Below are 115,343 nucleotides of genomic sequence, written 5' to 3'. Positions count from 1 at the left end.
ATTGGCTAATGGGAGAAGACATTTGGACTCCTAAGGTTGCAAATGATGCTCTAAGAGATATTTCTGACCCTACAAAATATGGTGATCCTGCTCATATGAATAACTATGTTAATACAACTCAAGATAATGGCGGAGTTCATACTAATAGTGGAATTCCAAATAAAGCTTGTTACTTAATAACAAGTAATATTGGTGTTGAAAAGGCTGAGCAAATTTATTACAGAGCTTTAACACAATATATGACTGCTTCCACAAACTTCTCTGCTGCAAGAGCTTGTCTCGCTCAAGCTGCAACAGACTTGTACGGTTCTGGTAGTACTGAGGTTGCTGCAGTTCATAATGCTTTTAGTTCCGTTGGAGTAAACTAAAAAATAAAAAAATTCCTTGGATTACTGAAAAGTATCCTTGGAATTTTTTTCTCATTAGAGTATATATTTTTTATACCAAGGCAGTAAATTAAGACTATGTCCAACTATGAGGCCTATTCCTGGATTCTATACATATCTAAGACAACTAAATCAATCTAATTATAACATTACTTCCTCAACAAATAGTGTCAAATTATCCTTATGATTTAAATCCACATACTCCCTATCTTGGCTTCCATTAATCATTACTACTGGTCTTATTGGATAATTCCTATTTTGAAGTATTACAGTACCGACCTTTCCATTATTTAACTTAACTTCTAGTCCTACTGGGTATAGATAAACAGACTTATTAAAGCACTTATAAATTTCCTCATCATATTTTCTTAAGGTGTCAGCCTGAACCTTTTCCATTGCTTGATGTAATAGCATCCTCTCTTTATTTAGAGCATTTAAATAACCATCACTTATACTTACAATCTTTGCAAACTCATGGATTCTACTTCCTTTTGCTCCTTCTGGGTATCCAGTACCATCTACATTTTCATGATGTAAAAGTACGCATATGTAAGTTGAGGTATCAAACATATAGTTTTTTTTAAGTAAATTATATCCCTCTAAAGAGTGCTCTTTTCCCTCAACCAAAAGTTTTCCCATATCATGGAGCAACGCCCCTACAGCTAAATTAAACAACTTTTTATAGTTATAACCATAATTAACTCCCACCATAATAGAAAGAATAGCTACATCAATACTATGAATACACAATTGTGTCATTTCATCTGTGTGCCCTAATGAATTAATGAATAATGCATTTTCAGACATGTCAATTTGAGATATGATGTCTTCTACTAACTCTTTTATAACTTTATCATTAATCTTTTTAGTGGCTTTAATAGAATAAAACTCAGTTTTTAGAGTTCTAATCATCTTTAATTTTGTTTCTGAACTTAAAATTTCTTTAAGCACAATATCACTGATGCCATCATCTGTGTATACTAAATTTATCTTCATATTTTGAATAGCTTTAATATATTTTTCATTTAATTGTATTCCCCTATTTAAATACATAACCCCATTATCCATATAAATTGGAAAAGCTAACTCTTTGCCTATTATTTTATTACTTACTATAGATAACTTCATATGTTCCTCCAATTTTTTATTAACCTTACTTCTAGCGAAAATTTTTAGTTAATATATTTAAATATAATATTAATGATATACTAAAATTATCATACAGAATTTTTAAATTTACAATGTAAAAGATTTTAATTCTGTTACCTATTATACCATGAATTATTAAAAATTTATTATTTGATTAATATTTTTTTAATAAATATTGATATTTTCACAATGTTGAATTACATGACAGTAAAGTTTAGTTCTGTAAATAATCCCATTAAAACTTACTATTTTTTAAAACTTATTTGCTACCTTTAGTGCTGCTATAAGTAAGTTACCACCTAAGCAACCTATTTTCACTGTATTAAAAATATTTTTACAGATTGGAGTGAACATACCATGAATAAAATTCCACCCAAATTAAATATTGCTAATTTACCTACTAGAATTGAAAAACTAGAAAGATTGAGTAAAGAATTACAAGGCCCCAATATTTTTATAAAAAGAGATGATGAAACGGGCACAGAAATATCAGGAAACAAGGTAAGAAAACTTGAATTTTCAGTTCAGGAAGCTTTAAATTTAGGTTGTGATGTCCTCATAACCTGTGGTGGTATACAATCTAACCATTGCAGAGCAACTGCAGCTGTTGCTACAAAACTCGGATTAAAATCCCTTCTAGTTTTAAGAGGTTCTGATGAGGGTTCCTATGATGGTAACTTATTTTTAAATAAACTTTTAGGAGCAGATATTAAATTTATAACCTCTGAAGAGTATAAAAATAATAGATTGTCAATTATGGAGGATTTAAAGCTTTCTTATGAGAACAAAGGGTATAAACCCTATATAATTCCTGAAGGTGCTTCAAATGGAATTGGTACCTTTGGGTATTTCAATGCTATGAAAGAAATCATTTCTCAAGAAAAAGAATTAGGACTACATTTTGATAAAATAATTGTTGCTGTAGGTTCAGGTGGAACCCATGCAGGACTTTTATTAAGTCAAAAAATATTGAATCATAACTGTGAAATAATAGGTTTCAATGTTTGTGATGATGAAGAGTACTTTAAAAATAGAATCTATAATATTTTAGAGGAAAGCAAAAGTATTTTTAAAACAGAAACAAATATTTCTAAAAAAGAAATTCATATTATTGATGGCTATGTAGGACAAGGTTATGGACTGTGCTCACCAGAAAACTTAGCTTTTATAATGGATTTGGCTAAACTTGAAGGGCTTATTTTAGACCCAGTCTATACAGGTAAAGCAATGTTTGGGCTGGCTCAAGAAATTAGAAAAGGAACCTTTAATAAAAAGGAGAATATTCTATTCATCCACACAGGTGGTGTTTTTGGCTTATATCCTCAAAAAGACTTATTTTTATTCTAGCTATACTTTTGAAATATATTTTTAAGGGAATCAAATTTAGCTCAGTTATAATCTGAACCTTAATTTTGATTCCCTTAACTGCCTATGTTATAGTTTCAATGGTGAAATCATTGAAAAAATTCTGTATCCATAAATAAATTAACCTAAGCAATATAGATGTTTTTAAGCTAGAAAAAACAATTGCTTTTTAAAAATTGCAGTGATTCCTGTAGTTCCTTTATATCAAATACTTCTAACGCCCAAGTTGCCTCTGGACAGTAACCCTTTAACAACTCTAAAGTTTTTATCATATTTATATTGCCTTTATTTAGCCCTTGGTGATTATCTAATACCCCTTCATTGTTATGCAAATGTACATGCCCTATTCTATTATTAAGCCCTTTTATCCAGTGTTCAATGGATTTTGTTGAACAGGTATTTACATGCCCTATATCTAAGCAAGCAGAAAAATTAGGATGATTTACTTCATCAATTATGTCTGCTATCAATGGATAATCTTCATCAAATACATTCTCAATATGTATTTCCATAAGATCTAACTTATCTTTAGCAAAGCCTTTCCAAAACGCTTTGGAATTTTCAACCCATTGTTTTTCCCAATATGTGTGTGGAATACACCCTGAATGATAGATAATACGCTGAGAATTAAACTCTCTTGCTATATTAAAAGCCTGTGTAAATCTCTTATTAACAACACGTCTAATTTCTGGGTCATTGGTTCCTGGAACCAAATCTGAAAATGGCCCATGAAAAGAAACATTGCTTACTTTATTAATATATCCCCTAAGTTCACTAGTGTACTGCTCCTTGGAGTCTAACACCATTGCATTAGCAAAAGTTACAATTTCAAGTCCTACATTAAACTCCTTAACAATATGTTCTAGCTTACTAAATTCATCTAATTGTGAAATATAAATTTTCATTGTTTTTCTCCAATATATTAAATTTTTAGTATAACTTATTATATGCCCTAACTCTTTAACCTTCAATTATTTTATACTATAATTGAATACATATATAAGCCATTAACCTAATATTATGTTATTATATATTCTATGGTTTTAAAACTACTCATTTTTTACCATTTCAAAATTTATGTATAAATATATATGTTAATTAGATAAAAATAGGAGGTAATTATGCTAAGAACAATAAGATGGTATGTAAGCTTTGCAGTAAGCTTAATTGGAAAAATCCCTCAAATGCATACTGTAAAATCACTAGAAAAAAAAGGGGAACTTTCATTTCGAAATGAATATATACATAAAACAACTTCAAAATGGGCTATGAAAAGAGTAAAATTAAGCGGTGCTAAAGTTAATATTTACGGTGAAGAAAATATTCCCAAGGATATTCCAGTAGTTTTTATTGGTAATCATCAAGGTAATTTTGATATAGCTTTATTTATGAGTTTTATAGACAAGCCTAAAGGCTATGTTGCAAAAATTGAAATGAAAAAGATTCCTATTCTTCGAAATTGGATGTCTTATATGAATTGTGTGTTTATGGATAGAAGCAGTATAAGAAAATCTGCTGAAGCCATAGTTGAAGGTGTAAATATAATAAAGAAAGGACATTCTTTAGTTATTTTCCCTGAAGGTACAAGAAGTAAGGGTGAAAAAATGGGAGAATTTAAAGCAGGAAGTTTTAAATTAGCCACTAAAACAAAGGTTCCTATAATCCCTGTAACTATTAAAGGCTCTTACAAACTTATGGAGGCCAATGGTAATAAGATAAAACCTGCAGAAGTAGATATGTTTATTCACCCAGCAGTAAATACAGCCAATCTTTCTAAAGAAGAGATTGATTCTCTTCCTGGAAAAGTAAAAAAAATAATTGAAAGTAAATTATAAAATTAGTATTTATTTTTCTTGGTGTAGATTAAACTTATTACTGACAAATTATATAAGTGCTGTTATAATTTATTATTATTAAATTATATGTTATAAAATACTTAATATTTTAGGGGGATGAGTTATATGTTTGAATGGAAAGATGAATATGAAACTGGTGTACCTCATATAGATGAACAGCACAAAAAACTTTTTGATATAGGAAATGATGGTTATGAACTATTAACAAACAGCTTCTCAATTGATAAGTATGATAAAATTCTAGAAATCATTGGAGAATTGAAAGATTACGCCATATTCCATTTTAAATCTGAAGAAGATTATATGCTCAGTATTGGTTATAAGAAGTTTTTATCTCACAAGGTACAACATGATGAGTTTGTTAATGCAGTAAACAATATTGACTATGCCCGCATAGATGAAGGTCAAAATGAGTATATACTTGAAATACTTCAGTTTGTCCATAAATGGGTTTGTGAACATATTTTAATCAGCGATCAAGGATACGTAATGTAAGAAAAGTATGGCCCTATGGTCATACTTTTTTTGATTTAAGAAATATTAGGTTTTCATACATAGTTTGGGTTGCTTGTATGATTGCTTAATCATTTAAATTATTTACAAATTAGGCAATTAATATACACTTGCCTAATTTTATTTCCTTATAAAAATTCCTTAGTCTCATTTATTCCTTATATATTTAAAGTTTTAAACCCTTGCTCCTAATAATCTTTTTAAACAAGATAATTCCAATATTAATAAAATCAAAATACGTTGTCCAGTTTTTACACCTCCCCTATATATTACATTCCACTAAATCAATCCCCACTTTCTAGTTCTAAGATAGTAGGGATAATACTTATATAAGACTATAGTTTTATACCGTAATTTTTATTACTTCTCCCCCTTTTGATTGTATATGCACCAAATCTAACCCTTTATATTTATTACTTAGTTCTCTTAAAGCTTGAGAAATTACTCTTTCATCAATAATATTTAAATATTTCTTAACTTCTTCATTGGTATTTTTGCTCCTCCTGACTCCCCATATACCGATCCTCATTCCAAATCTAGCAAAAGACATAGGCACATATAGCTTAAAACCTCTTCCTGATTTAATATTCATCTCAATCCTCATAAATTCACCTCAAAGCACTACTATTTAAATAGAGTAACTCTTTATAAAAATTTATCTTATTTCTATAATAACCTTATCCCCATTATGACTTTCTATATCAACTATTTTTCCAGTAATATTATTCATTATTGCTTCCTTGACAATTTCCATATCCACACTTGAAGTTATACCTTCGGCTTTAATTGGAAGCTTTCCCGTTGCGCTTAAAATACTCTTTACAAAATTCATAGGAACATTTACTTTCACCTTGTCTCCATCATGGGAATCCACAAGAACATATAACATCTTTTCATCATTAATATAGCTACGCTGATCTTGAATTGTTTGAAGTACACCATTCTCTTCAATTTTCTTTTCCCCTAAAGCTTCAATCAATTTTGCACCACTTTCAGCATCAACCTTTCCCTCTTCAATCATTTTTAATACTTTTAATACATCCTCTTTCATTTTTTACCCCCTATTTATTGTTATAAAATTTTACTTATTTTTTAGCATTCCCATAGCTTCCTCTGCAGTAATTTCACCTTTGTCAAGTAGTTCTAGAACCTTTGTATTGTCTTTTGAATCATGATTTTTAAGTCCTAAGGTATGAATTACTTCATCAAGTTTAGACCTTACAGTAGGATATGATATTCCTAGTTCCTTTTCTACATCTTTGATATTGCCCCTACATTTTAAAAAGATTTCTACAAATTCCAACTGCTCATTATTCAATGTATCGAACTTTGAGAATTGAAACTCATTTTCAATAATTGTATTACAGCTACTACACTTTAACCTAGTAATTTTAAGCTTATCATTACACACAGGGCATCTGCTTATCACTTTGTACATTACCATAACACCTCTTTAATTACATTATATTCCTTTTATCTCTATTTGTAAATATGAAATTAATATAATTTATTATTTAACTCTTATTAATTAATTATATCAATATTCATATTAATAATATTAATATGAATTCCTGAAACTTCAATTTAATTATTTAAATTATTTGAACCTATATTATTAATTTTAATAACTCATTTAGTTAGAAACACTAAGTTTATGTAATTTTAAGTTAATTGCACCATGTATATTTATTAAAATCAACTATTATAGTAAATCAAACCTAAAAAGCTGACTCCTGCTAAACGCAGAAATCAGCTTTTTAATTTAACTTTATCTTTATCTTTATCTTTATCTTTATAATGTTCTTGGTAAAAAATTTAAATCATTATTTAATGCATCTATTTTACTATAATAATTATTTTCTTTTAATTCAAAGTTTTTTATAAATGCAACAAATAAATTCACTAATTCCCTATCAAATTGTTTTTCTACATTATTTACAAGTTCTTTAATAGCTTCATCTATAGTCATACTTGCCTTATAAGTTCTTTTACTAACCATTGCATCAAAAGAATCACAAATACTTAATATCTTGCATAATTTACTGATATTATTATTCACTAGTTTATGAGGGTATCCATTTCCATCTATTCTTTCGTGATGATGGAGTATTAGTTCTAATTCTTCACTAAAAACTCCAGTATGTTGGACTATTTCATATCCATAATAAGAATGAGTTTTTATGATTTCATATTCTTCCTGAGTTAATCTTTCAACTTTATCTAATATTTCACTAGGAATTTTAAGTTTTCCTATATCGTGTAATAATGCAGCATAATGAAGGTTAACGACTTCTTCTTGACTACATTGAATATATCTAGCAAAACCAGTAGCATAGTTAACTACATTATAACAATGGCTTAAGGTGTCTTTGCTTTTTTCATCTAATTCTTTTAAAAGCCTTTTAATTACACTTACTTTGTTATTTTCCGGACACTCATTACACATAAAATTTCTTATTCCCCCAATAATAAAACTATTTTTTAAGAACTATAAATTATTCATTTTCAATAATATACCATAATATTTTCCAGTATTCAACAAATTTCAACATATTATTTCATATTTCACAAATTTATCACAATTGTCTTAATTTGTTTATTTTTGTAAAGGTTTTAATGATGATTATAATAAATATTAATTTTTTACAATATATTAAATTGTATATCATAAAAGTAATTTTTGAAATTTTATGTATGGAGTGTATATAACTAGTAAATAATAGAATAGATAAGACAAATTGTAAGGTACCTGTTTATGATTTTTTAGTAGGTGCTAATTTTATTTTGAGGAGGATTTTTATAAATGGCAAAGATTATGAAAACCATGGATGGAAATCAAGCTGCTGCAGAAGCTTCCTATGCTTTTACCGAAGTAGCTGCCATCTATCCCATTACACCTTCAACACCCATGGCTGAGCTAACAGATGATTGGTCAGCTCATGGTAGAAAAAACATGTTTGGTCAACCAGTTAAGGTTGTGGAAATGCAATCTGAGGCTGGTGCATCAGGTTCTGTGCATGGTTCCTTAGTTGGAGGCGCTCTTACAACTACTTATACAGCCTCTCAAGGTTTGTTATTAATGATACCTAACCTTTACAGAATGGCAGGAGAACTTTTGCCTGGAGTTTTACACGTAAGTGCTCGTGCTATTGCTGCTCATGCCCTTTCAATCTTCGGTGATCATCAGGACGTAATGGCTACTAGACAAACTGGTGTAGCCCTTTTAGCTGCGTCAAATGTTCAAGAAGTAATGGATATGGCTAATGTTGCCCATTTATCTGCAATAAAAGCTAGAGTTCCTTTTATACACTTTTTCGACGGCTTTAGAACCTCTCACGAGTATCAAAAGATTGAAGTAGTTAATCCAGAAGATGTAATTAAGTTAGTGGATCAAGATGCCCTAAAAGCTTTTAGACAAAGAGCATTAAACCCTGAACATCCAACATTAAGAGGTACAGCTCAAAACCCTGATATCTACTTCCAACAAAGAGAGTCTTCAAATAGATTTTTTGATGCAGTTCCTGATATTGTAGAGGGGTACATGAGGGAAATAGAAAAAATTACCGGAAGATCTTATCATCCTTTTGATTATTACGGAGACCCAAATGCTGAAAATATAATTATTGCTATGGGTTCAGTATGCGATACTATCGAAGAAACTATAGATTATTTAATGAAGCAAGGAGAAAAAGTTGGATTAATTAAAGTTCACTTATATCGTCCTTTCTGTCCTACATATTTATTTAATGTTCTTCCTAAAACGGTTAAGAAAATAGCTGTATTAGACCGTACAAAAGAACCTGGTGCCCTAGGTGAACCATTATACCTAGACATCTGTAATGCTTTCTATCATCATACAGAAAAGCCGCTAATTGTTGGTGGAAGATACGGCTTAGGGTCAAAGGACACTAGACCATCACAAATATTGGCTGTTTATAAAAATTTAAATACTCCAAGACCTAAAAATGGATTTACTATTGGAATTGTTGATGATGTTACTAATACTTCATTACCTGAAGAGGAAATCATTGAAACTTCAGCTGAAGGAACAATTAGCTGTAAGTTCTGGGGATTAGGTTCTGATGGAACTGTTGGAGCAAATAAATCTGCTATTAAAATTATTGGAGATAATACAGATCTTTATGCTCAAGCATACTTCTCTTATGATAGTAAGAAATCTGGTGGAAGTACCGTATCTCACTTAAGATTTGGTAAAAAACCAATAAGATCACCTTACTTAGTATATAAAGCTGACTATATAGCTTGCCATAATCCATCTTATGTTTATAATTTTGATTTACTAAAAGGTTTAAAGAAAAATGGTGTGTTTGTTCTAAACTGTCCTTGGAGTGATAGTGAATTAGAAACAAGATTACCTTCTTCTTTAAGAAGATATATAGCTCAAAACAATATTAACTTCTATACTATAGATGCTATATCAATAGCTGGTAAAATTGGCCTTGGTGGAAGAATTAACATGATAATGCAATCTGCCTTCTTTAAGCTTGCCAATGTTATACCTGTAGAACAAGCTTTAGATTTACTAAAAGCTTCAGTGGAAAAAACCTATGGTAAAAAAGGCGAAAAGATTGTTACTATGAATAAAGATGCCATTGACCAAGGTGTTAATGCACTTCATAAGGTTACTGTTCCTGAAGCTTGGACCAATGCTGAAGATGAAAATTTGCCAATTAAAGAAGAACCTGACTTTGTTAAAAATATACAAAGACCAATGGAAAGACATGAGGGAGATGAACTTCCTGTTAGCGCCTTTAATGGAATGGAAGACGGTATATTCCCAACAGGAACTACCTCTTATGAAAAGCGTGGCATAGCTGTTACTGTGCCAGAATGGCAAATTGATAAATGCATTCAATGTAACCAATGTGCGTATATCTGCCCTCATGCAGTTATAAGACCATTATTATTAGATGATACAGAAAAGGAAAAAGCACCGGATACCTTTAAGACTAAGAAACCAACTGGAAAAGGCTTTGAAGACTTGCATTATCGTATACAAATAAGTCCACTTGATTGTACAGGTTGCGGAAACTGTGCTGATATTTGTCCTGCTCCTGGAAAAGCTTTAATAATGAAGCCTGCACCTCTTGAAATAGAAATGGAATCTGAGAACTGGGAATATGGTACAACAGTGACCTCTAAAGATCACATAATGGATAAGAAAACCTTAAAGGGAAGTCAGTTTGTTAGACCACTTATGGAATTCAGTGGCGCATGTCCAGGTTGTGGCGAAACCCCTTATGTTAAACTTCTAACTCAGTTATTTGGAGATAGAATGATGATTGCCAATGCTACAGGTTGTTCATCAATTTGGGGAGGTAGTGCACCTTCTGTACCTTATTCTACAAATGCCTGTGGAAAAGGCCCTGCTTGGGGTAACTCTCTATTTGAGGATAATGCTGAATATGGCTATGGAATGTATTTAGCAGTAAAACAACTAAGAGAAAAACTTGCTATGTTAATAAAAGAAGCCCTAAATAATCCTCAATCACCTATGCTTAAAGAAGCCTTTGAGGAATGGTTAGCTGGTATGAGTGATGGAGAAGCTTCAAAGGCTGCAACTTCAAAAATTCTTGAAGCTATGAAGAGTGTAGACTACGAAAAAGACCCACTTCTTAAAGAAATAATGGAAAACAAAGATCACCTTGTTAAAAAGTCTCATTGGATGATTGGCGGAGATGGTTGGGCTTATGATATAGGCTTCTCAGGACTTGACCAAGTTTTATCTACTGGTGATGATGTAAATATCTTTGTTATGGATACAGAGGTTTATTCTAATACTGGAGGTCAATCTTCAAAAGCTACTCCTACAGCTGCAGTGGCTAAATTTGCAGCGGCAGGTAAGAAAATTAGAAAGAAAGATTTAGGATTAATGGCTATGAGCTATGGTTATGTATACGTAACTCAAATTTCAATGGGTGCAAATATGAACCATACAATAAAAGCAATAGCTGAAGCAGAAGCTTATAAAGGTCCTTCATTAATTATTGCTTATGCACCTTGTGTTAACCATGGTATAAAAACTGGCATGGGAACAAGTATTGCTCAAGAGAAAAAAGCTGTAGAATCTGGATACTGGCATCTTTACAGATATAATCCAATGCTTAAAGATGAAGGAAAGAATCCGTTTACTTTAGATTCTAAGGAACCAACAAAGTCCTTTAAAGAATTTATCTTAAGTGAAATTCGTTACACTTCTCTTGCAACTGTATTCCCTGAAATTGCTGATCAAATGTATGATGTAGCAGAACAACATGCTCGTGAAAGATACGATACCTATAGAAGATTAGCTGAAATTCAGTATTAGTTATTAATAAGTAATATTGCTTCACACATATTTGTGAAGATATTAATCATTATTGGAGTCCTAAGCTTTAGTTTAATCATAAAGCTTAGGGCTTTATATTTATTAGTTACATTTATCCTTTTTTCTCCATGAAATTATCCCCAATAATCCAAATCCTTTGCAGCGCTATAGAAAAAGTTTTTTATTATATCTTTCCTTAGGGCTAAACAATTGTGTATTATAGATAATTTTGAGTATAAATTAATGTGAGTTAAAAGATAAATCATAGTATATACATTCATTAATGATTATTAATCTTCATATATGATAGCCTAAGAAAAGTCCTAATCATAAATATATAAACTTAATTAAAACATAAATATATTAAAAATCAAAAATAAAGAAGTTTGATTTTTTATCAAACTTCTTTACCATAACTCCATATATTAAGTTTTAACACCTTAAGCCTAAGTTTTTACTTTTGATTAGCATCTACCCAGTCTTTTGCATTTCTTATCTCGTTATTACTAGGTATGTTCACTCTTGTTCGTGGTTGCAAATGTTCCCTATTGGCAAGTGGTGCAGTTGCAAAGTTTTCAATTGGCATTGCCATATGCTTTTCTTTATATCTGTTTTCTGCCATGTTAATCCCTCCTATTTTTATGATTAGTTATTATTAGCTAAACTATAAGTGATTTGTATTATTTGTGTATCTGTTTATTAGTTTCTGCAATTAACATAAATCTATAAGAGGTAATTTATTTGAAAACTTCAAAAGTTTATCAATTATATTTCCAATAATATTTTATTTATTTCTTCACTTATCTTAAGTCTTTCCTCTTGCACCCATTGCTCATCAAAATCAAGTTTAAATATCTTTGAAAAGCTATAGTATAAGTTAACCTTTTGATAATACACTTCAAACTCATACAATTCGGGGAACTTATAAGTTGGCTTAGATAATTTATCTCTCTTACCAATAAATATCTCATCTACATAGAATAAAAAGGCTTCTAGTAGTTTTGGGTTAGTCACATCAAAAGGGATTCTTATAAGCTTCCATTGTTCACTTTCATGAAGCTTATAACTTTTTAGATTATCTAAAATAATTAAATATTCGTTAACATCCATTTTTCTATAAAACGTCATTTTTTCTTCTCTGGTACTCCAAAGAGCAAGTTTTTCTCTTAAGGAAAGACTTTTTACCTTCAGTATAGCTTCACTAGGACCAATCACTGCTTCTTTAATTTCTCTATCCTCCGAATTTAGCAGCTCTTCTAAGAAGTCCTGATTTCCACCAACGGTAGCTACATAACCTACTTCATATATACCTTTTCTTCCGGCTCTTCCAGCTATTTGCTTAACTTCATGAGAATTTAAAAATCTAAACTCATTGCCGTCAAATTTCTTAATATCCATAAAAACAATTCTTTTGATAGGGAGATTGACTCCCATGCCAATAGCATCTGTGCAAATAAGTATTTTTGTTTCCTTCCTTATAAACTGTTCATACTGTTTTCTTCTTACCTCTGGTGGTAAGTCACCATAAATTAAGCTTGCTTTTATTCCCAAATCTGCAAATTCATAAGCAAGTTCTAAAACTCTTTTTTTAGAAAAAACTACTAAAGCATCACCTTCATCAATGGTTTTATAGGAAAAATTCTGCTGCTGCAATTGAAGTGGAATTTGTCTTTTGTATTCTTTGTATACATAACTCTCTCCACAATCATCCAAAATTTTAGTAATAATATTTTTAGCATTTAGCGATCCACAAACGTGAACTTCTCTGCTCTTTACTCCTAGCAAGGCTCTAGTCCACCCAGCCCCACGTTGGTCATCATCAATCATTTGTACTTCGTCTATGATGGCTATGTCATACTGTTCTTCAATATCTAACTTCTCAATAGTGCAGGATATGTGAGTGGCACCTTCTACTATGATTTCTTCTTCTCCAGTTAAAAGACTACACTTTACACCCTCATTATTTAGCCGTTCATAATTTTCCAAGGCAAGTATTCTTAAGGGGGATAAATATATCCCTTTAGCGCTATCCTTAAGCCTTTGCATAGCGTTATAAGTTTTACCTGTGTTTGTTTCTCCTAAATGAAGATAGAATTCTCTATTAACTTTTCTAGCTTCTCTATATTCATCTTTAGGGTTTTCAGGAAACACCCTATCAAACTCACTAGAAACTAACCTTGGAATATGATTAGAAATTAAAACACTAATTATTCCTGACTTTAAATACCCCTCATAGTTATCTTCTACAATATCCCTAAAGTTAAACTTAGTATCGTTTTTACTATTATAGTCTTTTACGAGTCTCTCAGAAATGTACTCTAAAATTTCTAAGTAACTTTCATAAACTGATTCATAATCTCTTAAATCTGCACTTTCAAATTCTTTTAATTGTTTAAGTTTTTTTCTTACAGAAGCTTCATGTTCCCACAGGGAGTTAGTTTTTGTATTTTTTACGATTTCATTTATTTGATGAACTTGGTTTTTTATTTTCCTAAAGTTTCTTTCTGCAACTCCTCTTTTCATAGTAATCTCCTTTATGAAATTTATATGTTTTTTATAAATCCCGTGACTTTTTAATGTGTACCAATATTAAATTTATATGATTTCTGTATATATAATATTAGCTTATTTAGACAACTTTATAACTGAAAGCTATAGCTATTTATACTTGTTTATTAATGTATGGTTCCATGAGATATACTTGTATTTTTTATTGGCTTTTTAGTTAGGATTTAGTTAATTATACTCCTAATATCTTAAAGCAACCAATGTGAATTTTAAGTATTATTTACTTCTTGGCTTCTATTTTCCTTTCTATTGTTTCTTATTGGTGCTGTGACTTACATAGGAATGCATGGTTAGTAAGATTCCTATTAACCATAGAATTTACATATTTATTAAAATATATGAACTTAAGAATAGTTTAAATTTTTTCAAACTCTATAACATAAAAATGTTTGATAAAGCTACTGAAGGCTTCTAATAAGGTTAATATTTAATTTTCCGGTTTTGGTTATAGATATTTCTTCTAATATATTATATTATTATGATATATTAATATAAAAAAAATTTCTCTAAGGAGTTGACCAATGAAAGGTAAAATATTAGTTATTGAAGATGAAGTTAAGCTTTGCGAAGTAATGACCTTATATCTTGAAAAAGAAAATTACCAGGTTACCTGTGTTTCTGATGGAAAAAAAGCTGAAGATATGATTAATACCGAAACTTTTGATTTAATTATTTTAGATGTAATGCTTCCTAACAAAGATGGTTGGGCCCTTTTAAGAAGGATTAAATCACTAGGTAGCACACCAGTTATAATGACCACAGCTAGAGGCGAAGAGGATGATAGAATCTTTGGACTAGAATTAGGTGCTGATGATTACATGGTAAAACCCTTAAGCATGAGGGAACTAGTATTAAGAGTTAATCTTAGAATGAATAGCAAACTAAAGACCAATAAGGGATTAACCTTCTCTAACCTGACCATAGTAGAGGATAAAAGGGAGGTTATAGAAAATAGTGAGGCTGTAATTCTCACTCCTAAAGAATTTGATTTATTAGTATTTCTTTGTAAAAATTTAGGTCAGGTTTTTAATAGAGAACAACTTCTTAATTTAGTATGGGGCTATGATTATGCTGGCGATTCTAGAACTGTAGATACCCATGTGAAAAAGTTAAGAGAAAAAATTAAGTTTTGTGAAGACTATTTATCTACTGTATGGGGAGTAGGTTATAAAATGGATTGGAAAAATAATTAGTACCTTTTTAAGATTAACTTAGTATATAATAAATAAGTTTATGGAGATTAACTATGAATAAAATTACCTTTAAGCTATCTAAGTATTTTTTAGGCATAATATCCTTTGTTATAGTTCTTTGTTTTCTTGGAAGTAGCATATTTTTATCAAAATTTTATATGTATGAGCAATATAGGCATTTAGAAAACTCAGCAAAAGATGTTTATGAAAGAATAAATTCTTCTGAACCTTTAACTGATATTGAGGTAAGTGTTCTTTTAATTAAAGATGAAAAAGTAACCTCTTTAACACATGGCAAAATGGGAATGATGCCCTTCCTTCAAAATCTAACTGCTGGAGATTTTAGTAGGAAGGGAAAGTTTAAGAACTCTATGGGGGCTGAATTTCTCTATTTTAGACTAGAAACCCCTTTAGGAGATATAGTAGTTTTTCAAAATAATAAGTACTCTTCTGATTATTTAAAGGGTGTTTATATAATATTACTTGTAATTTTTGTTTTAGCCCTTTTATTATCTCTCCCTCTTATTTCATATTTGGGAAAAAAGTTCACTAAACCCATTTTACAATTAGAAAATGCGGCTGGTGAAATATCAAAAGGAAATTTTGATTTAAAATTAAGCATAAGTAGTAAGGATGAAATTGAAGCTTTAGCCTGTAGTGTTGAAAAGATGGCTTTAGAACTTAAGAGAAAAGATACCCTTCAAAGAGATTTTGTTGCTAACGTATCCCATGATTTTAAAACCCCTCTTAGTGTAATTAGAAGCTATAGTGAAGCTATTTATGATGGTTTGCTAACTGAAGAAAATCAAAGGAAGTACTCCCTTGAAATAATTAAGGAAGTAGATAGACTTAATAATTTAGTAGTAGACTTACTTCATCTTTCTAAATTCCAGCAAGGAGCTTTTGTTCTCAATAAAGAGCTAACCCATTTGCCTACGTTATTAGAGGAAACCATAGCAAAGTTTCAGCCTATGGTCTCTAAAAAGAAGCTTTCAATAAATTGTAGTTCTTTACCACTATGGGTTAACGTAGATAAAAAACATTTAGAAAGAGTTCTATATAATTTTATTGATAATGCAATTAAGTTTAGTAAGGAAAATAGTAAGATTAACATTCTATCCACTGATGAAATCAATCATATAAAGATTTCAGTTATTGACTATGGTATAGGTATTCAATCAGATAATTTAAAGGATATTTGGAACAGGTATTATAAAGATTCTCAAAGTGGTGGTATGGGACTTGGACTTCCAATTTGCAGTGAAATTTTAAAGCTTCATGGCTTTCAATATGGCGTTACTAGTTCCACAGAAAATGGTACTGAGTTTTATTTCCTAATTCCCAAAGAATCTCTAGTATATAAAGATTAATTTATTAGATTAAACTCTTGTAAACTTTTAATATTATCTGTATCTAGGGAACTATAGTGAGGACTTAACTTGTACGTGGAACCTTCATTGGTTCCCTTAAAGCTTTTTGAAGATAATTAAGTTAAAAGTATCCTAAGCAAGCTCATATTTCACAAATTTATCACAATTACCCCATAGTATTATCAAAGTTTCTAGCTATTATTTATATATGGACTAATTAGAGAGTATTTTATAAGTTCTACAATTAAATTTTTATAATAAAGAATTTTAGTAAAGTCATTTATTAAGATAAGAGCTTATGTATTTATCTAGTTATCTTACAAACTTATTTTATTAAATAATAAAATAATAAAATTTTATGGAGGTAATTGAAATGAAAAAGAAAAATCTTATGATGGTATTAACCTTAACCTTAGCCCTAGGAGCTTGTGCTACTGCTTATGCTAGTTCAGACACAACAACTCCTTCTAATAGTAACTATGCAGTTTGCCAAGGTTCTGGCCTTAGAGGAATCACTGGTGTAAAAGGCTATGACTTTATGACAAACCTGTTAAAAGAAAAGTTTGGCATAGAAGAAACTACTATAACTGAAGGCAGAGCTGCTGGTAAAACAATGTATGATTTGGTAAGTGAAAAAGGAATTACTGCTGAAGAGTTTAAGTCAACTATGGTTGAAGAAAAAATCAAATCTATTGACGAAGCTATAAATAGTGGTTCAGTAACAAAAGAACAAGGTGAAGCCATAAAAGCTAGAATAGAAGAGAACTCTGCTCCTTGCACTACTCCAGGTGAAGGAGAAAAAGGAAAAGGTAATGGCAACATTGGTGGAGAAAATGGACAAAGAAGAGGTGCTGGCAAAGGAATGGGTAATGGTGCTGGTATGAAAGGTGTAAACAGAGGTACTTGTGGCAACTTAAGTAATGGAAATTAACCTTAGTTAGGTGTTACTAGCTATAAAATTCTATAATTTTATAGCTAGTACTAATTTTATCTATCTATGTGCCCTTAAGGAATGAAGATTATAAAGCTTAATTAACTAATTGGATTCCTCAATTAAGCACTGAATTTATATCAATTTGGGCTTCCAGATAAAAATATATTACTAAGACTTTACCCCTCCCATAATTTATAACTTTGGGAGGGGCATAATTTAATCTAATGTTTAGACATTAATGTAATATGTTTTATTATATTTATTCAGCTTATGAATATTAATCTTAGCAATGTTCAATCAAAATAAAATACGAATCATAAATATAAAACTTTATTATAACATTCACATTGTCATAGTTGTTAGTATTACTAAAATTTATAAATTTGGGAGTCTCTTCCCAAAATAATTTTTAATGAGCTCCCTTTAACCCTACATTCCTAAAGCTGCAGCTCCAATAATTCCGGCTTCATTTCCAAGGGTTGCAAGAACTATCTTTCCAATAGGCATCATCTTCATATACCTTACTGCTTCAACTTCCTTCTGAACTTTTTTTAAAAGAAACTCCCCTGCTCCAGAAAGTCCTCCCCCAAGTGCTATTGTTTCTGGGTCCAAGATATTTATGATATTGGTAATACCAATGGCTAAGTACTTTACCAGTCTATCCACAGCTTTATTGGCTACATAATCTCCTTCTATTGCAGCTTCAAATATTACTTTCCCATTAACTTCTTCTAAGTTACCCTTTACCTTTCTAACTATGGAAGTTTCCTTGCCCTCATTAATTAATTTTTCTGTGTATTTAATTAAGGCAGTTGAGGAAGCAAAGGTTTCTAGACACCCATTACGGCCACAATTGCAATCATAAAAGTTTTCTCCAACTATCATATGACCAATTTCAGCCCCTACTCCATTAAAGCCTGATCTAACCCTTCCATTAATAACAATACCTCCACCAACGCCAGTACCCAAGGTTATGAACACTCCACTTTCACAATCCTTCATAGCTCCAATCTTATACTCTGCAAGTCCAGCTACTGTGGCATCATTGTCTACAAACACTGGAATGCTTAACTCAGTTTCAAGCGTTTCCTTTAAAGGTATGTTATTCCACCCTAAGTTAACACAGTAAATTACCTCTCCTGAAGTAGGGTCAGCAATTCCAGGCACACCTATACCAATAGCTTTAATATTCTCTTTACTTATTCCATAATCTCTTATTGTTTCATTAATTAGGCCAATGATATCTTTAATAACTTCTTCTGAACCTCGTTCTGCTCTGGTTGGTGTAGACTTATGATATTTTAAAACACTGTTTTCATCTACTAAGCCAACTGCAATATTTGTTCCTCCTAAATCTACCCCTATATACATGGTGGTCCTCCCTGCTTTGCTTTTAGTACAAATATTCTAAGCCTCTTAATTATATAAGTTGTAATATTTTTTATAATTTTAGGCAGCTTATGTTAAAAAAATGCAAAATAGACTTAGCTCTACCTATGCACTATGTTTATTGCATTCTATATATTATAATTATAATTCATTTAATTTATCTATTCTACAAAAATCTAGGTACACAGGACTAAAGTAATTAGAACTCCTGTGTACCTAAAATATAATGGGTTTTATCTGGCTTTTTAAATTTTCTTTGGCTCTATATTCCAAATTTCTCTTGCATACTCTTGGATAGTTCTATCGCTGCTAAACTTACCAGCATTAGCTATATTCATTAAACATTTCTTAGCCCAAGCAATTCTATCTCTATAATCCCTATCTACTTTTTCTTGGGTTTTTACATAATCCATGAAATCTCTGAATATAAAGTAGTTATCTGGCTTATGCCAAGAGGCACCTTCAAGAAGAGAGTTATAAAGCTCTTCAAACATTCCTGTTCCCCCATCAGATAAGGTTCCATCTATTAAAGTATCTACAACCTTTTTTAACCTTGGATTACTTTCATAATACTCTTTTGGATTATAGCTTTCCTTAATTTCTTCTATTTCTTCAACTCTCGCACCAAAAATAAAATTATTTTCTTCTCCTGCTTCTTGCACAATTTCTACATTAGCACCATCAAAGGTTCCTAAAGTTGGAGTTCCATTTAACATAAACTTCATATTTCCTGTACCTGAAGCTTCTTTACCAGCTGTAGAAATTTGCTCGGAAATATCTGCTGCTGGAAATAACCTTTCGCCATAGGATACTCTATAGTTTTGAACAAAAACCACTTTAATTTTATCCTTAACTTGAGGGTCATTACCAATTAGTGTTCCTATTTCATTTATAAACTTTATTATCCCTTTAGCTCTTATATATCCTGGAGCTGCTTTGGCTCCGAAAATAAAGGTTCTAGGCACTATATCCATTTCTGGGTTTTCTTTTAGTCTAAAATATAAATCTAAAATTCCAAAAGCATTTAAAAGCTGCCTTTTGTATTCATGAAGTCTTTTAATTTGAATATCAAACAAGGAATTAGGATTTATTTCTACACCTTCATGAATCTTTATATATTCAGCTAGTTGATGTTTTTTCTCAGACTTTACTTCTAAAATCTTATTTAGCACCTGCTCATCCTCTAAATACTTTTCTAATTCCTTAAGTAAGGTTAACTCATTAATCCACTTATCAGTTCCAAGAAGAGCTGTAATCATTTGAGATAATTCCTTATTACAAAGCGCAAGCCATCTTCTTGGGGTAATTCCATTAGTTTTATTTTGAAATCTATTTGGATAAATGTCATACCAATCCCTAAGCTCTTGGAATTTCAATATATCTGTGTGAAGCTGTGCTACTCCATTAGTAGTATGAGTTCCATGAATAGCAAGGAAAGCCATACGAATCATATCCTTATAAATAATAGCCATGGAGTTTATCTTTTCTGAATCGTAGCCTTTTTGTAAAAGCTCCATAATAAATCTTCTATCAATATCCTCTATAATTTCATATACCCTTGGAAGAACCTTTTTGTAAAGTCCATTCCACCATTGTTCTAAGGCCTCTGCTAAAATAGTATGATTAGTATAGGAGAATGTTTTTACTGTAATATCCCAAGCTATTTCCCAGGTGATATTTTCTTCATCTACTAATAGTCTCATTAGCTCTGGTATGGCTACTACTGGGTGGGTATCATTTAATTGAATTGCGTGGAACTCTGGAAACTTATTAAAATCTATACCGTGGTTTTTCTTATACTGTCTAATTATATCTTTTAGGGAAGCAGATACAAAAAAGTACTGCTGCTTTAATCTTAGTATTTTCCCCTCTTCTGTGGAATCATTAGGATATAATACTCTTGAGATATCTTCAGCCTTATTTTTGTCCTCTACAGCTTCATTATATTTTTGGTCATTAAAAAGATTAAAATCAAAGTCCTTAAAGCTTTCTGCTTTCCATAATCTAAGAGTATTTATATTTCTTGTAGCATATCCAATAATTGGTGTATCATAGGGTATTGCCCTAACCTTTTCATCTGCAAACTCAACAATTACAGCCTCATCTTCTTTTCTTATAGACCAGGGATCTCCATATTTAAGCCAGTTGTCCCCTTCTTCCCTTTGAAACCCATCTTTGAAGCTTTGCTTAAATAAACCATGACTATATCTTATGCCATAACCTCTTACAGGTAAATTTAAAGTACCGCAGGATTCCATAAAACAAGCTGCCAGTCTTCCAAGTCCGCCATTTCCAAGACCAGCATCTTCTTCAATTTCTTCAAGATCGTTGATATTTATATCCATTTTTTTTAATAGTTCTTTTATTTCTTCATAAATTCCTAAGTTCAACAGGTTGTTACCCAATGCTCTTCCCATTAAAAACTCAGCAGAGAGATAATAAGCTGCTTTTCCAGTAGAGTAAGCCTTCTCTGTTTCATCCCAGTTATCAACAATTGTTCCCATTATGGCTTTAGAAAGGGCATTATACTTCTCATGAGTTTGAGCTTTAGCTAAGGTTTTGCCGTAATCTGTTTTAAGAATTCTTTCTATGTTTTCTCTTAATTCTTTAGTATCAAACATATTTATCTACCTTTCCTTTTCTATCTTCCATAAAGCTTTGTTATTTTATTAATTTTTTCTGCCAACGCTTCTGTAAGAGCTTCTTTTTTCACTCTCCACTGCCAGTTTCCTCCTAGAGTTGATGGAATATTCATTCTTCCTTCATCTTCAAGGCCTAGATAATCTTGCATTTGTGCAATTGCTAAAGTACCTACAGAGCTTAGAGCTCCTCTAATAAATCCCCAGTTATAGCCTTCATTTTCATTTAAGTTTAAATACCTAACTGCATAATCTACATCTAGTTTATTAGCATTCTTAAACCACCCGTTTACAGTATAATTATCATGGGTTCCTGTATAAACTACACAATTCTTTTCATAATTATGCGGTAAGTAATCACTTTCTTCCCTAGAATCAAAGGCAAATTGAAGGACTTTCATCCCTGGGTATCCAGATTCTATTCTAAAATTTATAACTTCTTCAGTTAAAAAGCCTAGGTCTTCAGCAATAATTTCTACATCCCCTAAAGCCTTCTTAATTGCATTAAAAAGCTTTATTCCTGGGCCCTTCACCCAAGTTCCATTTATAGCAGTTTCTTCTCCATAAGGAATTTGCCAATAGGATTCAAAGCCTCTAAAGTGGTCTATTCTAATTACATCATATATTTTTCTACTTGCGTCAATTCTTTCAATCCACCATTGGTAATCTTCTTCTTCTAAAGCCTTCCAATCATAAATAGGGTTTCCCCAAAGCTGACCAGTTTCTGAAAAAGCATCCGGTGGACAACCAGCAACTACAGTTGGAGTTTTATTCTCATCTAGTAGAAATATGTTGCTATTGGCCCAAGTATCAGCACTATCTTCTGCTACATATATAGGAATATCACCAATAATTTTAATTCCTTTAGAGTGTGCGTAGGCCTTTAATTCCTCATACTGCTTATAAAATAAGTACTGCAAAAATACCCAATACTCTATTTCTTCTTTCAATTCTCTCTTATAAGTGTTTAAAGCACTTTCTTTTCTTAGTTTAATATCCTCATCCCAAAACTTCCAAGGCTTTAATTGAAACCTTTCTTTCACTGCCATGTATAGGGCATAATCCTCTAACCAGAGGTTATTTTTCTTCTTAAATTCCTCTATATCCCCTACATATTTATTCTTAGCATTATTGTAGGCAACTTTTAAAACCTTCATTTTATTTTTAAATATCTTCTCGTAATCTACACTTAGGGCATTATGACCAAAATCTAAAGTTTCATAATCCTTCTTTTGAAGAAGACCTTCCTTGCTAAGAAGGTCCAAATCTATAAAATAGGGATTTCCTGCGAAGGCAGAAAAAGATTGATAGGGAGAATCTCCAAAACTTGTAGATCCTAGTGGCAGTATTTGCCAATATTTTTGCCCTGCTTTAACTAAGAAATCTACAAATTCATAGGCCTCCTTTCCAAAGGTTCCTATTCCATAAGGACTTGGTAAGGAGGTTATGTGCATTAAAATACCGCTGCTTCTCTTCATCTTTATCCTTCTCCTTCCTAAGGTTTTATTGATAGGGTTTTGCTGTGAACCCTTCCATCTGTATTAATTATTTCAAAGTTCAAGGTCTTTACCTTTGTATTTCCTTTACTTTCTATTTCTATAGTGAACTCATCATCTTTGAATTTTTTTATGTGAATAATTATTTCTTCATGTTTTCCTACCTTATAGTCCTTAGTGGCCCCATCATCATCGTAGCAAACATAAGTCGCTTCATTCTCTACAAAGGCTATAACATTGAGTTCCTCATTGTTTAAACTCTCCACATTTTTGCTATGCTTTCCTAAAACAAAAGCCTTGTCTGTTCTTATAAATATGGGTACTTCATTTAAGTCTACGTCAATATAATGATGGCCAGCTTTTACGATCTCATAGGTTCTTTCCTGGTAATTTTTCACCTTCCAAAGCACCATATCCTCTGGTAAGTAAACATACCTACCTAAAGAATTCTCCTCATATACTGGAGTAATCATTAATGAATCTCCTAAAAGCAATTGGTTTTCCACCCTTTTGCTAAAATCATCGGGGTATTCAAAACTTAAAGGCTTGAAGTACATATCCTTATTCTTTAAGGATTTCATGTATTCAGAATAAATATAGGGTATTAATGCATAACGCAATTCAATAGCACTTCTTAAGAGGTTTATTGTGCTTTCTTCAAAAGAATAAGGCTCTTGTTTTCTTGTTCCCATAGCTGCATGATTTCTAAAAAGTGGAGTAAAAATACTAAATTGGGTCCACCTGGTTATAAGCTCATGGTTTACATTTCCTCCAAAGCCACCTGTATCTGCACCTACATATAAAAATCCACACATATTTAAAGATGGCATCATCTTAATATTTAAAAGCAGATGCTCCCACCAGGAGTGGTTATCTCCTGTCCAAATGCCTCCGTATCTATGCATTCCAATATAAGAGGCCCTAGAGAACAACAAAAATCTCTTATTTGAATCTATTAAACTCAAACCTTCTCCTGCTGCTCTGGTCATATTATAGCCATATAAATTATGAACTTTATAGTGATTTATCTTTTCACCATTTATATTATGATAAAAGCTCTTGTAATCCTCTAAACTATTGGTCATATTATTAAAGGTGTCATTTAATTTAAAGAAAGAGTAGATATCTAGGTTTCTATTTTCTGATGCCTTAGCTAGATTAATAGCATCCTTTAGTCCTCTATCTGTATAAAATAAGGCTGGCTCATTCATATCATTCCAAAAACCTTCAATACCTAAGTCCGTTAATACTTTGTACTTTAATCCAAACCAAGTTCTAACTTGAGGGTTTAAAAAATCAGGAAAATGGCAACGTCCAGGCCAAACTGCTGCCACAAAGGGCTTTCCTTCAGCATCGCTACAAAAATAGTTTTTTTCTAAGCCTTCTTCATATACGTCATAATCTTTTTCAATTTTTACCCCTGCATCAATAATTGGAATAAGTCTAAAACCTTTATCCTTCATCTCTTTAGTGAAAGTCTTAAAATGTGGAAAAGCTGTTTCATCAATTGTAAAATCCTTAAATCTCTCCATATAATCTATATCTAAATAAATGGCATCACAAGGTATGCTATTTTCTATGAATTTATCCCCAACTTCTCTTACAGCTTCTTCATTAGGGTAGCTCCATCTAGATTGTTGATATCCAAAAGCCCACTTAGGCGGAGCATAGCTTTCTCCAATTATATTTAAAAATTCTCTTACAATTTCTAGAGGTTTTTCACCAGTAATAATATAAACATCTACATCTTTTTCTTCAATGGCTATTACTAAAGAGTTTTCCTCTGAGAATCCAACATCAAAAACAACTTTTCCTGGATAATCAATAAACACTCCAAAGGTTTCTTCTCCGTCCACCACTAAAAAATTATGAGCACTATATAAGGATTTTTTATCTGGAGTATGCCTTGGGTCATCACTACAGAAGGACTCATAAATTCCTCCCCTTTTATTCATTCCCCTTAGGTTTTCTCCAAGTCCCCATACTATTTGATCCTTAGTCATTTTATAGTTAAAGCTCATTCCTTCAGTACTATCTATGTTAAAATATCTTAAAGGTTCTTCTTTTACTTTTTCACCTTTAGTTAATACAGCCTCCGTATTTATTGGCTTCCCAAAGGAGTACTTAAACACCTTCTCAGTTAATTTATATAAGTTCATATACTCACACTCCTCTTAAACTACTTTATGGATTAAATCAGTGTAGAATATCTTCCTTTATTACACTAGGTCTACTCTCATAATTTATTACTTTATAGACCCTTGTGTAACTCCCTTAACAATATGCTTTTGGGCAAAGAAGTAGAATATGATAATTGGAATCATACCAATTACGAGCCCTGCAAGAGCTAAATCCCACCTCTTTGAGTACTGTCCAAAGAAGTAGAACATTTTTAATGGTATGGTGTGCCACTCTGGTTTATTTATAACTAATTGTGGAAGTAGAAAGTCATTCCAAATCCACATAGCATTTAATATAGATACAGTAACTGTTATTGGTTTTAATAGTGGAAATACAATAAGCCAAAATACTTGAAACTTATTGCAGCCATCTATTAAAGCTGCTTCCTCCAGCTCCACAGGTATTCCTTTAATAAATCCATGGTACAAAATTATGGATAAGCTTGAACCAAAGCCTAAGTAAGCAAAGATTAGACCAATAGGATTTAGCATCTTAAGCTTTCCTAATAGATTTATTAGGGGAAGCATAACTGATTGAAAAGGAATTAACATAGCTGCTGCAAATAAGAAGAATAAAAAAGTACTGAACTTTGACTTGCTTCTTACTAACATCCAAGCTGCCATTGAAGCAAAAATTACTATTAATACTGTACTTGTAATTGTAATGAATAAAGAGTTAGCTAAGGAATGAATAAAGTTTAAATCCTTAAAAGCCTGAATATAGTTATTTACCGTAAAGGTATCCTTTACTGGCATACTAAGTACATTTGTAAATATTCCCTTGGCAGTTTTAAAGGAGTTAGTAAACACAATGTATAGAGGTGCTAAAAATACTAAAGCCACGGAAATCCCCAAAAGGTTCCAACCTAGCCTTTTGAAAAACTTTTCTTTCATTACATTTCTACCTCCTTTTTCTTGCTAAAATAAAGCTGTGTAAGGGAAATTATTGCTATAGTTATTAAGAATATAACTGCCTTTGCTTGAGCTAATCCAAATTGGTTAAAGGTAAAGGCTGAATTATATATGTTAAGTGCTAGCATCTGCGTGGAGTTAAAAGGTCCTCCTCCTGTTAAGGATAAGTTCTGATCAAATAACTTGAAGGAGTTTGATAGCGTTAAAAATAATCCAACAGTAAAGGCTGGTGCAACTAAAGGCAGAGTAATATGTCTTAACCTTTGGAACCCATTAGCTCCATCAATTTCTGCAGCTTCATTTAAAGACTCAGGGATTCCTTGAAGAGCAGCAATATAAATAATCATCATGTAACCTGACATTTGCCAAGACATTAATATTACTAAAGCCCAAAATCCTGTGGTGCTAGTTGCAAGCCACCCTTTTAAAAATTCTATTCCTAATTTTGTACCTACCCATGAAAAAGCCTTAGTAAAAATAAATTGCCATATAAAACCTAAAATTAAACCACCAACCATATTAGGCATGAAAAATATACTTCTTAAAATATTGCTTATTTTCATTCCTCTTGTAACTAATAAGGCAAGAGAAAATCCAAATAAGTTTATTGCAATTACTGATGCTATTGCAAATTTTGCTGTAAATATAAATGCTGGTATGAAACCACTTTCTTTATTAAACACTTGTTTATAATTTGCAAGTCCAACCCAAGTAGCATTATTTTCTATACCATTCCAATTAGTGAAGGAAAAGTATACTCCTGAAATCATAGGAATTATTACTACCATTAAAAATGCTAAAAGTATAGGACCAACAAATAAACTAAACCACAACTTTGAATTCTTCATAGTAACCTCCTTTTTATATTTAGTCTTAAATTTTTTCCCAAGTTCTTAAGAAAAAAAGTGAGTGAATATATAATTTAGGGAGGGCAAAACCCTCCCCAATTTCAATGTTTCTTACTAAGCCAATTCAAACTATAAGATTATTTTTCAATTAATTCTATGTGTACACATAGAATACTATTTTCTCATTTCTTCCCATTTAGCTTGAGAATTCTTGATTACAGCATTCCAATCTTCTTGTCCAGCTAGGTATTTTTGAATTTCTTGTCCTAGAACTTCCATTCCCCAGCCAGTTGGATATCCCATAAATACCCAAGGTGTTGTCTTTCCAGCCTCTGCGTATCTCTTAACTGCAGCACCTAGTGGATCTTTTGGTTGTAAGCTTTCATAACCTTTAAATGGAGGTATAAAGAAGAATTTATTAACTATATAATCTTTACCTTTTTCTGAAGTATAAAGCCAATTTAAGAAATCCTTAGCTGCTGCTTGCTCAGCTGCTGTACCTTTGTTGTTAACTGCCCAGTACATTGGAACTCCCATTGGAATTGTATCTTCTTTTCCACCCTTAACTGACATTGGTAATATATCTAGTTTATCAGCTACCTTAGGATCTATTTTTTGAACTCCACCATAAATCCAGTTACCTTGTTGAATCATAGCTACACGTTCAATAGCAAGTCCTTGGTCTACTTGAGTTGCATAATCTACTGTGCTTAACTTTTCTTTTGATTTTGCACTTGGAGAGTAGTTAGCTTGTAAATCTATTAATGCTTTTAGAGCTTCTCCATTTTTAAAATCAATCTTTTTAGCTGCAAAGGCATCTAATGAACTATTAAACTCTTGTGAAATAGCTGCATTTGAAGTATGAAGTCCAGTTACCCAAGTTTCTTTTGCTGGTAACTCGAAAGCTGCCTCTAGATTTGGATATTTGCTCTTTAATTCCCCTGCTTTAATTTTAGTATCTAAATCCTTTACTGCTTTTTCTAAAGAAGCATAGTCTTTAACCCCTTTAGCATCGATTCCTGCAGCCTGGAATATTTCTTTGTTATAAACAAAGCCATAACCTTCTACTGCAAAAGGCATTGCATAAACTTTATTATTAACTGTTACTCCTGATAAAACCCCATCAAGAGCTTGTTTTGTCCAAGGCTCATTAGTTAAATCAACTAATCTAGATTCCCAATCCTTAACATCTTGTGGTCCTCCAATATTAAATATAGAAGGTTCTGTTCCACCTTGAATTTTTGCTCTTAGAGCTGCACCATAATCAGCACCGCCACCTACAGTTTCTACATTAATTTTTACATTTGGATGCTCAGCAGTATAAGCTTGTGCCGCTTCTTTAAACTCCTTATCAATCTCCACCTTAAACTGGAATATGTTTAGGGTAACATTTTCTTTTTTCTCCTCTGCCGCTGGTTTTGTTCCTTCGTCTGTCTTTTTATCCCCATTAGACGCACAACCAGTTAAAGCTGAAGTCACCATTAAGGATGAAATGGCTAAAGCTAAGATTTTTTTAACTTTTTTCATGTTAATAATCCTCCCCTATAATGTTATGAATATATTAAATTTAAATTGATAACACTTTAAAATAATATCTAAACTCAATTACAAAAGTTACTTTTCAAAAGGATTAACGTCCTTGAAAGTTTGTTTTAGCAAAGTACTCCTATCTAAACAAAACGTTAGCAGTACAAGTTTAAATTAATCTAAAACCTATCAATTACAGACTTATATTCTCTTCACTTTCATAATCAAAAATATGACAGTTTTCTAAATGCAATATAAAATCTTCTGATTTTCCTGTTTTTAAGTTTCTTGATTCCATGGAATCAATTTTTGCAGTTAACTGCAATTCCTCATTGCTAAAATAAACAAAAGACTCATTCCCCATATGCTCAATTACATCTATATTTCCGCTTATTTTCGAAGCATTTCCCAAATCTTTTAAATTAATGTGTTCAGGTCTAATTCCAAACCAAACTTTTTTTCCTATATGATTTTTCACCTTACTTCCCTTAGTTTCAGGAAGTATTAAAATTTCTCCCCCTATTTTTACCGCAATACTTTCCTCTTTTTCTATTAACTCACCCTCAACAATATTCATGGCAGGAGAACCTATGAAGCCAGCAGTGAACTTATTTTTAGGGTAATGGTATAGATTTAAAGGTGTATCCACCTGCATTATTTTTCCAAAGTTCATTACACAAATTCTATCTCCCATAGTCATAGCTTCAACTTGGTCATGAGTTACATAAATCATGGTAGACTTAAGCTTCTTATGCAGTTGTGAAAGTTGTACCCTCATATGAACTCTTAGTTTTGCATCTAAGTTTGAAAGTGGTTCATCAAATAAGAAAACCTCTGGATCACGAACAATAGCACGTCCTACAGCTACCCTTTGTCTTTGCCCTCCAGATAACTCCTTTGGACGTCTTTTTAATACTTCCTCTAAATCTAATATTTTTGCGGCTTCTCTTACCTTCTTATCTATCTCATCCTTTGGTAGCTTTTTAAGCTTTAAGGAAAATGCCATATTTTCATATACTGTCATATGAGGATAAAGTGCATAGTTTTGAAATACCATTGCAATGCCTCTATCCTTTGGTGGAATATTGTTGACCACCTTATCCCCTATAGAAATAGTTCCATTAGTAATTTCCTCAAGTCCAGCTACCATTCTTAAAGTAGTGGATTTAGCACAGCCTGAAGGGCCAACTAAAACCATAAATTCACCATCTTTAACTTCTAAATCAATACCATGCACTGCTTTAAATCCATTAGGGTAAACCTTTTCAATGCCCTTTATAACAACATTAGCCATGTGAAGCCTCCTCTAAAATTTTTATACAAGATTCTCTTTCTTCTAGTTTCGTTTCTAGAACTATATGTTGATGATTTTTTTTGTTTTTTAGTATATCAAAAAGTAAATCAATGCTTTTTGTCCCCATTTCCTCTACTGGTTGAACTACAGTGGTTAGAGATGGGTGAAAATACAAGGAATAATCAATACCATCAAAACCTACTATGGAAATATCCTCTGGAATTTTTAGCCCTCTAGTTAAAATTGCTTTAGATGCACCAATTGCCATAATATCTGTAGTCACAAACACTGCTGTTAAATCCAGTTTTTTCTCCAAAAGCTTGTTCATTGCTGAAAAACCGGATTCAAAGGTATATTCTCCTATTTCTACAAAGTCCTCATTAAAATCTATTGAATTTTCTTTTAAGGCTTTTTTATAACCTTCAAATCTTAGCTTTCCAATAGTTCTATCTTCTTCTCCCGTAGTAATAATTGCTATCCTTCTATGTCCAAGGTTTGCTATGTAGTCTACGGCTTTAAAAGCTGCCTCTTTATTTTCTATAATTACGCTTGAAAATAAAGTCTTATTAGCCTTTTCAATAACATAGGTAGACGCTAATACAATTGGTGTCTTTAAGTCAATAAGTTCTTGTTTATCTAAGTCTTCAAAGTCACCACCAAGACAAATTAATCCTTTAAGTTTTTTCTCTTTAATAAGCTCAATTGCAGCTTCTATATCATTATTATTGCTTTCATTGTAATGAAGAATCATAGAGTATCCTTCTTTATCAATTTCTTCTTCAATGGATTTTATCATCTTTGAAAAGAAGGGGTTATGAATTCCTTTGACTAATACCCCTATATTATTAGAAGTGTTTCTTTTTAAGTTTCTTGCACTGTTATTTGGCACATAACTAAAGTTATTCATAACTTCTAGGATCTTCTGCCTTGTTTCATCTTTCACATCTGGATGGTTATTTAAAACCCTTGAAACAGTACTAACGCCAACGCCTGCTATACGAGCGATATCTTTTATATTTAAATTTTTCATAAAAAACCTCTTTTCTGAAAAACTATAAGTAACGTTTTCGGAAACGTTTCCAATATTGATATTAATTATGGAGAATGGAGTTTAATACTTTATATTAGCCTACTCTATTCCCCTTCTAATAAATTTTTCGTTTTCTTATGTATATTTTTATGAATCGTTTTCGGTAACGTTTCCAATCTTAAAAATATTATAACATAACTTTTTGACTTTTCAAACATTTTAATAAAATTTATAAAATAATATTTGTATTCTAAATATATGTGTTTGTTTTCTCGGTTATTCAAAAATTCTATTGTATTGTTTTAAATATAAAAGCTATACTCCTTTAAAAGATAGAGAAGTATAGCTTTTATACTTTCAGCTAAGAATTAGCTAACAAAAGTAGCTTCCTAAGATATATTGTATATTATGAAAATTATTACTATATAGTAAGTAGCAATATTAGTTCTGCACTATAAAGTAATTTTTAGCAACTTATATTATAGATTGTCATAGCAAGACTTAGCTTATAAATTGTTATTATTTTAGTTTTCTTAAAGCCTTTTGAAAATAAATCATTTTTCATTATCAAAGCCTATTGAGAGAATTCAAAACAGAACTAAATATATTTATTAAGGTGTCCTTATTGCATTCTATCTAGAAAATTATATTATATTTATCCCTAAACTATTTTTTTCTATTATTTATTACCTCAGCTACAACTCTTGCCACATACTTCATACTATTCTTGGCTTCTTGAAGTTTATTAGATGTTGCTCCAACCTCTAACAATAACGCATTATCACTTAAGTCTTGATTATAATATCTTGTGCCGCTATAGTTAGTATGAAGATTTTTCTCTCTAAAAAGGGTTGGATATTCTCTTTTTGCTACCTGAAAAATAGCGTTAATATTTGCCATATGGGCCTTATATCTAGGGTCACTGGTAGTTGTAACAATGATTAGTCTTGCTGCATCCTCATTGTTGATTTTAGTAGTCACATTGGCCTTGGAAGGACCATCATCTCTATGTAAGTCTACTACAAAGTCAAAGTCCTTAAACTTCTCAAAATACTTACTCATAGTTTCCCTAGATTTAGCATAGGAGCTATTATAATCTAGGTCATGAATAGTTTTATCGTGAATTACTGTAAAACCCTGCTTTTCAAATTCCTTTGCAAGCTCATCACCAACTGCTGCCACAGTTTGACCTAAATCCATTTTTCTAGGTTCATCAGCATCATAAGCCTCTGTGGTATGAGAATGGTAGATGAGTATCCTTTTCTTTGAATTATCTTGTGGATTTCCTACCACTTCTACCTTTGCCTGTTCCTGTTTACTTATAGAGTTTTCACTTAAACTAAAAGGATTAAGTACAATTTCTTCAGCTTTCTTCTCTTCTTCTACCACTTGCTCCTGCTTAAATTCTTCTTTTATAGCCTTATCCTCCACATAGGCCACCTCTCTTTTAATTACTTTTAGAGGATTAAGAGATAAGTATCCAAGCATATTGCTATCGCCTCTTTTAGTATTTGCTTTAAAAGGTGCTATAACACTGTTCATTATAAGTTCTAAAAATTCACTATTTGTGTTTTCCCCCTTTTGTGACAAGGCCTTAGCTTCCATGCTAACTCCTAAAACCATGCTACTACAGATTAAAAAGGATACGATGATAGTTAAAAATCTGCTTTTTTCCTTTAATGGTTTCTTATGATTTTCTCTTTTATACTTCATTTTTTCACCTCATGAATAATTAAATTTCAATGTTTAAAATGAATTTTCAGCTTAATATATAAGTTGCAATATTGCTTCTACATTATAAGATAATTTTTATCAGCTTATATTTAAGATAATAAAAAATATAATTACATATATTTATCCAGTATCTTTATTGCATTCTATATATGTTGAGTTTCTTTTACGGTTCTTAATAAAATATATGAAATACTTTTAAATTTATAACCCTTAACAACTTAAAATAGCATAACAATAAAAATCCATTTTATTATACTTCACTTATTAAATCATCTCATAGAGCAGCACCACTTTTTTCAATATCTAAACATAAAATATTTAATTTTCTACTTATAAATAAAGACCTCATCCTTAAAGAATGAAGTCTTAAGAAGTTCTAGTTTATTAGATGTTTTCTATTGATGAAAACATACGCGAGATTAATAATCAAAGTGATTACTTCGGCAAAGGTGGCAGTTAGCCATACTCCATTTATAGAAAATACTTTTGGTAAAAGGAATAAGCCAATTAGTATAAAGATAATCCCTCTACTTAAAGAAGAAAAAATTGATATTTTTGCCTTTTCAATAGATTGGAAGTAAGATACTAAAGAAATATTAACTCCCATAAATAAAAAGGCTATGAAGTACAATCTAATACCATTAACAGTTATTTTCATCAACTCTATATTATCTCTATTAAAAATCAAAACTATAGGTTTTGGTATAATAAGCCCAATAATATAAAAACTTATACCTAATACTATGGAAGTTATGATAGCATATTTAATAGATTTATTTATTCTATCCGTCTTTTTCCCTCCAAAGTTTATGCTAATAATTGGTTGAATAGCTTGTGCAACTCCAGTAAAAATTGCTGCGCATATTAAATTTATATTTGCAATAATACTATAGGCAGAAAGACCTATGTCACCTATTAAACTAAAAACCGCTTTATTAAAGGCAAAAATAACAATAGCTCCTGAAACTTCAAGAATAAAGCTAGCCATTCCATTCCTAATAATTCTTATACTTAGTGAAAAATCACTTTTAATTTTAACTAGCTTTATAGTATTCATTTTTTTAAAAAAGTGAACACTTAAAATTAATAAAGTAATAATTGGAGACATTACTGTGGCAACTATAGCCCCAGTCATTCCCATATTAAAACCAATTATAAAAAGCCAATCTAAAAATATGTTTGATATACAGCCTGAAAGCATAGCCCACATAGCTAGCTTAGGATTTTTATCGTTTCTAACCATAGCAACCATAGTTCCTGACAATATAAAGGCCCAAGTAAATTTGGCCATTATTTCTAAGTACTCTTTAACTAATGGAAATAATTTCTCAGTAGCCCCTAAAAAATAACATAACTCATCAATAAACATACCTTGAATTAAAGTAAGAACTACTCCTAAAATTACTGCAATAATTAAGGAAATGGTAAAAGCCTCATTAGCCTTATCATAATTTTTCTCACCATGATAAATTGAAAGTACTGTAGCCCCCCCTACTCCAAGCAGTAGCCCAATAGCATTATATACATTGTACATAGGAATTGCTATACTAAGAGCTGCTAAACCTTCACTCCCTACTCCTTGACCTACAAACATAGTATCAAAGAAAATATAAAGTGACAGTCCTACCATACCGCCTATACTTGGCAATAGGTAATGAAAAAATATTTTTCTTACATCCTCTTCTAATAAGTTTAATCTTTTGCTCATAACTTTACTCCTCTTTATTCTTAATATAAATTGAATAACCTCCTACATAGGCTAAAGCAAGTCTATATAATTTCTTAGTTGTTGAAAAATGAAAATACAACTCTGATACTTTAATAAACTATATATGACAACAAAATAAGCCTAGAAGATATCTAGTTTTGATATCTCCCAGGCTTTTATCCTTCCGTGTACACAAGTTCATGTGCGTCTTCTCTCGGACCAGGCCAGAAAACTCCTTCTGCGGAACCCTAGAAAACTTTTTATTTAATTAATTCCAATAAATTAATTGTTTCCAATATCTATTGCTTGCAATATCTATTGCTTGCAATATCTATTGCAAGTAACTGTTATTATGATTCCTAATTTTATCAGGGGTATTTTTATAAAGAACTTATACTTTACCAAAATTGCATCCCTTGTTAGTTATAGGTTTTCTGTTCGTAATATAATAATTGTTACAAAGAGATTATAACTTATAGTAAAAAAATATACAATGGCAACATAAAGATTATTCATAATTATTTTAAGAAGTTTTTAATTGCTGTCGTTGTCTATTTCATCTATAGTACTTGTTATATTTTCAATGTTATCAGCTCTATTGTCAAGAATATTTATAAGCCTCTATACTTTTGGCAAAATCTAATGCAAAACTTAACTGTTCCTTCATTGCAGAAGCAACTGGCTAGACTTTTCCCTGTTTCTTCAATGGCATCAACTTCTAGGCAAGGTACGTGTTTATTTTAGTTAACCCCGTTTCAATAGAGAAGAGCTAACTATTTTATTAAACAGCTAGCTCTTACCTTATTTTTATCCATTCAAAATCACTTGACTACTGTAACCTTACATAACTTAATTTAAGGTTACTTTCCCTTATCCTTTTTTGGCTGGTTACCCTTATTGTTTCCTTGACCTTTACTTGACTTGTCATCTTTATCTTTATTAGATTTATCATCATTTTTCTTCGGGCCAATTTCAGTATTCTTATTTTCCTTATTAGAATTATTATTTTCATTTGCATTATTACTATTATTTTCTTTAATTTTTTCTTGTGAGTTCTTATTTTCCTTATCTTTTTCAACTTGTTTATTTCCTGGCTTTACAGATTCGTCACTCTCACTTTTATCCAGTAATTGTGAGTTTTCCTCTTCTGCTAAATTATTATCTTTTCTACTGTCTTTAATCGCTTTCATAATATCTTTTACAGGAGCATCCACATAATCCTCATACTTTACTTCAGGTATTACTCCCTGAAGCTTCTGAATTAGATTAAGTTTTCCAGTAGAAATTCCTAGACTTTCAGCTTCCTTGTGTCTTTCTAAGGTAACTGAAGCTGTTGTTATTGGAGTTTTATCTAGATTGCCCTTGTAAAGCTTCTCTTTCACTACTTCACCTAGCTCTATTTCCATCTTCCTAGCCTTTTCCTCATCTTTAGCAGAAACAGTAATCATCAGTTCATTATTTAATTCTTCCTTAAAAAAACCCTGTTGTTCTACTTCTTTGATTACCAATTCCATAGCCTCTTGAGAGGTTTTATTCTTTAGGGATAATTCATTTAAAATCTTAGTTCCATCCTCATTAAAACTTTCCACTTTCGTAACTCTATTAAATCTATTTATGCCTAATTCTACACTTGGATTTACATCTATACTTACATAATCATAAGGTGCTATATATGCGTAGGTAACTGTAGATATACCAAAAACCAAAGCTACTGTTGCAAAAGCAGTGGCCATTCTTTTATTAATAGCTAAATTAAACCCTGCAAAACTTCCCCTATTGGTATTGGAGAATAGTTGAAACCCTCTTAAAAAATCAATTCCTGCTTCATATTCATCTCCAATTGAGTAACCATCTTTACCTCTTACTCTTGCAAATCTTCCCTCTTTTGTTATTACAATAAAATGCTTTTTTCCCTTTTCAACTATTATCCCTTTCATATCTGTTCCTCCAAATTTACATACTCCTTTAAATACTCATAGTCACCTAAGATTATTAGTAGTACTGATATTATATATTTTCGTGATCTTTCAATTTTTTTCCGAGGTACCAAAGTATTTTTTTCTATTTCTGCAATAGGGATAGTTTTTTTATTTAACACATAATTTAAAGCTTTTTCATCATTTAATATAAAATCAATTATGGTATTATAAATCTTTCTTGTAGCAGTTCTTTTTGGAGAAGCCTTAACTAAATCCTTAAAAGTTATATCCCACTTTTTAAGCTCTTCTGTTAATTGCTGAATTTCTATTTTCCTATACTCATTACTATTTTCCTTGTGATATTCATCGATGGCTTGTTTTTCAGACAAATCTATTTCTTCTTCTTCCTCTGATATCTTATTAATATAAATCATATTTTTATACTTTGATTCTTTTCTGTAATAATCAATTAATCTAGCCTTGATTACCATCTTTGAAAAAGATAAAAAGCTTCCTTTATTAATTTCATAATTTACAATAGCCTCATTAAAAGCAAGTAAAGCAATACTCCACTCTTCGTCATTTTTGCAATCTACATACCTATTTAAGGTTTTTTCTGCTGTAGAAATAATAAAGGGCTTGAATTCTTCCATAAATTTATTCAGTTCTTCTGAATTTCCTCTAACTTCTAAAACTCTTTTATTTATATCTTTATTCATAAAATTCACGTCCTAACAGTTATCTACAGTACAATTTAATGCTATATCTATATCTATTCGAAATTATATTACACTTATTTAGGGTATCTATGCAATTTTTTAGCAAAAAATTAGTAACCGTGTCAAAAGAGGTTTTATAAAAATCACTTTAAAACTCTCATAACTTTATAAAGCTTAATAACATAATATGCATTTAAAAATAAAAGGACTGCCCATTATCCATGGTTATAACCATAGTGAGACAGTCCTGCTCTATTATCTTTTACTTAAAACAAATTTTTCCAATTCCGCTGGAAGAAGAGGCTTACTATAGTAGTACCCTTGTGCCTCATCACATCCATTTTCTCTCAAATACTGAATTTGTTCTTTTGTTTCAGTGCCTTCAGCAATCACCTTAAAACCTAAGTTTTTAGCCATATGAATTATGGTTTTTGTAATTACTGATCCTTCAAAATCACTACCTAAATCCATAATAAAGGAACGATCTATCTTAAGTTTATTTATGGGAATTTTTCTTAAATAACTTAGTGAAGAATATCCCGTACCAAAATCATCTACAGCAATTTTTAATCCCATTTGCTTCAAACTATTAAAAATATCGATAGATTTTTTTATATCCTCCATCATGGTACTCTCCGTTAATTCTATTTCAAGACTATCTGGTTTAATATCTACTTCTTCTAGTATTTCCTTAATAACTTTACAGATATGGTCATGCTTTAACTGAACAGAACTTAAATTCACAGCAACTTTTTTTATTGGCAGCTTCATGGTTTCCCATTTTTTTGCTTGTTCTGCTGCAGTTTTAATTACCCACTGACCAATAGGCAAAATACTTCCTGTTTCTTCTGCTATAGCAATAAATTCATCTGGAGGTACCATGCCTAAAGTTGGATGCTTCCACCTTATTAAGGCTTCTACTCCTATTATTTGCTCCTTTTGTAGCTCTATTTGTGGCTGGTACACTAAAAACAATTCATGGTTTTTGATAGCAGTTTTTAAGTCATTTTCAAGCTGAGATCTTCTTGTAAGCTTTCGGTTCATTTCTATAGTATACACCTGCATACAATCTCCGCCTAATCGTTTAGCTTCAGCAATGGCCTTTTCTGCATGACTGATTAAGTCCTCGCTTCCTTTACTTTCTCTTCGATAAAAACTAACTCCTATACTAGCTGTTATACTAATGTGTACATTATCAAAAATAAAAGGTTCACTAAGAGCTTGTTTAATTTTTTGGGTTACATTACATACACTATTCATTCCTAAAACTTGATCTAAAAGTATACCAAAGTGATCTTCTCCAAGATAAGCAACTGTAGCTATATCTTTTAGCGTATTTCTAATTCTATAAGCTACTGCTCTCAAAAGTTTATTACCCATAGCAAAGCTGTAGTTATCATTTACATTTTTAAACCTATCTAAATCAACCATTACGGTTGCTAACTTGCCATGAGGATTTTCATGTTTCTTTATAGCTTTACTTAGAGTACCTTCAAAATGTTGGCGATTAGGAAGATTGGTTATACTACTATAGGTAGCTAGATACTGTATCCTTTTCTCTACCTTTTTCTTCTCAGTAATTTCATTTAAAATTGCAACATAATTTGTTGTTTCGCCATCTGAATCTGTAATTCTATTCAAATTAAGTTCTGCAACATATTCTTCCTTATTTTTTTTCCTACCTCTAATTTCACCTTGCCAAAAGCCTTCTTTTTCAATTTTAGCCCACATATCTGCATAGAAGCTATGATCCTCTGGACCAGTTTTTAGGAATCCTCCTGGTTGTTTTTCAAGTTCTTCCAGAGTGAACCCAGTTATTTTTACCATGGCTTCATTGATGTACAAAATTTCTGAAGGGTTAGCGGTGGTAAAAATAATTCCATCGTTAGCAGATGAAAGTGCATAGGCTACTAAATTTAATTTATTATGGGTTTCTTTAAATTCAGTTATATCATTTATTGTAGTGACTTTATACTTTTTCCCATCTTCTTGTTTTAATAATGCTGCTGAAGAATAAACATTTAAAACTCTACCATCCTTAGTTATAACCGACCATTCTCTACCCATTTCAAAACCTTCATTAAAAAATTTATCATGAGCCTTCCTAGCATCCTCACAGTTTTCTTCTGATATAATTTTGGTAAAATGGTTACCCACTAGTTCCTCTCTTGTATACCCATAAATCTTACAATAGGCATCATTAACTATTGTAAAACTTCCACTCTCATCTGTAACGCATATACCTACATTAGTGACTTGGAAGATTGCATTTAACAACTGCTCTTTATCCTTCAATTCCTTTTTTAGTTCCACACTACATTCACATGACTTTTCTAAGCTTTCCTTATTTTCTTGTTCCATATCAAATTCCTTCATAATTTCACCTACAAACACTTTTATTAAATTTATAAGGTTACTTCGCATGTTTATTAATCAAATTCTAAACCCTCATAATATACCATATATTAATATTTGTATTTTATTTTTTCCTCACTATGCCAACAAAAGTTATAATATAAAAATAATATCGTAACAAAAACTTGGAAGTTTATGTTCTTCCAAGCTTTTTATAAATTTATTTATGAAATAGTTCACTAAGGTTATCTACGTTAACTGGTTTACTAAAGTAATATCCTTGTATTCTATCACAGCCTAATACTTTTAGCATTTCATACTGTTCTTTTGTCTCCACACCTTCAGCTACAACTGTTACACCTAAATTATGACCAAGCTGAATTATAGCTTCTGTGATACTAGCATCTGCTTTATTGCTTATGATATCACTTATAAAGCACTTATCGATTTTTAAGGTATTGTAAGGTAAATGCTTAAGATAATTAAGTGATGAGTACTCAATTCCAAAGTCATCGATTATTATGCTAATGCCCTTATCCCTTAGCATCCTAAGTTTTCTAATACTCTCTTCGGGATTAATCATAATTGAACTCTCTGTAACCTCTAATTCTAAATCCATTGGATTAAAGTTTGTTTCTTCTAATATTTCTTTTATAGTATCTACAATCCCCCTCTGCTGCAACTGTGCCGCTGAAAGATTTACTGCTAGCTTAATTTTTTTTCCTAAATTTTTTATAGACTTTTTAAACTCAGCACACGCATTTTTTAGCACCCATTCTCCAATCGGTACTATTAGTCCTGTTTCTTCTGCTAAAGGAATAAAAGCTCCTGGCATTACTATACCTTTATCTGGATGATTCCACCTTATAAATACTTCAAAGGAAGTTATACTATTATCAACCATATTTACAATGGGCTGAAAATTCAAAAAAAACTCTTCTTCACTTATTGCCCTTCGAATATTATTTTCTAATTCTAACCGTTTAGATAATTTATGATGCATATTTCTATTGTAAATACAACATCTATTTTTTCCTTGTTCCTTAGCTACATACATTGCTGAATCTGCATTTCTAGTAAGGATTTCTACATCTTCTCCAGCCTCAGGATACCTTGCAATCCCTATACTAGTGGTTATATAAATTTCTCTTCCTTCTATATTAATTGGGGCTTTAAAATTTTTAATAATACTTTCTGACAAAGTTACATCCTCTTGTGAGTCGAAGGTTATTATTGTGAATTCATCGCCCCCTAGTCTATAAATCTGCCTGTGTTCATCTTCATACTTCCCAAGTAAATCTGCTACTTTCTTTAGAAGTTCATCTCCTGTGTTATGACCAAAAGCGTCATTAATATATTTGAATCTATCTAAATCAAAAAATATAACTGATAAAACTTTATTATTCTTACGGCATAGTTCTAATGCCTTTTCTAAATCTTCTCCAAAGGCAGTCCGATTTTTTAAACCAGTAAGCTTGTCAGTGATAGCTTGTCTTAAAAATTCTTTTGCTAGAGTTTTTTCATTTTCAAGTCTTTGCTTAACAGTGCTAAAAAGGTATGAAAAAAAGTAAAGCCAATAAATAGAAAGCATTATACTACTTACTCCTATTAAATTTATTACCTTTTCCATAGCAGGAAAATTAGACACTTGAAAGTAACTAAAAATCAGTGCCATCCAAGAGGCTACTGAAACAAGCCAGTTAATTAATACTATTCTTAGTCTTACTTTACCATTACTCTCCTCTATAAAATGATAACTAAAAACTGAACACATATTAATAAAGTTTATTGATACACATCTTAATATGATTAATTCATCCTCTGGCTTTTCTCCCCAGCCTAAACCAAACACTTGCCCATCTCTAGCTAATTCAAGAAAGTAAGCTGTAGCGAACACCAAAGCCATGCTTATTAATAAAGTTGAAAAAAGCCTTAGGAATAAACTCTGTTTTTTCCATAACGAGACGAAATACTTCATTTCAATCACCCTTTAATTTTAGGCAAAATATAGAAGCTTATATTCTACTAATTTAATATAATATTACTTCTTTATACATAATTAAAAAACTTTAATTTATATACGTTATAATCTTCTTAAGAAGAACTCTTAAATATCTTCTCTTATTATTATATTACTTGTCCTACAACTCTGTTACACTAAACTCTATTTCCCTAATTATCACTGAAGTTTTAATTCATTATATTTGACAAAGTTCTTCTCACATACAAGTTTATTTGTACATATACTAAAATATAGCCTCCATTGCTTATATGAAGAGAGGTGTTTTATTGATGGCTATTATGAATAATTCTCCAAACTCTAAACCTGATATCAAAATAGAAAAAGATAATACCACAGGTATTTATAATAAAAACTATATTGAAGCCTTATTAAATAATAGATTTCCACATATGTGGCTATGTACCTTAATGCTAATCGATATCGATGACTTTAAATTTATAAATGAGAATCATGGAAAGTCTGAGGGTGATAAAGTTTTAAGGGAAGTCTCATTAATATTAACTGACATGGTAGGAGAGCTTGGAACTGTAGCAAGATATGAGGAAGATATGTTTATAATTAAACTTCCTCTGATAAGTAAAAGGGCCGGATTTCTTTTTGCTGAAAAACTATTAAATATGATAGAGAGAGCTCCTATTTATTTAAAAGGTGAAAAGCAGTATATTACAGTATCTATTGGAATTTGTACTTTTTTGAAAGATGAAAATAGGTTTTTAACCCTAAACCAGTGGATTAAAGCTACAGAAAATGCATTGTTAAAAGCAAAAGCTCACGGTAAAAATATGATAGTTCAGCTTTAGATACCCTTCCATCTATAGATTTTCTTAGTGACAGTTTAATTTATCAAAATTTAAAATCCTTAAGAAAACCCAGGTAGTCTTCATGAAAAAGTTATTTCTCCACTGTGATTATCTGAAAGCCTTGCAAGACTTTACATGATGCATATTTTATAAAGGAGTAAGTATACTTGCATAGCAATGCATAAAGTATTAGATAACACAAAAGCCATGAATAAGCAGAGAAGCATTTTCTCAGTTTCCATGGCTTTAAATTCTCTATTAGTGACAATTCCTTCATTCCATTAATTTTTATGACTACGCTTTAAATGAAAAGCTGTTCCTATTAAAACTTTACCTTGCAAAGGACCAATACTTATTTTAAGAATTCCACTTTCACTGTGGATTTTTTCTTTTTTATTTTCTTTACATAGCAAATTTTCAAATTCTCCATTAAAACTCACCAGGTTAATTTCTAATTCACATGACGCATTGAAACTTCTATTTAAGATAACTATAGCCCTCTCATCTTCATAAATTCTTTCATAGCACAATATAAAACTTGGTGCCATGTGAAGCTTAAGTTCACCCTTTTTAAATACAGCATAACTGCTTCTTATAGAAGTTATTAACCTATACCAATGCATCATATCCTTATTTTCTCTATTCCAAGGATAAGCCTTTCTGTTAAAGGGATCTTTTCCTCCAGTTAACCCAGCTTCATCTCCATAATAAATTGAAGGTACTCCAGGAAAGGTCATCTGTAAAAGAGTAGCTAGTTTAAGTAACGCTATAACGTAGGTTTCATCTTCTGTATAATCCTTAAATATAGTTAAAAGCCTTTCTGTATCATGGGTTCCTAGCAAATTCATATTTCCGTAAAATACTTCTTTAGGATAATTTTCAAGTAGACTCATTACTTTTTTACTAAATTCTTCTGCTTCAATATAGCCCCTTAAAAAATCTAAGGTTAAATTCCTAAAAGGATAGTTCATTACTGAATCTAACTCTCTCCCAAGAAGATATTCTCTTCTTTCTCCATAGCTAATTTTATTCGAAGCATCTTCCCAAACCTCCCCAATGAGCACTGAGTCTTCTTTTACTTCCTTTATTTTTTTCTTAAAAGCTTTGATAAAATCATCAGGAAGCTCATCAGCTACATCTAATCTCCATCCAGAAGCTCCTAGTTTTAACCACTTATTAACTACAGAATTTTTACTATTAATAATAAAATCCATGTAGCTTTGTTCTAATTCATTTACATTTGGTAGTGATTTAACTCCCCACCAGCACTCATAATCCTCAGGATAAGTTTTGAATCTATACCAACTATAATAGAGAGATTCACTACTTTCATAAGCTCCTACACTAGGGTAACTTCCGTATTTGTTAAAATACACACTATCATCACCAGTATGGCTAAACACACCGTCTAGAATTATTCTTATGCCCTTTTCCATTGCTTTAAGGCAAAGCTCCTGAAACTTATCTTCATCTCCAAACATAGGGTCTATTTTCAAATAATCTCCAGTATCATACTTATGCACACTAGAAGCTTCAAAAATAGGATTTAAGTATATCGCAGTTACCCCCAGGCTTTTTAAATAACTGAGTTTTTCTATAACTCCTTGAAGATTTCCTCCGTAAAATGCCCATCTTATTATGTTTCCTGAACTATCCTTAATATACATAGGGTCATCATACCAGTTTCCATATATAAAGGAGTTGTTTTTAGGATTTAAAGGAGAATCAAAGCCATTATTAAAACTATCCACAAAGATTTGATAAATAATACCTTCCTTGTACCAGCTAGGTATTTTAAAGTCCTCATACACAGTTATTTGATAAGGTTTTGGATTGCTATAATAAAACTCCCCAATTCCCCCTAGCCCTTGTTGGTTATTTCCATAGAAGCTATAAGTTTCTCCTTGCTTTAAAGAAAAATAATACCAAAGGATTTGTGGTTTTTCAAATTTAACTTCAATAGAAAAGTATTCTCCACACTTTTCCATTGAAATTTTTTCTTTTTTCTCGTCCCCATAGTATAGCTCTAAATTTATTTCATCATAGATTGACCCATATATCCTAAAAAAAACCTTGGAGCCGCAGACTACGGCTCCAAAGGGATTTCTATAGGATAAGTCATGGGAATTAAAAAAGACTTTTAAATTATCCATAACTTATCACCATCCTCAATTTTGTAACTGTTATAACTCCTAAAATCTTTTACAAGGCTAAAATCCTGTAACAATATAGATCTTGTATCAATATAGGGTATTATATTGTCATAAGGCCTTTTATTATAGATATAAATTTTAATGAAATTCAAACCTATAGGTTCCTATAAAATACACCCTTATATTCATTTATATGGTTTTTAAACTATAGGTTTTTATAAAAACATTCGAAACGCCCAAAGGAATTGATGGCTATGAAAAGTTTATGGCCTATAGGTTTTTATATAAATACCCAGAACCCCAAATTCCCGTGGCATATTCTTCTATGGTTCTATCTGAAGAGAAAATCCCTGAATGAGCGATGTTAATTGCAGACATCCTTTGCCAAGTTCTAAAGTCTTCATACAAACTATTTATTCTACTTTGTGCTTCCAAATAGGAACTAAAATCCTTTAAAACAAAGAATTCATCATTATAGGTGATAAGAGCATCATAAATAGGTCTAAAATCATTGTGATCCTTAGAGTAAGTTCCATTAATAAGACTATCCATGACCTTTTGAAGTCTTATATCCTTTCTCATCACTTCTGTGGAGTTATACCCTCCATTTTTGTAGTAATTTAATACCTGCTGTTCTGTGAGTCCAAAAATCACAATATTATCGTCCCCTACTTCATCCCTTATTTCAATATTTGCACCATCTAAAGTAGCAATGGTTACAGCTCCATTCATCATAAACTTCATATTACCTGTGCCCGAAGCTTCTTTTGTGGTGGTTGAAATTTGCTCACTTACATCAGCTGCTGGAATTATTTTTTCTGCAAGGGATACCCTGTAATTTTCTAAGAAAACTAATTTTATCTTATCTCTTATTCTCTTATCTTCATTGATTTTTTTACCCACAGCATTTATAAGTTTTATTATATTTTTAGCTAAATGATATGCTGGAGCTGCTTTTCCTGCAAAAATAAATGTTCTTGGTGTTATATCTAAATTTGGATTTTCTAATAATCTATTATAAAGGTCTATGACATGAAGGATATTGAGTGTCTGTCTTTTGTATGCGTGAATTCGCTTAACCTGGACGTCAAAAATAGAATTAGTATCAACTATTAATCCACAGCTTTTTTTAATGTAATTAGCTAAATTTATCTTATTTTCCTTTTTTATTTGGTATAGTCTTTCATGAATTCCTTTGTCCTCAGCAAAGGCTTCAAACCTTTCCATATCAGTAGGATGATAAATAAAACTTTCTCCAATGGTTTCACAAAGCAGCTTTGTAAGATGAGGATTTGCTTGTAATAGCCACCTTCGATGAGTTATACCATTAGTCTTATTATTAAACTTATGAGGCGAGTTATAATAAAAATTAGCCATAACCTGTTTTTTTAGTATCTCAGTGTGGAGCTTAGCTACTCCATTAACGCTGTGGCTTCCTACAATTGCTAGGTTTGCCATTCTAATGAACCCATCTGCTATGATAGCCATTTCTGAAATCTTCTGCCACTGCCCAATATACTTATTCCAAAGGTACCTACAAAATCTTTCATTAATTTCCTCCACAATCATATAAATCCTTGGAAGAAGAGTTTTGAAAATATCCACTGGCCACTTCTCGAGAGCTTCAGATAAAATAGTATGATTTGTATAGGAAATGGTGTTTTCTGTAATTCTCCAAGCATCCTCCCAGCTTAAACCCTCTTCATCCATAAGTATTCTCATAAGTTCAGGGATAGCAAGAGCTGGATGAGTATCGTTAATATGAATAGAAACCTTATCATCAAAATCCGTAATAGAATTTCCATTCTTTTTAAAGTTTTTAATAATACTTTGTATCCCCGCAGAAACAAAAAAGTATTGCTGCTTAAGTCTTAGTATTCTTCCCTCTACTATAGAATCATCTGGATATAATACTTGGGAAATTGCTTCAATGGAATTTTTATATTCAATTGCCTTTAAAAAATCTCCCCTACTGAAGGTGGAAAAATCAAAATCATTTCCTACAGGTTCGGCACTCCAAAGCCTTAGAGTATTTACAGTGCCATTTTTATAGCCTAATACTGGAGTATCGTAAGGAACTGCTAGCACTGGTTCATAGTTCACATGGGTAAAAAGTAGTCTCTCCTTAAGGCTTTCCATCTTTACACTGCCGCCAAATTTCACAACCACAGCTTTATCCGATCTTTTAATTTCCCACACGTTGTTTTCCTTAAGCCAATTATCTGGGAATTCCACCTGACTACCCTCTAATATTTTTTGCTGAAAAAAGCCATATTTATATCTTATACCACAGCCATGACCCGGAATATTTAAGGAAGCCATGGAGTCTAAAAAACAGGCTGCTAACCTTCCAAGTCCACCATTCCCAAGACCTTGGTCATTTTCTAATTCTTCCAACCCTTCTAAGTCTATATTTAATTCTTCTAAGGCTTCTCTACATAAATCTCTAATACCTAAATTTAAAAGACTAGAACTTAAAAGCCTCCCTAAAAGAAATTCCATGGAGAAGTAATACACCTGCTTAACTTTTGAACTATGATATTTCTTATCTGTTGAAAGCCATTCCTTAGCAATATAATCTCTAACTAAGCTTCCAAGAGCTTCATATCTTTGGTAATCTGTTCCTTCCTTTAGTTCCTTACCATAAAGCTCTAAAAACTTTTGTTCATAATCCTGCTTAAAAGTTTCTTTGCATATACAAAGCACCCTTTGATCTCCTCCTGTTTAATTGCTTACATGACACAATACATACCTGTTTTACTATTTAAAAGTACATACTATAAATTCTTCCTTATAAAACTACAAACTTTCAGTATATTATTTTTCAGTTAATTCCTCATACAACTCTCTATATTTGTATGCTGAGGTCTCCCAGCTATTATCTTGTTCCATAGCCTTTCTTACTATGCTGCTCCAAATTTCCTTATTTCCATAGAAACTTAACGCTCTTTCTATGGTGTATAAAAGATCTTGAGAATTATAGGGTCCAAAGGTAAATCCATTCCCCTCATGGCTTTCTTCATTATAGGAAGTAACAGTGTCCTTAAGACCACCTGTTTCTCTCACAATAGGAAGAGAGCCATATCTTAGGGCAATTAGTTGTCCAAGACCACAGGGTTCAAATAGGGATGGCATTAAGAACATATCCGAGGCTGCATAAATCTTATGGGCAAGACCATTATTAAAGGTAAGCTTAGCAGATACCTTTTTAGGATACCTAGATTGTAAATTACTAAAATGCTCTTCATACTCCCTATCCCCTGTACCAAGGATAACAAGCTGTATATCCTTTTCCAAAAGAATATCTAAAATTGGTATTAGTATGTTAATTCCCTTTTGCTTTACTAGTCTTGAAACTATAGCAACCATTGGAGTGTCTTTACTAACACCTAATCCTAGCTCTTCTTGAAGTCTTAATTTGTTTACCACCTTATTATTTAAAGTGGTAGTATTGTATTTCTTATAAATATATCCATCAGTTTCTGGATTATAGGTGCTATAATCTATGCCATTTACAATTCCAATCAGTTCTTCACTCTTATACCTTAATAGCCCATCTAACCTCTCGCCATATAAGGGCGTTTGAATCTCCTTAGCATAGGTATCACTTACAGTAGTTATCTTATCTGAGTAATTAATGCCACCTTTCATAAAACTGCTACAGCCATAAAACTCTACGCTACCGTTATAATATAAATGATCTGTTAGGTTTAACAAATCTCCTAAAACTTCTGGAGGAAATACACCTTGAAATAACAAATTGTGTATGGTGTAAATTGTTTTTATATGCCTATAAAAAGGATCAGATATAAATTCATTTTTATAAAGTACTGGAATCATACCAGTATGCCAATCATGACAGTGAATTACATCAGGTTTAAAATCAATTTCCTTAATCATAGTCATTACTGCTCTATCAAAAAAAGAAAACCTCTCCCCATCGTCATAAAAGCCATAAATCCCCTGTCTTTTAAAATAGTACTCATTATCTATGAAGTAGTAAGTAACTCCACCTTCTTCATATTGTAAAACCCCACAATATTGACTTCTCCAACTCATTGGAACTTTAAAGCTCTTTATAAATTTCATTTTAGATTTAAAGTTCACTTTTATATCACTATAGTTGGGTATTACCACCCTAGCTTCCACACCTATTTTATTAAGGTATTTAGGAAGTGAATATACTACATCTCCAAGTCCTCCAGTTTTAATAAAAGGATCACACTCTGATGCAACGAATAATACTTTCATTATCAAGTCCCCTTTTTTTTATACTATACTATTCTTTTCTAATACTATTGGTTCTCCATAAATTCCTACAACATTTTTCACCCTAGAAATCACAGAATTTTTATCCGCAATAGCATTTTCCATATATACACCTTCACCGATACGACATTGAGGCATAAGTATGGAGTTTTTAACTAATGCACCTTTTTCCACTTTTACTCCCCTAAACACTATGCTATTCTCTACAGTGCCTTCTATAATTGCTCCATTGGCAATATAAGAATTTTTAACTTTAGCATCCTTTCCATATTTTGTTGGAGCATTATTTTTTGTAATTGTATATATTGGCTTATCTTCCTTAAAAAGCGCCTTGGCTTTCTCAATATTTAAAAGCTCCAGGCTTTTAGCAAAATATGCACTAATAGAATTTATGCACTCTAAATAACCATCATACTGAAAAGTATTTATTTTAATTTCTCTATGAAAATAAGTTACAGTATCTTTTAAGGAGTATAATGCACTAAGCTCTAAAGCCTTGTTTATAAGCTTTATTAAAAAATCTTTTTTCATAATATACATTTCCATAGAGATATTTTTTTCGTCGCAATCTCCTTTGTTTATAGATAATCCAATTATTCTGCCTTCCTTATCTACATCTAAAGTGTCGCAGCCTAAAAAATCTTCCCTTGCATTATTAACCTTCTTATAGACTACTGTAATATCACCCTTAGACTGTTTATGATAATTTATAGCCTCATTGTAATCCATATTGCAAATCATGTAACTTGGAGCTATAATTACATATTTTTGAGTGCTATTTTCGATGTATTCAATATTATCCTTAAGACTTTTAATCTCTGTCATGTAAAGGCTATTTGATGAATTGTAATAAGGATAAAATAGAAAAAGCCCATCTTTTTTTCTGTTTAAATCCCAAGGCTCTCCACTGCTAAGGTGTTCTGTCAATGGTCTTGGCTTTTCTTGAATAAATACTCCCACATTAAATATCCCTGAATTCACCATGTTAGAAAGTACAAAATCTATTATTCTATATCTACCTAAAAAAGGTATAGCTGCTATTGGTCTGTGATTGGTTAATTCCTTTATATTTGTTCCATTATCATGTAAATTAATTATTCCCATAACATCCTTCATGCGAAATCCTCCTTAAATATTGAAAGGGTTAATGCTTCTATACACTACATATACAAGCAATTTCTTTTGGACTTATAAATTCTTCTTGAGGATTAAAGCATTCATTATTATCCTCTTCTTTTAGGCTCATGAGAACAATTTCTTCTCCAGTACTATCCCCAATCCTAGAATTTCTCTCTATGACCATGCCACTGTCTATAATGGCCTTTTCTATGACAGCTCCTTCTTCTATATATGCTTCAGGCATGATGATGGAATCCTTAATAATTGCACCCTTCCCCACATAAACCTTTGAAAATAATATTGAATTAGTCACTTCTCCATTAATATTGCACCCTTGATTAATCATGGAATTGCTGACTTTGGCCTCCTGTGCCACATACTGTGGAGGACACTCTACATTATCAGAATAAATTCTCCAATTTGAATCATACAAATCTAACTCTGGATTTTCTTTTAATAAATCCATATTAGCCTCCCAAAGACTTTCAATGGTTCCTACATCCTTCCAATATCCCTGAAAGCTATATGCGAGCATTTTTTTATCAGCGCCAAGCATTTTTGGAATTATATTTTTTCCAAAGTCATGATGAGATCCCAAATCCCTAGCATCCTCGTTTAAAAACTCATTTAAAGTTTTCCAATTAAAAATGTAAATTCCCATGGAAGCTAAATTACTCTTTGGAACCCTTGGTTTCTCATCAAACTCATAAATAGTTCCATCTTCTTTTGTATTCATGATTCCAAACCTTGACGCCTCTTCTAAGGGAACTTCTATAACTGCAATGGTAGCATCTGCTTCTCTTTCCTTGTGAAAGTCTAGCATGGCAGAATAATCCATTTTATATATGTGATCTCCTGATAAAATTAGCACGTATTCTGGGTTAAAAGAGGTGATAAAATCTCTATTTTGATAAATTGCATCTGCTGTACCCTTATACCACTCTCCCCCCTGTTCTGTTTCTCTTGGAGGAAGTACTGTAACTCTTCCTTTAGAGGTGTTTAAGCCCCAATTAGAACCAACTCCGATATGAGAATTTAACACTATAGATTCATACTGAGTTAAAACTCCCACTGTATTAATATGAGAATTGGCACAATTGCTTAAGGGAAAATCTATTATTCTGTATTTCCCCCCAAAGTAAACCGCTGGTTTTGCTAACTTTCTTGTAAGTGCACCAAGTCTTGTGCCTTTCCCACCAGCTAATATCATCGCCACTATTTCCTTTTTAACCATATAACCACCCCACCTTATCTAGCATTATTTCTATGACATATTCACATCATTGATTAAAACAAGTTTATATATTATGCTAAAAAATAAAAGTTCGTACCTAAGCCATTATAATTTTTTATTATAGGCTCCTCTTGTAAAAATTTATCCTATTAAGCATAAATTTAATGTTCAAAAAACTTGAAAGGAACCAAGGTAGTGATTTTGGGTAGGTCTTGACTTTGGTTCCCTATAATGAAAATTCATTCAACAATTATCAAAGTAACTTTAACATAATCTTAAAACTACAAACTTTATTAGAATATATAGTTCTCTTTACCTTTAGTAAGGTTCTACTCTACTAAAGATAATTTCATTTGAACTCTGCTTTTTAAGCCTTCACTATCAATATTTTCCATTTTTAAAATCATAGTTGCCATTGGAGGAACCTTTACTGTAATTGAGTATTTCTGATTGTGCCAAGGTTCATCCTGTGAAAATAAAATCTCATCCATCACTTGCCCTGATCCTCCAAAGTCCTTGCTATCTGTATTTAACACTTCTTCATAGGTACCTCTGTAAGGGACCCCTATTTTGTAGTCATAGTAAACCACAGGAGTAAAATTGCAAACTACTACTAAGGTATCCTTAACATCATATGACTTACGCATAAAAACTATGATACTTTGATTACAATTATCTACATCTATCCACTGAAATCCTTCAGGATTTGAGTCTAGGTTCCATAAAGCACAATGATTTCTATAAAACTTATTTAATTTTTTTACAAAGTCTTGGGCTTTTTTATGCATATCTAAATTTATCAAGTGCCACTCTAATTCCTCATTAAATCTCCACTCAATAAATTGAGCAAACTCATTTCCCATGAATAAGGTTTTCTTTCCTGGGTGACAGTACATATATCCAAGAAAAGCTCTGAATCCAGCAAACTTATTCCAATAATCTCCCCACATTTTATCTACCAAGGACTTCTTCCCATGAACTACTTCGTCATGAGAAATAGGAAGAACAAACTGTTCTGAGTAAGCATACATTAATGAAAAAGTTAATAATTTATGATTATATGGCCTATAAATAGGATCTAATTGCATATACTTTAACGTATCGTTCATCCACCCCATATTCCACTTATAGGTATAACCAAGTCCACCTTCTTCTACTTTTCCTGTAATATGAGGCCAAGTGGTAGACTCCTCTGCAATTGTAAGAATATCAGGGAACTCCTTGGAAATTGCCTCATTAAGCTGCTGCAAAAAATCCTTGGCTTCTAAATTCTCATTTCCCCCATTTTTATTAGGAGTCCATTGTCCTGGTTTTTTACAGTAATCTAAGTAAAGCATATTAGCTACTGCATCCATTCTAAGACCATCAACATGAAACTCCCTCAGCCAATAAAGAGCATTGGATATTAAGAAACTTCTCACCTCAGGTTTACCTAAATCAAAATTTGCTGCTCCCCACCCTAAATTTTCAGATTTTTTAGGATCCTCATATTCATAGAGGCTGGTGCCATCAAATTTAAATAAGCCATGAGCATCTTTACAAAAGTGCCCTGGTACCCAATCCAAAATAACACCTATGCCTTTTCTATGACAACAATCCACAAGATACTTTAAGTCCCTGGGTGTACCAAATCTACTAGTCGGAGCATAATATCCTGTTACCTGATAACCCCAAGAATCATCTAAGGGATGCTCCATTACAGGCATTATTTCAATATGTGTATATCCCATCTCTTTTGCATAGCTAGGTAGTTCCTTAGCTATTTCTCTATAAGATAAAAACTCTCCATTTTGGTTTCTTTTCCAAGAACCTAAATGAATTTCATAGATATTTACCGGGCGGCAGTGTAAGCTCCCGCCCTGTCTATGTTCCATCCAAGTATAATCCTTCCAGCTATACTCACAATGTTTTACAGTAACTGATGCAGTATTGGGTCGTTTCTCTGAAAGGAGTCCATAGGGATCTGCCTTTAATAATTTCCTTCCCTCTTTTGTTAAAATTTCATATTTATATAATTGATTTTCTTTTAAACCTGGTATAAATAAAGTCCAAATTCCTGCTTCGTTTACTTTTTCCATAGGATGGTTATCTCCGTTCCATTGATTAAAATCTCCAACCACCCCTACTTTCTTTGCATTTGGGGCCCACAGAGTAAACCTATACCCTTTTCGATTATTTTCTTTTCTATCATGGGCTCCCATAAACTTATAGCTTTCATAATGGGTACCTTTATGAAAAAGATTAATGTCTTTCTTTGAAATAAGGATTTCCCCCATTGAAACTGTTTTTTTCTCCATTAAAATAGGCCTTTCTTCTATTTTTTCTGTCATAATATCTCCCCATATTTTTAAGAATAATACAATTATACTATATATTTACATATAATTCCAGTTATGGATGGAAATGTTCCTTCATTTTCTTAAGGAATCATTTTTCAGAATTTTGCTATACTTGAATAAAAGAGTCCTGTATAATATTTCTTAATACTTTTAAAGTTCAGTTTACATATATATTTTTAATGCTATTTCCTAGCAAAAATTAAAACTATTTATTTATAAATGAACCTGTTTTAGATTATTTAAAGATTTATGAATTGAATAAGATAAAAACTTATCTTATTAGCCTATATTTAAATAATTTTTAGGAGATTTTATTAGGGGGGTAAATTTATGGAGGAAAAAAAGTTAATTGTTTGTGCTAGATGTGGTGAAAAAATATCTCATAACAGTGATTTAGTTGTAGTAGTAAATTTTATTGCACCTATTCCTTATCATAATGATTGCTATTCAAAGGAATTAAAAGGATTGTCAGGATTCGGTGTTAGTAATCAACCTATAAATGGTTCTATGGGAGTTGTACAAACCTTAGTGTCAGCTCTTGGAGCATTAATGTTCCCCCTTCATTAAAGGCTATAGATTAGTTACTATAATATTTCTTATAGGACTTTATATTAGATGGTATTCTTGGTATCATATAGAATGTCATCTTAAATAACTTATATGGCTTAAAGAAATCAGCTAAATATGATTGAACATATGTAGAAAGTAATAATAACTACAAGCTATTATTTTATATGTAATAAAATCCCAGAAAGTCTTGACCAGGGGTAGCCAAGTTCTTTCTGGGATTTAAGGTTGGGATATTGATAAAAATATATAAGGGTAATATATCTGTGTATTTATTTATATAAAAATACTAGATACCATGTTTACACATACCAGATAGTGTTAAATATTGAAAACTATCTAGTACCTAAGTTCATAAAGTTACTATAAATTACCTAATTGTCTTATTTATTGTTTCCTTTTCCTTGTCCATTGTTTCCTTTACCATTTCCATTATTTCCATTGCCATGGTTGCCATTATTGGTTTTTTCTTTTTTATCTTTTTCTTCTTTAGACTCAGATTTATTCTCTTTTACTTTAGCTACGTCTTTATCTTCCTCTGATTTAACTATAGTAGTTTCATCTTGAACCTTTGTAGCATCTTCAATTACATTAGCTTCTGTTGCTTGTTCCTTGTCTAACTCTTCAACAGCTGCAGTTGCTTCTTTATTTTCTTTTCTAATATCTTTTATTTCTTTCATTATGTCTTTTACAGGTTTTTTTGAATAATCTTCATATTTAATTCCTGGTTTAACAGCCTCAAGCTTCTGAATTAAGTTCATCTTACCAGGCGAAATTCCAAGTCTTGCAGCTTCCTTATGGCGCTCCATATTTATATTCTCTGTAGTTACAGGAGTCTTATCTAAATTTTCTTCTTTAAGTTCTTCTTTAACTACTTCTCCCAGTTCATTTTGTGTTTTTACAGCTTCATCAGCATCATCAGTTGCCACAGTAACTAAGATTTCATTTTGAAGATTCTCTTGTAAATAACCATTATCTATAGCAGATTGAGTTAGTAGATCTACAGCTTCCTTAACATCTTTGTTTTCTAAATCAAGACTTTCAAGAATTTTAATTCCATCTTCATTTAAAGCATTAGCATCTATAACTTTATCAAAAGCATTAGTTACTAACTCTACACTTGGGTTAATATCAAAACTTATATATTTAGAAGGTGCTGTATAGCTATAAGCCACTCCTGTAATTCCTAAGGCTAAAGTAGCCGCTGCGATAACTGTTGCAATTTTCTTATTCTTTAACATTATATTACCTCCATATTTTAACTTTACCTATTGCTTAAGATTAAAACTTAGTAAATTGAAAATCATAAGCATATTTTAATAATTTTTACATCCATGGATTTGCTTTGCACATGTTATAAAATACGGAGGTCATACTACAGTTTTTGGGGTATATAAAATATTTTTGTGAAAAATTTAAAAACAAAAAAAACTATAAGCTAATATTACTTATTCCAAAATACTTCATTTTTACATACAACTACCATGTTATCAATGTATTTTTATCTTCTATTCTTCAACCATAATATTTAATAATATCTTACTTGAAAAACGAAATATGAAATTTTCGAATTCTATTAAGAGAAGGTTAGAATAAAAAGTTAATAAGAATAAATAGATTTCTTCTTAAAAATAAAACTTCCATGTAATAGTAAAACCATGGATAAAGAGAGTAATACTCTTTTATTATCCACGGCTCTATTAAGCTAACTTAATCTAATATATTAATTTTAATATCACTTTATATTAAGTTATGGGGGAAAATAATTTAGTGCTTCAATTACTATGATTGTGGTGAAGCAGTTCCTGTTTCTGCGCCCTTATCCTTTTTAAAACCTTTTCCTTTATCACCTTTTCCTCTATGGTCTTTTTCAGATTTCACCTTATCAAAGTTATTGCTTTCTATTTTGGCTTTAACTTTATCCTTAATTTCTTGAGCTTTTTCTGCGGTAATCTTTCCGTTAGTCACAGCCTCATCTATAGCTGCATTATGTTTTTCTATTAGGGCAGCTCTAAAATCTTCTATTTTAATTCCCTTTTCAGTTAACAATGCATTTAATGTTTTTCCATCTTTTTTAGCTGCATCTAATTCCTCTTTGGTTATCCCAAATTTTTCTTTTAGAACTTCCTCCATCTTAATATGTTTTCCACCCCTAAAATCCTTTTTACCACTATGCTGTTTTGGTGCAGTAACTTCAGTTTTATTACCATTGCTTATGTCTCCATTTGTATTATCTGCGGCATATACTGAAGTCCCAACTCCAATACATAAAGTTAATGCTAAAGCTGTAACTAATAAATTTTTTTTCATAATTAATACCTCCAAAATTTTATTTTGTAAATTAGAAGGCAAATTCAACTTCCTTCTATGATATTATAATATCCATCTCATATGTCAGTAAGGTGACAAAATCATAATAAAAATGCTAGTTATTCAATATTTTTCTAAAAAATGTTCCCTCCTAACTTTTGTTAGAAATGAAAAGTTTTTATGGTTTTTCTAATACATTTTTCTTTTTCTCTATAATATCTTGAAAGCTTATTATCTTACTTTCCTTTTGCCTTTTTTTCTTGTCCTCTATCATATTTCTATCATCAGGTATAAAAGGTATAACTCCTTCATTGAATGCAAGCTCCTGCAACTCTCTTGGAGCCTCTCTTAAATCAACCGTGACTCCTTCAATTGATACTAACCATGCAAAAGGATTATCAAAAAGCCTGCTAGGCAGTGTCCACTCTGGATCGAAAGGTACCATATCCATGATCTCTTGAATTTCCTTGGACTTTGAGGAACCTGTACTATTACTTACTCCAAATTTTTCATAGAGGTCACTGGCTTTGATATATGGACTTGCAGTTGAGTCAAATAAAAAATTTACAGTCCCTATAGCATGAACAATACCACAGGCCCAGGTTTTACTTCGTCCTCTTATTAATGGTGATGGTCGCTTTCTACTTAGGGCTGCACAAAGTTCTTTACAAACCTTAGCATACTCTCCATTTAAATTTTCAATGCAAAAAGAATTTATAATGCTAATAATTTCTTTATATTTTTCTTCCATTGATTTTGGCACTATGTTTTTCTTCATTTCTGTCTCCTTAGTAATTATGCAAATATAGGCTTTAATAACATTTTGGAAGCTTCAAGTTTGACATCTTTTACAAGTGAAAATTGTTAAGCTTAGGAAAATCTCTTTGTTGTAACAATTTATATTTGTTCAGCTTAAACTTACTTCCAAAGTTGTTAGTCCTAAGTAACTTGTTATGACTTTAATCATAACGATTTGTTTTGTTTCATTAAAAGCCTTTTAGAAATTAAGTAGATTTATTTTTAATATTTAGAATGCAATAAAAATACAGCATAAATATATGTAATTTTATTTTGCATTATCCTTAATATAAGTTGCTTCAAACTATCTTATAGAGTATAGATAATTTTGCAACTTGTATAAGCCACTTTAATTCCTTATAAAATGTCTACTATTAAATCATTCCTTATTTTTTAAAAAATAAACATATTATTTATGATTAAATTTTTATATGTTATTTTATTTAGAGTATAAATTTAGGATTCTTTATAAAGCTGTCTTTTAGCACCTTGTTTTCTCTTCATATATAAAAATCACTTCACCACTCTAGCCATAACTTGTGAATCCTACATTTTGTAATAAAAACTGAACATATAAATCTAAAATATTGTAAAATATAATTATAATATTTCTTTTTAGGATACTTTATAAAAATAATTTTTACCTCCTCATTAGTGTATAAACCAAACTAAGATGTGATAGATTATCTTTCTAATAACAATGACTCTTTGAAATGAATTTAATATTTAAAATGAAATGAGGTGGCTCATAATGATAGATTTAGCTCTTTTAGGGTGTGGTGGCGGTATGCCCACTCCAGAGAGGTACCTAACCTCTCTTCTAATAAACTATAAAGGACGAAAAATTTTAATAGATTGTGGTGAAGGCACTCAAGTTTCCATGAAACTTTTAGGATGGGGCTTTAAAACAATTGATATAATTTGTATTACTCACGGTCATGGAGATCATACTGTAGGTCTCCCTGGGCTTTTGGCTACCATTGGCAATAGTGGAAGAACGGAGCCATTAACCATAATTGGTCCAGAAGGAATAACCAATATCGTTAATGGTTTAAGAGTTGTGGCACCTTATCTTCCTTACCCTATAAACATTATTGAAGCCCCTGCTGATTCCATATGTTTATCTTTCATGAAGGACGGATTGAAAATACAGGAAGATAAAAATCACCACATTAGTGAAACCATAGTAATTTCCACCTTATCCTTAGACCACTCCGCTCCTTGTCTTGGGTATAGTTTTTACATAACTAGAAGCCCAAAGTTTAGTGTAGAGAATGCAACCTTAAACAGAGTTCCTAAAATATTATGGAATAAACTTCAAAAAGGTGATAAAGTAATTTATGAAGGTAAAACCTATGATCCTACTCTGGTACTTGGGCCTAAACGTAAGGGCATAAAAATCAGCTATGTTACTGATACAAGGCCAATAGAAGCTATTGCAAACTTTATTGAACAAAGTGATTTTTTTATTTGCGAAGGCACCTATGGGGATGATGAAGATTTTGAAAAAGCAGTTAAGAACAAGCATATGACCTTTAGAGAAGCTGCTGCTATAGCTAAAACTGGAAAAGTTAAAGAGCTTCTTCTCACTCACTTTAGTCCAGCCATGGCTAATGCAGAAATTTATATAAACAACGCTAAGGATGTGTTTGAAAATTCCAAGTTAGGAGAGGACAGATATATAAAAACCTTAAGTTTTACTGATTAATTTTGATTTGGGGGAATTAATTTGCTTCGTATATTTGCTATAGATAAAAGTTTTCAAGAGAAAAAAAATTTAGCTCTAAAAGATATAAAAAAATCAAACTTAGCATGGTATTGGGTAGATTTTCATAAACCCACAGAGAACGAAATAAAACTACTATCCTCATATTTTAAATTTCACCACTTAGCCATTGAGGATTGTATTCATTCCATAAATAAGCCCAAACTAGACTACTATGAAGGGTATAACTTCTTTATCCTTAATGCTCTTAACAAAAAAGACCTTACTCCCATAGAAGTTTCTATGTTTGTTGGTGAAAACTTCATAGTATCTTACCATGATGTAGATATTTTAGAAATTGATGAGGCCTTTAATAGAGTTAAAAGTACACCTAATCATTGGGATAAGGGTCCAGCTTATGTAAGTCATCAAATACTAGATGAAATAGTAGATCAATTTTTTCCAGCTATTTCAGATATTGAGGATGCCTTAGATAAAATAGATAATAACAGTGAAAATAAGTCTATTCATAAATTAATTGATGAAGTTTTTGCAATCCGAAGTGATTTATTAAAACTAAGAAGAGTAATTTATTCTATGAGGGATTTACTTTATAGAATTTTAAACTCAGAAAGACTTAATACTTTTTCTGATTATAGAATATATTTTTCTGATGTGTATGATCATCTCCTTAAGCTCTCTGAAATGGTAGAGGCAAACAGAGATATGACTTCTGATATTAGAGATAGTTACATATCTATAAACTCAAATAAAATGAACACAAACATGATGCTACTCACCGTTATAACTTCAATTTTTGCTCCTATAACTTTTATTGCAGGGGTTTATGGAATGAACTTTAAATATATGCCTGAATTAGATTGGAAGTATGGTTACTTTGTTGCCCTAGGAGTTATGGGCTTAATAAGTGTGTTTATGTACTTATGGTTTAAAAGGAAGGGCTGGTTTGATAAATAAAGATAAGTTAAAAGGAAGGATTACTCCTTCCTTTTAACTTATCTAACTATAGAAACTCTTACTTTTTCAATTCTTTTCTCTTTAACATCTTCAATTTTAAAAACCAAGTTTTCATACTCAACTATTTGATCTTCTTCCTCCGTTGGAATACTTCCTAATAAGTTAACTACGAAACCACCAATAGTTTCTGAATGCTCACATTGTAAATTTGTATCTAAATAATCATTGAACTCATCTATAGCTAACAGTCCATTGACAATAAAAGTATTATTATCAACTTTCATAATGTCACATTCAACTTCATCATATTCGTCAAAGATATTTCCCATTACTTCTTCAATTAAGTCTTCAATTGTGACTATACCTGAAAAACCACCATATTCATCAATTAAAATTGCCATATGATTGTTAGATTTTTGCAATTCCTTGAATAGGTCATCAATATTTTTAGTTTCAGGAACAAAATATGGAGTTCTTAAAATACTTCTAATTTCCACATTTTCAAAGCCATGCTTGCTAGCTTCTAGGAAGTAATCCTTCAAATACAAGATACCAATAATATTATCTGAGTCTTCTTCGTAGACTGGTATCCTAGAATATTGTTCTTCAAGCAATTTTTTTGCTATGTCCATAGATGAAGAGGTAATATCTATTAAAAACACCTCTGTTCTCGGTGTCATTATTTCCTCTGCTCTTTTATTATCAAACTCGAAAATGCTTTCAATCATTTCTTTTTCTGTTTCGTTAATAACTCCATGTTCTTGGCCTACCTCAATTAGAGATCTAATTTCTTCCTTTGAAACTTTCTCCTCTAAATTTTCAGTATCATGACCTGTAATCTTAACTAATAGGTTTGTTGAAAAAGAAAGTAGTCTGATAAAAGGCTTTGTTGCCTTTGAGATAAACATAATTGGAGTAACAGCGAATAAAGCAATACTTTCTGCCTTTTGCAAAGCTATTCTCTTAGGATATAACTCTCCAAATACTAAAGTTATATAAGATAATATAATAGTAATCACCACAAGAGCAATTTGACTGCTATAAGGAACCCCTGCTCCTTTTAATACCTGTGCAAAATCATCAGAAATACCTGTTGCTGCAGATGCACTTGAAAAGAATCCCGCTAGTGTTATTCCAATTTGAATAGTTGATAAAAACTTACTTGGTTCTTCTAAAAGCTTTTCTAAAAGCAACGCTTTTTTATTGCCTTCTTCCGCTAGCATCCTTAATCTATTTTTGTTAAGTGACACTATAGCCATTTCTGCTGATGCAAAAAAGGCATTAACCATTGTAAGAATGAAAATTAATAGTAGTTGTAACGTTATACTACCATCAGGACCTGAATCCATTAGTATACCCCCTCGGTGCTTTTAATTTATATAAAAGATAATAACACACTTATTAAAATTTTTCAAATTCAAATATGTATTATTTACATTCTATGTAAAATTATTCTTATATTTCTTATTAATAAATATTAAAAAATAGAGCTTTATATGACTAGAAAATTATAATTTATTGCATTTTAAAATTTTACTCAAAGTATAAATAACTAAACTAAAAGAAAGGAATTTCTTCCTTTCTTTCTTTAAAACTACATTATCTTAGTTTTTAAATTTTAATTAAACTAAGTCTGCATTATTATATACCTTTTGTTTTTTATCGAAGAGATCAAAAATATTGTTTAATATTGTATCTTTTTTCATATTAATGTACTCTACACCATTTTTGGTATAGCTTGTCCCGGACAGATGAAAAGCTGGCACGCTATTTAAAGACGTTACACATAAAACTATCACTAATAACCTTTTCATATTGCACCATCCTTTCTATTTTAGCCATTTTACAATCTAGTTTAGTAAAGCTTTTAAAAGGAGTTGTTTTTATTTTGTTGTAGTATTAGTTTCTGCAAATTCTAAAACTATATGTTGCAAAATTACTAGTAGTATTTCTATAATAATCTACTAAATAAAATTATTGATATGAATAATGAAATATTTAGTACAAAAATATAGCTAATTTACACTTTTTTCTTTAGAACCTTAAAACTATTGGAATTGCTATATAATAAAATCTTTATTTTTTAGTATATAGTAATTTAATCCCATTCTGCATTCACATCACTTCATCTTTTTTCCAAAATTATTACCATTTTAGAATTCAATGATCGACTTAAATTTCTTGCAAATTTCCATTTAACTTTCTATATTAAATAACACTTAATATCCATCAACAACAGCTATTATATTATATGAAAAATTTGTTTAACATTGTAGAAATGTTATAGTATAATAGTTAGTGATTTCTATAAAATTAAATAAAATCCTTATTTTGAAAAAACTGATTATGTATGAAATTAATATACTTTTAAAATCTTAAGCAAATTGAAATATAAAAAATTATATTAAACTTTATTTCTTAAATCTATAATTTAAATCTTACAGGGAGATATCATGGTAAACATTTTATTAATTAATCTTGCTATAATTATAATTTGTGTGTTTATACAGTGGCAAATCATAATTAAACTTATAAATATGAACAGGCACAAACATAAAATAAACCTATTCATTGGCATAACTTCAGGAATTGCTGGAACTGTTCTTATGTTATATTCAATAAATATTGATGAGTATATACTTATGGACTTAAAACACATTATCATTGCACTTTCTGCTGTTTATGGATCTCCCATATCCGCACTTGTATGTAGTGCTATTATTGCAACCATGCGTATAGTTCTTTACGGGGTTAGTGCACCCTCTTTTGTAGCCTTTACGGGAATACTGTTCATTGGTTTTATATTTGCATATATAGGTAGAAGTAAAAAAACTACAGCTTTTAGGTTTATTGCTATGAATTTAATTAGTGCTACTTATATGTTTGGTTCACTGTACTATATTCTAGGATTTGGTAAACCATTTCTACATCATTATGTGTTTTTCATAACGATTTCTTTTATTGGCGGGTGTTTGTGTTACTTTGTATGTGAGTATGCTAGGATTTCTTACGAGAATTTTAAGCAATTATCTTATTATGGATTAATCGTAAACAACTCTTCTGATTTAATTTGTATTCATGATCTAAATTCTAAACTTAAGTATGTATCTCCTTCTATTACAAAGCTACTAGGCTATACAGCTAAAGAATTTTTAGGTAAGTTTACCTATGACTTTATTCATCCACAGGACCTAGATTACATCCGCTCACAACATGAACTATTACTTAAGCAACTTGATGTTGTTACTAGTGCTTATAAATTTAGAAAAGAGGATGGTAGCTATATATGGCTTGAGAGTAAGGCGCATTTAATTAAGGATACCAGCGGTTCTCCTAAAGAAGTAATATCTATCTCAAGAGATGTAACTTCTCGAAAGTTAGTTGAAGATAAGTTAAAAAGTGCTAATGACAGATTAGTTACTATATTTAATAATGGTGGTACTGCTATTACTGTAAGAGATATTAATCAAAAACCTATAGATGTGAGCCAAAGCTATCTTAATATGCTGGGATATAAAGATGTAAAAGAAGTTGAGTATTTTAGTAATATTGTTCCTCTTGAAGATAGGCAACGAGAGAGTGTATTTTTTAAAGACTTACTAGATGGAAAAATTAATTCTTATAGAATAGAAAAGAGATATATAAAGAAAGATGGCAGTATTTTATGGGGAGATGTTATTGTAACCTTATTACCAAATGAAAATGGAAATCCCCTTGTTATAGGAATGATGAACGATATAACAGATAGAAAACAATATGAAAAAATGCTTTTAGATATGGAACTTAAGCTTAAAAAGGCTAATGAAGAGCTGAAGGAAAAAAATAAAATTCTTACAGAATTATCTTTCTCCGATGGACTAACAGGTATTCCTAACCGAAGATATTTTCAAATTTCACTGGAAAAGGAATGGAAAAGAGCGCAAAGAACCTTTAAGCCTATAACTCTTCTAATGATAGATGTAGATTACTTTAAAATATTCAATGACACTTATGGCCATGTTCAAGGTGATGAATGTTTGAAAATCATTGCTAAAACTTTGAAATCCACAGTAAATAGAAGTACCGATTTAACAGCAAGACTTGGTGGTGAAGAGTTTTCAGTGCTTCTTCCTGACACTGATGAAGATGGAGGAAAGAGCATTGCTACTAAGATTTTAGAAGCAATTAGTGCACTTAAAATTCCTAATGATAATTCTAAGGCGATGCCTTATGTAACTGTTAGTATAGGTATTTGCTCTTTAGTACCAACAGTAAACTGTGAAGCAGAGGATTTTATTCATGCGGCAGATATGGCTCTTTATAGTGCTAAAGAAAGTGGCAGAAATAGGTTTCAAGTCTTTAACAATGTTATAGGTTCTAAAAATTCCATTAATGAAGATTTAGAGCTTTGGAAGAAAATTGAGGGAATGGCAATAGATAAATAATTATCTATTGCTTATTTTTTCCCTTCTTACTTAATCTATCATATTTGCGTTTAGAAAATATGATTATATCAATAATCGCTACCACAATAACAATCCCCACAGCTCTAATTATACTTAAATTATCTGAGCTTATAAGGAATTTATCTATTAAAAACAATACTATTAACAATACATTATACTTAACAAAATAATAAGCTACATTTTTCAATGAATACACCTCTTTAACTGATTCTTAATCTTTAATTTTTCTTAGTTAGTTATTTATTTAAATTTCTTAAAATACTTTATATTAATTTCCTTTAAAGCTCTTCATTATTTTATAAAAAACCTGTGGATTGCCTTGCTCTCTAATAGAAAGTTACACATTCTTCTAAAATTTAAAGAATAACCTGATATTTTGTTTAAAAATGTTCTCCATTTTCATAGTACTTTTTCTCCTCAAGACAAGTAAAGATCACATCTACATTAGGATATCCCATTTCCTTAACATACTCTGTAAGGATTTTAGCCACATTATTTTGAGTTTCTTGCCCTCTATCAAACCATGCAATTTCAACTCTAGGGCTTACTTCTACGTATTCTCCATCTTTAATGCATAAGCTTTGAATAACTTCTAGGCTAAAGTAATCTCTCGGACACTGAAGAAAATCTTGAAGCTTATCCACTAACTCCTTACTTATATCACATAGTTTTCTTGATTCTACACCATTAAATTTTAATATTGGCATGTTAAAACCTCCTTAGTTTATCTTCATTTATAATAACTCTATCTAATGTTGATAGAATTTCTTGTTTTTCTTTTAAGTCCATAGAATTGATGCTTTCTATCTTTTCTTTTAGTCCTAGTAATTCCTTATTCTTGGAGTAAACTGCTTTCTCCTTCTCTTCACTTTCCATGAGGCTTCTATTAAGCAAGTTAATTACTGAGGCCATTTCATCTGAACTTCCTGCAATACGATTTAATAGTAGTAGATTTAAAGCTAAAACCTCAGGAATTTCATCTCTAGTGTATCTTAGCTGGTGATCAATTTCTCCATAACCTTCTTCAAAAATTGTTCTAACTTGTATTTCTGCAATAACCCTTTGATTAGTTGGAAATGATTCTATTAAGTAATGAACAGATCTATAGCCAGTTTTTCTTGAGTTAATTTCAATATCTAGTTCTTCAAAACGGCCTGTATCGTCACCTTCCCTAACATTTGCAGTTATTTCAATAACCTTCCAAGTGTTAGATATAAAATTATGTATATCTTCCCAATCTTCCTTAAATATATGAATTGCTCTAACACCAATCAAGTCTGTTATTTGGTCTTTATAATTCTCAGGGGTAAATTGAAAGTCTATGCCATAGGTTTCTTTTCTGCTGGCAGTTTTTCTAATAATCTTTTCTATTAAGTGTTCTGAATCCTTCACTCTTGATTTAACAGAGTGAATCTTCTTATGGTTTCTTAATGTACTAGCAATAAAATCTGCTTGAGTTTGATACAAGGTTCCATACAGATTGAAATCCTCATATATAGAATTTAATACTTGCCAGTTTATTTCGTATTTAATAATTTCATCCTCTGAAATATTATACTTAGCTAGAAAACTCTCCTTTTTCAAATCCATTTTTAAACCTCCACCATTAAAGGGTAGTAGCCTAAACCCCTTAAAAACATAAGCTACCACTAACCTTATCATAAATATAGCTTCAGGATTTAGTCCTGAAGCTATCTGATTATATAGTTTACTATAGTGCCTTTGTTTCTTCAAGTATTTCTTCAACATAATACACAATGGAATTTATATTAGAAGTAATTCTATTCCCATTAAAATCCTTATCTAATTTTGTTTTTAACTCTAGCTGGTGTTCTATAGTTTTTATTTTAGTGAAATTTAAATCTTTTAGAGCTTCTATAATTTCTTCTAAAACCGAAATCACATTGTCCTCTAGCTTTAAGTTCTGCCCTTCTCTCCAAGCAGTGTAATTAATATCATAAGTTAAATGGTTTATATCTCTAAAATGCTGCAGGATGTTTTGAATTATGGCTAGTTCTTTAGGCTCTAATAAATGAAATAAAAACTTAGACTCTTTAACCATAACCTCCATATTGGCATGAACTAAATCTAAATCATTAAAAATTGTTGGAAATATGGTAACATAATCCCTATTTTTATTTTCACTTGAACTCTTTAACTCCCTATAAGTATATTCTAAACCAGAAAGCACTGATTTTTTTGCAAATTGCAATCTTTTACTAGCAATGTTGTGGTAATAAAAATGTGAAAACACATAATTATAGAATATTGCGATAATTACTCCTAGTCCAAGGGCAGCAATTCTTAATCTAAAAGTGAGCCAAATACTTGGCATACCGTATATGTCCCTTTGTACATACTGAGTCATATAAATACACGTAAATATGGCCACTGGTGATACCATTCTCCAATTAATTTTAATAGACACGTATAAGGTTAAGGCCATACCAAGAGCAATAGTAAAAACGTTTATCCCAAATACCAGAATTAAAATTCCTGTACAGGCTGCTCCAATAGTGGAAGCTACTAATTGACTTATACCGCCTTTTATGCCTAGTACATTTATAGGTTCTAGGTTATACATAACTCCTAAAAGCACAGAAATCATATCAAGTCTTGTAATAGGGAAAAATATGCCAAGTAAATAGCCTGTGGATATTGCTAACATGGATTTTATTATATAAAGTTTTGTATCTAGTAAAATAGCTTCATCACTCAGTCCCAAAAATTTAATTGCCTTTTTCATAGCTACCTCCGAAAAATGTTTAGGCATCTGAAAATAAATAACAAGTCCAAGATGTAAAGGATATTTTGTGATAGACAAGGAATCAGAACCCGCAGATAGTTGGGCTATCTAAGGGTTCTGTTGACGCAGTATAGCACAAAATAGACGAGCAGATTGACTTATTTATTTTTTGAAGATGCCTTAATAGTATTATATGCAATAGGTAGAAATTATATATAAATGGACTCTTTAACATTTTTTATTTTATTAAAAGTGTTTTACTAAAAATAGACTTTGGTTAGGGCTTGTGCCCTGCCCAAAGTCTTTGACTAGGTTGCTTTCTTTGCTATTTGAATTTTATGTTTCTCTACTGATTGTTTAAATTGTACTTTTGGACTATGATACTCGAGGCTTCGCTTCCCATATTCTCTGCTAAGTTGCTTAGTCTATCTGCATTGTAAATAATAGTAGCAGCAATTAAGAAAAATACTAAGCATACCATAACTTTTGGAAACACTTCATCTATTTTACTCATCATACTCTATCCCCCTTACTCCTTGTATCATAGGTTTAGGAAAACCTGAGGAGTATTTTAAATTTCCATACCTATAATTATACGTGGTTAAAATAGGAAAGTTATTTCAAAAATATTAAATAAATCTTAAGAATTTCTTACAATTTAAGGATAGTCTTCTTTACTAGAACCTTATGATTATATCTATTAGAAGATTCTTAATAAAACCACCTAAAAGATTATAAACTAAGGCTCTTTCACCGTCCATAACTTTAACCCCTTATATTAATACGTTTATCTCCTATAAGGAATTGAGGAATAGAGTATTTGAATTTTATTTTATTCTATTATTGGGCTGTTTTATTTTTCCACGAATCTTTTAAAGAAACAATTCTATTAAAAACAAGATGTCCTTCAAAACTGTGTTTATTATCCACTGTGAAATACCCATGCCTAATAAATTGATATTTACTTTCCATTGGCGCTCCTTCTAAAAACTTCTCTACTAAGCAATTCTCTAGTACTATTAAAGAGTTCGGATTAATCTTTTTTTCCCAAGTTTTCGAAGCATCCTTTAATAGACTTTCTTCAGAAACTAACTTATCATAAAGATTAACTTGTGCTTTTAATACATTGTTTTCTGACAACCAATGGATGGTTCCTTTTACCTTTCTTCCTTCAAAGCCTGAACCACTTTTAGTTTGTGGGTCATATGTGCAATGAAGTTCTATGACTTCTCCTCCTTCATTTTTTATAACTTCATTACACTTTATAAAATAAGCTCCCTTTAAACGAACTTCCTTATGTGGAGCTAGCCTGTGAAATCCCTTTACTGGATCTTCCATAAAGTCATCTTTTTCAATATAAATCACCCTAGAAAAAGGAACTGCCCTAGTACCTAGGTCAGCATTCTCCATGTTATTTGCAATTTGGAGTAGCTCTTCTTTACCTTCTTCATAGTTAGTAATTATAACCTTAAGTGGATTTAAAATCGCCATAATTGATGGAACCTTTTCTTTAAGGTCAGTTCTTAAGCATTGATCAAGCATTGAAATATCTACAGTACTTTCGCTTTTTCCTACTCCAATTTCTCCTAAAAACCTCTTAATACTTTCAGGTGTGAACCCTCTTCTTCTAAGACCTTTCAAGGTTGGAAGTCTTGGGTCATCCCAGCCATCTACAAAGTCACCAAAAACTAATTCTCTAAGATATCTTTTACTTGTAACAACTCCTGTTAAATTAAGCCTACCAAACTCTCTTTGTCTTGGCGGTTCTTTAAAATCTAACTCCCTTAGGAACCAATCATATAGTGGTCTATGGTCCTTAAATTCCACTGAACAAAGAGAGTGAGTTACTCCCTCAATAGCATCTTGAAGAGGATGTGCAAAATCGTACATAGGATATATGCACCACTTATCTCCTGTTCTATAATGATTTGCATGATGAATTCTATATATTATTGGATCCCTAAAATTAATATTGGGAGAGCTCATATCTATCTTTGCTCTTAATACTTTAGAGGAAGAAGGAAATTCTCCCTTTCTCATTCTATAAAATAAATCTAGATTTTCCTCTATGCTGCGGTTTCTATAAGGGCTATCTACTCCACCCTGTGTTAATGTTCCTCTATAGGTTCTAATTTCCTCTGGTGATAAATCACATACATAAGCCTTTCCCTTTTTTATCAGGTCCACAGCTAGATTGAAGATTTCTTCTGAATAATCCGAACCGTAATAAATTCTATCTTCAGGATCATATCCAAGCCATTTCATATCTTCAATTATAGAATGAACATACTCCATGTCCTCCTTTAAAGGATTAGTGTCATCGAAACGAAGGTTAAAGAATCCTCCGTATTTTTTTGCTATGGTGTAACTTATATTTATAGCATACGCACTACCTATATGAAGATAACCATTGGGTTCTGGAGGAAATCTAGTTGTTATACTCCTAGTAAACACCTTTTCTTCTATATCTTCTTCAACAAATCTTTGAATAAAGTTTGACTCCATATTTAAATATTTCTCACACATATTAATACCTCCTGGTTTAGTAATAAAATTAAGCTGATTTTTCCTAGGTAATGAAACTAAAACCCTAATATGTTTATAACCTGGTAAACTTTTAAAACTCACGGAAAATATACATATTCTATAGGGTTCTTAGCTTCTCTAATTTAATAACCACTATTAAAGTCTATATTTTTGCAATAAAAAAACTCCCACCTCCAAGACATTTAGTCTTGGGGACGAGAGATATTGACTTCGTGGTACCACCCCAGTTTATTAATATGTTGCCATATTAACCTCTTCAGGTACTGCAAAATGTTAATACCCTAGCTCTGTAACGTGAGCAAACGCCATAGCCTCCCCTTTATTTTTAATAAAGCTTTGGTATGGAGCTCAGAGGCTTGTTTCAATATATACTTCTTTGCTCTTTTTCAGCTACCAGAGCTCTCTGTAAAAGTCCTATATATTTACTCTCCTCATCATTGCCATGAATCAAATTATAAAATCTATAATTTGAACTTTCTCCTAAACTATAGTAAGAAAATTCAAATCTACACTTAACTAAAACAATAACCTATGTCAATTGTTTTAAGATTTTAAGACACCAGTATCCTAAACTTTTCTTGAATGCTTATGAAATGCCCTAATTAGTGTTGTTATATTTCATTATATTATAACAGATTAAATAAGTTGTCAATAAATTCGTTTAATTTTATTTTTAAGAATTCTACCTCTTCTTTATTCTTTCTTAGCAAATGAAACTTATGAAACTTCTTTTATTTTCATATGATTAATTATGATAAAAATGTCCCTCTTAATAAAAGCTATTAATGCACTAAAATCGGGGTATAAGCAATAAATATGTGTTAATTTTGGTTTCATCTTGAAAGATTATTTAAGCTGCATAGAAAATCTCTTTACAAAAGTGTTCTATCTACTCCTTATCATCATAGATATATAGAAAAATCTTTTGTGCAAAGGAGAATAAAAATGATAAACTTTCCACTATATATGCCTGAAAAAAGAGAAGATGAAAAAATGTTTTTCTATCGCTTTATAAAAAATGAATTTAACGGTAAAAACTATATACTCTGTTTGGACATAATGCCTGCTGAAGATATTTTAGATATGCTGGGGTTTAATGCTTTTAAAACCTTTGAAACTGAAAAGGAACTACTAGAATTCTTTCAAATTATAAAAGAAGCAGAAGCCTCTATTGAAGGTATTATGCTTTTTAATGAAGATGGACAAAGATTTTTAAGTTTAAAGTAAGTCCTAGTAATGGAGGAGTTTTTATGATAAGAGAATTTAGACCAGAAGATAAGGATAACCTCATAGAGATATTAAATGAAGGCTTTGTTTTAGACCAAAGTGATATTGACTCCTTTTTTAAGGACAATAATAGAAAGTTGATGGTTTATGATGAAGGTGGAATATGGGGCTTTAGTTATTTAAAGAACACCAATAAGGAATCTAAGGAATATTGCATTCTAGTTTATGTACATCCTCACTGGAGGAGAAAAGGTATAGGTACCTCTCTTTATAATAACATTTATACCTCCATAAAAAAGCTAAACCCTAATTTATTAACCACTTATTTTACAGTTGATAAAAAAGACTTCCAAGGGTTTTATAGAAAACTTGGCTATAAAAGATGGTGGGGTTGTCATGAGGCCTATTATAAAGGGTTCTATCAACCAACAGTAGATTTAAACTTTGTGAATTATGATGACAAATTCTTTGATGAATATATAAAACTTATTCAACAGGGCTTTTATGAATTAAGAAAAGAAAATGATATTAAGCCTTATTTATGTGATTTTAGTCCTAAACATAGAGAATATCTAGAAGCAAATAAGAACAATATATTCTTATTATTTGATAAGGGAACCATTATAGCTACTGTTATGATATTAGATGGTTATCTAGATAATATTGTAGTAGCTCCAAAATACCAAGGAAAAGGCCTAGGTAGAAAAGTTACCCAATTTGCTATTAATAGAGCTTTAGAAAGAGTTTCCCCAGAAAACATTCACCTTACAGTATTAACTTGGAATAAAAAGGCTGTAGAGCTTTATAAAGATTTGGGCTTTGAGATAGTTCACACAGTAGATTTTTATAGACAGTTTTGTGATAAGAAATTTTAATCATACTTTATACTGTTATACTAAAGTATACTTATTAAAAAGAAAACTCGAGATATCTAATCTCGAGTTTTCTTTTTAATCACTATTTACCAATCCTGAAGTTCTATTTACATTCATAGAGAAGATTACTCCGTCTCTTGTACTATCCTCTTCTATAACTTCCTCTATGGCTGCAATAACAGCGTCAGTCTTAGCTTTTTCAATTAGTGTCATAACAATTTCCTTTTCAGGTTCTATATCCATAGAGAGAAATTTAGTACTTGCATGACTTCCTGATTCTCTTCCATGAATTACAGTACCACCTCTAGCCCCTGCTGAGGTAGTGGCGTCTACAATTGCTTCTGCTAACCCTCTGTCTACTATTGTGAAAATCACTTCATATTTCATGACATCCTTCATAACCTCTTTACCTCCTTCTTTAGGGACTTCATCACAGTCATATCTTTTTTCACTTATAACTTTATTACTTGGTAAAGAAAATACTATTCCATGATTTGGTTTATGGAGCTGAAACCTTTCTTCTAAAACTTGGTGCATTGTGTCTTCTACACTACTATCTGCAGCCATCAAGACAATTTCTTTTTTTATTTTATCTAAGCCTAGAAACTCTAAAATTTGATTTTTAGCTGTACCTTTACCAAGAAAAATTGACCCACCCAAAATTCCAACCTCTCTAGCTTCTCTCAAAACCTTACTTCCAATACCTAAGTTTACCACCGCAAAGAACATGGTATAACCTTTTTTAGTTATTTTAGCTTTCACTTATCTCAACTCCTTCCTTTGCAGCTTTTCTCTTATATAATAATCCTAGTATCTGTATAGCAATTAAAGGTGTCATTGCTACCATAGCAATAATACCAAAGGCATCAATTAATACGTTAGCTCCTTCAATGGCCTCTGCTGCTCCTTGTGCAAAGGCTAAAATAAAGGTAGCAGTCATAGGTCCAGATGCAACCCCGCCTGAATCAAAGGCAATACCTACAAATATTTTAGGTACATGGTAAGACATTACAATTGAAATTAAATATCCTGGCAATAAATACATCCATAATTGTATCCACGGAATCATAATTCTAATCATAGACAGTGCTACTGCAAAAGCGACTCCAATACTTAAGGTATATAATATAATTTTTTTCTTAATATGCCCACTAGTAACTGTTTCAATTTGCTCATTTAGAACATATACTGCTGGTTCTGCAAAAATTACAGTAAAACCAAGAATAAATCCAATTGGGATAAGAATCCAATTATGCTCTAAGGCACCAACTGCATATCCCGTAGCACTACCTGCTTCCATAAACCCAGCATTAACACCAGTTAAAAACAAAACCAAACCTAAAAATGTATAAACTAAACCTTTTAATATCTTTTTCATTTTTTTATTTGGTAATTTAAAAAATAGCGCTTGAAAAACACCGAATATTATGGTAATAGGAGCTAAGGCAATTGCCACCTCCATCATAGTTATAGGAATATGATGAACAAAGGGTGAAATTATACCTTCACTAACTGTACTATCATAAGCTAAATTTCCAGTACTTATTCCAACCTTAGATACTATACTCATAATTAATACAGAAATTATAGGGCCAGTAGAGGCAATTGCCACAAGGCCAAAGCTATCCTCCTCTGATTGTACTCCCCCTTTAATAGATGATACTCCAAGACCTAATGCCAAAATAAAAGGCACTGTCATTGCACCTGTAGTTGCCCCTGCGGCATCAAAGGATATAGCTAAAAACCCTGAAGAAGACAGTAGTGCTAATAGGAATATTATACCATATAATATAGTTAAAAGCTTCGCTAATGTAACATTTAATACAACTCTTAATAAGCCTACAACTAATAATATTCCTACTCCAGTAGAAACCACTAAGAGAATGCTAAATTTAGAGATGGCTCCAGAAGTTACTCCACTAATACTGGTAGCTAAAATTTGTAAATCTGGCTCTGCTATTGTTATGAGAAACCCAAGTATTAAACCAAATACCACCATAACCCATATTTTTTTACTTTTTGTAATATATGATCCCATAAGTGATCCTATAGGCTGAATACCAATATCAGCTCCAAATAAGAAAATTCCAAGTCCAATTATTATAAAGATTGCACCAATAATAAATCTCCATATTAGAAGCGGTTCAATGGGTGCTATAGTGAAATTAAGGATTAAAACAATGATTGTAATAGGTAAAACAGCTAAAGTTACTTCTTTGAATTTGCTAAATAGTATATTCAAATAATATCAGCTTCCTTTCCATATATAATTTATGTACTTTCCACATTGTAAATGTTTACATTACCTTAGGAAATCTATTGCTATTGTTCCTGCTATGGAACAAACCACTTAGTACTCCTATAAAATAATGAACAATTTCATTTTATTTAATATTTTTCAAGTAGCTTTAAAATAAACAAAGGAACCTTGTTACATCACAACAACTTACATAGGATTAGTAATTGTCACTTGAAGAATATGTCAGACCCCAAGACTCGAAAATCTGGTAAAATTTTTTACTTGTGTGGTGGTACAATATACTGTAAATTTATTAATTTTCTACCTAACAAGGCGAAAATTATTTACTTTTCATAAGTTGATGAGTTCTAATGGATATCATGTACTTTTGAAACAATTTTAAAAGTAAAAGTCATCATTAATTTGGATTTCTATTAACTTAGCCAGTGATTAAGTTGTCCCTTCTGGCGTAGAAAATGATATTTTAAACATAAAAATTAATTTTAGAAGATAATGTTACCCGCAAGTGGCTCCAGAGTTATCCTTCTAAAGTATGATTTAAGACAAATGTAATTTAGATATAAACAATATACAATTAAATTAAAATAGATAATATTTTAGAATTTTGAAGTTATTAAACAAAGTTTATAAAATAGCTTTCATCAATTATAAATTTTATCAAGGATTAAAAACACTTAAAAAATACTAAATTAATTTACTATAGCTATTTAATGTGATTTACTTCATTTAATCATAGTCTTTCTTTGTTTATGTCCTATTATCATATTAACATATTTTAAGATATCCATCAAGAAAAAATATTTAATATTCAAAATTTGTTTAATTATCTACATTATACTTAACTTGGTAATCATAATTTTTAATAAAGTGATGAAAATAAAATTCTCCTTACCTTTAAAATATATAGGTTTTTATATATTAATACTTATATAGACGTGCTTTTATTGAGAAAACTGAATTATTGTTAAATTATATCTTTGTCTGGAAGTTTCTAGTGTTAGTTGTTTAAATATGGCATTAAAAACAAAATGTTAAAATTTCTATAAAACAAAAAATCCGCACTGGTTAAATGCGGATTGCTTACAAATATTAAACCTTAAATTTAATGATTAAATCTTTCAATTCAGTAGCAATATTATAAAGCTGCTGTGCAGTTTCTGAAATTGTAACCATATTAGCTGACTGTTGTTCTACCGCTGCTGAAATCTCTTCACTAGTAGCAGCTGATTGCTCCGAAACCGCTGAAATCCCATCTATAGTTCTAATCACATTATCCTTGTCTTTAGACATGCTCACTATATCTATAGCTAAAGCATCAATTTTTCCGATTATATTTTCAACTGATCTATCTATACTTCTAAAGGCTTCACCTGTAATCTTACTCATTGCACTTGTATTTCCAATTACTTGTTTTGCAATAATCATTTCTGCCTTTGTATCTTCAATTATCTTTTTAAACTCTTTAATGATATTATCTATTTCAACTGTTGAAGTAGCGGTATCTGCAGCTAATTTTTTAATTTCATTTGCAACTACACTAAAACCTCTTCCAGCTTCTCCTGCTCTAGCTGATTCAATGGCTGCATTTAATGAAAGCATATTTATTTGTGAAGTTATTGATTTAATAGTTTCTGTTATCAGGCTAATTTTTTCAGACTTTTCATCAAGTATAAAGACTTTTTCACCTACTCTAGCTGCTACAGCTTCATTCTCTACTACCACTCCCTGCAATTTATTAACCACTTCAATTCCTCTATCTTTTGCAATCTTACTTACATCTATAAAACCTTTCATCTCTGAGGAAGCATTGTTAATATCCTCTATCTTGTTTGAAAGAGCTTCTAGCCGCTCTGCTCCAACTTGGGTATTTCTAGCTAGCTCACCAGAGCCGTGAGCCATTTCGTCCATAGCCCTCGTTACAGCCTCAATAGAGCCTGTAGTTTCCCCTAAAGTAGAAGATAAGCCTTTTGTGCTTTCTTCTATAGTAAAAGAGGTTTGCTGAATTTTTTCAATTAATTCTCGCATAGTTTTTCTTGTGACTCTCAAAGCTCTTGCCATAATTCCTATTTCATCCTTGTGTTTGTAAACCTCATTGAAAGAGTCATCCTCAGCCAAATCTAAATTCTCTGTCTTAATTAAAAGGTCTGTAACTCTTTTTATTGGTTTTACAAAGGTGTTACCTAAAATTACTGAAAGTATAGCAACTATAGCTGACGTAACTCCAATTAAATCTATAATAACTTTTGTAGTAGTGTTAACACCTTGAAGTATTTCAGAAGCTTTCCCTGTAACCACTAGCTGCCAATTAGCAGCTGGTATTAAGTGATAATATCCTAGTCTTTTCGTATTATCAGCTGCTAAATACTCAATATCACCCTCATGATTAGTAAAAATGGTTTCTTTAAATAACTTTACATTATCTGGGTTAACCTCTTCATGTTTTTTTCCTATATATTCTTTTGTTGGATGAGTTAAAAATACTGTGGTTTCTTTATTTATTAAATATCCATAGCCTGTTTGTCCAATTTTTATCTCCGAAACAGCCTTAAGCAAAGCATCAGCATTACCTACAATCATAAAAGTCCCTTTAAATTCACCTTTATCATTATTTAAAGGTTTCACAAAGGATATGACTTGATTCCCTGTAGATTTGCTGGTAATTATATCACTAACTATAACCTCCTGTTGCTTTTGAGCTTTTTTAAAATATTCCCTGTCAGAAATATTAATATCTTGCATTTCACTACTAATTGACTTCCCTTCACTGTCAGTTAATACTACGGTTTCAATATCTGGGTATTGTAACTTAATGGTTTTAAGCGCTTCTATGGCAGCACTTCTATCTAAACTACCTATATTTGGATGACTTTTATATATTGTATCCACTAATATTAACTTTTGATCTATCCATTGGTTTATTAATTCTGCATTACCTTTTGAAATATCTCTTAAATGCGCTGAGATTTCTCTATTTTGATCTTTAGTATAACTAGTAAGCTGATAAGCATTTGTAATTAGTAACGGTACTAAGGAAAGTATCAATACAAAAACTAACAGCTTAACTTTAATACTTTTAAACACTTACATATTCACCCCTTTAGTTTTTATGTAAGCAAACCTAGTAAATATTATAAGTTCCTAGTAGCTACACTCTATTTATTAATATAGTTATCACTGAAATTCACATCATTGCCTATTAATATTATATGTAAGTGTTAAATACTTGTCCCTAAACACTAAGTAAAATATCAATAGGGATTGCCTAATATTAGCAATCCCCATAAGAATTAAACTTATTTTGTATAATTCTATTTTTATCTGAGATCTATATATTTTTAAAGCTTTCATTGTCCTAATCTATAGATTAGGCAGTGTAGTAATTTACTTTGCCTTTGGGAAGGTAATGTTTAACTTAAATAAATCACCATCTACGTGTATTTCTAAGTTACCTCCCTGAAGTAAGGTTAAACTCTTAGCAATTGAAAGCCCTAGACCTGAACCTTCAGTATTTCTTGCTTTGTCCCCTCTTGTGAAACGTTCTGTAATTTCCTCTGGAGTAAAATTCATTTCATAAGCCGAGATATTTTTAAAAGTAAAACTTACGTCCTTTTCATTTTCCTTAACGGAAATATAAACCCTTGAATTATCCATGGAATATTTTAAGATGTTAGTCATAATATTTTCAAAGATTCTATAGGTTCTTCTTCCATCTAAGTTACATAAAACTTTATGGTCAGGGGCTGTTATTTTCATTTGAAGAGAGCTATTATTTATTTTCTCCTCTAATTCTCCTAAGGTTTGCCTAAACAGTGCCACTACGTCCAATTTATCCAGCTGCAAATCAAGATTGCCGCTAGTTGCCTTGCTAGCCTCAAATAAATCTTCAATAAGGATTTTTAATCTCTTAGATTTTCTGTCTAGAATATCTATATACTCTTTTCTGGTTTCCTCAGTAATGTCTTCCCCTCTTAATAAATCCACATAAGTAATTATAGACGTTAATGGAGTTTTTAGATCATGGGATACGTTTGAAATTAGCTCAGTTTTCATTTTTTCACTGGTAATTTTCTTATCAATAGCTAGCTTAAAACCATTTTTAATGTTATTAAGATTTGAAGCAATAGGATTTAACAATCCTATGTTTTCCTCTACCACCACATCAAAGTTTCCTTGTGCTAATTCTTTACTTCCCTCGTTCAAGGCTTTAATCCTATTTATACTGTTTTGTAAGTATCTAAATAGAAAAACAGTGTAAATTATTGCTAGGATTACTCCAAAGAAGGAAGTTGCTGCAATAATCCATAGCACAAACAGGTTAATTATAAGAATCAAAATAAGCTTTCCATCTTCTTTTTCGTTTATATTTAATGAAAATATCCTTTTAAATAAATTTCTAAATTTTTTTAAAATATACAGTGCTATTGAACCAAAGATGCTGTTCTTTATAAAGCCCTTAATAAAACCCTCATGATAAATATATTTAATATAAACAATGGTTAAATATATTAATAGGTATACTAAAAAAGTTATTGGCAGTCCAATAAGATAAAAATAAGCATTACCACTATATATAATGTTTACTAAATCTAAAGCTCCATTAACATCATAATACTGCCCCATAGCACTTACACTTACAACAAATAAACCTCCAAAAGCAAACCAAAGTAGTGCTTTAAACTCCATATACATTTTGTTATAAAAGTTACATAAATTAACCTGCTTTTGATAATAGTATGGGATTGCAAGAGCTACAATCATTAAAATTATGGAACTTACAGCACCAATACATATAATTAATAAAAGACTTGGCTCTAAACTAAATTGCTTCATATTGTAAGTAAAATGATCATTATAACTTGCAAAGTTATTTGGAATTATATAAATAGCCTCCAAGTTTGCAATATTATTACCCTTATTGTTAATTAACCCCAAGTTGTTTAAAAACATACTTTTATTAAACTCCACATTAGATGAAGTTTCCACACTAGGACTTCCAGTATTATCTGTTTTTAAATAAATATAGAATATACTATCAGCCTTTAACTTAGCTAAGTTTTCCTCTGAAAAATTTGATATGTTGGTTTTAACCTCTGGATTATCTTTGCTCTTTATAGAATATTTAATACTTTGAACTGCATCAAACCTTTGATCATGCCACATTGCAGCCTCAGGTCTTTCCATATAATTTGTAAATTCTCCTAGAAAACTAGCGAAGTTATGGCTTTCTAAATAAGCCTTTGTATTGTCACCATGCATCAAAAAAGTATTTTTAATAGGTTCATAGCTAAGTACTGAAATTATAGTTAAAAGCAGTACAAAGACTAAAGTACCAAAATTGGTTTTAAAAAACCTTACCTTTCCTTTTTTTTCATCGTAAGCTTTTTCTATAGTTTGGAACACTCTTTTATTCTCTTTGTCCTCAGTAGTATCTTTTTGAAAAACTTCTGTGTCTTGGCTTTCCTTGTTATTTTTCAAATTTGTATCCAATGCCCCACACCACCTTTAAGTATTTTGGTTCCTTAGGGTTAATTTCAATCTTCTCCCTAATTCTCCTTATATGAACTGTAACTGTATCTGCGCTATAAGCTGGCTCCTGCCAAACTCTTTCGTAAATCTCTTCTATAGAAAATACTCTATTGGCATTACTCATAAGCAAATGAAGAATTTTATATTCCAAAGGAGTTATTTTTACAGGATTTCCATCTACTAGTATCTCTTTATTATTATCATTAAGCTCAATACCACCTATTTTTATTGTGTCTTCCTTTTGTGCTACAGCAGAAGTTGTGTAACTAGTATACCTTCTAAGATTTGAATTTACTCTAGCCAGTAACTCTAGTGGATTAAAAGGTTTTGTAACGTAATCATCTGCCCCTATGTTAAGCCCCCATATTTTGTCCATATCCTCTGACTTTGCAGAAAGAATTATAATAGGTACATTACTATTTTCTCTTATTCTCATAATTGCTCCTATACCATCTAGCTTTGGCATCATCACATCCATAAGTACTAAATGAATTTCTTCCTTTTTAAAAATTTCTAAAGCCTCTTCTCCGTTGTAAGCCTTAAGAACATTATAGTTTTGGTTTTTTAAATAAATTTCAATGGCATCGTTTATCTCTTTCTCATCTTCAGCAACAAGAATATTATACATAATAACTCACTCCTAAACCCTAATAAATTATTTTCTTAATAACTAAAATTCCTTCTAAATCTATGATAAACCAAAGTATAATTTTAGATGTTTTGTAAATTCACCCTGGTTTTCTTTTAACCTTAATAATTAATAAACATATTTTAAACCCTTACTTTAGAAGAAATGCTTATCTGTTAACTAAAGCTAGTAATCTAATTGTACTTCAAAAGCGGTTTAAATTTATTCATTGTTTTCTTAACTTAAAACTCTATAATTATAATAACATAGAGTTTCTAAGATTTAAGTATTATATTTATTAAGAATTTCTTACAATAGAAAAAATTAAAGCTTAGAAAATAATAAATTCTCTAAGCTTTTATCTAAAATTTATATATATATAACTTTATTTCTTCATTGTTAAAAGATCCTATCTAGGTTCATGTATAAATTAAAGTATAACCTATTTTTATACCTTATTTAATTAAACACATATATTTCTTACATACAAATTCTTATTAAAGAAACACCTAGAACTCATTAATCTAAACTTTTTGCTCTACTTATTAGAAATCCTATTGCAGAAAACATTAAATTTCTAACTTCTACAGAGGCTGCTCCAAGTTGATTTGTTCCTGTAAAGTGAGCTATAGTTAAGGCTAATAAGCAAATGATAGCAACACTACTTGCTGTTACTGTTTGTATATATCTATTATTTATATTAGAGTTTTCAGTAAGCTGTGCTCCAAAAATAAATCCAAAAATACTGGACATAACAGACCGTATTGCCACAGCATTAGGGCTACTTTGATCTGCAAAATAAAAAATAGAAATTGCAGTCTCTAAAAGACAAAATATTCCTATTAAAATTAAAACTTTTGTTGCTAAATTAATAGACTTAAAATAATCGGACACTTTTTTCATCATAGCTTTCATATCAATGCACCTCAGTACATTATATGAAAAGCTACGCCATATTGAAACTCTCCTATTATTGTTGTTTTATGATATTAATTAGTCTTAATTCATGGCTCTTTAAATTTCATATTTTAAAAAAGGGAGAGTTGTGTGACCTCACTAAGAGATTCAATAAAAAGTTTATTTTTACTATAAGGTTCTAATATTTCCTTGATACGTTGTTTTTTTGTCCAGGGATTCAAAAATTCTTCTTCTAAAGCCTTCTCAACTATAAGGGGCATTCTATGATGAAGGGGCTTCATTTCTTCATTGGCTTCAGTAGTTAAAATAAGAAATCTCTCTTCTAGGGTTCCATCTTTCATTATGCACTTCTTAACTATACCACCAAGAGAAAATATAGAAGTTCCTTGAATACTTATAGAATGCTTACTTCCTTCCTTCCACTCATAAAAACTATTTACTGGCACTAAACATCTGCTTTGCTCCATAGCCTGCGCAAACATTGGCCTTTCAAAAATAGTCTCACATCTTCCATTAATCATAAGCTTATCTTTTGCTGGAAATCCCCAGGATAAAGCCTTTAACTCCTTATTATGTAACACCATAGACATATCTGAAGGAAAAACTTCTCCCTTTTTATAATTGTAGTTTTGCTGCCTTTTTTCTTCAACTTCCTTAACTATATTGTAATACTCCTTTAAATCCTCTATAGAGGTATTTAATAAGAATCTTCCGCACATAAAATCACCTGCCTTATACTTTATTATATCCTAAAATTTAAGTGCCACCCACAGATTAACTAGAAAGCTTTTAAGATTGCGTCACATGCTGTTGGTGGCACTATCTTAACTGGTACATTTTGTAGACTATGACTAGCAAGATTCTGGTTAGTTGTTTAAGTATTCCCACTTTCACATAGGGCAGTATTCAAGCTTCTACTTTTACATAATTATAGTTATCTTGCATTGCTAGTGTTCTGTAAAATTCTATTTAGTTCTTTATTCACAAAAGTGAACACTTTACTTACTAAAGTGAACTGTAAAATTACACTTATCTCCACGGGTATAATTCCTAGCAAACTCAATTACCCTATTATTTTCATCATAACTGGTACACTCAAATAGCATTACAGATAAATCTCCCTCAATGCCAAGCATTCGTGCATCCCTTTGCTCTAACTCAGTCAAATCTAAAGTCTCATAAGCCTTTGATATCTTAACCCCATAAAAATCATATATGTCATAGATAGAAAAAACACCTAAATCAATGTCCTGAAGCTTCGGCAAGATATACCTTGGAATGAATATTTCTTCTAAAGCAATGGTTTCCTTATCTGCGTAACACATACGTTTAATATAATAAATCTCATCTCCTGATTCGATACCAAAGACTGCAGCGTACTTATCTCCAGCTTCTCTTATAATTTTAGTAAGGATTTTTGTATGAGGCTCTGTATTTTTCTTTTTCATAGTTTGAGTGAAGCCTTCTAAGGTTTCTAAATCTCTTTCCACCTTGTTTCCTACTACATAAACACCCTTACCCTGAACTCTTTTTAAAATTCCTTCCTTAACTAAGGCATCAATACCACTTCGTACCGTCATCCGGTTTATTCCATAGGTTTCTGCCAGTTGATTTTCAGAAGGAATAGCCATACCTGGAAGGAACTCACCTTCTTGAATTTTACTACGAATAACTTCTCTAAGCTGTAAATAAATTGGCGATTCATAATTAACTTCTTCCTTATTCAAAGTACCCCTCCCATTAAAATCTCATAAATCTCCTTAAATCTATAACTTCAAAGGAAGACTTAAGTCTAAGCTATCATATCATCAAAAAAACTTTGTTTTATTAGATCAATATTCCTTGACAAATTCACTACATCTTAAAAGCTTGATAAACCTGAAGTTTCCAAACCAGCACAAATAGCTTACCAGGCTCCATGATATTGTAAAGTAATGGCTGCGTTTTCTGCTCCCATCTCCATGCATTTCTTTAACTTTTCTCCTTGGAGAATACCTTTTAAAAAGCCTGCTATATAAGAATCTCCTGCTCCCATGGTATCCACAACCTCACAAGGCACTATTCCACTAGTGATAAATTCCTTTCCATCATAGCATATACTGCCCTTATCCCCAAGAGTTACAATTACCACTCTTGGCCCTCTTGACTGCAGCTTTTTCATTGTTCCCCTAAGGTCTTCATTGTCCCCTTCATCATGGGCAAAGAACCCATAATCCACATAAGGAATTGCCTTTTCAACAATAGGATGAGATAGTTTTGTGGCAAAATCAAAAGCTACTAATGAACCTTTTTCTTTAATCCTATAAAGGTCACCTTCTATCATACCCCAAATTCCTGTAACCACCATATCATGGGAACATAAAAATTCAATATCCTCCTGTGAAAGCTTAAACTGGGATAAAACCCCCTGATCATATTCCCCAAATACTCGATCTCCGCCAACAAGATCTACCTCAGTAACTGCAGTTTTCCCTGGCAATACTTTTACATGGGAGGTATCTACTCCTTTTTTATTCAAAGCTTCGATGATTAGTTTTCCATTATCATCATTTCCAACTACCCCAGTATAGGAGGCCTTCCCACCTAGCCTTGTAAAATAAACTCCAACATTTACTGGGTTTCCTCCTGGAAAACCTTTATTAAAGCATCTATAATAATCTATACAATTATCTCCAACAGTTGCAAGTCTCATAAAATCTCCCCTCTCCTTTTAGACCTCTGAAAATAAATAGCAAGTCAAAGCGTTAAAGGATATCTTGAATTCCTAATTAAGCTTATGTTCACATGCAAGCTTGTGCCGACACGGAAATAGCTTCCTTAAATAGTAGAGCTATCTAAAGGTTCTGTTGATCAAGTATAAAGCAAAATTGACAATCATACTCACTTATTTATTTTTTGAGACCTCTTAGATTAATACACTTGAAAATTTCATTTTATCTGCTCTTACAATGGATTTAAAATATTCCACTGGTTCATTAGCTCCATCATAAACTACCCCTGTAACGTAGAAAAGAGCTCTTCCTGGTTCAATATTTAAAAGCTGGGCTTCATAATCTGTAGCATAGGTTATACCAATGGTCTCTTCACCTTTTACAACTTCTACTCCATAACTTTCTTTAAGAACAGCATATAAAGATTCCTTAGAAAAATCATGACTATTTAAATTAGAAAATCTATCATAATTCATAAAGGAAGTCTCAATAGTAAAGGGTTCCTCATCTATAAAACGAAGACGAGACATTACATATACTTTCTTTCCTAAGGGTAAATGAAGACTTTTCGTTGTTTCCTTATTACTCTCTATGACTCTAAAATCCAGCACTTCACTAGTAAGAGTTTTATCATTATTTATAACTTCTTCTGATAAAGATCTTAAGTTTTGAAGATTCCTTACAATTTTAGGCTCAGCAACATATGTGCCAGACCCCTTCTTTTGATATAGTTTTCCTTCAATGATAAGCCTTTGAATAGCAAAACGAAGAGTAGTTCTATTAAAACCCCACATTTCACAGAAATCCCTTTCAGAAGGGAGTTTATCATAAGGCTTTAGCTTATTTTTATGAATATAATATTCTAATTTTTCAATAGCTTCATCTCGAGAACGATTTTTATATTGATCCTCCATAAATTCCTACCTCTTACCATATATATATTTGTGCTCTATAAACAAGCAAACTACTTATGATATTAAAAAATATTCAGGGATTTAAACTCATGAGTGAAATTTATTTTTTAGCCTCCTCGGGGGTTTTTTTATAAACCAACATTCTTAAATTAACACTATAATGTTGAAGTTGCTTTTGTATACCTCAAGCTCTCCCATATCTAAATCCATCATATCACATTTGAAATAATTGACAATATACCTCTATCCTTTAAATCACAATGAATAATAAAATTTCCTTATGAAAACCCATCTAAAATAGTGTACCCACCTTCAAATAGCTTGTACTTTTAAGGTGGGTAAACATATATATAATCAATTATTTAGGGAGGTTATAGTATACCTTTGCAAGTAAGTTAATACTTCATTAAGCCCCCATAATAGCGTCTGTCATCTGGATTGTGATCCTTACTAATTGATAAATAATAGTAAAAATACTCTAAGGGTACAAATAATACCATAGGTGAAAGCATTGGATGTAAGTCACAATTTAACTCTGCATAATCAAAAACTATGTAGTCATCAGTAAGCTGCTTAACAAAATTAATAGTTCTTTCTGTAGTATGTCTTGATTCATCTGTTCCAAGCATAAATACATAAGGCACGCCTTTTTCTACCACTTCAAGAGGTCCATGTCTAAACTCTGCTGCATTAAGCATAGATCCATGAGTCCAAGTAAATTCTAGCATGGTGATAATTCCCTCTTTATAAGCTAGTGGACGAAGAGGACCTGCTGCTACTGTATAAATAAATGGCCACTTACTTGCCTTCATTCCTAACTCTTTAGATTTTTCCTCAGCTGATACCACTAGGTCAGCTAAAACCTCTGGTAGTTTTTTCATATCTTGTAGAATCTTTGTTACCTCTGGATTTTCTTTTATAGCATTTATATATCTGCAAGCAATATAGTAGGTAGAAATTAAATGAATTTCCCAAATACACTCAGCCCCATAGCCAATTACGTATTCTGCTGCTTCAGATAATGGTGTGTTTTTAGAGTCACGAGTAATTCCTACAGTTAAAGCGCCTTTTTCTCTAGCATGATTTATAGCTTCGTAAACTTCTTCAGTTTTTCCATAATGAGAAACTCCAACAACTAAAGTTCTTTCATCCAGCTTAGCTGGCAAGTGGTCTAAAAAATCAAAGCCGCTGTATGCTTCACAGGAAATCTCTGAGTATTTTTCAAATAACATTTTTGTAGTTTGACAAGCACAAAGTGGTGAGCCACAAGCCACAAAATAAACACGGTCTATCTTTCTTTCCACCATCTTATCAACGATGACATCAATTTTAGGAAAGTGATTTTTCATTAAATCTCTAACCTCAGTAACCATATTTTCAGTTACTAAAAAGTCAACGGTACTCTTATCAATATTTAACATATCCCCTCAACCTCTTCTCAAAGTTATTTATACATGTTCATTATATTTTTGAACCACTTTTAGTATATCACCACTTAGAATATTGTGTCAATTAATAATAATTCAACTTTTCTCATAATAGTCATTTTTTCTTAGAAATCAGTGTTATAATTCTTTTATAGACAGTTTTGTGATAAAGAATTTTAAGATATAAAAAGATGCTTAATTAAAAGCATCTTTTTATTATACCTATTGAAATCTTAAATATTTTAGAAGGACTTGGAACTGGTATATAATCTTGGGTCTATGTCCTGAATAAATCTTGATGGCTTATTAACAAAGTGAATATGAAGCATATGAAGAGCTCTTGTACAAATTGTGTAAAATAGCTTTCTTTCTCCCTCTTCCTTATAATCTCCTTCATCTCCATCAACAATAATAACCCCATCAAACTCTAGTCCCTTTGCTAAATAAGAAGGCGTAACGGTTACCCCTGAATTAAATTCTGAATCATCCTTTTGAAGTAAAAATATTTCCTCTTCATTATTTCTAACCTTCATTAGGTGTTTATAAACCTTGGAAGCCTTTGAAGCAGTTCTACAGATTATTCCTATAGACTCCATGCCAGCAGCTCTTAGTTCGTCAATATCTTTAATTACAGCTTCCATTTTTCCTTCTTCATTTAGGGATTGAACCACCTTAGGCTTTTCACCTTGTCTATAGGTGTTTTCAAAGTCGTAAGTTTTTAAAACTTCTCTTGTGAAATTAGAAATTTCTGTAGTACAACGATAGCTTTTTGTAAGGTTCATAATTGAAGACTTCTTATCCCCAAAAATATCTGCTATTATATTATAATCTAAGGTATTCACATTAGGATTAATGGACTGATTTATATCTCCTAAGATGGTAAAGCCAGCTTTAGGGAACAATTTCTTTATGATTAAATACTGGAAAGGTGAATAATCTTGAGCTTCATCTATGATTACATATTTTATATTATTCATAGCTCTTTCACAACCAAGGGCATAATTTATATAAAGCAGCGGAGTAATATCCTCATACTTTATAATGCCACTTTGAAGAAAATTAAAGGACTGAGTTAGGATTTCCTTAATGTTTGAAGGCAAATCTAAACCCTCAGCTAAGCTTAAAAACAGCTTGTGATTGCTTAAAAGATTCTTGTAGCTTCGTAGCGGATTTATAGAAAGGGTACGTCTAATATAACCTTTTAAATCCTGCAATTCATTTTTAAGCTTTACTCTGCTCATAGCCTGAACATCATCATAAAAATCATCACTTTCACTAAGTTCCTCTTCAATTTGCTTAAGTCTTTCCTTCTCTACAGGTTTAATGCGCTGTTCTATATCTTGAATGATTTCCTTAAATCTGTGATCCATTGGCCATTTACTATAAGTAGTATAGAAAAGAGACTTGATTTCCTCTCCCTTTATAATTAGGAACCCTTTAAAGGTAATATCAGTAAACTTTACCCCATCTCTTTCTATATAATCCACGTATCTTTTTATAATTTCTGCAAATAGAACTGAGGTTTTAAAGGTTATATTATCTTTTCTTAAATAATATTCCCTATTTCTTTTAGCAGAAAGTATATATTCCATTTGTTCATTAGAGTCTTCAATTCTTAAATTTCCACTTAGAGAATTTCGAACATACTCCATAAAGGTAGTTTGATAAACATTATTTTCTCCTAGTTCTGGAAGAACCCCTGAAATATAATCATTAAATATTTCATTTGGAGAGAAAATCACCACATTTTCGGAGGTCACATTCTTATTTGCATACTTATAAAGAATATATGCAACCCTGTGAAGAGCTATGGATGTTTTCCCACTTCCCGCTGGCCCTTGAACAATAAGCACAGAGTTATCCTCATCACGGATTATTTTGTTTTGCTCTTTTTGGATGGAAGTTATTATGGTCTTCATCTTTTCATCGCTGCTTTTACTTAAGGTCTTTTGAAGAATATCATCATCAATTTTAAGACTGCTGTTAAACACATAATCAAGGTGTCCCTTAGAAATTCCAAACTGTCTCCTCAAAGTGACTTCCCCACTTATTGTACCTTCTGGACATCTATACGAAGCCTTTCCTTCTTCATTATCATAAAATAAGCTACATACTGGAGCTCTCCAATCATATATAAGCATTTCATAATCATCATCAATTAAAGTTCCAACACCAATGTAAATATTATCTTCAGAGCTTTCTCCCTGCTCTAAAAAATCAACTCTACCAAAGTAAGGTGAGGATAACAGTTTTTTAAGTTTTTTAATTGCTACATTTTTTGTATCCTGCCTTAGTTGTTCACGTTTTACAGCATGAACATTTTGGGTAATATCGACTATAGTATTTAAATCAGACATGCTCTCAGGTACTATAGGCTGTGTTTCCCAGAAACTTTTTTTAATTTCCTTAGCTTCATTTATAGCTCTTTCTATATCGTCCTCAGCCTTTGACAGTTGCTCTTTAATAGTATCAATAGTTTTCTTTAATCGCTTTTCTTCATAGCTTCTTTCTTCAACGGAAATACTCATAAAAACCTCCATAATAACTTAATTTTAAATGAAACCTTATAAATTATAACCTCCTTGAAACGAATTACATATATAAATTAAAATAGTAACTAAACTTTTTAGTAGGAATTTTTATATAAAATAATTTATGTGTGTTTTAAATCTTAGTCTATTTACAATTAATCCTTCAATTAACTACAATGCTTAAAAAGTCTTAGTAGTTGTCTTCATTGAAGTTTATGTTTATTAGTTTTCAAAAAAGCCATTAAGAAACCTAGTTAGATTACATATATTGTAATGGTTGACTTTGGCTCACTATAACATAATATAAGAAAAGTTACTAAACTGTAAGACTGTTAAATAAATTTTATTTATGGTATAATATAGGTAAGGAATAGAATTAAATTTTTAATAAGTAAAATAGAAAATTATTAAATATATAATTTACAAAGGAAAGTCTCATTGACTTTCCTTTTTTTAGTTTGAATTTAACCTTGACTACTACGTTACGTCATAGTTTACAATATAAGCATATTGAATCTTTATAAGCTTATTATAAATAAGTTAGACTACTTAAATTTAGGTTATTATTGTTCTTATAGTCTAGTACCAGAGATTATGAAAGGAGTTTGGTATGAAAAAACAATCATTTAATGTTAAAGATATTGTTAAAATAACAGGGGTAACCACAAGAGCATTGCACTATTACGATAAAATAAATTTGTTAAAACCAAGTGAAAAAGCCGAAAATGGCTATCGGGTTTACAGCATAGAAGATTTAGAAAATCTTCAAACCATTTTATTTTTCAAAGAAATGGACCTAACTTTAAAAGAAATATCGGATATTATGAGGCTTTCTAAGGAAGAACAGCGTAAAGTCTTAGATCAGCATTACCAAACTTTAATACTTAAGCAACAGCGATTAGGAACAATTATTCATGCCGTAGAAGATTATATATCTGGAAAAGAAATATTTAGCTTGGATATTTTTAAAAATTCAACGGTTTTGCCGCTACAAGAACAATATTATCGCGAAGCCAAAGTAGTGTATGGTGATACAGAAAAATATAAGGAATATGAGAAAAACCTAGAAAAACTATCTGGTGCTGAAAAAGAAGTTTTCAAAGATGAATTTGCACAAAACATGGAAAACATATTTAAAAAGTTAGCCTCACGAATTAATGAAGATCCTTCATCAAAGGACGTTCAACAATTAATCAATGAGTGGAAAATCCACCTAGAAAAATCTATGGTTTGCGATAGAGAAATACTACAATGCATAGCACATACTTATAAAAATGATAATAGATTTAAAAAATACATTAACCAATTTAGTGATAGAGATTTAAGTAGCTTTATTTATGAGGCAATTATGCATTATGCCAAAAACCTTAAATAGCCTATTAATAAATGTCTTTATAAACTGAAATGCTAAGAAAGGAAGTGGCAGATTATGAAAGACACACTAATTGTTTATTACTCACTTTTTGAAAACACAAAAAATTTAGCCTTTGAAATAGCAAAACAAACCGGTGGAACAATAAGAGAACTGATACCAGATAAAAAATACTCCTTTGACTATAACACCGCTTGTAAAGAAGTCAGAAGTGAAATTTCCCGTGGGTTTTGCCCAAAACTATTAAGTGGGAATGAATCAATAGATGATTATAAAACAATATTTATAGGAACACCTAACTGGTTTAAAACATTAGCCCCTCCAGTTATGGGTTTTCTAAGACAACATAACTTTTTAGGAAAAACAGTAATCCCCTTTTGCACTCATGGAGGCGGGGGCTTTTCACAAATAGAAGATGATATTGCCAAAGAATGCTCGGAAGCTGTGATTTTACCTGGACTTGCTGTAAATGGCATTGTTGCCCCAGAAGAGGTATCAAACTGGCTTAACTCAATTAATTTTAAGTTATAGTGCACTAATATTTATCTTTCAATTGCTAAGATTTAATTTCTGTAGGTTATAAAGCCTAATATTAAATTGTATTTTCTTATATGGCTAAAGTATGTGAGGAAGCAAAAGAAGATTATAGTATAGATTAATTTTTAGCTATGGTTTTACATGTATCATGATGATTTTAGATGAAGCGTTATTGCATATTTCAGTTAAATTTTAAAGGAACCAACTTAGGATCGCTTAATAAGCTAAATCCTTACTTTGGTTCCCTTTTCAAATTAAGAGAAATACTTATATAACATTCCTAAAAATTTATCTATTGTTATCACTATTGCACATATAATGGGAATCTAAAATAATAATTAATTTCTTCCATGCTTTAAAAGCCTCACATTTAACTCCTACTACTCCTTAACCCAATAGCAGCTACAATCATCTTTTCTTTCAAAGAAGCCATACTCAATTAAAGCTCTTCTTATACTTACGTAATCTTCGTAAATTCTTTTTAAGACCCTATTAACTTCTTTCTCAGAGTACATCTTTCCCTTTGAGAAGTTTTTAGTAATTTCTTCGAGAACAATTATTTTCTTTTTAGCCTTCACAGGAAAGTTTTTCAAAGCTCCATTTTCATCCATATAGGTTTTTATAGTGTCCACTTTCTCTTTATCAGTAATATTATATCTATCATCTAGGGTAGTTGCTGACTTGTGGGCATCGCATATGGTTTCCTTTTCAAGCTTATTTATTTTCTTATTTGAACCTTCTGAAAGTAAGTCCATCATAGCCAAAAATAACCTAGCTTGCTTTTCCTTTTCCCTTAATTTGTATCTGTGGTTCCTAATTGTGGACCCTGCTACTCCTAGGCTTGTCGCAATTTCTTTATCTGAAAGTCCCTTTGAGATTAATGTCATAATCTCTCTTTGAATATCAGATACTCCTGTGAAAGTTGAATTCATTTGTAGCAAATAATTTAGCATGGACTCATGATCCTCAGCAATGTGAAGCTGTGCTGCTTTTTTTGCATTATATAAGTTAGAATCTATCTCATAGATACGTCCTTTTTCAAAGGCCTTCTCACAAACTATACATGTATACTCTTGCTCACTTTCTATAACTCCACTTTTTACTTGTTCAATTGAGGCTTCCCAAAATAATTCATTTGACTTTGTTTCCATAATTCTCATCACCTTTTTTTTATTAATCTATATTATATATAATATGATATAATTATTATTTTGTCTATATATAAATAAACATTTGTTATATTTGTTTATTGTAAAAATTTCTTTATATCAATTTAACCCTTTATAGAGTTTATAATATTAATTCTTATTTTTTCACTTTTTAACTTAAATGAAATAAGCATATCCACTTCTCACTTAAATAAATTATAATGATTTCTATGTTTTTAATGAATTATAAAATCCTTTGTATTAGGTATTTTATATTCTGTTTAACTAAAAAAGTTGAATTGGATATGTCATATAAAAATCACATGTAAACTTTCATAAAACATCCATTTATACTAATTGAATATATCAGATTAATGTTTATAATTGATATTGGTACATAATATGGGACATATCAAAAGCAATTTGTGAAAATATCAAGAAAGTATTTTTATTACTTAACTAACAAAAAACCCCTAAAAAGCTTAAAACCTTATATTGTTACATGAAGTAACTTAATCATAGGAGTAAGTCTTTATATAAATTTCAAACTACCACATTTTAATAAATTTTGGGACCTAATAATCATAGAAAGGAAGTTTATTTTATGGAGAATAACGTTTTATGGTATTTAGAAAAACAAGTTGAAAGGACAATTAATAACTTAAGAAAGAAAAACATGGAAGGATATTTCATTAAGGATGAAGATGAGTTAAAAGAACTGTTACAAGAACTTATTACGGAAAATTCAGTAGTAGGCGTTGGTGATTCCATGACCCTATTCCAAACAGGAGTTATTAGCTTTCTTCGTAATGGAAATTATACCTTTTTAGATAAATATAAAGAAGATATTACCAGTGAAGAGAAAAAGAAGATTTACATTGAAAATTTTTCTGCCGATACCTTCCTGTGCAGTACCAATGCCCTAACAGAAGAAGGCGAACTTTATAACATTGATGGCAATGGAAGTAGAGTTGCACCCATGCTTTATGGTCCTAAACAGGTTATTATAGTTACAGGAATAAATAAAATTGTTAAGGATATAGAAGCAGCAGAAAAAAGAGTTAGAAACTATGCCGCTCCAATTGATGCTAAAAGATTGGGTAAAAACACTCCTTGCACCACCTTAGGATATTGTGTAGATTGTAAAAGTCCTGAAAGAATCTGTAATGATTTCACTATTATCAGAGGCCAATTTATTAAAGGAAGAATAAAAGTAATAATCCTAGGAAAGTCCTTAGGATATTAAAACTTCATAAAGGTTAAAAGCCCCAGCTAAGTTTAACTGAGGCTTTTAACCTTTATTTCTATTATTTATATTAACTTTTATTAAATAGACTTTCCAAGTTTCTCTATTTCTTCAAGGAATTTAGTCCCCTCAATATCATTCTTCTCGCTAACTCCAGGTACTATTACAACGCCTCTATCCTGCCACTTCATATATTTTGCAATTGCTTTATAGCTTGTGTTTATGCCTTCAAAAACCTCTAATTCATCATCACCACCACATACTAAAAGAACACTTTCCTTAATTTTCAAAGGTCTCTTGCAGTCTTTTCCTAAGTAGGAATACATTTTATCAATAGCAGCCTTAATTTGCGCTGAAAAGCTAAACCAATATAAGGGTGTCGCAAATACTATTGCATCTGCTGCTTCAAGTAAAGTTGTTAGCTCCTGAAAATCATCTTCAAAAGAACAAGGTGTTCCTTTACTCCAGCAAGTATTGCAAGCCTTACATCCTAAGATATCCTTTCTAGCAGTTTCAAACTTTGTAACCTCATGACCAGCAGTAGTAGCACCTTTAATAAAGGCTTCTGCCATTTTATCACTATTTCCATTTCTTCTTGGGCTTCCTGTTAATACTAATATATTTTTCTTTTCCATAATTTTTTCCTCCTTATAAAACTCTTTGCACATTTATAATATTTCATTTCCTATTGGTAATCCTCAAGATTAATACTGTGTATAGTTACACCTTTTTCTTAGGTTGCCTTAAAGGTATTCTTGTCTCCACTCTACCTTAGCCTTTCTTCTTGATGTTGTTCTTTTATATTATATATCCAAATAATAGTTAAAAGGTATAAAACTTTAATAAGTTTTATACCTTCACATATTTAGATAAATAAATTTAAATCCTGTTGTAACTTTAAGCATAAAATATCTTAATTTCTCTCTAGATATTTATTTTAAATTAACCTTACATATAGCTTTTGGATAATCCCTTTTCTTAAATTCTAAGCATTATACCAACCAAAAGTATAGTAATACTATAACCCCAAGGACTATTCTGTACCAACCAAAGATTTTGAAATCACGATTTTTAATGTATTGCATTAAGAATTTGATTATTACAACTGACACTACATAAGCAGTAACCATTCCTACTAGTAGTATTATTACCTCTGATCCACTAAAGGCAAGTCCGAATTTCACTAACTTAAGCAAACTTGCTCCAAACATTACTGGAACAGCCATAAAGAAAGTAAACTCTGCTGCAATGGTTCTGCTCATGCCTATGAAGATACCACCAAGAATAGTTGCTCCTGAACGCGAAGTTCCTGGGAATACCGCTGCAATAAGTTGGAAGAAACCAACCATTAAAGCTGCCTTAAAAGTAATCTGAGAAATTGTATTGATCTTTGATTTTTTACCTTTATTTCTATTTTCAACAACTATGAATAAAATACCAAATAAGATAAGCATTATAGCTACAGTTTTATAGTTGTAGAATAAGGCTTCTATTTTATCATCCCACAGTACTCCAACTAAAGCAGCTGGTATACAAGCAGCAACAATTTTTACCCACATTATCATAATATCTTTTTTAATAAGTAATTTTCCTCTTCCAAGTGAAAATGGGAAAAGCTTTTTCCAATAGGTTACTACAACAGCCAAAATTGCGCCAAGCTGTATAACAACTAAAAACATTTCCATGAAAGCTTCAGATACGTTAAGTTTTACAAACTCATCTAATAAAATCATATGTCCTGTACTACTGATTGGTAACCATTCCGTTATTCCTTCTACTATACCAAACAAAATGGCCTTTAATATTTCAAATATTTCCATTCCCGATCCTCCTGTTTTACATCTTGTTTTAAAGTGTAAAATCATAATTTTTTAGAGTAAGATAATCTTTCCTTAGAGATTTTCTACAATCCCCACTAAATAATAATATATCACCCTTAGTAATACTGGCAAGAGTAAAAAGAATATTGTAATGTTTTTGTAAGATTTATGTAAGATTAATTCATAGCTCATTTAGAGTTTTTATCGGTAAATAATTTATACATCTAAGCTATAGCTCCCTAACTTAGAGCTTTGAGACTATTGCTGAATTAATAAAGTTGAATTCTCAATGGACCCTCAAAATGGTTTCTCTCAAGGAGATAATCAGGCTCAAATTACTGTAATTATATAAGTTGTTTAAAATATCAATAGATTTTTAGGTTGAAAAAATGCAAGTATTGAGTTTATCTATTATACAAAAATAAGGTATGAAACTCAAAATGAATTTTATACCTTCTAATATCATTTGCAATATAAAAAATTTGTGTAATAACTTCATCTAGCCACTTAACCCTAAAAAACTACTTTAGGAAAGCTTTAGAAAAGTTCTTTGTTCTTTTTTCTGTATATCTATATGCACGCTTAGCACTATCTCCAACATAAAGAACTGGATCTAGGCTTTCATAAATTAAATGTCCTTCTTCATCTAAAAGTTCCTTAGCAACACATCTTCCTTTAATCTTTGCTAATATATTAGTGATATGAGGATATTCATCATTTTCAATCACATCTGTTAGGGAACATTCAATAGCCACCAAACATTCATTAATTATTGGAGCATTTACCACCTCTGATTTAACAGGAGTTAGGTTTAATGCCTCAAATTTATTCACATTACGTCCTGAAGCAAAGCCACAAAAATCTATTTCTTCCATCATTGTTCTATTTGGTATGTTAATAACAAAATCTTTAACCTTTTTAATTTCATTTATAGCAAAGCCTTTTCTTCCAAAACCTAAAGCTACCATATCCATTAAACTATAAGAAGACGATATTGTAGTAATGTTAGGAACACCCTTTTCATCATAAAAGCTTACAAGAAAAACAGGAAATCCATAATACATCTTGCTAAAATCAACTCTTGTTTTTTCCATTTCTACTCCTCCTCATTTATATAAATTTACCTAACTTATATTTAGTTAATTCATTGATATTATACCAACTACTAAGATTACTCACCGTGACTTAAATCACATCATGGTAACTAATGGATATTATTAATAATATCATTACTGTTAGTGAACAGCTATATTATGTTATATAACCTTATGAAAAAATATAAAAATATAACTTAACACTATTGAAAAGTCTAATATCTAGCATTACTATTATATTTATTACCATATAATTAACATGGGATATTAGATTAATTTGGGGGAATTAAAATGAGCATTATTAATGATAAGAAGGAACGTATTCAATGGTTCCAAGATGCAAGATTCGGTATGTTCATCCATTGGGGGCTATATTCTATTCCTGCTAGAGGTGAATGGGTAAGATCTTCGGAAAGGATTTCTAAAGAATACTATGAGCAGTACTTTGAGGAATTTAATCCAGTAAATTATAATCCAAAACTCTGGGCTAAAGCTGCAAAGGAAGCTGGAATGAAATATGCTGTAATGACTGCAAAGCATCATGATGGCTTTTGTCTCTTTGATTCTAAGCTAACTGATTATAAATCTACTAATACTAAACTCCACAGGGATTTTATAAAAGAATTCCTAGATGCTTTTAGGGCAGAGGGGCTTAAAGTAGGCTTATACTATTCATTGCTTGATTGGTACCATGAGGATTATCTTGCTTATGCGGATCGTCACCACCCTATGCGCGGCAATGAGGCCTATAAAAATAAATCTCATGATTTTGATAGGTATCTTGATTATATGCATGGTCAAATTCGTGAACTTTGCACTAACTATGGAGATATAGACATTATGTGGTTTGACTTTTCTTACGATGATATGGCAGGAGAAAAGTGGCGTGCCACAGAACTTGTAAACATGGTTCGTTCACTACAACCTGGAATAATCCTAGATAACAGACTTGAGGCCAGTGGTGAAAGCTACGGCAGTATTAAAACTTTAAACCCTAGTATCTATTCTGGTGATTTCGCCTCTCCTGAACAAATAATACCTCCTGAAGGAGTTACAGATTGTGAAGGCAACCCAATCCCTTGGGAAGCTTGCATTACCATGAACAATCATTGGGGATATTGCTCAACAGACAAGCTTTACAAACCTGCAAAGCAAATTATAAGAAAGTTAGTGGAGTGCGTAAGTAAAAACGGGAATCTTCTTTTAAATGTAGGCCCCAATGCCCTTGGTGAGTTTCCTGTAGAAGCTTCTCAATTACTTTCTGAAATTGGACTGTGGATGAAGGAAAATAACAAAGGGATTTATAACTGCAAAATGTCACAATTCGTAAAGCCTGAGTGGGGCTATTACACTAAAAATAAAAACTTGTTGTATGCTCATATCTTTGAAGGCAATATCGGTGCTCTTCCACTTATAGGTTTAAAAGACAAAGTAAAAAAAGCAAGACTTTTATCCGATGGCTCTGAAATAAAGTTTTGCAACGGCTGGAACACTAAGGAATTTGAAAAGGATTTATTCATTAACTTCGGCCCAATTGACACTGCAACTTACCCAATTCCTAACCATATTGATACAGTAGTGGAGTTGGAGCTGCTTTAACTATTTAAGACAATTATTCCTCATAATGTCAAGATATTTTTACATTTTAAGTATGGTGGATATAACGCGCAACATCGAAGTATAATAGCATTAATCAAGAAAAACTAGCTAAGTCTATAAATATTTTAGAATTACTCCATGTAAAAAGGTATAAAACTCAAAATGAATTTTATACCTTTTGTTTTTTTGTTACTCTCTTGCAAACCAAACATTTATAATTAAATCATCTTTAATTTCATACATGGCTATAACGCTACTTTTAACTTCTTCTTCCCCTTGAAGTACAGTAACATTTTCATGGTCTATAACATAGTTACCTAAAGTAATTCTATTAGAAATTTCTGCATGTAACCCTGGAGTTTCAAATCTTTTAGCATATCTTTTGCGCAGGGTTTCTATGCCACTTAAAAAGGGAGTAGTTTCTCCTAGATTATAAATTTTAATATCACTACTATAGGTTGAAGCAAACCCCTCTAAATCATGGCTATTATAAAAATCTAATTGTTTTTGAACTACCTCTATTGGAGTCATTTTAATCTTCCTCTCTAATTAAAATGTTTTAATTACATACATTACATGGTTAAGTATAACCTAAGAATACTTCTTAAATACTTTAATCCACTAAACCTTTCTGTCTCCATTTTCCTCTTTTATAGAAAATAGTAGTTATTACTGCTCCTAAAGTCCAAGAAACTAGTAAGGATATAAAAGTGGATTCTGGTCTTCCTGTAGGATAAAGATCACTACGAGTTAAATAAGCTATTCCATAGGCTACTGGTACTCTAAGAATAACTGTAGTAATTAAGGAAATCCACATTGGTGTCATGGTATCCCCAGCACCACGCATTACTCCAGATAAGCTTTGAGTTACTGCCATAGCAATATAACCTACTGCAAGAATTTTCATCATATGCATACTTAAATCAACTAGTTCTTTTGTGTCAGTAAATACTCCCATAAGAGGTCTACCAAAAGCTAAAATCAAAATAGTTATTGTAGTAGAAACTGCAACTGCAATCTTAGTTCCTGACTTAGTTCCTTCATTTACCCTGTCCATTCTTTTAGCTCCAATATTTTGACCTGCAAAGGTGGTCATGGCACTACCAAAAGTAAAGTTTGGCATCATGGCAAATCCATCAACCCTCATTACAATAACATTGCAGGCTATAACCATCTCACCAAAACTATTAGTAAGAGATTGTACCACTATCATTGCTAGAGAAAATATTGCTTGAGTAAATCCTGATGGAAGTCCTAGTTTTATAAGCTTAACAGAAAATTCCTTATTAGGCTTTAACATTTTTAAGTTTAAATCAAAGATATTTCTCATCTTAAGTAACTTGATAATACAAAGCACAGCTGATACACCTTGTGCTATTATTGTAGCTAGTGCAACCCCTGCAACTCCCATATTAAAGCCTGCAACAAACCAAATGTCTAGGATCACATTAAGCACAGTAGCAATAAGCAAGAACACTAAGGAAGATACTGAGTCTCCAAGACCTCTTAAAACTCCTGCTAGAATGTTATAGTAAGCAAACCCTGCAATACCTACAAAGTAAATTATCAAATAATCTGCACACCAATCAATTATAGATGCTGGTGTATTAAGAAAAACTAGTAAAGGTCTAGTTACTAAAGGTCCTATAACCATAATTATTACTGATGCAATAGCTGTAAGAGTAATACATACCCCTATAGTGTGAGAAAGCTTTTCCCTATCCTTTGCCCCAAAATATTGAGACACCATAATACCTGCACCTGTTGAAATTCCAACGAAAAGTACTAGTAAAAGATTAAGTATTGGAGATGCACTACCAACTGCTGCAAGAGCGTTATCTCCCACATATTTTCCTACTATAATAGAGTCAGCAGTATTATAAAACTGTTGTGCTATATTCCCTATTAACATTGGAATTGAAAATTCTACAATTCTCTTCCAAGGAGTACCCTCTGTCATATCCTTGGCAGTAAATAACCTACTAAATTTCCCCATATTTACCTCCTAATTAAATTTAGAGTCATGATATGCTTAAGAATATAAATTTGCTAGTGAATGCTGAACTATAGTGAGGCCTTTCGCAGTCTATAAAGTTATTTTAGTTCTTTCAATTTTTACAAATAAAGAACAAATGCGTGCATTCACACACCCTTTTAAAAGCTAGGAATTACTTACATTTTTCTACATGTACTCTAAAATCAAGTAATTACAAGGCATTCCAGGTGCTTTTTTAGGCAAAAAAGTTGAAATTCCTATATAATAAAAAAAACTTCCTTATAGAAGTCTTCACATTTAGTGAGCATTCAATATTAATATAACTTTTAAGAGAAAAACTAAATACAACTTAATTTTTCTCTTAAAAATATTTCAAACTATTCTTCTCATTCATATCCATGAATTTTTAAATGATTTTTAGCATATTAATTTAAGCTTATATTAGTTATTAAAGTTTGTCAAACCGAATTTATTGTATACAATCTCTATTATATTCTTACTGTATTTAGCTTTAGTAAATCCAAGTCTTAACTCTAATTCATCATCTTGTATCACTCACTAACTTCACTAATGTCCTGACACTTTTTAAGTCTACCTCTAAAGTAATACTTAATAATTTACTTTATAATTTACATTTTTTTTCGAACAAATACTAATATAGCTTTTCATTCAATAAAGTTGAAATTCTTCTTAGCATAAACTTATTTTTACGTATATTATCAAATAAGTCTTCTATATCCTTACAGCTAAGCCCCATCATATCTTCTAAATCTTCAACCATATCATCTTCTTCATACTCTTTAATTAGAGCCCTTCCCACAAAGCTTATATCTTCATATAAATTAATTTCAACAAATAACCCTTTCCTAAAATCAATTTCTGAAGAAACCTTGCATAAAAAATCCCTTATTTCACTTAAGGCTGCATCCCTATCCTCTAGGTTGTCTACTTCTTCAAACCAGCGAACATAGTCTTCCACCGCTTTTTCATAGCCCTCTTGACCTGCATGTTCTAATATTCCTAAAGTTTCATTATACTCACAGACATCTATGTACACTTCTCCATCTTTAAGTCCCATATTCTTAGAAATAATAATAGATGGTAGCAGCACATACTTAATAAAAGCATATAAATTCTTCTGAGTTGTACAACACACCCAACGCTTTACCCATGTATTACTATATTGATTTGCCATGATATACCTTATTATATAACCATCCTCAGTCATAGGTATCTCCTGTCTATTATTAATCCAATTTCGCCAGTAGGCTATTTGATTCACACTCATTTGTCGTTACTCCTTAATTAGCTAAATTACTATTATTTCCACAGTTTATTGTAACACTTTCCATAGTTTTTTCCTATATGTTTATCACACTTCCATTAAGATATAGAATAAAAATAGCCTTTAAACCATGAATTATCTCTAATTTGACTCCTTTAAGCTTTTAGTTAGTGAATAAACCATATTTTTAAATTAGGAATCGATCGTTTTTTATAGACAACAAATCTTAATTGTCTTAAGGGTTTATTGAAGTACTCTTTCACTAGGGTTACACTTTTAAATCTAAAACTCATAAGCACTTAATAATTTTCTAGTAGATTTTTATCACAATAACTTATAAATTATATAAGTTGATGAATTATAATGAAAATGTTACTATATAGATGAAAATCAAATAAGTTGTTGCTCATAATTGTTGTAAATAATGAAATTGTGAAGAAGGAAGTTGTTATCAATGAAATTATAAACAAGGAAACTTCTCACAATTAAATTACTAAATAATGAAATCATTAATAATAAACTTCTATAGAATAAATAGAAATAAAGTCTTATGAAATAAAAGTTTATCCGCTACTATTTAGAGGTTGAAACTTTAAACTCGAGAAGGTTTACCTATAAAAATTTAACATGAGGTGTTAACTTGAATAAAAAAATAATTTACCTAACCTGTACCATGTTTCTTATGAGTCTTTTGGCTAATATGGGACATCCTGTTACTCCTGAACTGGTGGTAAGCCTAAAAATGTCTTCCTTCATGTATGGAGTAATGTTTGCTGCTATGTCTATTGCTGGCTTTGTTATGTCACCCATTTGGGGCAGCCTTTCAGATAAATACAAAGATAGACGTCTGTTTATGTACATACCTACCATAGGTTATGGACTTGCTCAATTAGGTTTTGGTTTTAGCACTTCAGTACCTATGATAATATTCTTTAGAATTCTTGGAGGGGCTTTCTCCTCTTCAGTGTTCACCAATGCTATCGCCTACATTATAGACGAAACAAATCTTGAAGAAAGAAATAGGGCAATATCAACTTACACAGCTATTACTGGCTTTGGTGTATCATTAGGCTATTTAACTGGAGGATATATTGGAGCAAAAGATTATCACTATGCCTTTGCTTTCCAGGCTGCAGGACTACTTATTCACGCTGTAATTATGAGGCTGTTTTTACCAAAGAGTCAGGTTCATAGTAAGGTACAAGAAACTTCTCAAGCAAACATAAAGGGATCTTTGAAAGCTAACTTTAAAACTTATCTTTCAAGTTCTTTAGGGGTTTTACTTTTAATAGTGCTTTTAACTTCCTTTTCAAATACAACTTACTCTAATGGTATAAACTATTACTTAAAGAAATATCTGAACTTAAACCCACTTCAAATAGGCTATTACATGGCCTTTACTGGTATCATCGGAATGATAGCAAACATTTATCTAACTCCAAGACTATCTAGAAAAATTGGAGATAAGAAATCTTTAAAATACGTTTTTCTAGCAACTGGAATATCTCTTATGATTATTGGTATGCAGGAAAATATCCTTGCTAAATCAACTATAGGTGTGTTTGTATTATTTATCTTTGTACTTTCTATGTTTAACCCCTTACTACAAGCAATAATATCTAAGCATAGTAAAAATGAACATGGAAGAATAATGGGACTTCAAAGTTCTATAAACTCAGTGGGTATGGTGGGGGGTTCCTTATTTTCTGGTGCTTTAATGGATTCCTATCCAAAGGTTTCTTTCATGGTGGCAGCATTCCTATTTTTAATTTCTTATTTAATAGTTCAACTTAATAAAAAATTAAGCAGTAAATAAATATGTTATATTAGAAAAAGCTATATGGTAGTCACATAGCTTTTTCTAATATATATGTTTCATTAATGATTACTTATCTTCATACAGGGTAACCTAAGTAAAATCTTAATTATAAATGCATGAACTTAATCAAACCATAAATAATAGTTCCCTCTTAGATAAAGTTAATCAAAGATAACCTTGAGGGTTTTCTTCTGTAAGGCTTAAAAGAAGAACACTAATTATTTGAGTTAAACTGATTTTTGTTAAACACATTTCTGTTCAGCGGTTATAAATATTCCCTATGGAGTAATCCTTTCTGCTACTAAAGTAAATGTCTTTGGAATTCCCTTATCAAAATTATCTGAAGATAAATTAGGTTCTTCATCCAAACTCTTAATTAAAAAACCTTCTTTAGCCACAGCAGTAACTATCTCTCCCAGATTCCATTTACGAAGAAGAACTTTCTTTGGTTCTTCATTATCAGTTAAATATTTTGAGTAAGATATATCCTTTTCCTCTAAAGATGTATCAAAATAATCTCCTGTTACCTTATGCTTACGCACTTTGGCTGTTGAGCCCCTTGAAGAAATAAGTTTAGTTGTAACTGGATGAAAGTCTCTAATTACTAGCATTCCATTGACACTTAAAAGCTTATAAATAACATTCATGAAAGGTTTTAGATCTGTAAAGTAGTGTAATATGCCCATTTCTGCAAAAACTATATCATAATCACCTTTAAAAAGGTCTTGAGGCAATTTTAGTACATCCGATAAGATATAATCTATTTTTACACCTGCTGCTTCAGCTAACTCCAAAGCATAACGTTTATTCCCCTCTGAAAAATCAACCACAGCAACATTGGCTCCTAAAAGCGCTAGCGCTACTGCCTTACTTCCATTTGACCCCATTAAATTCATAACTTTCTTGCCCTTCACATCAACAAATTTACTATAAAGCACAGAAAGAGTTTTCTCAGGATTTATTTTAATTTTTGAGGCAGCTTCATAGGGTTCTCCAAACCTATGTATCCAAGCATCATAAGTTTCCTTATTCCATGCCTCCTCATTTATATCAATACATACCTCTTGAACATCACTATGTGTTGCTTCAGGATTCTCTATGTTTTTATATTCTTCTTTCATGTTAATCAACTCCAACTTAATATTTATCCATTAGTTATATAGCATAATTTAAGTTATGATAATTTACAAGTATAATTTAGTCTCATTATACATCTAGTGAATATTATATGCTATTGGTTGTAGTATATCTCATCTAAGCTGCTTGAAGTTAAGTTTTAACATATCAATAATCTTATTTCTCACGCTTAAAGGAGATTTCACCACTACATAAGGACCTAGAGATAAAATTCTTCTTATAACCTCGTCTTCATTAAAGGTGTAATAGTAAACTTTCACCTCATACCTATTATCACCTAAGCTTCTTGTGCTTCTTTCATAGGAGGAAAGTCCCATAAAGCACCTTTCCATAGCCCCTCTCTCATCCACAAGCTCTAAAACTATAGGTTCTTTACAATACTTTTCTTCTTTTATGAGTTTTAAAATCTCATCCCTATTCTTAGTAATTTTAACCTTTGGTTCTAAGACCATAGCTTTTATATTCTTTAATAAAAGCATAATAGGTCTATCTTCATTAATAGAGTAGGCTGATAGCCTTAAAGTCTCATCTCTAAGCGAATATTCAACTCTAATAGGCAGAGCAAGATTGTCCTTGTACTCCTTGCCATACTTATCCACACTTGTATATCTTATAGGGTAATTATTTAAAATCCCTTCAATAGCTGTAAAGAAAACTTCTCTCAAACTCTTAAAATCCTGTTCCTCTTCCCTTATAAACCTATTTGTTCTTTCTATTACATCCGCTTTAATTTCTTCTACATTTTCTAATTCTTTTTCTAGTTTTAATACTAGCTCTTCACCTAAGAGTTCTCTTGCCATTTTTTCCTTTAACATTGCCTTAAGCCATTGCTTTTCAATATTAGAAAACCTTACAGCTAAGGGTACAGGATTAGCACTATTTAAAATGGGAAAATATTTTCCCTCAACCTCTTTAAGTAAATTAAGGTTATCCTCACTTTTATATTCATTTAACATTAACCCTTCAAAGGTTACAAAATCTTTTCCTATTAGTTTTTCCTCATAAGCTTCTTTTTCTATTATTTTTAGTATTTCTTCTTTATCTAAGCCTTCCTTTGATAAATTCAATAGCTTAAAAACCAAGTTAAAATATCTATTCTTATACTCATGAAATAACTCCATAGTTTTTAAGCATCTCCTTCCAGTCACTATTTATCTTTCTTTTTACATAGCTTGGTTCCATTACTTCTATCTTTCCATAATACCCTCTTATCCATGGTATCATTTCATAGCAATCATTAACTTCCTTTGTAAAAACAAAAGTATTTTCCTCCTGTTTTTCAACAGAGTAAGTTTTAAGTTCTCCTTTAATTCTGTCTATAATATACATCTCACTATTACTTTCAATCGTTACTTTAAACTTCAAGGTTTGAGGAGCACTTTCTCCATTTAAATGTACAGAGGACCAGCTTTTTCCCATGGAGAAATTATACTTTTCAATGAGCCCCTCCTCTGAGTATTCTTCCTCTAAAAGGTGAATTTCCTGTATCCTATCAAGTCTTGAAACAAAACACCTTTCATTGTAAAAGGCTACTAAATAAAACCTTCCGCAATCTACATCATAACGAATTTTATAAGGTATAACTATCTCTTTGTTATACCTTACTTGTCTATTTTCACTTAACTTGTACTCTATTTTTACTTTTCTATTTTTACTTATTGCTTTAATTAACTTCCAAAGTATTTCTTCTTCTATAATGGGATGAAAGTGCAGCTTTTGATATTGAAAAACATCCTCGTAATCTTTAGTCATGTTTCTATGAAAACTTATATACTGTTTTAAGGTATCCTGAAAATAATACCCTGCCATATTAGGAAAAAATACATTTTTATAAAGGGAAGTTACTAAGTATAAATTAACTATCTCTTCATCCTTTAAGCTTCTTAAAATATCCTGTGCTATTCCATAACTCTTTCCTCTTCCTTGTTTTTCACAAGTAACTAATCCCATGGAATCACAAAGCTCTTTTAATTTTCTTTCTATAGTTTTGCTGCTTACTTTATCATAGTCTAAAAGCTCATTTTCCACAAAAAACTCTTCTAACTCCTTAAGAGTAATAGTCTTATCATAATGGTTTAAAGCCAAAAGTATACTGTAATGAAGTTTTAGATCAGCCTTAGTAAAGCTCTTATTTAAATAGGTGCTAACTAAAAAGTTTTTAGTGTTTGTAATAGAGTCATAGCTTAAACTTAATAGTTTTGTTTTGCCATCTCTATCAAATTTAATAAAATCTTTCTCTATATATTGCTGTATTCTTCTCATTTCATAGCTTACTTTTCTAGAGCTTCCCCTTTTTTTATTTTCATAGTCATCTCTTGAAAAACAACCATATAAAAATACATCTCTTAATATAGAGCGTATCAAATCATAATGTTTTATAAAATCAGCAAACATTTAGCACCTCCACCTAGACTATCCTTGCGCCTTAAAATTATATATTGGTTTAATTATACCAAGAATGTCTACAGTTTCTCTAATGTTTTCAATTATTTCTTCCATGGATTTATATACCATTGGAGCCTCATCTATGGTTGCCTCAGTAATGGAGGTAGAGTATATTCCCTCCATAGATTTTTTAAATTCTTCGTAATTGATTTTTTCCTTTGCTTTCGTCCTGCTCATTAGCCTTCCAGCACCATGAGGCGCAGAAAAATTCCAATCTTCATTGCCTTTACCAATACAAATAAGACTTCCATCTCTCATATTTATTGGGATAATTAATTTTTCCCCTTCATAAGCTGAAACACTGCCTTTTCTTATAATATTGTCTTTAAAATTAATGTAATTATGAATTGTGGTAAAATGTTCGAACTCCTCTAATCCTTTACCTAGAAGCTTATTAAGAATAATATCTGCCATAACCTTTCTATTTAAGGTTGCATACTCTTGACAAATATTCATGTCATGAAGGTATTCTTCCTTATACTTCCCAGTTAAAAAGCATAAATCTCTTGGATATGTGGGCATTAAATCATCATATAGCTTTTTTAAACTCTTTAATTCCCCTTCAATTTCTTTTCTTCTTCCTGCTGCTTTAAATTCTTTAATAATTTCATCCTTTTTAGTAAAATATTCTTCTTTTCCTGAACATAAATCTATAGCCAAGTTCTGATAAAGGTCAGCAACCTGGGTACCTAAATTTCTACTTCCTGAATGAATTACCAAATAAAGATTTTCATCCTCATCTTTATCAACTTCAATAAAGTGGTTTCCTCCCCCTAAGGTTCCAATACTTCTTTCAATCCATTTTGTATTCTTTAAATTCCTAAAACACTTTAATTCCTGTAATTTTTCAAACTTAACCATCCTACCTTCATGGGTGTTTTTACCTGAAGGTACATATTTATTTATAATTTCATCCAGTAATGCTAAATCTATGTTAAGCTTTCCAATATTAACTGTGAGCATGCCACAGCCAATATCCACTCCCACAATATTAGGAATTACCTTGTCACCTAAGTCTGCTGTAAAGCCAATAACACAGCCTGCACCCTTATGGGTATCAGGCATTATTCTAACCTTGCATCCCTCTAAGAAAGGTTGATTGCAAAGCTCAACTAATTGATTAATAGCCTCTTGTTCTATATTATCTGTAAATACCTTAGCACTGTTATATTTACCTTGTATAACCTTCATAATTATTCTCCTTCTTAAAATAGTAATTTTCAATATGACTTCTTAAATCTCCAACCCCATTTTCCACTGTGGTAATGAACTCTAAGATCTTTTCACTCCAGCCTGAAATTATATTAACCCTTTCACCACAAAACTGTTGTGTCCCATAACCTTCCATATCAATTCCATGAACCCAAACCTCTGGATTTACCTTCTTCTTATACTTTTCAATATAACTTTGACAAGTATCCTTATAGCCATAATTAATTTCATTATCAGATAAAATAATTATTCTATCCACATATATTTTTTCTTGAAGTAAATACTTTATTGGCAATGATATATCAGTACCCCCACCAGTAACAGGAATAGCTAATGCATTTGCAATGATTCCATTACTACTAGCCATTGGCTTTAAATAAAAATTAGTATCAAAGGTGCTTGTTATCGCTTCCTCACAAATATAATTAGATATTGCCATCATAAGTACTGCTATATTAGCTGAAGTAACCTCACTTCTTGTGCTAATTGGCATTGTCATAGAACCTGACACATCAGCAGAAATAAAGGTTTTCCCTTGAAGCTTTGTTATATTATTAGTTGAATGCTTCATAGCTGTTTCCAACGCATCATATAACTTGGAGCTTCCTAAATTTTCATTATATAAAGCCTTAAAGGCGGTATAAAATCTAAAAGGCAATTGCTTGCTTTTTATTATCCATTCTTTATTTACTAACATTTCATAGACTTTATTTAAGTTCTTAGGATTGCTTTTTATTATATTTCTTAGGTTTCTAAGTAATGCCATATACCCAAGTTTATTATCTGCAATAAGTTTTTCCCAAGACTCAGCTGTATTTCCTTGAGAGGATAACTTTGTTTGCCAAGTAATAGGAGTTTTTAAGTTTCCCTCTATTAGTCTTTTAAACATATTGCTTTGTTCTTCATCATTTGCCTTAGGGTGAACTAAGCATACTATATCCTTAAGCTTAACTTCCTTAGACTGATTATACTTTGCTAAGCTGTATTCATCAAAAGTTAAAAACTTGTCTCCTATTGCTTTTTTCATTGAGTTCGGTATTGGCTTTCCAAATTCATTTAAGTAATATGCTAATATCTCTGCCATATCATCTACTCTCTCTATTACTTCATAAATTGCTCGTCTAGCATAAGGTTTTCCTAAAGGTGACTTTGCAAGCTCTGAAACCAAAACATGGGATATAGTTCTAAGATGCATTTCTTTTCTTGCATATATAGCTAAATTTGCAACAAAACCAGGATTTGTAGTACACACTTCTCTTATATCTTTAATAACTTGAGAAGAATTATCTCCATAAAATTTATCTTCACCAAAAAAACTTGCTAAAACTTCTATAATTAATCTATCTATTAAACTCATTTTATAAGCAATGTATCCTTCATTATTTTTACTTAACATATTGGAATTACTATTAAACTTACTCATGATTCTCACTCCTCTTTAAAATAATGAACTGATTTATTTTCTTCTGTGACTTTTTAAGGCTATTAAACCTTCACTGAGATTTAAATTTAAGACTAAGACTTCCATTTTAAATGCACAGAAGAACTACTCTGACAAAATACAATATAGTTAAGGTAAAATTCCTAAAAATAAAAGGGAGAAAATCGAAAAGTGTTCTGCTCATTTAAGAGCGCCCTTTATTCTATGAAGTAACACTTTTCTACACTGCCCACTTTTACAATACAAGGAGAAAAGCTATTTAAGAAATAGTGCTCTACCAACTGAGCTATCAATACCACTTAGAATGATATTGAACAGGAGTCGAACCTGTGACACCTTAAAATCATAATCGAAGTATCTCAAATATGCACTGCCTTGTATTTGCCTTACAATTTAATTATATTTACCCATGGATATAATTAACAGACAAAAACTTTGCAAAAAAGAAAGCCCTAATGAAAATTCATTAGAACTCTTAAAATTTCTACTAATATAATTTAATATAATCTTTGATAAAGTTACTACTATTGTGTTGCCCATTTTAGGTTTTTTATTAAACCCTGTTGATGGTCTTTTGTAGATGTTACTACTAATATTAAATTGCCAATGGGATCCTGTGATTGTGTTCATTTGTTCTTAAATTGCAGAATAAATTAGCTAACAATTTTGTAGTAAACCTTTGAAGTGAGCATATACACAATAGCATAAAAAATAGTAAAGACAAAAATTGTTCCAGCAGTGCAATATGCAAACAGTGTAACATTAGTTAGGTTTAATACTTCCAAAAGCTTTACTATAACTTTAAATGCAAAAGCAATATGGATAATAGCTGTGAAAAGAGGAAGGAAAAACACCATAAGCACTTGACTGTTGATTGATTTCTTTATTTCTTCTTTGCTCATTCCAACCTTTTGCATAATTTCAAAGCGTTCCTTATCATCATAGCCTTCTGAAATTTGTTTGTAGTATATAATAAGCACTGTGGCCATAATAAAGAGTGCTCCAAGGAATATACCTAGGAAGAAAAGACCTCCGTAGACAGAAAAGAAAGATACTCTAGATTCTTCCAAACCTTCGCAGTTTCCATCAATAGATAACTCTTTTATTTTGTTACTAATATCTTTAGTTAAAGTAATTTCCGCTTCCTCATTATCATCAGTATCAAAGGCAAAATAATAAGATAATTCACCAATATTTTTAGAAGCTTCAGTACTTGAACTGAATATTTTTTCAATTGTATTTTCGTCAGGAACCACAACAAAGTAACCATTTGAAACTACAGAAGAAGCAATTCCATCTACTGTCATAGTATTTATACGCTCTTTAATTTTAAACTCATTACCTAAAATATTAATACTATCTTCAGCTATTTCTCCTCTATAAGTGTAAAGGAGCACTTCATCTTCCTTTAAAGCAATAGACTTGTTTTCCATGTGATTATATTCACTTAGAGGGATAAACTCTAAGAAACCTAAATTGTTCATGTCCAATTCATTGCGGTTATCTGTAAAGTAATTTTTATCTTGTATTACAGCTAAATCTAAAGATCGATATTTAACTATATTTTTCACAGCAGCGCCCTGTTTTTCCGCCTGCTCTTTTATCATAGAAGTAAGTTCTTCTGACTTATCTTTTGAAATGTTTTTTGCGCTTATTGAAATATCTCTTGGGTATCTTGTTCTAAGCACATCCTCCATACCAATATATAGGGATACTGTAGTAGACAGCATTACTAGAACAGTGGTTGAAAGAATACAAATATTGGCGAGTCCTACTGCATTTTGTTTCATTCTATAAATCATACCAGACACATTTATAAAATGATTGGTCTTATAATAAAAATTTTTATTCTTTCTAAGTGCTTTTAAAAGTGCTATGCTCCCTGCAGTAAATAGGGCCCAAGTTCCTACCATAACAAGAATTACTGCCATAAAAAAGCTACTTAGTGCTGCTAAAGGCGATCCTGTAGTTAAAGCAATATAGTAACCAATTCCAAGGCTGATAACTCCAATTAGAGTAAGAATCCATTTTGTCTTTGGCTCTTTTTCCCCAACTTGACCTCCTTTTAGAAGCTCCACAGGGTTTGCGAGATGAATTTGTCTTAGATTATTCATAAGAATTAAGACAAATGTAAAGCCAAATAAAGCAACGGTTTTAAATAAAGACTGTTTTGAAATAAAAAAACCCATGGGTACCTTAAAATTTAAAATCTTAAGAAGCACTAAAAACATAAGCTTGCTTAAGGCAATTCCTAAAAGAAGTCCTAATGCCGTAGTTATGAGGGCTACAAAAAAGTTTTCCCAAAACAACACTTTAGCAATATGCTTTTTTTCCATACCTAGTATGTTATATAACCCAATTTCCTTTTTACGCCTTTTAATAAGAAAGCTATTAGTATAAAAAAGAAAAACCACTGAGAAGAACCCAATAACATAAGTTCCAAATTTTAATATAGCCTTAAGATCATTTCCCCCAGACATATTATCTAAGCCAGGATTCACTGATATAAAATCCATAATATAAAACATAGCAGTAATACAGATACAAGTTAACATATAGGGAAAGTAAGTCTTTCCATTCTTTTTAATATTAGTTACAGCCAGCTTTTCATAGAACATCTTACTCAAATCGCTCACCGCCTGTAGCAATTATAGTAAGGGTATCAGAAATCTTTTGATACATTTCTTCCTGACTCATAGAAGCTCTATAAAGTTGATGAAATACTTCTCCATCCTTTATAAAAAGTACGCGACTTGCGTGGCTGGCTGCTTTGGTACTGTGAGTAACCATTATTATGGTTTGCCCTTCTTTATTTATATCATTAAACAGACGTAATAACTCATCGCTTGAATGAGAATCTAGTGCTCCTGTAGGCTCATCTGCAAGAATAAGTTGTGGGCTAGTTATTAAAGCTCTTGCTATAGCTGCCCTTTGCTTTTGACCACCAGATACTTCATAAGGATACTTTACCAAAATACCATCTATGCCAAGTTTCTTTGCTATAGGCTTTAACCTGTTGTTCATTTCCTCAAAAGCCTTCCCGGATAAAACAAGGGGCAAAAATATATTATCCTGCAATGAAAAAGTATCAAGAAGATTAAAATCTTGAAATACAAAACCTAAATTATCGCGGCGAAATTTAGATATTTCCTTTTCCTTAATATTCCTACTACTTATGCCATTAAGAACCACCTCTCCATTTGTAGGCTTATCAAGAGCTGCAATAATATTTAGCAATGTAGTTTTACCTGATCCAGACTCACCCATAATTGCTACATATTCACCCTTTTCCACAGAAAAAGATACATCAGATAAGGCTTGAACATGATTTCCTCCAAAACGGCTGGTATATATTTTTTTAAGTTTTTTCACTTCTAATATTGACATGAATTATTCACTCTCCCAAATTTTTATCATGTTCAGTTTAACAAAAGGAAGAAATGCCTGCCTTAACTTTGGCTTACATTTCTTCCTCTAACCTTACGTCTTTGTAAGGTTGAAATAAAAACTTATTCTATGCCCACTTGAATTGTTTCTAAATTAATTTTTACCTTTGTACCTTCATCCACTCTTGATTCTATGGTTATACTGTGGGAAAGCTTATTTAAAATCTGCTTACAGAGATATAACCCAAGACCTGTAGACTTCTTATCCCATCTACCATTGTAGCCTGTAAATCCTCTTTCAAATGTGCGGGCTAAATCCTCTTCCTTTATACCAATACCAGTATCTTCTATAACAAGAGTTTTTTTAGAGCCATCATTCATGTATATTGAAATAGTGCCCTCCTTAGTATACTTCAAGGCATTTGATAAAAGCTGCTCAATAGCAAATAACAGCCACTTTTCATCAGTTAAAACCTCACAATTTAAGTCTTTAAAGTCCAGCTTAATTCTTTTTCTTATAAACATTCTTGCATATTTTCGTACTGCCTGCTTTACTATATTATCAAGACTTTGACTTTTAAGCATAAGATCAGCAGACATACTTTCAAGTCTTAGATACTGAAGTACAAACTCTACATACTGTTCAATCTTAAATAACTCCATAGAAAGCTCTGAGCTTAACTCATTGTCTTCTGTCTGAAGGATTAAATGCATTGCTGAAATAGGGGTCTTAATTTGATGAGCCCATAAAGTGTAATAATCTATTAATTTACTTTGATTTACCTCTGCATTATGAGTAATTTCAAGGTTTTGCTTACAAATAATAGTAAGTAAATCGTGGTAATCTCTTTCAATTATATCCTTGGGTTGAGGCAGATTATCAAATTTTAAAGCAATATTGTGTTTTAAATCCTGAAGTAGTTTATGCTTCTTATATAGGCTTAGAAAATCTATAATTAGAAAAACAACTGCTATAATTGCCCAGAGAACACTAGCATAGACTACAGGTTCTACAGGAACATTATATAAGAAAAGTACAATAGCGAAGGTTAAAGAGCACAAAACTAAAAGAATAATCCCTTTTAGCCGAGCTTTCAAATAAAACATCACAAGACTAAAAACTTCTGTTTTCTTCATTTCATTCCACCAGATATCCTACACCCTTCTTAGTTATAATAAAATCCAACAATCCTATGTCCTGCAGCTTTTTACGCAGCCTTGTTATATTAACAGTTAAGGTATTGTCATCTATATAACTGTCTGTTTCCCAAAGCCTTGTCATAATATTATCCCTAGACACGGTCTTACCTTTGTTTTCTATAAGAATCTTTAATATCCTATTTTCATTTTTGGATAACTCAATTTTATTTCCCTTAAAATTTAAAGTGGAGTCGCTGGTGTTAAGTATTGCCCCTCTATGCTCTAGAAGATTAGTCTGCCCTGCAAAATCATAGGTACGGCGTAATAATGCCTGAACCTTTGCAGTTAGCACATTAAGGTCAAAAGGCTTTGCTATAAAATCATCTCCACCCATATTCATAGCCATTACTATATTCATATTGTCTGATGCAGAGGAAATAAAAATAATAGGTACCTTGGAAACCTTTCTGATTTCATTACACCAGTGAAAGCCGTTAAAAAAAGGTAGAGTAATATCTAACAAAATAAGCTGAGGATTATAGGAAGCAAAAAAAGAAAGAATATCTTTAAAATCAGTTACACATTCCGCTTCATATCCCCAGGACTTTATATGATTTTTTACTGTTTTAGCAATGATTAAATCATCTTCTACTATAAGAATTTTATACATTTACTCTCTCCTCAAACACTCTTTTTCTCAAATAATAGCTTAATTATATCATACTTAAGATTATTGGTTAAACTTTCATAATGAACCTTCATAATTTCTAATTTCTTGTATTATCCAGTAAAGTTATATAAAATTAAATATGTAATTACAAATAAAGGAGCTACGAAAATATGATAGATTTACATATACACACCACCACTTCAGATGGTTCTGATGAACCTAAAGATATCCTTATTAAAGCACAACAACTTGGCTTAAAATATATTTCCATTACAGATCACAACTCCCTTGGGGCTTATGAAAAGCTAAAAGATATTAATATTCATAACTACTTTGAAGGTAAGCTTATCCCAGGCTGTGAATTTTCAGCTATGCATAATGGGAAACCAATCGAAATACTAGGTTATGGTATTGATTTTGATACAATAGCCTCATCAGGATTAATTTCAGATGACAATTTTTATGAGAGGGAAAATGATTATCTAAAAAAATTAATTGAAATATGCAAAAATCTTAACCTTAAATATAGCAATAATTTATCAATTGATGGAAAGTATTTTGCAACACAAATTATTCATAACGATCTTAGAAAATATCCTGAAAATGAGAAGCATCTTGGCACGGAAGTCTGTGAAAGCATGAATGTATTTTATAGAACTTGTATAAACAATGTAGAAAGTCCATTTTTCATTGATATGCTGAAGGATTGGTTCACAGTGGAAGAAGTTGCAGCTACTATAAAAAAGGCTGGTGGAAAGTCCTTTCTAGCACACCTTTATGGATATTATGCAGATAACTATGAAGAGTTTCTAGATTCAATAATATCCTTAAATGCTCTTGATGGAGTAGAATGTTACCATTCCCTTCATTCTATTGAAATAACAAAGCAATTGCTTAATTATTGTAAGGAACACAACCTTCACGCCTGTGGTGGAAGTGATTATCATGGAAAGCTGAAGCCTACTGTGAAAATGGGAGAAAGCATTATTGATACAAAGATACCTTTTGACATATTAAAGCCATGGCTTCCAAGTAATGTTTTGTAGACGCTCATTTGTTTTCTTTTTTATTGGGATTCTAGATTAGAAGTTAAATTGTACATGAGCATGTCCTGGCTTCTGATAAGCCTCTGAAAATTAATAAGTTAAAAATTAAACTAATGAAAACCACACTATACTTCCCCAGTGAAATAAGCATGAAAATATACAAACTAATAAAATAGGGCTATGATATTATCTTCATAGTTATTAAAGTAAAGCCCTAATCAAAATTGATTAGGGCTTTTATTATTGTTAAATATTCACCTTTATTCTAAGTTAAGGTAATTCATAATTCTCACAGCAATAAATACTCCCATCTAAGAAGTTTTCCTTTTATATTCTGCTTTGAAGATTCTCCTATTTTTATGGATAGTATGAAATATGATGTTACTTGCTATGAAATAAAAAAGGCGTGCCTCGGCACGCTCTCTCTTTTGCCTCCAGCTCTTAGGCGTAGCCTGCTATCAAAAAAATACTTGTCTCCTAGACGATTT

88 protein-coding genes, 1 riboswitch and 1 other annotated feature (1 of these 90 running past the window's edge) are annotated in these 115,343 nt (G+C 31.2%); of the genes, 21 read left to right on the top strand and 67 right to left on the bottom strand.

The genetic code is table 11. The features are described from left to right. A protein-coding gene (locus tag J2Z44_RS06025; protein ID WP_021282474.1) for a M4 family metallopeptidase crosses the window boundary here: on the top strand, positions 1-368 show its 3' portion. The gene continues 1,177 nt to the left of window position 1, outside the view; the window shows 368 of its 1,545 coding nt (coding positions 1,178-1,545); its start codon lies beyond the left edge, outside the window; the stop codon is at positions 366-368. Between the two features lie 159 nt (positions 369-527). On the opposite strand, the gene J2Z44_RS06020 is transcribed toward J2Z44_RS06025, so the two are convergent. Continuing rightward, entirely contained in the window at positions 528-1,514 is a 987-nt protein-coding gene (locus J2Z44_RS06020) for an HD-GYP domain-containing protein (RefSeq protein WP_021282475.1), read from the bottom strand. 378 nt (positions 1,515-1,892) lie between these two features. On the opposite strand from J2Z44_RS06020, the gene J2Z44_RS06015 reads away from it, so the two are divergent. Further along, on the top strand, positions 1,893-2,882 hold the full coding sequence (locus J2Z44_RS06015; protein ID WP_021282477.1) for a D-cysteine desulfhydrase family protein: 990 nt from the start codon (positions 1,893-1,895) through the stop codon (positions 2,880-2,882). 167 nt (positions 2,883-3,049) lie between these two features. Here J2Z44_RS06015 and J2Z44_RS06010 read toward each other — a convergent pair whose 3' ends face one another. Continuing rightward, a complete protein-coding gene (locus J2Z44_RS06010) occupies positions 3,050-3,805 on the bottom strand; it encodes a sugar phosphate isomerase/epimerase family protein (RefSeq protein ID WP_021282478.1) in 756 nt (251 codons plus the stop codon). A 216-nt stretch (positions 3,806-4,021) separates the two neighbouring features. Between J2Z44_RS06010 and J2Z44_RS06005 the strand changes: the two genes are divergently transcribed. Next, positions 4,022-4,735: a lysophospholipid acyltransferase family protein gene (locus J2Z44_RS06005; RefSeq protein WP_021282479.1), complete on the top strand. Its 714-nt coding sequence runs from the start codon at positions 4,022-4,024 to the stop codon at positions 4,733-4,735. A gap of 126 nt (positions 4,736-4,861) precedes the next feature. After that, positions 4,862-5,251, top strand: coding sequence for a bacteriohemerythrin (locus J2Z44_RS06000; protein ID WP_021282480.1), 390 nt, complete (start codon positions 4,862-4,864; stop codon positions 5,249-5,251). 361 nt (positions 5,252-5,612) lie between these two features. Here the strand turns inward: J2Z44_RS06000 and J2Z44_RS05995 are convergent, their stop codons facing one another. The 4 genes from J2Z44_RS05995 to J2Z44_RS05980 all read right to left on the bottom strand — a co-directional run bounded on the left by J2Z44_RS05995 (position 5,613) and on the right by J2Z44_RS05980 (position 7,715). Continuing rightward, on the bottom strand, positions 5,613-5,873 hold the full coding sequence (locus tag J2Z44_RS05995) for a hypothetical protein (RefSeq protein ID WP_152513229.1): 261 nt from the start codon (positions 5,871-5,873) through the stop codon (positions 5,613-5,615). Positions 5,874-5,924: 51 nt separating this feature from the next. Further along, positions 5,925-6,320 carry an SHOCT-like domain-containing protein gene (locus J2Z44_RS05990; protein ID WP_021282482.1) on the bottom strand — a complete coding sequence of 132 codons (396 nt, stop codon included), beginning with the start codon at positions 6,318-6,320 and terminating at the stop codon, positions 5,925-5,927. Between the two features lie 30 nt (positions 6,321-6,350). Beyond that, positions 6,351-6,707, bottom strand: a complete 357-nt coding sequence (locus tag J2Z44_RS05985) for a DUF2089 domain-containing protein (protein ID WP_031271136.1) — start codon at positions 6,705-6,707, stop codon at positions 6,351-6,353. Between the two features lie 354 nt (positions 6,708-7,061). Then, positions 7,062-7,715, bottom strand: coding sequence for an HD-GYP domain-containing protein (locus J2Z44_RS05980; protein WP_021282484.1), 654 nt, complete (start codon positions 7,713-7,715; stop codon positions 7,062-7,064). 357 nt (positions 7,716-8,072) lie between these two features. On the opposite strand from J2Z44_RS05980, the gene nifJ reads away from it, so the two are divergent. Beyond that, positions 8,073-11,597: a pyruvate:ferredoxin (flavodoxin) oxidoreductase gene (gene nifJ, locus J2Z44_RS05975; protein ID WP_021282485.1), complete on the top strand. Its 3,525-nt coding sequence runs from the start codon at positions 8,073-8,075 to the stop codon at positions 11,595-11,597. Positions 11,598-12,051: 454 nt separating this feature from the next. Here nifJ and J2Z44_RS05970 read toward each other — a convergent pair whose 3' ends face one another. Further along, positions 12,052-12,219 carry a CDIF630_02480 family spore surface protein gene (locus J2Z44_RS05970; protein WP_021282486.1) on the bottom strand — a complete coding sequence of 56 codons (168 nt, stop codon included), beginning with the start codon at positions 12,217-12,219 and terminating at the stop codon, positions 12,052-12,054. Positions 12,220-12,362: 143 nt separating this feature from the next. Beyond that, complete coding sequence (locus tag J2Z44_RS05965; protein ID WP_021282487.1) at positions 12,363-14,120, bottom strand: helicase-related protein; 1,758 nt, start codon at positions 14,118-14,120, stop codon at positions 12,363-12,365. A gap of 566 nt (positions 14,121-14,686) precedes the next feature. On the opposite strand from J2Z44_RS05965, the gene J2Z44_RS05960 reads away from it, so the two are divergent. The 3 genes from J2Z44_RS05960 to J2Z44_RS05950 all read left to right on the top strand — a co-directional run bounded on the left by J2Z44_RS05960 (position 14,687) and on the right by J2Z44_RS05950 (position 17,659). Further along, on the top strand, positions 14,687-15,358 hold the full coding sequence (locus J2Z44_RS05960) for a response regulator transcription factor (protein ID WP_021282488.1): 672 nt from the start codon (positions 14,687-14,689) through the stop codon (positions 15,356-15,358). Positions 15,359-15,411: 53 nt separating this feature from the next. After that, a complete protein-coding gene (locus J2Z44_RS05955) occupies positions 15,412-16,728 on the top strand; it encodes a sensor histidine kinase (RefSeq protein ID WP_021282489.1) in 1,317 nt (438 codons plus the stop codon). Between the two features lie 373 nt (positions 16,729-17,101). Further along, complete coding sequence (locus J2Z44_RS05950; RefSeq protein WP_021282490.1) at positions 17,102-17,659, top strand: hypothetical protein; 558 nt, start codon at positions 17,102-17,104, stop codon at positions 17,657-17,659. 432 nt (positions 17,660-18,091) lie between these two features. Here J2Z44_RS05950 and J2Z44_RS05945 read toward each other — a convergent pair whose 3' ends face one another. From J2Z44_RS05945 to J2Z44_RS05875, 15 genes are all read right to left on the bottom strand, one after another. Continuing rightward, positions 18,092-19,033, bottom strand: coding sequence for an ROK family protein (locus tag J2Z44_RS05945; RefSeq protein WP_021282491.1), 942 nt, complete (start codon positions 19,031-19,033; stop codon positions 18,092-18,094). A 263-nt stretch (positions 19,034-19,296) separates the two neighbouring features. After that, positions 19,297-21,672 (bottom strand): glycogen/starch/alpha-glucan phosphorylase, encoded by a 2,376-nt coding sequence (locus J2Z44_RS05940; protein WP_209649412.1) that lies wholly within the window; start codon positions 21,670-21,672, stop codon positions 19,297-19,299. A gap of 20 nt (positions 21,673-21,692) precedes the next feature. Beyond that, positions 21,693-23,168, bottom strand: a complete 1,476-nt coding sequence (gene malQ, locus J2Z44_RS05935) for a 4-alpha-glucanotransferase (RefSeq protein ID WP_021283964.1) — start codon at positions 23,166-23,168, stop codon at positions 21,693-21,695. 17 nt (positions 23,169-23,185) lie between these two features. Next, a complete protein-coding gene (locus tag J2Z44_RS05930) occupies positions 23,186-25,345 on the bottom strand; it encodes a TIM-barrel domain-containing protein (RefSeq protein WP_021283963.1) in 2,160 nt (719 codons plus the stop codon). Positions 25,346-25,432: 87 nt separating this feature from the next. Then, positions 25,433-26,260 carry a carbohydrate ABC transporter permease gene (locus J2Z44_RS05925; RefSeq protein ID WP_021283962.1) on the bottom strand — a complete coding sequence of 276 codons (828 nt, stop codon included), beginning with the start codon at positions 26,258-26,260 and terminating at the stop codon, positions 25,433-25,435. Then, entirely contained in the window at positions 26,260-27,126 is an 867-nt protein-coding gene (locus J2Z44_RS05920) for a carbohydrate ABC transporter permease (protein WP_021283961.1), read from the bottom strand. Before J2Z44_RS05920 ends, J2Z44_RS05925 begins: the two co-directional genes overlap by 1 nt. A gap of 174 nt (positions 27,127-27,300) precedes the next feature. Continuing rightward, positions 27,301-28,653: an ABC transporter substrate-binding protein gene (locus J2Z44_RS05915; protein ID WP_209649411.1), complete on the bottom strand. Its 1,353-nt coding sequence runs from the start codon at positions 28,651-28,653 to the stop codon at positions 27,301-27,303. 193 nt (positions 28,654-28,846) lie between these two features. Then, the gene (locus tag J2Z44_RS05910) at positions 28,847-29,947 is read right to left on the bottom strand and encodes an ABC transporter ATP-binding protein (protein WP_021283958.1); all 1,101 of its coding nucleotides are present in this window, start codon (positions 29,945-29,947) and stop codon (positions 28,847-28,849) included. After that, positions 29,940-30,977, bottom strand: coding sequence for a LacI family DNA-binding transcriptional regulator (locus tag J2Z44_RS05905; RefSeq protein WP_209649410.1), 1,038 nt, complete (start codon positions 30,975-30,977; stop codon positions 29,940-29,942). Before J2Z44_RS05905 ends, J2Z44_RS05910 begins: the two co-directional genes overlap by 8 nt. 666 nt (positions 30,978-31,643) lie before the next feature. Next, complete coding sequence (locus tag J2Z44_RS05900) at positions 31,644-32,690, bottom strand: stage II sporulation protein P (protein ID WP_021283956.1); 1,047 nt, start codon at positions 32,688-32,690, stop codon at positions 31,644-31,646. 397 nt (positions 32,691-33,087) lie between these two features. Then, a complete protein-coding gene (locus tag J2Z44_RS05895) occupies positions 33,088-34,419 on the bottom strand; it encodes an MATE family efflux transporter (protein ID WP_209649409.1) in 1,332 nt (443 codons plus the stop codon). A gap of 163 nt (positions 34,420-34,582) precedes the next feature. Continuing rightward, positions 34,583-34,682, bottom strand: a riboswitch (guanidine-I (ykkC/yxkD leader). A gap of 597 nt (positions 34,683-35,279) precedes the next feature. Then, a complete protein-coding gene (locus J2Z44_RS05890) occupies positions 35,280-36,356 on the bottom strand; it encodes an anti-sigma-I factor RsgI family protein (RefSeq protein WP_021283953.1) in 1,077 nt (358 codons plus the stop codon). Then, entirely contained in the window at positions 36,353-37,057 is a 705-nt protein-coding gene (gene sigI / locus J2Z44_RS05885) for an RNA polymerase sigma-I factor (RefSeq protein WP_021283952.1), read from the bottom strand. Before sigI ends, J2Z44_RS05890 begins: the two co-directional genes overlap by 4 nt. Before the next feature lie 255 nt (positions 37,058-37,312). Then, entirely contained in the window at positions 37,313-39,433 is a 2,121-nt protein-coding gene (locus tag J2Z44_RS05880) for a sensor domain-containing protein (RefSeq protein ID WP_161624477.1), read from the bottom strand. A gap of 199 nt (positions 39,434-39,632) precedes the next feature. Next, positions 39,633-41,390 carry a putative bifunctional diguanylate cyclase/phosphodiesterase gene (locus J2Z44_RS05875; RefSeq protein WP_021283950.1) on the bottom strand — a complete coding sequence of 586 codons (1,758 nt, stop codon included), beginning with the start codon at positions 41,388-41,390 and terminating at the stop codon, positions 39,633-39,635. Positions 41,391-41,704: 314 nt separating this feature from the next. On the opposite strand from J2Z44_RS05875, the gene J2Z44_RS05870 reads away from it, so the two are divergent. Further along, entirely contained in the window at positions 41,705-42,235 is a 531-nt protein-coding gene (locus J2Z44_RS05870) for a GGDEF domain-containing protein (protein WP_021283949.1), read from the top strand. A gap of 281 nt (positions 42,236-42,516) precedes the next feature. On the opposite strand, the gene J2Z44_RS05865 is transcribed toward J2Z44_RS05870, so the two are convergent. The 6 genes from J2Z44_RS05865 to glgB all read right to left on the bottom strand — a co-directional run bounded on the left by J2Z44_RS05865 (position 42,517) and on the right by glgB (position 53,340). After that, a complete protein-coding gene (locus J2Z44_RS05865; protein ID WP_021283948.1) occupies positions 42,517-44,388 on the bottom strand; it encodes a glycoside hydrolase family 13 protein in 1,872 nt (623 codons plus the stop codon). Positions 44,389-44,658: 270 nt separating this feature from the next. Further along, positions 44,659-47,094: a glycogen/starch/alpha-glucan phosphorylase gene (locus J2Z44_RS05860; RefSeq protein ID WP_021283947.1), complete on the bottom strand. Its 2,436-nt coding sequence runs from the start codon at positions 47,092-47,094 to the stop codon at positions 44,659-44,661. Positions 47,095-47,205: 111 nt separating this feature from the next. Continuing rightward, positions 47,206-48,639: a glycogen synthase GlgA gene (glgA, locus tag J2Z44_RS05855; protein WP_021283946.1), complete on the bottom strand. Its 1,434-nt coding sequence runs from the start codon at positions 48,637-48,639 to the stop codon at positions 47,206-47,208. A gap of 18 nt (positions 48,640-48,657) precedes the next feature. Beyond that, entirely contained in the window at positions 48,658-49,773 is a 1,116-nt protein-coding gene (glgD, locus tag J2Z44_RS05850) for a glucose-1-phosphate adenylyltransferase subunit GlgD (RefSeq protein WP_021283945.1), read from the bottom strand. Between the two features lie 37 nt (positions 49,774-49,810). After that, positions 49,811-51,010, bottom strand: coding sequence for a glucose-1-phosphate adenylyltransferase (locus tag J2Z44_RS05845; protein ID WP_021283944.1), 1,200 nt, complete (start codon positions 51,008-51,010; stop codon positions 49,811-49,813). 329 nt (positions 51,011-51,339) lie between these two features. Beyond that, positions 51,340-53,340 carry a 1,4-alpha-glucan branching protein GlgB gene (glgB, locus tag J2Z44_RS05840; protein ID WP_245353054.1) on the bottom strand — a complete coding sequence of 667 codons (2,001 nt, stop codon included), beginning with the start codon at positions 53,338-53,340 and terminating at the stop codon, positions 51,340-51,342. A 339-nt stretch (positions 53,341-53,679) separates the two neighbouring features. Here glgB and J2Z44_RS05835 point away from each other — a divergent pair, with 339 nt between their 5' ends. Continuing rightward, positions 53,680-53,916, top strand: coding sequence for a hypothetical protein (locus tag J2Z44_RS05835; protein ID WP_021283942.1), 237 nt, complete (start codon positions 53,680-53,682; stop codon positions 53,914-53,916). A 383-nt stretch (positions 53,917-54,299) separates the two neighbouring features. Here J2Z44_RS05835 and J2Z44_RS05830 read toward each other — a convergent pair whose 3' ends face one another. The 3 genes from J2Z44_RS05830 to J2Z44_RS05820 all read right to left on the bottom strand — a co-directional run bounded on the left by J2Z44_RS05830 (position 54,300) and on the right by J2Z44_RS05820 (position 57,004). Beyond that, the gene (locus J2Z44_RS05830) at positions 54,300-55,157 is read right to left on the bottom strand and encodes an anti-sigma-I factor RsgI family protein (protein ID WP_021283941.1); all 858 of its coding nucleotides are present in this window, start codon (positions 55,155-55,157) and stop codon (positions 54,300-54,302) included. A 541-nt stretch (positions 55,158-55,698) separates the two neighbouring features. Then, positions 55,699-56,226, bottom strand: a complete 528-nt coding sequence (locus J2Z44_RS05825) for a hypothetical protein (protein WP_021283940.1) — start codon at positions 56,224-56,226, stop codon at positions 55,699-55,701. 178 nt (positions 56,227-56,404) lie between these two features. Further along, complete coding sequence (locus tag J2Z44_RS05820; protein ID WP_209649408.1) at positions 56,405-57,004, bottom strand: DUF6398 domain-containing protein; 600 nt, start codon at positions 57,002-57,004, stop codon at positions 56,405-56,407. 771 nt (positions 57,005-57,775) lie between these two features. Here J2Z44_RS05820 and J2Z44_RS05815 point away from each other — a divergent pair. Continuing rightward, positions 57,776-58,732, top strand: a complete 957-nt coding sequence (locus J2Z44_RS05815; protein ID WP_021283938.1) for a ribonuclease Z — start codon at positions 57,776-57,778, stop codon at positions 58,730-58,732. A gap of 21 nt (positions 58,733-58,753) precedes the next feature. Further along, the gene (gene corA / locus J2Z44_RS05810; protein WP_209649407.1) at positions 58,754-59,707 is read left to right on the top strand and encodes a magnesium/cobalt transporter CorA; all 954 of its coding nucleotides are present in this window, start codon (positions 58,754-58,756) and stop codon (positions 59,705-59,707) included. Between the two features lie 38 nt (positions 59,708-59,745). Here the strand turns inward: corA and J2Z44_RS05805 are convergent, their stop codons facing one another. Beyond that, on the bottom strand, positions 59,746-61,056 hold the full coding sequence (locus tag J2Z44_RS05805) for a hemolysin family protein (protein ID WP_021285496.1): 1,311 nt from the start codon (positions 61,054-61,056) through the stop codon (positions 59,746-59,748). A gap of 1,104 nt (positions 61,057-62,160) precedes the next feature. Between J2Z44_RS05805 and J2Z44_RS05800 the strand changes: the two genes are divergently transcribed. Continuing rightward, positions 62,161-64,131 (top strand): diguanylate cyclase domain-containing protein, encoded by a 1,971-nt coding sequence (locus tag J2Z44_RS05800; protein WP_021285494.1) that lies wholly within the window; start codon positions 62,161-62,163, stop codon positions 64,129-64,131. Between the two features lie 4 nt (positions 64,132-64,135). On the opposite strand, the gene J2Z44_RS05795 is transcribed toward J2Z44_RS05800, so the two are convergent. From J2Z44_RS05795 to J2Z44_RS05770, 6 genes are all read right to left on the bottom strand, one after another. Continuing rightward, complete coding sequence (locus tag J2Z44_RS05795; RefSeq protein WP_021285493.1) at positions 64,136-64,339, bottom strand: hypothetical protein; 204 nt, start codon at positions 64,337-64,339, stop codon at positions 64,136-64,138. A gap of 193 nt (positions 64,340-64,532) precedes the next feature. Next, a complete protein-coding gene (locus J2Z44_RS05790) occupies positions 64,533-64,859 on the bottom strand; it encodes a DUF1904 family protein (RefSeq protein ID WP_021285492.1) in 327 nt (108 codons plus the stop codon). A 1-nt stretch (position 64,860) separates the two neighbouring features. Next, positions 64,861-65,742: a RelA/SpoT domain-containing protein gene (locus J2Z44_RS05785; RefSeq protein ID WP_035319981.1), complete on the bottom strand. Its 882-nt coding sequence runs from the start codon at positions 65,740-65,742 to the stop codon at positions 64,861-64,863. Between the two features lie 121 nt (positions 65,743-65,863). Continuing rightward, entirely contained in the window at positions 65,864-66,898 is a 1,035-nt protein-coding gene (locus J2Z44_RS05780) for an aromatic acid exporter family protein (protein ID WP_021285490.1), read from the bottom strand. Positions 66,899-67,244: 346 nt separating this feature from the next. Continuing rightward, positions 67,245-67,415, bottom strand: a complete 171-nt coding sequence (locus tag J2Z44_RS05775) for a hypothetical protein (RefSeq protein WP_021281590.1) — start codon at positions 67,413-67,415, stop codon at positions 67,245-67,247. A gap of 323 nt (positions 67,416-67,738) precedes the next feature. Then, complete coding sequence (locus J2Z44_RS05770; RefSeq protein ID WP_021281591.1) at positions 67,739-69,424, bottom strand: glutamine--tRNA ligase/YqeY domain fusion protein; 1,686 nt, start codon at positions 69,422-69,424, stop codon at positions 67,739-67,741. A 208-nt stretch (positions 69,425-69,632) separates the two neighbouring features. Beyond that, positions 69,633-69,892: a binding site (T-box leader), on the bottom strand. 498 nt (positions 69,893-70,390) lie between these two features. Here J2Z44_RS05770 and J2Z44_RS05765 point away from each other — a divergent pair. Together J2Z44_RS05765 and J2Z44_RS05760 are read left to right on the top strand one after the other, a co-directional pair. After that, positions 70,391-70,672: a hypothetical protein gene (locus J2Z44_RS05765; RefSeq protein WP_209649406.1), complete on the top strand. Its 282-nt coding sequence runs from the start codon at positions 70,391-70,393 to the stop codon at positions 70,670-70,672. A gap of 23 nt (positions 70,673-70,695) precedes the next feature. Next, positions 70,696-71,547, top strand: a complete 852-nt coding sequence (locus tag J2Z44_RS05760; RefSeq protein WP_021281594.1) for a GNAT family N-acetyltransferase — start codon at positions 70,696-70,698, stop codon at positions 71,545-71,547. Positions 71,548-71,622: 75 nt separating this feature from the next. Here the strand turns inward: J2Z44_RS05760 and J2Z44_RS05755 are convergent, their stop codons facing one another. The 12 genes from J2Z44_RS05755 to helD form a co-directional block, all read right to left on the bottom strand. Then, complete coding sequence (locus J2Z44_RS05755; protein WP_342591451.1) at positions 71,623-72,309, bottom strand: P-II family nitrogen regulator; 687 nt, start codon at positions 72,307-72,309, stop codon at positions 71,623-71,625. Then, complete coding sequence (locus J2Z44_RS05750; RefSeq protein ID WP_021281596.1) at positions 72,299-73,789, bottom strand: DUF1538 domain-containing protein; 1,491 nt, start codon at positions 73,787-73,789, stop codon at positions 72,299-72,301. Before J2Z44_RS05750 ends, J2Z44_RS05755 begins: the two co-directional genes overlap by 11 nt. Before the next feature lie 1,107 nt (positions 73,790-74,896). Further along, positions 74,897-76,888: a methyl-accepting chemotaxis protein gene (locus J2Z44_RS05745; protein ID WP_209649405.1), complete on the bottom strand. Its 1,992-nt coding sequence runs from the start codon at positions 76,886-76,888 to the stop codon at positions 74,897-74,899. A 300-nt stretch (positions 76,889-77,188) separates the two neighbouring features. Further along, positions 77,189-79,294 (bottom strand): sensor histidine kinase, encoded by a 2,106-nt coding sequence (locus J2Z44_RS05740; RefSeq protein WP_245353052.1) that lies wholly within the window; start codon positions 79,292-79,294, stop codon positions 77,189-77,191. Then, the gene (locus tag J2Z44_RS05735; RefSeq protein WP_021281602.1) at positions 79,272-79,961 is read right to left on the bottom strand and encodes a response regulator transcription factor; all 690 of its coding nucleotides are present in this window, start codon (positions 79,959-79,961) and stop codon (positions 79,272-79,274) included. The genes J2Z44_RS05740 and J2Z44_RS05735 overlap by 23 nt, the downstream gene beginning before the upstream one ends. Positions 79,962-80,480: 519 nt before the next feature. After that, positions 80,481-80,876 (bottom strand): hypothetical protein, encoded by a 396-nt coding sequence (locus J2Z44_RS05730; protein ID WP_021281603.1) that lies wholly within the window; start codon positions 80,874-80,876, stop codon positions 80,481-80,483. Between the two features lie 113 nt (positions 80,877-80,989). Further along, entirely contained in the window at positions 80,990-81,598 is a 609-nt protein-coding gene (locus tag J2Z44_RS05725) for an SOS response-associated peptidase (RefSeq protein ID WP_021281604.1), read from the bottom strand. Positions 81,599-81,877: 279 nt separating this feature from the next. Beyond that, complete coding sequence (locus J2Z44_RS05720; RefSeq protein ID WP_021281605.1) at positions 81,878-82,606, bottom strand: GntR family transcriptional regulator; 729 nt, start codon at positions 82,604-82,606, stop codon at positions 81,878-81,880. Positions 82,607-82,785: 179 nt separating this feature from the next. After that, positions 82,786-83,571 (bottom strand): fructoselysine 6-kinase, encoded by a 786-nt coding sequence (gene frlD / locus J2Z44_RS05715; protein ID WP_021281606.1) that lies wholly within the window; start codon positions 83,569-83,571, stop codon positions 82,786-82,788. Between the two features lie 213 nt (positions 83,572-83,784). After that, a complete protein-coding gene (locus J2Z44_RS05710) occupies positions 83,785-84,504 on the bottom strand; it encodes a GntR family transcriptional regulator (protein WP_021281607.1) in 720 nt (239 codons plus the stop codon). Between the two features lie 395 nt (positions 84,505-84,899). Beyond that, positions 84,900-85,925, bottom strand: coding sequence for a fructoselysine 6-phosphate deglycase (frlB, locus tag J2Z44_RS05705; protein ID WP_209649404.1), 1,026 nt, complete (start codon positions 85,923-85,925; stop codon positions 84,900-84,902). A 248-nt stretch (positions 85,926-86,173) separates the two neighbouring features. After that, positions 86,174-88,459 carry an RNA polymerase recycling motor HelD gene (gene helD, locus J2Z44_RS05700; protein ID WP_209649403.1) on the bottom strand — a complete coding sequence of 762 codons (2,286 nt, stop codon included), beginning with the start codon at positions 88,457-88,459 and terminating at the stop codon, positions 86,174-86,176. 613 nt (positions 88,460-89,072) lie between these two features. Here helD and J2Z44_RS05695 point away from each other — a divergent pair. Then, on the top strand, positions 89,073-89,837 hold the full coding sequence (locus J2Z44_RS05695) for a MerR family transcriptional regulator (RefSeq protein ID WP_021281612.1): 765 nt from the start codon (positions 89,073-89,075) through the stop codon (positions 89,835-89,837). A gap of 54 nt (positions 89,838-89,891) precedes the next feature. Beyond that, positions 89,892-90,365 (top strand): flavodoxin, encoded by a 474-nt coding sequence (locus J2Z44_RS05690; protein WP_021281613.1) that lies wholly within the window; start codon positions 89,892-89,894, stop codon positions 90,363-90,365. 386 nt (positions 90,366-90,751) lie between these two features. Here J2Z44_RS05690 and J2Z44_RS05685 read toward each other — a convergent pair whose 3' ends face one another. Next, the gene (locus J2Z44_RS05685) at positions 90,752-91,522 is read right to left on the bottom strand and encodes a DUF2087 domain-containing protein (RefSeq protein ID WP_021281614.1); all 771 of its coding nucleotides are present in this window, start codon (positions 91,520-91,522) and stop codon (positions 90,752-90,754) included. A 601-nt stretch (positions 91,523-92,123) separates the two neighbouring features. On the opposite strand from J2Z44_RS05685, the gene J2Z44_RS05680 reads away from it, so the two are divergent. Continuing rightward, positions 92,124-92,765, top strand: coding sequence for a lactate utilization protein (locus J2Z44_RS05680; RefSeq protein WP_209649402.1), 642 nt, complete (start codon positions 92,124-92,126; stop codon positions 92,763-92,765). Between the two features lie 80 nt (positions 92,766-92,845). Here the strand turns inward: J2Z44_RS05680 and J2Z44_RS05675 are convergent, their stop codons facing one another. The 3 genes from J2Z44_RS05675 to J2Z44_RS05665 all read right to left on the bottom strand — a co-directional run bounded on the left by J2Z44_RS05675 (position 92,846) and on the right by J2Z44_RS05665 (position 95,679). After that, the gene (locus tag J2Z44_RS05675) at positions 92,846-93,400 is read right to left on the bottom strand and encodes a flavodoxin family protein (protein WP_021284429.1); all 555 of its coding nucleotides are present in this window, start codon (positions 93,398-93,400) and stop codon (positions 92,846-92,848) included. Between the two features lie 357 nt (positions 93,401-93,757). Beyond that, entirely contained in the window at positions 93,758-94,585 is an 828-nt protein-coding gene (locus tag J2Z44_RS05670) for an undecaprenyl-diphosphate phosphatase (RefSeq protein WP_021284428.1), read from the bottom strand. A gap of 521 nt (positions 94,586-95,106) precedes the next feature. After that, a complete protein-coding gene (locus J2Z44_RS05665; RefSeq protein WP_021284427.1) occupies positions 95,107-95,679 on the bottom strand; it encodes a flavin reductase family protein in 573 nt (190 codons plus the stop codon). A gap of 291 nt (positions 95,680-95,970) precedes the next feature. Here J2Z44_RS05665 and J2Z44_RS05660 point away from each other — a divergent pair, with 291 nt between their 5' ends. Then, positions 95,971-97,278 (top strand): alpha-L-fucosidase, encoded by a 1,308-nt coding sequence (locus tag J2Z44_RS05660; protein ID WP_021284426.1) that lies wholly within the window; start codon positions 95,971-95,973, stop codon positions 97,276-97,278. Positions 97,279-97,467: 189 nt separating this feature from the next. On the opposite strand, the gene J2Z44_RS05655 is transcribed toward J2Z44_RS05660, so the two are convergent. From J2Z44_RS05655 to J2Z44_RS05645, 3 genes are all read right to left on the bottom strand, one after another. Further along, positions 97,468-97,809, bottom strand: a complete 342-nt coding sequence (locus J2Z44_RS05655; protein WP_021284425.1) for a nuclear transport factor 2 family protein — start codon at positions 97,807-97,809, stop codon at positions 97,468-97,470. Positions 97,810-97,891: 82 nt separating this feature from the next. After that, positions 97,892-99,274, bottom strand: coding sequence for an MATE family efflux transporter (locus J2Z44_RS05650; RefSeq protein WP_021284424.1), 1,383 nt, complete (start codon positions 99,272-99,274; stop codon positions 97,892-97,894). Positions 99,275-99,926: 652 nt separating this feature from the next. After that, entirely contained in the window at positions 99,927-100,562 is a 636-nt protein-coding gene (locus tag J2Z44_RS05645; protein ID WP_021284423.1) for a hypothetical protein, read from the bottom strand. 637 nt (positions 100,563-101,199) lie between these two features. On the opposite strand from J2Z44_RS05645, the gene J2Z44_RS05640 reads away from it, so the two are divergent. After that, complete coding sequence (locus J2Z44_RS05640) at positions 101,200-102,375, top strand: MFS transporter (protein WP_021284422.1); 1,176 nt, start codon at positions 101,200-101,202, stop codon at positions 102,373-102,375. A 281-nt stretch (positions 102,376-102,656) separates the two neighbouring features. On the opposite strand, the gene J2Z44_RS05635 is transcribed toward J2Z44_RS05640, so the two are convergent. From J2Z44_RS05635 to J2Z44_RS05595, 9 genes are all read right to left on the bottom strand, one after another. Then, positions 102,657-103,499 (bottom strand): class I SAM-dependent methyltransferase, encoded by an 843-nt coding sequence (locus J2Z44_RS05635; RefSeq protein WP_021284421.1) that lies wholly within the window; start codon positions 103,497-103,499, stop codon positions 102,657-102,659. Positions 103,500-103,628: 129 nt separating this feature from the next. Next, positions 103,629-104,636, bottom strand: a complete 1,008-nt coding sequence (locus J2Z44_RS05630; protein ID WP_021284420.1) for a WYL domain-containing protein — start codon at positions 104,634-104,636, stop codon at positions 103,629-103,631. Continuing rightward, positions 104,620-105,909 (bottom strand): helix-turn-helix transcriptional regulator, encoded by a 1,290-nt coding sequence (locus J2Z44_RS05625; protein WP_021284419.1) that lies wholly within the window; start codon positions 105,907-105,909, stop codon positions 104,620-104,622. Before J2Z44_RS05625 ends, J2Z44_RS05630 begins: the two co-directional genes overlap by 17 nt. Before the next feature lie 18 nt (positions 105,910-105,927). After that, entirely contained in the window at positions 105,928-107,151 is a 1,224-nt protein-coding gene (locus tag J2Z44_RS05620) for an RtcB family protein (protein WP_021284418.1), read from the bottom strand. Next, positions 107,132-108,595 carry a TROVE domain-containing protein gene (locus J2Z44_RS05615; protein ID WP_021284417.1) on the bottom strand — a complete coding sequence of 488 codons (1,464 nt, stop codon included), beginning with the start codon at positions 108,593-108,595 and terminating at the stop codon, positions 107,132-107,134. The genes J2Z44_RS05620 and J2Z44_RS05615 overlap by 20 nt, the downstream gene beginning before the upstream one ends. Positions 108,596-109,266: 671 nt before the next feature. After that, positions 109,267-111,240: an ABC transporter permease gene (locus J2Z44_RS05610; protein ID WP_021284416.1), complete on the bottom strand. Its 1,974-nt coding sequence runs from the start codon at positions 111,238-111,240 to the stop codon at positions 109,267-109,269. After that, positions 111,233-112,000 (bottom strand): ABC transporter ATP-binding protein, encoded by a 768-nt coding sequence (locus J2Z44_RS05605; protein WP_209649401.1) that lies wholly within the window; start codon positions 111,998-112,000, stop codon positions 111,233-111,235. The genes J2Z44_RS05610 and J2Z44_RS05605 overlap by 8 nt, the downstream gene beginning before the upstream one ends. 122 nt (positions 112,001-112,122) lie before the next feature. Next, on the bottom strand, positions 112,123-113,136 hold the full coding sequence (locus J2Z44_RS05600) for an ATP-binding protein (RefSeq protein ID WP_021284414.1): 1,014 nt from the start codon (positions 113,134-113,136) through the stop codon (positions 112,123-112,125). Between the two features lies 1 nt (position 113,137). After that, positions 113,138-113,809: a response regulator transcription factor gene (locus tag J2Z44_RS05595; RefSeq protein ID WP_021284413.1), complete on the bottom strand. Its 672-nt coding sequence runs from the start codon at positions 113,807-113,809 to the stop codon at positions 113,138-113,140. A 170-nt stretch (positions 113,810-113,979) separates the two neighbouring features. Between J2Z44_RS05595 and J2Z44_RS05590 the strand changes: the two genes are divergently transcribed. Next, entirely contained in the window at positions 113,980-114,855 is an 876-nt protein-coding gene (locus J2Z44_RS05590) for a PHP domain-containing protein (RefSeq protein WP_021284412.1), read from the top strand. The last annotated feature ends 488 nt before the right edge of the window (positions 114,856-115,343 follow it).

This window comes from Clostridium punense, from assembly GCF_017874425.1.
GTDB lineage: Bacteria > Bacillota > Clostridia > Clostridiales > Clostridiaceae > Clostridium_J > Clostridium_J punense.
This window is presented reverse-complemented; position numbering and strand designations above follow the sequence as displayed.

What these genes read in the sequence shown, in the direction of transcription:
- J2Z44_RS06020 (WP_021282475.1), bottom strand. Translation starts at nt 1,514, where the DNA reads ATGAAGTTATCTATAGTAAGTAATAAAATAATAGGCAAAGAGTTAGCT.
- J2Z44_RS06015 (WP_021282477.1), top strand. Translation starts at nt 1,893, where the DNA reads ATGAATAAAATTCCACCCAAATTAAATATTGCTAATTTACCTACTAGA.
- J2Z44_RS06010 (WP_021282478.1), bottom strand. Translation starts at nt 3,805, where the DNA reads ATGAAAATTTATATTTCACAATTAGATGAATTTAGTAAGCTAGAACAT.
- J2Z44_RS06005 (WP_021282479.1), top strand. Translation starts at nt 4,022, where the DNA reads ATGCTAAGAACAATAAGATGGTATGTAAGCTTTGCAGTAAGCTTAATT.
- J2Z44_RS06000 (WP_021282480.1), top strand. Translation starts at nt 4,862, where the DNA reads ATGTTTGAATGGAAAGATGAATATGAAACTGGTGTACCTCATATAGAT.
- J2Z44_RS05995 (WP_152513229.1), bottom strand. Translation starts at nt 5,873, where the DNA reads ATGAGGATTGAGATGAATATTAAATCAGGAAGAGGTTTTAAGCTATAT.
- J2Z44_RS05990 (WP_021282482.1), bottom strand. Translation starts at nt 6,320, where the DNA reads ATGAAAGAGGATGTATTAAAAGTATTAAAAATGATTGAAGAGGGAAAG.
- J2Z44_RS05985 (WP_031271136.1), bottom strand. Translation starts at nt 6,707, where the DNA reads ATGTACAAAGTGATAAGCAGATGCCCTGTGTGTAATGATAAGCTTAAA.
- J2Z44_RS05980 (WP_021282484.1), bottom strand. Translation starts at nt 7,715, where the DNA reads ATGTGTAATGAGTGTCCGGAAAATAACAAAGTAAGTGTAATTAAAAGG.
- nifJ (WP_021282485.1), top strand. Translation starts at nt 8,073, where the DNA reads ATGGCAAAGATTATGAAAACCATGGATGGAAATCAAGCTGCTGCAGAA.
- J2Z44_RS05970 (WP_021282486.1), bottom strand. Translation starts at nt 12,219, where the DNA reads ATGGCAGAAAACAGATATAAAGAAAAGCATATGGCAATGCCAATTGAA.
- J2Z44_RS05965 (WP_021282487.1), bottom strand. Translation starts at nt 14,120, where the DNA reads ATGAAAAGAGGAGTTGCAGAAAGAAACTTTAGGAAAATAAAAAACCAA.
- J2Z44_RS05960 (WP_021282488.1), top strand. Translation starts at nt 14,687, where the DNA reads ATGAAAGGTAAAATATTAGTTATTGAAGATGAAGTTAAGCTTTGCGAA.
- J2Z44_RS05955 (WP_021282489.1), top strand. Translation starts at nt 15,412, where the DNA reads ATGAATAAAATTACCTTTAAGCTATCTAAGTATTTTTTAGGCATAATA.
- J2Z44_RS05950 (WP_021282490.1), top strand. Translation starts at nt 17,102, where the DNA reads ATGAAAAAGAAAAATCTTATGATGGTATTAACCTTAACCTTAGCCCTA.
- J2Z44_RS05945 (WP_021282491.1), bottom strand. Translation starts at nt 19,033, where the DNA reads ATGTATATAGGGGTAGATTTAGGAGGAACAAATATTGCAGTTGGCTTA.
- J2Z44_RS05940 (WP_209649412.1), bottom strand. Translation starts at nt 21,672, where the DNA reads ATGTTTGATACTAAAGAATTAAGAGAAAACATAGAAAGAATTCTTAAA.
- malQ (WP_021283964.1), bottom strand. Translation starts at nt 23,168, where the DNA reads ATGAAGAGAAGCAGCGGTATTTTAATGCACATAACCTCCTTACCAAGT.
- J2Z44_RS05930 (WP_021283963.1), bottom strand. Translation starts at nt 25,345, where the DNA reads ATGAACTTATATAAATTAACTGAGAAGGTGTTTAAGTACTCCTTTGGG.
- J2Z44_RS05925 (WP_021283962.1), bottom strand. Translation starts at nt 26,260, where the DNA reads ATGAAAGAAAAGTTTTTCAAAAGGCTAGGTTGGAACCTTTTGGGGATT.
- J2Z44_RS05920 (WP_021283961.1), bottom strand. Translation starts at nt 27,126, where the DNA reads ATGAAGAATTCAAAGTTGTGGTTTAGTTTATTTGTTGGTCCTATACTT.
- J2Z44_RS05915 (WP_209649411.1), bottom strand. Translation starts at nt 28,653, where the DNA reads ATGAAAAAAGTTAAAAAAATCTTAGCTTTAGCCATTTCATCCTTAATG.
- J2Z44_RS05910 (WP_021283958.1), bottom strand. Translation starts at nt 29,947, where the DNA reads ATGGCTAATGTTGTTATAAAGGGCATTGAAAAGGTTTACCCTAATGGA.
- J2Z44_RS05905 (WP_209649410.1), bottom strand. Translation starts at nt 30,977, where the DNA reads ATGAAAAATTTAAATATAAAAGATATCGCTCGTATAGCAGGCGTTGGC.
- J2Z44_RS05900 (WP_021283956.1), bottom strand. Translation starts at nt 32,690, where the DNA reads ATGAAGTATAAAAGAGAAAATCATAAGAAACCATTAAAGGAAAAAAGC.
- J2Z44_RS05895 (WP_209649409.1), bottom strand. Translation starts at nt 34,419, where the DNA reads ATGAGCAAAAGATTAAACTTATTAGAAGAGGATGTAAGAAAAATATTT.
- J2Z44_RS05890 (WP_021283953.1), bottom strand. Translation starts at nt 36,356, where the DNA reads ATGAAAGGGATAATAGTTGAAAAGGGAAAAAAGCATTTTATTGTAATA.
- sigI (WP_021283952.1), bottom strand. Translation starts at nt 37,057, where the DNA reads ATGAATAAAGATATAAATAAAAGAGTTTTAGAAGTTAGAGGAAATTCA.
- J2Z44_RS05880 (WP_161624477.1), bottom strand. Translation starts at nt 39,433, where the DNA reads ATGAAGGAATTTGATATGGAACAAGAAAATAAGGAAAGCTTAGAAAAG.
- J2Z44_RS05875 (WP_021283950.1), bottom strand. Translation starts at nt 41,390, where the DNA reads ATGAAGTATTTCGTCTCGTTATGGAAAAAACAGAGTTTATTCCTAAGG.
- J2Z44_RS05870 (WP_021283949.1), top strand. Translation starts at nt 41,705, where the DNA reads ATGGCTATTATGAATAATTCTCCAAACTCTAAACCTGATATCAAAATA.
- J2Z44_RS05865 (WP_021283948.1), bottom strand. Translation starts at nt 44,388, where the DNA reads ATGGATAATTTAAAAGTCTTTTTTAATTCCCATGACTTATCCTATAGA.
- glgA (WP_021283946.1), bottom strand. Translation starts at nt 48,639, where the DNA reads ATGAAAGTATTATTCGTTGCATCAGAGTGTGATCCTTTTATTAAAACT.
- glgD (WP_021283945.1), bottom strand. Translation starts at nt 49,773, where the DNA reads ATGAAGGATGTTATGGGAATAATTAATTTACATGATAATGGAACAAAT.
- J2Z44_RS05845 (WP_021283944.1), bottom strand. Translation starts at nt 51,010, where the DNA reads ATGGTTAAAAAGGAAATAGTGGCGATGATATTAGCTGGTGGGAAAGGC.
- glgB (WP_245353054.1), bottom strand. Translation starts at nt 53,340, where the DNA reads ATGACAGAAAAAATAGAAGAAAGGCCTATTTTAATGGAGAAAAAAACA.
- J2Z44_RS05835 (WP_021283942.1), top strand. Translation starts at nt 53,680, where the DNA reads ATGGAGGAAAAAAAGTTAATTGTTTGTGCTAGATGTGGTGAAAAAATA.
- J2Z44_RS05830 (WP_021283941.1), bottom strand. Translation starts at nt 55,157, where the DNA reads ATGTTAAAGAATAAGAAAATTGCAACAGTTATCGCAGCGGCTACTTTA.
- J2Z44_RS05825 (WP_021283940.1), bottom strand. Translation starts at nt 56,226, where the DNA reads ATGAAAAAAAATTTATTAGTTACAGCTTTAGCATTAACTTTATGTATT.
- J2Z44_RS05820 (WP_209649408.1), bottom strand. Translation starts at nt 57,004, where the DNA reads ATGAAGAAAAACATAGTGCCAAAATCAATGGAAGAAAAATATAAAGAA.
- J2Z44_RS05815 (WP_021283938.1), top strand. Translation starts at nt 57,776, where the DNA reads ATGATAGATTTAGCTCTTTTAGGGTGTGGTGGCGGTATGCCCACTCCA.
- J2Z44_RS05805 (WP_021285496.1), bottom strand. Translation starts at nt 61,056, where the DNA reads ATGGATTCAGGTCCTGATGGTAGTATAACGTTACAACTACTATTAATT.
- J2Z44_RS05800 (WP_021285494.1), top strand. Translation starts at nt 62,161, where the DNA reads ATGGTAAACATTTTATTAATTAATCTTGCTATAATTATAATTTGTGTG.
- J2Z44_RS05790 (WP_021285492.1), bottom strand. Translation starts at nt 64,859, where the DNA reads ATGCCAATATTAAAATTTAATGGTGTAGAATCAAGAAAACTATGTGAT.
- J2Z44_RS05785 (WP_035319981.1), bottom strand. Translation starts at nt 65,742, where the DNA reads ATGGATTTGAAAAAGGAGAGTTTTCTAGCTAAGTATAATATTTCAGAG.
- J2Z44_RS05780 (WP_021285490.1), bottom strand. Translation starts at nt 66,898, where the DNA reads ATGAAAAAGGCAATTAAATTTTTGGGACTGAGTGATGAAGCTATTTTA.
- J2Z44_RS05775 (WP_021281590.1), bottom strand. Translation starts at nt 67,415, where the DNA reads ATGATGAGTAAAATAGATGAAGTGTTTCCAAAAGTTATGGTATGCTTA.
- J2Z44_RS05770 (WP_021281591.1), bottom strand. Translation starts at nt 69,424, where the DNA reads ATGTGTGAGAAATATTTAAATATGGAGTCAAACTTTATTCAAAGATTT.
- J2Z44_RS05765 (WP_209649406.1), top strand. Translation starts at nt 70,391, where the DNA reads ATGATAAACTTTCCACTATATATGCCTGAAAAAAGAGAAGATGAAAAA.
- J2Z44_RS05760 (WP_021281594.1), top strand. Translation starts at nt 70,696, where the DNA reads ATGATAAGAGAATTTAGACCAGAAGATAAGGATAACCTCATAGAGATA.
- J2Z44_RS05735 (WP_021281602.1), bottom strand. Translation starts at nt 79,961, where the DNA reads ATGTATAATATTCTTGTTGCTGAAGATGAGAAAGAGATAAACGATGCC.
- J2Z44_RS05730 (WP_021281603.1), bottom strand. Translation starts at nt 80,876, where the DNA reads ATGAAAGCTATGATGAAAAAAGTGTCCGATTATTTTAAGTCTATTAAT.
- J2Z44_RS05725 (WP_021281604.1), bottom strand. Translation starts at nt 81,598, where the DNA reads ATGTGCGGAAGATTCTTATTAAATACCTCTATAGAGGATTTAAAGGAG.
- frlD (WP_021281606.1), bottom strand. Translation starts at nt 83,571, where the DNA reads ATGAGACTTGCAACTGTTGGAGATAATTGTATAGATTATTATAGATGC.
- J2Z44_RS05710 (WP_021281607.1), bottom strand. Translation starts at nt 84,504, where the DNA reads ATGGAGGATCAATATAAAAATCGTTCTCGAGATGAAGCTATTGAAAAA.
- frlB (WP_209649404.1), bottom strand. Translation starts at nt 85,925, where the DNA reads ATGTTAAATATTGATAAGAGTACCGTTGACTTTTTAGTAACTGAAAAT.
- helD (WP_209649403.1), bottom strand. Translation starts at nt 88,459, where the DNA reads ATGAGTATTTCCGTTGAAGAAAGAAGCTATGAAGAAAAGCGATTAAAG.
- J2Z44_RS05695 (WP_021281612.1), top strand. Translation starts at nt 89,073, where the DNA reads ATGAAAAAACAATCATTTAATGTTAAAGATATTGTTAAAATAACAGGG.
- J2Z44_RS05690 (WP_021281613.1), top strand. Translation starts at nt 89,892, where the DNA reads ATGAAAGACACACTAATTGTTTATTACTCACTTTTTGAAAACACAAAA.
- J2Z44_RS05685 (WP_021281614.1), bottom strand. Translation starts at nt 91,522, where the DNA reads ATGGAAACAAAGTCAAATGAATTATTTTGGGAAGCCTCAATTGAACAA.
- J2Z44_RS05680 (WP_209649402.1), top strand. Translation starts at nt 92,124, where the DNA reads ATGGAGAATAACGTTTTATGGTATTTAGAAAAACAAGTTGAAAGGACA.
- J2Z44_RS05675 (WP_021284429.1), bottom strand. Translation starts at nt 93,400, where the DNA reads ATGGAAAAGAAAAATATATTAGTATTAACAGGAAGCCCAAGAAGAAAT.
- J2Z44_RS05670 (WP_021284428.1), bottom strand. Translation starts at nt 94,585, where the DNA reads ATGGAAATATTTGAAATATTAAAGGCCATTTTGTTTGGTATAGTAGAA.
- J2Z44_RS05665 (WP_021284427.1), bottom strand. Translation starts at nt 95,679, where the DNA reads ATGGAAAAAACAAGAGTTGATTTTAGCAAGATGTATTATGGATTTCCT.
- J2Z44_RS05660 (WP_021284426.1), top strand. Translation starts at nt 95,971, where the DNA reads ATGAGCATTATTAATGATAAGAAGGAACGTATTCAATGGTTCCAAGAT.
- J2Z44_RS05655 (WP_021284425.1), bottom strand. Translation starts at nt 97,809, where the DNA reads ATGACTCCAATAGAGGTAGTTCAAAAACAATTAGATTTTTATAATAGC.
- J2Z44_RS05650 (WP_021284424.1), bottom strand. Translation starts at nt 99,274, where the DNA reads ATGGGGAAATTTAGTAGGTTATTTACTGCCAAGGATATGACAGAGGGT.
- J2Z44_RS05645 (WP_021284423.1), bottom strand. Translation starts at nt 100,562, where the DNA reads ATGAGTGTGAATCAAATAGCCTACTGGCGAAATTGGATTAATAATAGA.
- J2Z44_RS05635 (WP_021284421.1), bottom strand. Translation starts at nt 103,499, where the DNA reads ATGAAAGAAGAATATAAAAACATAGAGAATCCTGAAGCAACACATAGT.
- J2Z44_RS05630 (WP_021284420.1), bottom strand. Translation starts at nt 104,636, where the DNA reads ATGGAGTTATTTCATGAGTATAAGAATAGATATTTTAACTTGGTTTTT.
- J2Z44_RS05625 (WP_021284419.1), bottom strand. Translation starts at nt 105,909, where the DNA reads ATGTTTGCTGATTTTATAAAACATTATGATTTGATACGCTCTATATTA.
- J2Z44_RS05620 (WP_021284418.1), bottom strand. Translation starts at nt 107,151, where the DNA reads ATGAAGGTTATACAAGGTAAATATAACAGTGCTAAGGTATTTACAGAT.
- J2Z44_RS05615 (WP_021284417.1), bottom strand. Translation starts at nt 108,595, where the DNA reads ATGAGTAAGTTTAATAGTAATTCCAATATGTTAAGTAAAAATAATGAA.
- J2Z44_RS05605 (WP_209649401.1), bottom strand. Translation starts at nt 112,000, where the DNA reads ATGTCAATATTAGAAGTGAAAAAACTTAAAAAAATATATACCAGCCGT.
- J2Z44_RS05600 (WP_021284414.1), bottom strand. Translation starts at nt 113,136, where the DNA reads ATGAAGAAAACAGAAGTTTTTAGTCTTGTGATGTTTTATTTGAAAGCT.
- J2Z44_RS05595 (WP_021284413.1), bottom strand. Translation starts at nt 113,809, where the DNA reads ATGTATAAAATTCTTATAGTAGAAGATGATTTAATCATTGCTAAAACA.
- J2Z44_RS05590 (WP_021284412.1), top strand. Translation starts at nt 113,980, where the DNA reads ATGATAGATTTACATATACACACCACCACTTCAGATGGTTCTGATGAA.